101 protein-coding genes, 1 tRNA gene and 6 pseudogenes (2 of these 108 cut by a window edge) are annotated in these 115,343 nt (G+C 40.8%); 63 read left to right on the top strand and 45 right to left on the bottom strand.

Annotated elements, in window-relative coordinates:
* On the bottom strand, positions 1-1,895 hold the 5' portion of the coding sequence (gene prlC / locus OO184_RS02125; protein ID WP_265377773.1) for an oligopeptidase A. It extends 148 nt beyond the left edge of the window; only the first 1,895 of its 2,043 coding nucleotides appear in the window; the start codon lies at positions 1,893-1,895; its stop codon lies beyond the left edge, outside the window.
* A 238-nt stretch (positions 1,896-2,133) separates the two neighbouring features.
* On the opposite strand from prlC, the gene OO184_RS02120 reads away from it, so the two are divergent.
* From OO184_RS02120 to OO184_RS02100, 5 genes and pseudogenes are all read left to right on the top strand, one after another.
* Positions 2,134-2,228: transfer RNA gene (locus tag OO184_RS02120), tRNA-Sec, on the top strand.
* 198 nt (positions 2,229-2,426) lie between these two features.
* Positions 2,427-2,795, top strand: a pseudogene (locus tag OO184_RS02115) (virulence RhuM family protein); the annotation flags it as partial.
* 414 nt (positions 2,796-3,209) lie between these two features.
* The gene (locus OO184_RS02110) at positions 3,210-3,803 is read left to right on the top strand and encodes a hypothetical protein (RefSeq protein ID WP_265377772.1); all 594 of its coding nucleotides are present in this window, start codon (positions 3,210-3,212) and stop codon (positions 3,801-3,803) included.
* Positions 3,804-4,733: 930 nt separating this feature from the next.
* Positions 4,734-5,144 (top strand): DEAD/DEAH box helicase family protein, encoded by a 411-nt coding sequence (locus OO184_RS02105; RefSeq protein WP_265377771.1) that lies wholly within the window; start codon positions 4,734-4,736, stop codon positions 5,142-5,144.
* A complete protein-coding gene (locus tag OO184_RS02100) occupies positions 5,141-5,566 on the top strand; it encodes a hypothetical protein (RefSeq protein ID WP_265377770.1) in 426 nt (141 codons plus the stop codon). Before OO184_RS02105 ends, OO184_RS02100 begins: the two co-directional genes overlap by 4 nt.
* Before the next feature lie 250 nt (positions 5,567-5,816).
* Here OO184_RS02100 and OO184_RS02095 read toward each other — a convergent pair whose 3' ends face one another.
* On the bottom strand, positions 5,817-6,716 hold the full coding sequence (locus OO184_RS02095) for a DNA-3-methyladenine glycosylase 2 (RefSeq protein WP_265377769.1): 900 nt from the start codon (positions 6,714-6,716) through the stop codon (positions 5,817-5,819).
* 16 nt (positions 6,717-6,732) lie between these two features.
* Positions 6,733-7,815, bottom strand: coding sequence for a bifunctional DNA-binding transcriptional regulator/O6-methylguanine-DNA methyltransferase Ada (gene ada, locus OO184_RS02090; protein ID WP_265377768.1), 1,083 nt, complete (start codon positions 7,813-7,815; stop codon positions 6,733-6,735).
* 155 nt (positions 7,816-7,970) lie between these two features.
* On the opposite strand from ada, the gene OO184_RS02085 reads away from it, so the two are divergent.
* The 5 genes from OO184_RS02085 to OO184_RS02065 all read left to right on the top strand — a co-directional run bounded on the left by OO184_RS02085 (position 7,971) and on the right by OO184_RS02065 (position 16,009).
* Complete coding sequence (locus tag OO184_RS02085) at positions 7,971-8,909, top strand: alpha/beta hydrolase family protein (protein WP_265377767.1); 939 nt, start codon at positions 7,971-7,973, stop codon at positions 8,907-8,909.
* Positions 8,910-9,764: 855 nt separating this feature from the next.
* Complete coding sequence (locus OO184_RS02080; RefSeq protein ID WP_265377766.1) at positions 9,765-10,046, top strand: Cro/Cl family transcriptional regulator; 282 nt, start codon at positions 9,765-9,767, stop codon at positions 10,044-10,046.
* A gap of 766 nt (positions 10,047-10,812) precedes the next feature.
* A complete protein-coding gene (locus tag OO184_RS02075) occupies positions 10,813-11,913 on the top strand; it encodes an amidinotransferase (RefSeq protein ID WP_132346503.1) in 1,101 nt (366 codons plus the stop codon).
* A 545-nt stretch (positions 11,914-12,458) separates the two neighbouring features.
* Entirely contained in the window at positions 12,459-14,051 is a 1,593-nt protein-coding gene (locus OO184_RS02070; protein ID WP_265377765.1) for a serine hydrolase domain-containing protein, read from the top strand.
* A gap of 365 nt (positions 14,052-14,416) precedes the next feature.
* Positions 14,417-16,009, top strand: a complete 1,593-nt coding sequence (locus OO184_RS02065; protein WP_265377764.1) for a serine hydrolase domain-containing protein — start codon at positions 14,417-14,419, stop codon at positions 16,007-16,009.
* 135 nt (positions 16,010-16,144) lie between these two features.
* Here the strand turns inward: OO184_RS02065 and OO184_RS02060 are convergent.
* Both OO184_RS02060 and OO184_RS02055 read right to left on the bottom strand, forming a co-directional pair.
* A pseudogene (locus OO184_RS02060) lies at positions 16,145-16,320 on the bottom strand (IS982 family transposase); the annotation flags it as partial.
* Positions 16,321-16,438: 118 nt separating this feature from the next.
* A pseudogene (locus OO184_RS02055) lies at positions 16,439-17,117 on the bottom strand (IS982 family transposase); the annotation flags it as partial.
* 133 nt (positions 17,118-17,250) lie between these two features.
* On the opposite strand from OO184_RS02055, the gene OO184_RS02050 reads away from it, so the two are divergent.
* From OO184_RS02050 to OO184_RS02015, 8 genes are all read left to right on the top strand, one after another.
* A complete protein-coding gene (locus tag OO184_RS02050; protein ID WP_265377763.1) occupies positions 17,251-18,843 on the top strand; it encodes a serine hydrolase domain-containing protein in 1,593 nt (530 codons plus the stop codon).
* A 370-nt stretch (positions 18,844-19,213) separates the two neighbouring features.
* Complete coding sequence (locus OO184_RS02045) at positions 19,214-20,809, top strand: serine hydrolase domain-containing protein (RefSeq protein ID WP_265377762.1); 1,596 nt, start codon at positions 19,214-19,216, stop codon at positions 20,807-20,809.
* Positions 20,810-20,822: 13 nt separating this feature from the next.
* Positions 20,823-22,415 (top strand): serine hydrolase domain-containing protein, encoded by a 1,593-nt coding sequence (locus tag OO184_RS02040; protein WP_265377761.1) that lies wholly within the window; start codon positions 20,823-20,825, stop codon positions 22,413-22,415.
* Between the two features lie 286 nt (positions 22,416-22,701).
* Positions 22,702-24,294 (top strand): serine hydrolase domain-containing protein, encoded by a 1,593-nt coding sequence (locus tag OO184_RS02035; RefSeq protein WP_265377760.1) that lies wholly within the window; start codon positions 22,702-22,704, stop codon positions 24,292-24,294.
* Between the two features lie 185 nt (positions 24,295-24,479).
* Positions 24,480-26,072: a serine hydrolase domain-containing protein gene (locus tag OO184_RS02030; protein WP_265377759.1), complete on the top strand. Its 1,593-nt coding sequence runs from the start codon at positions 24,480-24,482 to the stop codon at positions 26,070-26,072.
* 306 nt (positions 26,073-26,378) lie between these two features.
* Positions 26,379-27,968, top strand: coding sequence for a serine hydrolase domain-containing protein (locus OO184_RS02025; protein WP_265377758.1), 1,590 nt, complete (start codon positions 26,379-26,381; stop codon positions 27,966-27,968).
* Positions 27,969-28,453: 485 nt separating this feature from the next.
* Positions 28,454-29,953, top strand: a complete 1,500-nt coding sequence (locus OO184_RS02020; RefSeq protein ID WP_265377757.1) for an anti-phage dCTP deaminase — start codon at positions 28,454-28,456, stop codon at positions 29,951-29,953.
* Entirely contained in the window at positions 29,950-30,132 is a 183-nt protein-coding gene (locus OO184_RS02015; RefSeq protein WP_265377756.1) for a hypothetical protein, read from the top strand. The genes OO184_RS02020 and OO184_RS02015 overlap by 4 nt, the downstream gene beginning before the upstream one ends.
* Positions 30,133-30,331: 199 nt before the next feature.
* On the opposite strand, the gene uxuA is transcribed toward OO184_RS02015, so the two are convergent.
* The 3 genes from uxuA to OO184_RS02000 form a co-directional block, all read right to left on the bottom strand.
* A complete protein-coding gene (gene uxuA, locus OO184_RS02010) occupies positions 30,332-31,519 on the bottom strand; it encodes a mannonate dehydratase (RefSeq protein WP_265377755.1) in 1,188 nt (395 codons plus the stop codon).
* A gap of 118 nt (positions 31,520-31,637) precedes the next feature.
* Positions 31,638-32,399, bottom strand: a complete 762-nt coding sequence (locus tag OO184_RS02005; protein WP_265377754.1) for an FCD domain-containing protein — start codon at positions 32,397-32,399, stop codon at positions 31,638-31,640.
* A gap of 116 nt (positions 32,400-32,515) precedes the next feature.
* Entirely contained in the window at positions 32,516-33,496 is a 981-nt protein-coding gene (locus OO184_RS02000) for a TRAP transporter substrate-binding protein (RefSeq protein ID WP_265377753.1), read from the bottom strand.
* A 299-nt stretch (positions 33,497-33,795) separates the two neighbouring features.
* On the opposite strand from OO184_RS02000, the gene OO184_RS01995 reads away from it, so the two are divergent.
* From OO184_RS01995 to OO184_RS01970, 6 genes are read left to right on the top strand one after another with little or no spacing between them, the layout of a single operon-like run.
* Complete coding sequence (locus OO184_RS01995; protein ID WP_265377752.1) at positions 33,796-34,302, top strand: TRAP transporter small permease; 507 nt, start codon at positions 33,796-33,798, stop codon at positions 34,300-34,302.
* A 27-nt stretch (positions 34,303-34,329) separates the two neighbouring features.
* The gene (locus tag OO184_RS01990; protein ID WP_265377751.1) at positions 34,330-35,631 is read left to right on the top strand and encodes a TRAP transporter large permease; all 1,302 of its coding nucleotides are present in this window, start codon (positions 34,330-34,332) and stop codon (positions 35,629-35,631) included.
* Positions 35,632-35,670: 39 nt separating this feature from the next.
* A complete protein-coding gene (locus tag OO184_RS01985) occupies positions 35,671-37,128 on the top strand; it encodes a fructuronate reductase (RefSeq protein ID WP_265377750.1) in 1,458 nt (485 codons plus the stop codon).
* A 22-nt stretch (positions 37,129-37,150) separates the two neighbouring features.
* Complete coding sequence (gene uxaC, locus OO184_RS01980) at positions 37,151-38,575, top strand: glucuronate isomerase (RefSeq protein WP_265377749.1); 1,425 nt, start codon at positions 37,151-37,153, stop codon at positions 38,573-38,575.
* The gene (locus OO184_RS01975) at positions 38,572-39,516 is read left to right on the top strand and encodes a sugar kinase (protein WP_265377748.1); all 945 of its coding nucleotides are present in this window, start codon (positions 38,572-38,574) and stop codon (positions 39,514-39,516) included. The genes uxaC and OO184_RS01975 overlap by 4 nt, the downstream gene beginning before the upstream one ends.
* A gap of 17 nt (positions 39,517-39,533) precedes the next feature.
* Positions 39,534-40,163 (top strand): bifunctional 4-hydroxy-2-oxoglutarate aldolase/2-dehydro-3-deoxy-phosphogluconate aldolase, encoded by a 630-nt coding sequence (locus OO184_RS01970; protein WP_265377747.1) that lies wholly within the window; start codon positions 39,534-39,536, stop codon positions 40,161-40,163.
* A 215-nt stretch (positions 40,164-40,378) separates the two neighbouring features.
* Here OO184_RS01970 and OO184_RS01965 read toward each other — a convergent pair whose 3' ends face one another.
* The 3 genes from OO184_RS01965 to OO184_RS01955 form a co-directional block, all read right to left on the bottom strand.
* On the bottom strand, positions 40,379-40,867 hold the full coding sequence (locus OO184_RS01965) for a GNAT family N-acetyltransferase (RefSeq protein ID WP_036815118.1): 489 nt from the start codon (positions 40,865-40,867) through the stop codon (positions 40,379-40,381).
* On the bottom strand, positions 40,858-41,130 hold the full coding sequence (locus OO184_RS01960) for a type II toxin-antitoxin system TacA family antitoxin (RefSeq protein WP_046396352.1): 273 nt from the start codon (positions 41,128-41,130) through the stop codon (positions 40,858-40,860). Before OO184_RS01960 ends, OO184_RS01965 begins: the two co-directional genes overlap by 10 nt.
* Before the next feature lie 278 nt (positions 41,131-41,408).
* Complete coding sequence (locus OO184_RS01955; protein ID WP_265377746.1) at positions 41,409-42,284, bottom strand: alanyl-tRNA editing protein; 876 nt, start codon at positions 42,282-42,284, stop codon at positions 41,409-41,411.
* Positions 42,285-42,709: 425 nt separating this feature from the next.
* Between OO184_RS01955 and OO184_RS01950 the strand changes: the two genes are divergently transcribed.
* Positions 42,710-42,943, top strand: a complete 234-nt coding sequence (locus OO184_RS01950; protein ID WP_232832401.1) for a ribbon-helix-helix protein, CopG family — start codon at positions 42,710-42,712, stop codon at positions 42,941-42,943.
* 273 nt (positions 42,944-43,216) lie between these two features.
* The gene (locus OO184_RS01945; protein WP_265377745.1) at positions 43,217-43,912 is read left to right on the top strand and encodes a hypothetical protein; all 696 of its coding nucleotides are present in this window, start codon (positions 43,217-43,219) and stop codon (positions 43,910-43,912) included.
* Between the two features lie 244 nt (positions 43,913-44,156).
* Here the strand turns inward: OO184_RS01945 and OO184_RS01940 are convergent, their stop codons facing one another.
* The 7 genes from OO184_RS01940 to gntX form a co-directional block, all read right to left on the bottom strand.
* Positions 44,157-44,636: an Hcp family type VI secretion system effector gene (locus tag OO184_RS01940; protein WP_112878447.1), complete on the bottom strand. Its 480-nt coding sequence runs from the start codon at positions 44,634-44,636 to the stop codon at positions 44,157-44,159.
* Between the two features lie 332 nt (positions 44,637-44,968).
* Complete coding sequence (gene glpD / locus OO184_RS01935) at positions 44,969-46,471, bottom strand: glycerol-3-phosphate dehydrogenase (protein ID WP_265377744.1); 1,503 nt, start codon at positions 46,469-46,471, stop codon at positions 44,969-44,971.
* 230 nt (positions 46,472-46,701) lie between these two features.
* Positions 46,702-47,460 (bottom strand): DeoR/GlpR family transcriptional regulator, encoded by a 759-nt coding sequence (locus OO184_RS01930; RefSeq protein ID WP_265377743.1) that lies wholly within the window; start codon positions 47,458-47,460, stop codon positions 46,702-46,704.
* A gap of 17 nt (positions 47,461-47,477) precedes the next feature.
* Positions 47,478-48,326, bottom strand: a complete 849-nt coding sequence (glpG, locus tag OO184_RS01925) for a rhomboid family intramembrane serine protease GlpG (protein ID WP_265377742.1) — start codon at positions 48,324-48,326, stop codon at positions 47,478-47,480.
* 8 nt (positions 48,327-48,334) lie between these two features.
* Positions 48,335-48,670, bottom strand: coding sequence for a thiosulfate sulfurtransferase GlpE (gene glpE, locus OO184_RS01920; RefSeq protein WP_265377741.1), 336 nt, complete (start codon positions 48,668-48,670; stop codon positions 48,335-48,337).
* A gap of 127 nt (positions 48,671-48,797) precedes the next feature.
* Complete coding sequence (nfuA, locus tag OO184_RS01915; RefSeq protein ID WP_036815096.1) at positions 48,798-49,373, bottom strand: Fe-S biogenesis protein NfuA; 576 nt, start codon at positions 49,371-49,373, stop codon at positions 48,798-48,800.
* Positions 49,374-49,432: 59 nt separating this feature from the next.
* The gene (gntX, locus tag OO184_RS01910) at positions 49,433-50,116 is read right to left on the bottom strand and encodes a DNA utilization protein GntX (RefSeq protein ID WP_265377740.1); all 684 of its coding nucleotides are present in this window, start codon (positions 50,114-50,116) and stop codon (positions 49,433-49,435) included.
* A gap of 39 nt (positions 50,117-50,155) precedes the next feature.
* On the opposite strand from gntX, the gene bioH reads away from it, so the two are divergent.
* Positions 50,156-50,938: a pimeloyl-ACP methyl ester esterase BioH gene (gene bioH, locus OO184_RS01905; protein WP_265377739.1), complete on the top strand. Its 783-nt coding sequence runs from the start codon at positions 50,156-50,158 to the stop codon at positions 50,936-50,938.
* A gap of 95 nt (positions 50,939-51,033) precedes the next feature.
* Here the strand turns inward: bioH and OO184_RS25425 are convergent.
* Positions 51,034-51,153: pseudogene (locus tag OO184_RS25425) on the bottom strand (IS982 family transposase); the annotation flags it as partial.
* A 741-nt stretch (positions 51,154-51,894) separates the two neighbouring features.
* On the opposite strand from OO184_RS25425, the gene OO184_RS01895 reads away from it, so the two are divergent.
* The 7 genes from OO184_RS01895 to OO184_RS01865 all read left to right on the top strand — a co-directional run bounded on the left by OO184_RS01895 (position 51,895) and on the right by OO184_RS01865 (position 57,153).
* Positions 51,895-53,073 carry an MFS transporter gene (locus OO184_RS01895; protein ID WP_265377738.1) on the top strand — a complete coding sequence of 393 codons (1,179 nt, stop codon included), beginning with the start codon at positions 51,895-51,897 and terminating at the stop codon, positions 53,071-53,073.
* Entirely contained in the window at positions 53,057-53,803 is a 747-nt protein-coding gene (locus OO184_RS01890; RefSeq protein ID WP_088374732.1) for a ferritin-like domain-containing protein, read from the top strand. The genes OO184_RS01895 and OO184_RS01890 overlap by 17 nt, the downstream gene beginning before the upstream one ends.
* Before the next feature lie 3 nt (positions 53,804-53,806).
* Positions 53,807-54,409, top strand: coding sequence for a hypothetical protein (locus tag OO184_RS01885; RefSeq protein WP_088374731.1), 603 nt, complete (start codon positions 53,807-53,809; stop codon positions 54,407-54,409).
* Positions 54,402-54,701, top strand: coding sequence for a pyrimidine/purine nucleoside phosphorylase (locus tag OO184_RS01880; RefSeq protein WP_088374730.1), 300 nt, complete (start codon positions 54,402-54,404; stop codon positions 54,699-54,701). Before OO184_RS01885 ends, OO184_RS01880 begins: the two co-directional genes overlap by 8 nt.
* Positions 54,694-55,716: a Gfo/Idh/MocA family protein gene (locus tag OO184_RS01875; RefSeq protein WP_265377737.1), complete on the top strand. Its 1,023-nt coding sequence runs from the start codon at positions 54,694-54,696 to the stop codon at positions 55,714-55,716. The genes OO184_RS01880 and OO184_RS01875 overlap by 8 nt, the downstream gene beginning before the upstream one ends.
* Before the next feature lie 21 nt (positions 55,717-55,737).
* A complete protein-coding gene (locus tag OO184_RS01870) occupies positions 55,738-56,730 on the top strand; it encodes a sterol desaturase family protein (protein ID WP_088374728.1) in 993 nt (330 codons plus the stop codon).
* A gap of 126 nt (positions 56,731-56,856) precedes the next feature.
* The gene (locus OO184_RS01865) at positions 56,857-57,153 is read left to right on the top strand and encodes a helix-turn-helix transcriptional regulator (protein WP_265377736.1); all 297 of its coding nucleotides are present in this window, start codon (positions 56,857-56,859) and stop codon (positions 57,151-57,153) included.
* A gap of 121 nt (positions 57,154-57,274) precedes the next feature.
* Here OO184_RS01865 and OO184_RS01860 read toward each other — a convergent pair whose 3' ends face one another.
* From OO184_RS01860 to greB, 7 genes are all read right to left on the bottom strand, one after another.
* On the bottom strand, positions 57,275-57,514 hold the full coding sequence (locus tag OO184_RS01860; protein WP_265377735.1) for a FeoC-like transcriptional regulator: 240 nt from the start codon (positions 57,512-57,514) through the stop codon (positions 57,275-57,277).
* 9 nt (positions 57,515-57,523) lie between these two features.
* Positions 57,524-59,836 (bottom strand): Fe(2+) transporter permease subunit FeoB, encoded by a 2,313-nt coding sequence (feoB, locus tag OO184_RS01855; RefSeq protein WP_265377734.1) that lies wholly within the window; start codon positions 59,834-59,836, stop codon positions 57,524-57,526.
* Between the two features lie 52 nt (positions 59,837-59,888).
* The gene (gene feoA / locus OO184_RS01850; RefSeq protein WP_046396399.1) at positions 59,889-60,122 is read right to left on the bottom strand and encodes a ferrous iron transporter A; all 234 of its coding nucleotides are present in this window, start codon (positions 60,120-60,122) and stop codon (positions 59,889-59,891) included.
* 265 nt (positions 60,123-60,387) lie between these two features.
* On the bottom strand, positions 60,388-62,712 hold the full coding sequence (locus OO184_RS01845; protein ID WP_265377733.1) for a Tex family protein: 2,325 nt from the start codon (positions 62,710-62,712) through the stop codon (positions 60,388-60,390).
* 688 nt (positions 62,713-63,400) lie between these two features.
* Positions 63,401-63,715 carry a CcdB family protein gene (locus OO184_RS01840; RefSeq protein WP_265377732.1) on the bottom strand — a complete coding sequence of 105 codons (315 nt, stop codon included), beginning with the start codon at positions 63,713-63,715 and terminating at the stop codon, positions 63,401-63,403.
* Positions 63,716-63,717: 2 nt separating this feature from the next.
* A complete protein-coding gene (locus tag OO184_RS01835; protein ID WP_088374722.1) occupies positions 63,718-63,954 on the bottom strand; it encodes a type II toxin-antitoxin system CcdA family antitoxin in 237 nt (78 codons plus the stop codon).
* A 153-nt stretch (positions 63,955-64,107) separates the two neighbouring features.
* Positions 64,108-64,581, bottom strand: a complete 474-nt coding sequence (greB, locus tag OO184_RS01830; RefSeq protein ID WP_265377731.1) for a transcription elongation factor GreB — start codon at positions 64,579-64,581, stop codon at positions 64,108-64,110.
* Positions 64,582-65,506: 925 nt separating this feature from the next.
* Here greB and ompR point away from each other — a divergent pair.
* From ompR to OO184_RS01775, 11 genes are all read left to right on the top strand, one after another.
* Positions 65,507-66,226 carry an osmolarity response regulator transcription factor OmpR gene (ompR, locus tag OO184_RS01825; RefSeq protein ID WP_088374720.1) on the top strand — a complete coding sequence of 240 codons (720 nt, stop codon included), beginning with the start codon at positions 65,507-65,509 and terminating at the stop codon, positions 66,224-66,226.
* Positions 66,223-67,554, top strand: a complete 1,332-nt coding sequence (gene envZ / locus OO184_RS01820; RefSeq protein WP_265377730.1) for a two-component system sensor histidine kinase EnvZ — start codon at positions 66,223-66,225, stop codon at positions 67,552-67,554. Before ompR ends, envZ begins: the two co-directional genes overlap by 4 nt.
* A gap of 215 nt (positions 67,555-67,769) precedes the next feature.
* Positions 67,770-68,810 (top strand): phosphate ABC transporter substrate-binding protein PstS, encoded by a 1,041-nt coding sequence (pstS, locus tag OO184_RS01815; RefSeq protein WP_265377729.1) that lies wholly within the window; start codon positions 67,770-67,772, stop codon positions 68,808-68,810.
* A 148-nt stretch (positions 68,811-68,958) separates the two neighbouring features.
* Positions 68,959-69,915 carry a phosphate ABC transporter permease PstC gene (pstC, locus tag OO184_RS01810; protein ID WP_265377825.1) on the top strand — a complete coding sequence of 319 codons (957 nt, stop codon included), beginning with the start codon at positions 68,959-68,961 and terminating at the stop codon, positions 69,913-69,915.
* A 1-nt stretch (position 69,916) separates the two neighbouring features.
* On the top strand, positions 69,917-70,801 hold the full coding sequence (pstA, locus tag OO184_RS01805; RefSeq protein ID WP_265377728.1) for a phosphate ABC transporter permease PstA: 885 nt from the start codon (positions 69,917-69,919) through the stop codon (positions 70,799-70,801).
* A 26-nt stretch (positions 70,802-70,827) separates the two neighbouring features.
* Positions 70,828-71,604 carry a phosphate ABC transporter ATP-binding protein PstB gene (gene pstB, locus OO184_RS01800; protein WP_265377727.1) on the top strand — a complete coding sequence of 259 codons (777 nt, stop codon included), beginning with the start codon at positions 70,828-70,830 and terminating at the stop codon, positions 71,602-71,604.
* Positions 71,605-71,618: 14 nt separating this feature from the next.
* Entirely contained in the window at positions 71,619-72,338 is a 720-nt protein-coding gene (phoU, locus tag OO184_RS01795; RefSeq protein ID WP_265377726.1) for a phosphate signaling complex protein PhoU, read from the top strand.
* A 292-nt stretch (positions 72,339-72,630) separates the two neighbouring features.
* A complete protein-coding gene (locus OO184_RS01790) occupies positions 72,631-73,467 on the top strand; it encodes an ABC transporter substrate-binding protein (RefSeq protein WP_265377725.1) in 837 nt (278 codons plus the stop codon).
* 79 nt (positions 73,468-73,546) lie between these two features.
* Complete coding sequence (locus tag OO184_RS01785; RefSeq protein ID WP_265377724.1) at positions 73,547-74,284, top strand: amino acid ABC transporter permease; 738 nt, start codon at positions 73,547-73,549, stop codon at positions 74,282-74,284.
* Between the two features lies 1 nt (position 74,285).
* Positions 74,286-75,029 (top strand): amino acid ABC transporter permease, encoded by a 744-nt coding sequence (locus OO184_RS01780; RefSeq protein WP_265377723.1) that lies wholly within the window; start codon positions 74,286-74,288, stop codon positions 75,027-75,029.
* A gap of 305 nt (positions 75,030-75,334) precedes the next feature.
* Positions 75,335-76,672: an NCS2 family permease gene (locus tag OO184_RS01775; RefSeq protein WP_265377722.1), complete on the top strand. Its 1,338-nt coding sequence runs from the start codon at positions 75,335-75,337 to the stop codon at positions 76,670-76,672.
* A gap of 56 nt (positions 76,673-76,728) precedes the next feature.
* Here the strand turns inward: OO184_RS01775 and OO184_RS01770 are convergent, their stop codons facing one another.
* Positions 76,729-78,192, bottom strand: coding sequence for an ArnT family glycosyltransferase (locus OO184_RS01770; protein WP_265377721.1), 1,464 nt, complete (start codon positions 78,190-78,192; stop codon positions 76,729-76,731).
* A gap of 192 nt (positions 78,193-78,384) precedes the next feature.
* Here OO184_RS01770 and yihI point away from each other — a divergent pair, with 192 nt between their 5' ends.
* The 5 genes and pseudogenes from yihI to OO184_RS25140 all read left to right on the top strand — a co-directional run.
* Positions 78,385-78,894, top strand: a complete 510-nt coding sequence (gene yihI / locus OO184_RS01765; RefSeq protein WP_265377720.1) for a Der GTPase-activating protein YihI — start codon at positions 78,385-78,387, stop codon at positions 78,892-78,894.
* A gap of 193 nt (positions 78,895-79,087) precedes the next feature.
* Positions 79,088-80,461 (top strand): oxygen-independent coproporphyrinogen III oxidase, encoded by a 1,374-nt coding sequence (gene hemN / locus OO184_RS01760; protein ID WP_265377719.1) that lies wholly within the window; start codon positions 79,088-79,090, stop codon positions 80,459-80,461.
* A 530-nt stretch (positions 80,462-80,991) separates the two neighbouring features.
* Entirely contained in the window at positions 80,992-81,471 is a 480-nt protein-coding gene (locus tag OO184_RS01755) for an Hcp family type VI secretion system effector (protein WP_049583996.1), read from the top strand.
* A gap of 108 nt (positions 81,472-81,579) precedes the next feature.
* Positions 81,580-81,720: pseudogene (locus OO184_RS01750) on the top strand (IS5/IS1182 family transposase); the annotation flags it as partial.
* A gap of 2 nt (positions 81,721-81,722) precedes the next feature.
* Positions 81,723-81,906, top strand: a pseudogene (locus tag OO184_RS25140) (IS5/IS1182 family transposase); the annotation flags it as partial.
* A gap of 232 nt (positions 81,907-82,138) precedes the next feature.
* On the opposite strand, the gene OO184_RS01745 reads toward OO184_RS25140, so the two are convergent.
* The 6 genes from OO184_RS01745 to glnA form a co-directional block, all read right to left on the bottom strand.
* Positions 82,139-82,363, bottom strand: coding sequence for a hypothetical protein (locus tag OO184_RS01745; RefSeq protein WP_049583998.1), 225 nt, complete (start codon positions 82,361-82,363; stop codon positions 82,139-82,141).
* An 8-nt stretch (positions 82,364-82,371) separates the two neighbouring features.
* Positions 82,372-83,124, bottom strand: coding sequence for a hypothetical protein (locus OO184_RS01740; protein ID WP_049583999.1), 753 nt, complete (start codon positions 83,122-83,124; stop codon positions 82,372-82,374).
* Positions 83,125-83,647: 523 nt separating this feature from the next.
* Positions 83,648-83,968, bottom strand: coding sequence for a hypothetical protein (locus tag OO184_RS01735; protein WP_265377718.1), 321 nt, complete (start codon positions 83,966-83,968; stop codon positions 83,648-83,650).
* A 747-nt stretch (positions 83,969-84,715) separates the two neighbouring features.
* Entirely contained in the window at positions 84,716-86,170 is a 1,455-nt protein-coding gene (glnG, locus tag OO184_RS01730; RefSeq protein WP_265377717.1) for a nitrogen regulation protein NR(I), read from the bottom strand.
* 9 nt (positions 86,171-86,179) lie between these two features.
* Positions 86,180-87,229 carry a nitrogen regulation protein NR(II) gene (gene glnL / locus OO184_RS01725; protein WP_265377716.1) on the bottom strand — a complete coding sequence of 350 codons (1,050 nt, stop codon included), beginning with the start codon at positions 87,227-87,229 and terminating at the stop codon, positions 86,180-86,182.
* Between the two features lie 154 nt (positions 87,230-87,383).
* A complete protein-coding gene (glnA, locus tag OO184_RS01720; RefSeq protein ID WP_265377715.1) occupies positions 87,384-88,793 on the bottom strand; it encodes a glutamate--ammonia ligase in 1,410 nt (469 codons plus the stop codon).
* Positions 88,794-89,242: 449 nt separating this feature from the next.
* On the opposite strand from glnA, the gene typA reads away from it, so the two are divergent.
* Complete coding sequence (gene typA / locus OO184_RS01715) at positions 89,243-91,081, top strand: ribosome-dependent GTPase TypA (RefSeq protein ID WP_265377714.1); 1,839 nt, start codon at positions 89,243-89,245, stop codon at positions 91,079-91,081.
* A gap of 63 nt (positions 91,082-91,144) precedes the next feature.
* Here typA and OO184_RS01710 read toward each other — a convergent pair whose 3' ends face one another.
* The 3 genes from OO184_RS01710 to OO184_RS01700 form a co-directional block, all read right to left on the bottom strand.
* Positions 91,145-91,714: a disulfide bond formation protein B gene (locus OO184_RS01710; protein WP_265377713.1), complete on the bottom strand. Its 570-nt coding sequence runs from the start codon at positions 91,712-91,714 to the stop codon at positions 91,145-91,147.
* A gap of 14 nt (positions 91,715-91,728) precedes the next feature.
* A complete protein-coding gene (locus tag OO184_RS01705) occupies positions 91,729-91,881 on the bottom strand; it encodes a DUF5993 family protein (RefSeq protein ID WP_240042970.1) in 153 nt (50 codons plus the stop codon).
* A gap of 738 nt (positions 91,882-92,619) precedes the next feature.
* Positions 92,620-94,074, bottom strand: a complete 1,455-nt coding sequence (locus OO184_RS01700) for a carbon starvation CstA family protein (RefSeq protein WP_265377712.1) — start codon at positions 94,072-94,074, stop codon at positions 92,620-92,622.
* Positions 94,075-94,230: 156 nt separating this feature from the next.
* Between OO184_RS01700 and yihX the strand changes: the two genes are divergently transcribed.
* From yihX to OO184_RS01675, 5 genes are all read left to right on the top strand, one after another.
* Positions 94,231-94,857, top strand: a complete 627-nt coding sequence (gene yihX / locus OO184_RS01695; RefSeq protein WP_265377711.1) for a glucose-1-phosphatase — start codon at positions 94,231-94,233, stop codon at positions 94,855-94,857.
* 44 nt (positions 94,858-94,901) lie between these two features.
* Positions 94,902-95,339: a D-aminoacyl-tRNA deacylase gene (dtd, locus tag OO184_RS01690; RefSeq protein WP_265377710.1), complete on the top strand. Its 438-nt coding sequence runs from the start codon at positions 94,902-94,904 to the stop codon at positions 95,337-95,339.
* A gap of 73 nt (positions 95,340-95,412) precedes the next feature.
* Positions 95,413-96,330, top strand: a complete 918-nt coding sequence (gene fabY, locus OO184_RS01685) for a fatty acid biosynthesis protein FabY (protein ID WP_036813768.1) — start codon at positions 95,413-95,415, stop codon at positions 96,328-96,330.
* Positions 96,331-96,589: 259 nt separating this feature from the next.
* Positions 96,590-96,826: a type II toxin-antitoxin system RelB/DinJ family antitoxin gene (locus OO184_RS01680; RefSeq protein WP_012776380.1), complete on the top strand. Its 237-nt coding sequence runs from the start codon at positions 96,590-96,592 to the stop codon at positions 96,824-96,826.
* A 3-nt stretch (positions 96,827-96,829) separates the two neighbouring features.
* A complete protein-coding gene (locus OO184_RS01675; protein WP_012776381.1) occupies positions 96,830-97,102 on the top strand; it encodes a type II toxin-antitoxin system YafQ family toxin in 273 nt (90 codons plus the stop codon).
* 57 nt (positions 97,103-97,159) lie between these two features.
* Here the strand turns inward: OO184_RS01675 and OO184_RS01670 are convergent, their stop codons facing one another.
* Positions 97,160-98,869 carry an AsmA family protein gene (locus OO184_RS01670; protein ID WP_265377709.1) on the bottom strand — a complete coding sequence of 570 codons (1,710 nt, stop codon included), beginning with the start codon at positions 98,867-98,869 and terminating at the stop codon, positions 97,160-97,162.
* Positions 98,870-99,438: 569 nt separating this feature from the next.
* Here OO184_RS01670 and OO184_RS01665 point away from each other — a divergent pair.
* Complete coding sequence (locus OO184_RS01665; RefSeq protein WP_376712536.1) at positions 99,439-100,980, top strand: 4-hydroxyphenylacetate 3-hydroxylase family protein; 1,542 nt, start codon at positions 99,439-99,441, stop codon at positions 100,978-100,980.
* 203 nt (positions 100,981-101,183) lie between these two features.
* Here OO184_RS01665 and OO184_RS01660 read toward each other — a convergent pair whose 3' ends face one another.
* Positions 101,184-102,578, bottom strand: coding sequence for a uracil-xanthine permease family protein (locus tag OO184_RS01660; protein ID WP_265377707.1), 1,395 nt, complete (start codon positions 102,576-102,578; stop codon positions 101,184-101,186).
* Positions 102,579-102,820: 242 nt separating this feature from the next.
* Between OO184_RS01660 and gltS the strand changes: the two genes are divergently transcribed.
* A complete protein-coding gene (gene gltS, locus OO184_RS01655) occupies positions 102,821-104,029 on the top strand; it encodes a sodium/glutamate symporter (protein WP_049584018.1) in 1,209 nt (402 codons plus the stop codon).
* A gap of 134 nt (positions 104,030-104,163) precedes the next feature.
* On the opposite strand, the gene OO184_RS01650 is transcribed toward gltS, so the two are convergent.
* Both OO184_RS01650 and OO184_RS01645 read right to left on the bottom strand, forming a co-directional pair.
* Positions 104,164-104,481 carry a HigA family addiction module antitoxin gene (locus OO184_RS01650; RefSeq protein ID WP_139654436.1) on the bottom strand — a complete coding sequence of 106 codons (318 nt, stop codon included), beginning with the start codon at positions 104,479-104,481 and terminating at the stop codon, positions 104,164-104,166.
* Between the two features lie 11 nt (positions 104,482-104,492).
* Positions 104,493-104,819 (bottom strand): type II toxin-antitoxin system RelE/ParE family toxin, encoded by a 327-nt coding sequence (locus OO184_RS01645; RefSeq protein WP_376712535.1) that lies wholly within the window; start codon positions 104,817-104,819, stop codon positions 104,493-104,495.
* 383 nt (positions 104,820-105,202) lie between these two features.
* Here OO184_RS01645 and OO184_RS01640 point away from each other — a divergent pair, with 383 nt between their 5' ends.
* Both OO184_RS01640 and OO184_RS01635 read left to right on the top strand, forming a co-directional pair.
* Positions 105,203-105,970, top strand: coding sequence for a Fic family protein (locus tag OO184_RS01640; RefSeq protein WP_265377706.1), 768 nt, complete (start codon positions 105,203-105,205; stop codon positions 105,968-105,970).
* A gap of 563 nt (positions 105,971-106,533) precedes the next feature.
* On the top strand, positions 106,534-107,367 hold the full coding sequence (locus OO184_RS01635; RefSeq protein ID WP_265377705.1) for a class I SAM-dependent DNA methyltransferase: 834 nt from the start codon (positions 106,534-106,536) through the stop codon (positions 107,365-107,367).
* 291 nt (positions 107,368-107,658) lie between these two features.
* Here OO184_RS01635 and OO184_RS01630 read toward each other — a convergent pair whose 3' ends face one another.
* Both OO184_RS01630 and OO184_RS01625 read right to left on the bottom strand, forming a co-directional pair.
* Positions 107,659-107,925, bottom strand: coding sequence for a type II toxin-antitoxin system RelE/ParE family toxin (locus OO184_RS01630; RefSeq protein ID WP_265377704.1), 267 nt, complete (start codon positions 107,923-107,925; stop codon positions 107,659-107,661).
* A gap of 2 nt (positions 107,926-107,927) precedes the next feature.
* The gene (locus OO184_RS01625; protein WP_012776389.1) at positions 107,928-108,197 is read right to left on the bottom strand and encodes a type II toxin-antitoxin system Phd/YefM family antitoxin; all 270 of its coding nucleotides are present in this window, start codon (positions 108,195-108,197) and stop codon (positions 107,928-107,930) included.
* Between the two features lie 23 nt (positions 108,198-108,220).
* Between OO184_RS01625 and OO184_RS01620 the strand changes: the two genes are divergently transcribed.
* The 3 genes from OO184_RS01620 (at position 108,221) to OO184_RS01610 (ending at position 111,585) form a co-directional block, all read left to right on the top strand.
* On the top strand, positions 108,221-108,403 hold the full coding sequence (locus OO184_RS01620; RefSeq protein ID WP_265377703.1) for a hypothetical protein: 183 nt from the start codon (positions 108,221-108,223) through the stop codon (positions 108,401-108,403).
* A 592-nt stretch (positions 108,404-108,995) separates the two neighbouring features.
* On the top strand, positions 108,996-110,210 hold the full coding sequence (locus OO184_RS01615) for an RCC1 domain-containing protein (RefSeq protein ID WP_265377702.1): 1,215 nt from the start codon (positions 108,996-108,998) through the stop codon (positions 110,208-110,210).
* A 76-nt stretch (positions 110,211-110,286) separates the two neighbouring features.
* Positions 110,287-111,585, top strand: coding sequence for an RCC1 domain-containing protein (locus OO184_RS01610; protein WP_265377701.1), 1,299 nt, complete (start codon positions 110,287-110,289; stop codon positions 111,583-111,585).
* 576 nt (positions 111,586-112,161) lie between these two features.
* Here the strand turns inward: OO184_RS01610 and OO184_RS01605 are convergent.
* The 3 genes from OO184_RS01605 to recG form a co-directional block, all read right to left on the bottom strand.
* Complete coding sequence (locus tag OO184_RS01605; protein ID WP_105397642.1) at positions 112,162-112,422, bottom strand: hypothetical protein; 261 nt, start codon at positions 112,420-112,422, stop codon at positions 112,162-112,164.
* A gap of 91 nt (positions 112,423-112,513) precedes the next feature.
* On the bottom strand, positions 112,514-112,792 hold the full coding sequence (locus OO184_RS01600; protein ID WP_265377700.1) for a hypothetical protein: 279 nt from the start codon (positions 112,790-112,792) through the stop codon (positions 112,514-112,516).
* A gap of 657 nt (positions 112,793-113,449) precedes the next feature.
* Positions 113,450-115,343: the 3' portion of an ATP-dependent DNA helicase RecG gene (gene recG / locus OO184_RS01595; protein ID WP_265377699.1), read on the bottom strand. It continues 188 nt past the right edge of the window; 1,894 of the gene's 2,082 nt are visible here — the last part of the coding sequence; its start codon lies off the right edge, out of view; it ends in the stop codon at positions 113,450-113,452.

Genomic DNA, 115,343 nt, shown 5'->3' with positions numbered 1-115,343 from the left:
CCTTCTTCCTCAAAGCGAGAGTAAGCATCGGCTGCTAACACATCAGCCCATAGATAACTATAGTAACCTGCGGCATAACCACCGGAGAAGATGTGGGTGAATGAGTGTGGGAAACGGCCCCATTCAGGTGAAGGCACTACGGAGACCAATTTCCTCACTTCCTTTAAGGTCTTCATGGTCTGAGCGCCTTTCTTCGGATCATACTCAACATGCAGACGGAAATCGAACTGACCAAACTCAAGCTGACGCAAAATCTTCATCGCAGCCTGATAGTTTTTTGCTGCTAACAGATTATCTAGCATGGCTTGTGGTAGAGGTTCTTTAGTTTCGTAGTGACCAGAGATAAATGCTAGTGCTTCTGGTTCCCAACACCAGTTCTCCATGAACTGGCTTGGCATTTCTACCGCATCCCACGGTACACCATTAGTACCAGAAACGCCGGCAGTTTCAATCTGGGTCAGCATCAGGTGTAGACAGTGACCAAACTCGTGGAACAGCGTGTTGACTTCACCGTGAGTGAACAGCGCTGGTTTATCGCCAACAGGTTTATTGAAGTTGCAGTTCAGATAAGCGACAGGCTTTTGCAGTTCGCCGTTGGAACGACGCATTTTGCTGATACACTCATCCATCCAGGCGCCGCCACGTTTATTCTCACGTGCGTACAGATCCATATAGAAGCTACCGTGCAGCTCATTGGTGTCATCATACAGATCAAAGAAACGGACATCCGGATGCCAGGTTTCTACATCATGGCGCTCTTTGACAGTAATACCATAGATACGGCGAATAACTTCGAATAGCCCTTCAACAGCCTTTTGTTCTGGGAAATAAGGACGTAATTGCTCATCATTGATAGAGAATTCGTACTGTTTTTGTTTTTCGCCATAATAAGTCATATCCCAGGCTTCCAGCTTATGGGCGCAATGATGCCATTTAGCAAAGCTTTTTAATTCATCTACTTCTTTTTTTCCCTGTGGACGCGCGCGTTTTGTCAAATCATTCAGAAAATCCAACACTTCCTTAGGAGTTTTTGCCATTTTGGTTGCAAGGGATTGTTCAGCATAATTTTTTAAGCCAAGCAATTGCGCCTGTTCATGGCGCAGCGCGAGAGTTTCGGCGATCACTTCGCTGTTATCCCATTTACCTGCATTTGGGCCTTGATCGGATGCGCGGGTATTGTAGGCATAATAAATTTCCCGACGCAGTTCACGGTTATCTGCATAGGTGATAACTGGCTGATAACTTGGTGCTTCTAGAGTCAGTAGCCAGCCTTTTTGTCCTTTGGCTTCTGCCTGTGCTTTAGCGGCGGCAATTGCGCTTTCAGGCAGACCGGACAGATCTTTCACATTAGTAATTAATTTAGTCCAGCCCATAGTGGCATCAAGCACATTATTGTTGAATTGTGAACTTAAATCTGACAAACGTGCACTGATCTCGCCATAGCGTTTCTGCTTCTCTTCAGGCAGACCAATACCTGACAGTTTAAAATCACGTAGAGCATTTTCGACAACTTTGCGTTGAGGCACAGAGAGCTTCTCAAACTCCGCGCTTTCACGTAGTGACTTATAGGCTTGATATAATCCCTTATGCTGACCTAACCAGGTACTGAATTCGGACAGTAACGGCAAACTTTCTTCATAGACGGCGCGCAGTTCTGGGCTGTTTTTAACTGAATTCAGATGATTGACGGGTGACCATGCACGAGACTGTTTATCAGTGGCTTCGGCCAGTGGTTGACACAGATTATCCCAAGTGAAAACGGTATTTTCAGCTAAGATTTTTTCCACGATTTGGCGATAATTGGCAATCACCTCTTTTACAGCCGGAACAACATGTTCTGGTTTAATAGAAGAAAATTTTGGTAAACCTGATGGAACGAGTAACGGATTAGTCATATAAAGCGTCCTTTTTTATGTGTTTAGATACATTGCTGAGCGGAGCAACCCTGTATCGTAATGGGTATCGGCTAATAAGATGTAGGTAAAATTCGACAAACTCAACGCGAATGTTGAGTTTATGAACAATAAAATTTAATGCTTTTTAGGAAATTGAGAATGATTTTAGCAAACGGATTCAGAAGCCAGATAATATGCGCTATGATTAGCTCCCTTTCATAATTCTTTGTATTTATATGGAAGATCATCGTCCCCGGTGGGGCGGCTGGACTTCAAATCCAGATGAGGCCGCCAGCGGTCTCTGGCAGGTTCGACTCCTGTGATCTTCCGCCAATTAGCCTCTTGTAAACTCTCCTGGCGTCAACAAATCCCTTGTAACACCAGAAAAATAAGCAAAATTATTCTACTGTAGTCAACTCACATCAACCGTTGCTAGCAAAATAAACGCTATACGGGTAATGAGCTTCAACATAGATCCCTGGCATACTAAGCGGATTACAGCGTTGTGAGTCAGATTAAAGCGGAGGCGGCATGACAGATACGCATTTATCCCAATCTCTGGCAGGCGAATTTATTATGTTTGCCAGTGATGACGGCGAAGTGCGTGTTGAATGCCGCTTTGAGCAAGAGACATTGTGGCTACCTCAAGCAACCATTGTGAACCTTTACCAGGTCACTCCCCAAGCCATTACACAACACATTAAAGCGATCTACGAAGAAAGCGAGCTTGAACAAAATGCAACCTGTAAGTCTTACTTACAAGTTCAACAGGAAGGAAATCATCAGGTAAGCCGCAATATGCTTCACTACAGCTTGCCCGTCATTCTTGCTGTCGGTTACCGTGTCCGCTCTCCCCGAGGCGCTCAATTTCGCCAGACGCTCCAGGAATACCTGATCAAAGTCATTTGGGGGTGCTTATGGGGGTTACTCATTTATCCAAAACAAATTATCAACGCTAAATCAATAAATTAATCATCAAATGCGACCTCTGTGATCGAAACGGCCAATCGGCGTTGGTTTGTTTTTTATCGTTATAATTACTTAATGTGACTATTTACATGCTTTTCTATTAGGCGTAGTATCGGGAAGATTTGATGACTTTCTATACGATAGTTATCCGGTGTGTGAGTCAATTTAGTTACTTACTCCTTGATTAAATCATGTTGTTTTGGAGGGTTCTGCTCCATCTAATCAAGGTCAAGCAAACTGATGAGCTATCATTCTTAATCTATCCAATGTAAGGGGGACCAACAGTACTTAATTTGTTACAGAACAATCTTTTAGTTCCTTTAGTACTAACAAAGAGGAAAGACCATGAAAAGTCGCAAGAGGTTATCGTTATTCACACTTTTACTGTTTACTGCCAGCCCAGTTGCGTTTGCGGTGCAGAACAATTGGCCCGGCACGAAAGTAAACCAACCCGCACCTAAAGTTAAAGGTATGTCCGCAGTTCTGGCAAAGAATCTGGCTAACTTTGACGACCTTGATTTCAATGTCTATACAAACCAAAGATGGTGGGAGCTACATAAGAGCCATGCAATGGACATTATTGTTCACTATCCTGATGGTCATACTACCAAGGGCATTCAAAAGCACATTGACGATCTGAAGTATATGTGGACATTTGCCCCTGACAACCGAATCACAGAGCACCCGGTGCGGTTTGGTACAAATGATGGAGAATGGACTGCTGTAACGGGATTTACTGATGGAACATTTACGAAACCTATGGATCTGGGTGGTGGTAAGGTTATCAAACCTACAGGTAAATCGTATCACCTCCCTATGGCAACGCTTGGGCACTGGACCAAAGTCAAAGCGAAAGGATTTGAAGGCGTCGTTATGGATGAAGAGTATCTGTTCTGGGACGAGGGCGAGCTTATGAAACAGATAGGTGTCAGTAATTGATTCAACAACTTAATACGGACTTACCTAAGGGCGAGTCCGTAAGATGCCATGAACTCACAAAGACACTGTTAACAACACATCCCAAATCCAAAACGGTGCTAGCCGTTCAGGTCCTCTGAAAGAACTGCTTCCTTATCATGATTCCATAAAGCAGGATCTATATTTAGCGATATTAATCCCGAGAGCAATAGTCATAATAATATCCTTATTTTATTTTCAGCTTTGATCAACCTTGTAAATACGGGCTTATCGCTAAACGGAGCCAAAGATATCCTTTGATCTATAAAAGTTGAGGCGGACGAAGCGGCAGTAATCTTCCCGTCGTGCTCGTGTGGTTAAAGGATATTAATAAAAAGTTCTCTTTACTCTCAATGAGAATTTGTTGGTGCTTATACAGGTTATGATTGTAATAGGATCGCTAATAGTAAGTTTGTGAGTAATACGTTCAGTGATATTTATCCTGATAGAAAAGATTAAAATTCTTTTCCAGAGTTAACACTTGCCTATTCCAGAGATCCTGTATATAGGAATGTGTATAAAACCTATTGATATATATAAAATATTAAAAATCAATTAATTACATTAAATTTATGACTCATCGGCTCGTGTTGAAATTAGAAAATCCATTTTTAATTTATGGGTAAATCTTATAGAATGTATGAAGATATAGCATCATCATAGTCATTTCTTTACATGGTAAAATTATTAATAAAAATTAAATACTGTAAGATATTATTAGGTTTTCATTATAATAGATAACGTAAATAAAATAATTATCAACGAGAGTGTAAATCAATTTATTTAAAATACGTGCTATTGGTCACGATATGTCGACTATTCTCTTTATGAATGCAGAGAGATATTGCAGTGATATGCAAGTAAATCATTTTAATATTTATGGCGATAATTGTTGGAATAAGGGAAGTATGTATGACTTATTTTTTTAATACAGCAGTTAATATTGAGGGAAATAAGAAATTAAGAACGCCTCAAATTGAGGCATACATCAAGATTAGAGACTATTTTAGTCAACCAGATAATAAAGAAGCATTAGTAGTACTACCTACAGGTACAGGGAAGAGTGGTTTGATTTCTATTACGCCATATGGCGTATCAAATAAAAGAGTTCTCATTATAACTCCTGGGCTTGTTACTAAAGATAGTATACGAAAAACGCAAGAGGTTTTAGAGGATAATTTTTGGGTGAATTGTGATGTTATATTTAATAGTAAATTATCCAAGATATACGGGACGGTTAAGGATCGGGATAATAAAACATTGCTAAAATCAATAGATGCAATAGCGGGGATACTTGAAGAAGTTAAGAGGATGATACGATGATCGGCTCATTAAAAGTAAACGAGATTATAGAAAGAATGGTAGCCTTTTGTTTGGTGAGAGGTGTTCAACCCGATGAGCTCATAACTGCTATTTTTGAGAGTGAATACGACAGCATTGAAACCATAAAGAAATCTAATGATATCCATATGATTATCACCTATAAAGAAAATATAGATAACGAAGTGAATATTATTAAAATGAAATATGTATATAAAGAAAATAAACAATTACAGAAAGTAGAGCAAAAGATAAATGCGGGGGCTTATAAAGTTCAATGGGATAGAGCTGAGAAATTAGACTCTATTATTAATGAACTTATAGAGGTTATTGGAGCAGATAACAGAATTTTAGCAGATATTAAGGAAAAGATTCCGGCTGAGTTTCGAAGTATTGTTTACCCTAAGCTAAAACTTGTTTGCTAAATATGCACTGATAAGGAGGAAAATCCTCCTTATTTTATAGACAAGATTGTCGATATTATATTTAGGAGTTTTAGAAATCTAATAAATTACTCAAAAAGTAAATGAGTAAATATTACAATATTTTGATGCCCAAAAAACCTTGAAAGCCCTATCGTGGAATTTCTATGCACAAAAAGAATTATTTTCAGAGTTAATCGTTCAATAGCAGCGATGTACCATACCAACTACAAAATGAAAACTAACAACAACATCAATATCCTGCACTTGATTCTTGTCGCCATAAATGCGCGGCTAATAGAGCTTTCCAGGGAGAGAAATCTGCCAGCCATTTTTCTGCTTGTTCTGCGGAAACTTTTTCATTTTGATTAAACAATTTTTGGATATTACGTCTTACTGCGACATCGCCATGTAATGAGCCATTTAAATAGTTGAATCCTCGTAACAGGGAATAGTTAATTGTCCACATACCAATGCCTTTTATCGCGAGTAAATTATTTGTTAGCTGTTGAATATCTGTCTCACTATTAGAGATGGATAATGTTAATTTGCCAGATTCAATTAATTGGCTTAAGTGGATCAATGCATTAGCTTTGCTGGCAGAAAATCCGCATTGGCGTAATTCCTCTTCCGAATGATTGAGTATTTGTTTAGATGTTGGAAAACACCATAGCCCAGAAGAATGCTGAACTCCCACGGTCTGAATAAATCTCCTACGAATAGATATAGCGGCACTGACGCTAATTTGTTGGCCAATAACCGCCCAACTTAATGCTTCAAATGGTGTGGCCGATTGATAAATTCTTAGACCTAATTGTCTGGCAATAAGTGAACCAATAATCGGATGTTCCTTATATAAACACTCAAATAGATGAACAGGCTGTAGGAGTCCTAGCATATGTGATGCTAAAGCAGATAAGCGCTCATCAGAGTCTGTTGTGTCATCATCAACCTTAAGTTGTATATATGCGGTTTTTGCATTAATAGCGATGATTAATTCCGCAGGCTTGCCATCCCACATGATCCCTTTTTGGACTTTATCCTGTTCCACAATTTCAGCGATATTTTGTTTATCCCTTTGATGAAAAGCGAAAAAATCGTGGGTATGATAATTATCGGGTAATACGATTTTTGTGGATAAAGTTGTTTGCATTTTAATATCCTGGATATCACTGTGATTGTTTTTTCTCTTGTTCTAGAAGCGTTTTTTTGCGTTCAATACCCCAACGATATCCCGATATGGCGCCATCAGTACGTATTACACGGTGGCATGGAATGGCTACCGCTAGTTTATTCGCTGCACAGGCATTAGCGACTGCCCGCACAGCTTTAGGATAACCGATATATTCAGCAAGTTTTTGATAACTTATTGTTTGACCAATGGGAATTTTCTGTAGCGCCAACCAAACTTGTTTTTGGAATGCGCTGCCTTGAATGTCCAATGGCAGATTAAATTGCGGTTTAGGCTGTTCAATAAAGCCGATAACATAAGCGATTGTATTTTCAAAATTACTGTCTCCACCAATCAATTCTGCTTCAGGAAACATATCTTGTAGTTTATGGATAAGTTGTTCTTCATCGTCTCCCAAGGATATAGCACATATCCCTTTGTCAGTTTGAGCAACAAGAATTTCACCAAGGCGGCAAGTTCCAATAGCGAAATGGATAGTATGGTTTTTTCCTCCTTTTTTATACTGAGACGCGAGCATTCCCAATATGTTTTCAGCCTTTTCATAAACGCGGCTGCTAGAACCATATCCGGCATTGTAGATCGCATGGGTAACAGAATCTTTTGATTCGGTTAGGTAGTGGCGTAGTCGTTTTTCTTTGTGTAAATCGGCATATTGTTTAGGAGTCAGGCTAGTCTGTTTTTTAAAAAGCCGATGAAAATGAAACTCACTGAGTCCAATTTGAGCTGCCAATACCTTTAAGTTGCTATATTCCTCTGATGTTTCAATTAATCGGCAAGCTTGAACAATTCTCTTAATATTTTGTTCATCAAGAGATGCTGAATTTGGTCGACAGCGCTGGCAGGCTCTGAAGCCAGATTGTTCCGCTTCCTGCCATGTATCTTTGAATAGAATATTTTCAGGTTTTGGGAAACGTGCAGAACAAGATGGGCGGCAATAGATACCGGTTGTCAGTACGCAATAAACAAATGGAATATCAGGTTCAGGATTTTTATTGAGAATGTCTTGCCAACGAGGGTCATCTAATATTTTCTTTGCTTGAGCATGTTTATCGTTTTTCATTTCTTATCTCCAAATGTATGGATGTTTTAATGATTATAGTTAACAACTGGGGTAAAAAAACGCTGAACCTTGCTTTCAAATTTTAAAAATCCTTACTGACAGGAACAATATCGTCAATTTGTGGTCTTTGTATATGTCAGTTAAAGGAGAGATTAATGAGAGCATATTGTTTTAATTTACGACAGAAAATTCTGACGTCTGTTCTGCTTTTTTCATGTTGTATAGGTTTCGCTTACTCAAATACAAATACGCATAAACAGTTTTTCCGTCATGATGGTAGTGAAATAACTTACTATCTTAAGCAAAGGGGAGGTAAGAATCTATTGGTGCTGATACAAGGTTCTGATTGTAATAGCATCGCTAATAATAAATTTGTGAATGACACATTCAGTGATATTTATCCCAGTAGTGATGTTTTGACTGTGGAAAAATATGGCATTAATGCATCACTCCCTTGGTCTGATGCTGTTGAGCGTTCAGATTGCCCCAAGGCTTATATGAGACTGGATACGCCAGAACAGCGGGTTGAGGATTATATTCAGATCATTAGTTATTTGAAACATCAGAATAAATATAACAAGATCATTATTCTGGGAGGTAGTGAAGGGGCAGTCGTTGCGAATTTGATTACATCACAAGTCAATTATATTGATAAAACTGTGTCACTGAATGGTGGGGGGCAGTATTTCGCTGATGATATTATTCATAGTATGAAGAGTGAGATACCATCGGAACATATCGATGAAGAAATTAAAGGATTTAGGGATTTTCAGCAAAAAGTAGCGACTGGGAATAATATGGGTCACGTAGAAATGAGCAATCACGGTGCTAATTGGTGGAGAGTCTCTCTTGGTATTGATCAATATAAAGTGTTAAGTCAGACTAAAAGACCTATATTGATTATTCAAACACTAAATGATAATTCAGTCAGCGCTAGTTCGGCGATAAAAATGGAAGAGCAATTAAAGAAAGATAATATTACCTTTTATCAATACCCGGGTCTAAGTCATGGATTTAGAAATAGTGAAGGTATTTTGCAGATTACTCCTATTGTTGAGGATATAAAGAATTGGTTATCTAGGGATTATAGATAAGCCTCGATCATTTAAATAGTATTAATTCGTCTGTTTTTCCATATGGGGGAATGATATTAAGTTTGATAATAAAGGCGTGGTATAGTTAACATTGACACCACGTTTTTATAATATTATTTCGGCATAGTAATTGTTGTTAGTTTCATATTTACTTTGATTAAAGTAAATCTATTTCACTGAGGGTGGTTATATTTAATTTTTAATAAATAATAAAGTGATAATTAATGTCTCATGGTCAATTTAATAAGATAATTGTTTGAGATTTATTTTATATTCTTGTTGTTATAATGGGAAGATAGAATGTTATTATAATTCTGCTTATAAATCATCACTTGATTAATATACCGCTTTTTATTTCCACAAAATATAGTATTAAAATGTTATAAATTATCTCTGTTTTTGAGATGATGTTATCGATTTTATCTTTTAACTCGTAGAGGGAAATAGCTGTTTATTCCTCATTATTATTCATGTCTGTCATTATGTTCAATGGAAAAAATTACTAAAATATCCTGTTCATTACAGGATGTCATATCTTTTTTATTTTTTGTTGGGTAATAAAATATTGATTTTAAATTAATTAAATTTATTTTTTTATTTTATTGACAATACATTAATGGCATCTATAGTTATATGTATTAGATAAAGCGTCAATACGGCATAAAAAATGCTGTATATGTTATCTAAGTGCTGGATAAATTCCTGATAAACACCTTGTTTTCTAGTGAAAATGGTTACAATTTCATATGGTCAAGATGAATAGCTTATTATATGTATTCTGGAGTGATATAAGTTATTTATCAACGGGTTAGATTAAATTTTGGAGTTTATATTATGATTATTAAGAAAGATATTTTGCTACATGAAGATCTGATTGTAGATGATGAGCTTAAAGTGGGTAAGGTAGAGAAGGTCAATATTGATATTCTGTCACCCAGTTCAGTTATCGTTAGTCTGAATATTTTAGGCGTGGTTGATGATTTTCATCTATTGCTAGTTGATGATAAAGATAAAGACAAGATTGTGCTGCTCTATCTTTCTCTGTTACGTGTTCTTCATGAAAAATTAGATGTAAAAGTAAAAGTCGCAAAAAGTAATCTTACTAAGATGAAATATATAGTAGGTGTTGAAATTTAAGAGGTATTTATTAAATTTCTAAATGAGTGCGTGAGATAAAAGATTTCTTAGAATAACTGGGTTTGATTTAAGTAATATAATCAGTTATCAAATGCCGTATTATTACCGATTGAAATTAAATGTAATATTTCTTTGTGTAATGAAACTGATTTTATTCAAATCCTAAATGTATTTTTATTAAATACAATTAACTACAGGCAGAATGGTAATATTACTGTTCTGCCTTTGTTTATATTGGATTGAATTATTATATAATCAAAAAAACAATGTTATTATAAATGAATTTTCATTTGTTTATCTGTGTTAATATTTATCAGTTAATAATGATATAAAAAACAGTCACATTAACTCTATTTTACAATCCTTAAATTTAATTCCTTTACAAATTTAAATGTCCATATATTATTGCTCGCAGACAAATTTATATTCTTATTTTAGCGTTATAAAATTACAGTGAAACTATAAAGTTGTATTGTATATTATCACCTTAGTTGAACGTTTTATAACGGAAAAATAAATTTTTTGACAGTTTTTACTGTTTTAAATAACCAATATTATGATTTATTGTTGGATTTATTAGATCTAAAAAAATTATAGTTAATTTGATTTTTTTAACAGAAAGAGATGTAAATCCATAATATTATGTATGATGACATATTTAAATTGAATTTCTTCTAAGAGGTTTATATTGATGGAAATAGGGTCGCGATTAATACAATTGTTATAGTTTTAAAGCGACATAATATTTATAATATCAGGAGACGACATGCTTGATTCAAATGTAACAGATAGTAATTGTAAGGTTTCTTCCCCCGTTTGTTCTTTTAATGAATGGGACCCACTTGAGGAGGTTATTGTCGGTGTAGTTGATGGCGCCAGATTTCCCGGCTGGCATATGGCGATAGAACCGATACTACCATCGAATCAGATTGAAAATTTTCATCGGTATGCAGGTCGGTCATTTCCGCAAGAGCAAATTGATGCAGCATCTAGAGAATTAGAAGAGTTTGTCCATATTCTTAGAGGTGAAGGTGTGACAGTACGTCGCCCAGATCCGCAAGACCAATCTCAGGTATTTGGCGCACCAGGCTGGAGTAGTACAGGGTTTTATTGTGCAATGCCTCGCGATGTGCTGTTAGTTATTGGAAATGATATTATTGAATGCCCGCTAGCATGGCGTTCCCGTTATTTTGAAACGGCGGCATATAAGACTTTACTTAAAGATTACTTTAAGAAAGGTGCGAAATGGAGCGCCGGGCCAAAGCCACAGTTGATCGAGGAACAATATAATTTCGAATGGCATCAGCCTAATGGCAGGGATCGTGTTCCCCTTGCTATAACTGAGTTTGAACCGACTTTTGATGCTGCGGATTTTATCCGGTGTGGGCGAGATATCATTGCTCAAAAGAGCCATGTCACAAATGAATTTGGTATTGAATGGCTTCGTCGTCATATAGGTGATGAATATCGTATTCATGTTTTTGAATTTAACGATGATAACCCTATGCACATTGATGCCACCTTTGTTCCTATGGCGCCAGGAAAACTGTTGATTAACCCAGAAAAGGTGTTAAAAGTTCCTGAACTATTTAGGAAATGGGATGTATTACATGCGCCTCATCCGGTTATTCCTGATGACCATCCTCTGTATACGACCAGTAAATGGATCAACATGAATATTCTGATGTTGGATGAGCAGCGGGTGATTGTTGAAAGGCAGGATGAGCCAATGATCGCTGCAATGAAACGCTGGGGCTTCACGCCGATTCCATGTAATTTCAGGAATTTTAATACGTTCGGCGGTTCCTTCCATTGTGCAACCGTGGATGTAAGACGGCGCGGAACTTTACAGTCTTATCTTGACTAGGAAATAATGATGGCTATCTGGAGATATTCCCTTTGGGATGCAGTCATGTTTGCATTAAATATCTTTCATATGGTAGCCACTTTTATGCGAGTTGTGTATTGGGGTATAAAAGTGATTATAGGATTGAAAGTTCTCCCAATATTTGACCATGCTAAATATGCCTCTACATTTATATACGTCGGATGTAAATGCTAGAGATAAATACCTGCATGCACACAGTTACTTTTAGGTTAACATTAATCACAGTGTGTGCATGCATCTTGCTTGTATTCCCCCCTTTCTCCCCATCATTTCTATAATTGTGAATAATAACAGGTTATTTAATTCTGGATTTAAATATGAGTTCTGAAATAATTGCTGGTAGCGAATCACGGCTAGTATGAATTTATCTTGACCGCAGTCACTTTCTGTTTCTCTTTATATATTAAATGATAATAGTTATTGCTTGGATGTTGATTATTTCCGTCTTACAGTACTGCCCACATATATATTGCTATCAGACTGCATATATATGTCTTGTTTTATAACATAATATAAGGAAATTAATGATGGAATCGATGATATCTAAAAATAACATTCAGTTGTTTATCAATAAAATAGATGATCTAGTTAATATTGAAAATGAAAAAAAAGGTGGCGCTCTCGCAGTCGCTATTATCCAAGATGATAAGATAATTTATCAGCGCCATATCGGGCAAGCTAGCATGGAACATGCTGTTGCTATACAGCCTAATACTAAATTCTATTTAGCGAGTGCTTCAAAACAATTCACGGCTTTCTGCATAGCCTTGTTGGAGAAAGAAGGAAAACTCAATGTTAAGGATAAAATCGGACAATATTTGGATTATTTACCCGCGCATTTCTGTGATATTACTATTGAGCATCTTATTCACCATACCAGTGGGTTACGGGATGTATTTTTACTTTATGGTCTGGCAGGTAAAAACTCGAGTTTTGACCACTGCAATGCTGATTTAGTGGAAAAACTTATCCAACGACAACAGACATTTAACACCCCCACCGGGGAATATTATATTTATAGCAACACGGGCTATTATTTGTTGGGGGAAATTATCAATGTAGTTTCAGGTAAGTCGTTGAAAGAATATGCAGAAGAAAATGTTTTCGCTCCATTAGAGATGAAAGATACTATTATCTGTGATGATATAACCGAGATTATCTCTAATCGGGCGATGGGTTACACTTATAATCAGAATTCGCAACAGTGGGTAAGAAGCGATATCAATAATTCTGTGATGGGTAGTGCAGCGGTTCATTCCACCGTGAATGATTTATGTCGTTGGGCTAGAGCATTTTATTCGCCATCAATTGTTCAGGATCTACTGCCTCAATTATCCCGTACACCAGATTTAACCAATGGCAATCGTAACAATTATGCTTACGGTTTGATTGTAGACCAACGTGAAGGGCAAAGGGTAATACAACACAGTGGTACCTATGCTGGCTTTAGAGCTAATGTTTTTATTTTACCAGATGCTAAATTAGGTATGGCGATGACTGCTGCAAGCAATGTTAATGTTGGTGAATGGACGGATAAGTATATTGATATATTGTTTAATACCCATGTTGAGCCAGAAAAACCACATTGCTTAACTAATGATATTGATATCACCGGTATTTTCCGCGGGATAGAGCCTTATCCTTATATTATTACCAAAGAAGATGTTTATTTTTTAGGTGATTTATTTAAAAAAGGTAACCCGATTATTTTTAACTCTGACGGTTCATTCCAGGAGGAAAAAGGTAAAATTAAGTTCAGACCCGTCATTGAAAATGACAGTGTTATCGCACTAGATCATATTGATGAAAATGGTAATGTTTTTTATTTGAAAAAGATGGACGATGAAGATAGTATCGATATTCAACTATTGTCAGGACGCTATTATAGTCACGAAACAGAGGCGATAATTGACATTATATCGTCTGGTGATGGTATTTATATTGATGGAATTATCCATCCTGTAAAAAAAGAGGCTTTGCGACATATTTATGGCAATAGTTATTTCTCTCCCAGTGCTGAGTTTGTTATTGATTTTGAACTTGATCCTGATACCAATAAACCTCGTCTTTATATCGGTAATGCACGTTGCTTGAATGTGGAATTCGTTACAGTTTAATTGACTAGTGAATAAATACAAATTTAAAATAGCGTTCATCTAGCAGGATGGAATTAATGCTATTGAGGGCCTAAAGATATTTTCTATTAGATACACTTTGTTCCAGGCAGAACAATTATATTTATGTTCTGTCTTTTTTTTGTAAACATTAAATCCTAAAATTATTTCTGAAAGAAAATAATGTTTATAAAATTTAGCTAATTTTAATTTTCATCCGCAGTTACTTTATATTGTCATTCACACATTAAATGATGGTCATGATTACTTGGATATTTCTTGTTTACGCCTTACAGTACTGCCCATATATGTATTGCTATCAAGTCGTATATATATATTCTGTTTTTCAATCTTAAATAGGGAAATTCATGGTGGAATCGATGATATCTAAAGATAATATTCAGTTGTATATCAATAAAATAGATGAGCTGGTTAATATTGAAAATGAAAAAAAAGGCGGCGCTCTCGCTGTTGCTATTATCCATGATGATAAGATAATTTATCAGCGTCATATCGGGCAAGCTAGCATGGAACATGCTGTTGCTATACAGCCTAATACTAAATTCTATTTAGCGAGTGCTTCAAAACAATTCACGGCTTTTTGCATAGCTTTGCTGGAGAAAGAAGGAAAGCTCAACGTTAAGGATAAAATCAGACAATATTTGGATTATTTACCCGAACATTTCTCGGATATTACCATTGAGCATCTTATTCATCACACCAGTGGATTACGGGATGTATTTTTACTTTATAGTCTGGCAGGTAAAAACTCGAGTTTTGACTACTGCAATGCTGATTTGATGGAAAAATTGGTCCAACGACAACAGACATTGAACGCCCCCGTTGGGGAATATTATATTTATAGTAATACGGGCTATTATTTGTTGGGGGAAATCGTCAACGTGGCTTCAGGTAAGTCGTTAAGAGAATATGCAGAAGAAAATATTTTCGCGCCATTAAAGATGAAAGATACCATTATTTGTGATGATGTAACCGAGATTATCTCTAATCGGGCGATGGGTTACACTTATAATGAGAATTCGCAACAGTGGGCAAGAAGCGATATCAATAATTCTGTGATGGGTAGTGCCGCGGTTCATTCCACCGTGAATGATTTATGTCGTTGGGCTAGAGCGTTTTATTCTCCATCTATTGTTCAGGATCTACTGCCACAATTATCCCGTACACCAGACTTAAACAATGGCAATCGTAACAATTATGCTTACGGTTTGATTATCGACCAACGTGAAGGTCAAAGGATAATACAACACAATGGTACCTTTGCTGGCTTCCAAGCGAATATTTGTATTTTACCGGATGCTAAATTAGGCATGGCGATGACTGCTGCAAGCAATGTTGATGTTGGTGAATGGACGGATAATTATATGGATATCTTGTTTAACACTCATATTGAACCAGAAAAACCACATTTCCCAACCATTGATATTGATATCACCGGTATTTTCCGCGGGATAGAGCCTTATCCTTATATTATTACTAAAGAAGATGTTTATTTTTTAGGTAATTTATTTAAAAAAGGTGATCCGATTATTTTTAATTCTGACGGTACGTTCCAAGAGGAAGGAAGTAAAATTCAGTTCAGACCCGTCATCGAAAATGACAGTGTTATCGCACTGGAGCATATTGATGAAAATGGTAACGTTTTTTATTTGAAAAAGATGGATGATGAAGATAGTGTCGATATTCAGCTATTGTCAGGTCGCTATTACAGTCACGAAACAGAGGCAATAATTAATATTATATCGTCTGGTGATGATATTTATATTGATGGGATTATCCATCCTGTAAAAAAAGAGGCTTTGCGACATATTTATGGCAATAGTTATTTCTCACCCAGCACTGAATTTGTTATTGACTTTGAATTTGATCCTGATGAAAATAAACCTCGTCTTTATATCGGTAATGCACGTTGCTTGAATGTGGAGTTCGTTGCAATTTAATTTCAGGTTAGTAAATACAAGTTTAGAACAGAGTTTCGTTAGCAGGATAGAATTAATATTGTTGAGGGACTAAAGATATTTTCTATTAGATACACTTTGTTCCAGACAGAATTATTATATTTAACCTGAATTTTTTTAAGCCGTCACTATGCTATCTTCTTCCGAATAGAAAATATCTGGGGACGGTTTCTTCAACTTAAAACAGTAAGCAATGATCCACTCAAAGCTGTCAACAGAAATCCTTTTATACTCTGGCGGCGTGAATATTCTATCTGAGAAATCGTTTTTAACTGCTCATGGATCGCTTCTATACCCTATGGATTTCAAGATGCATCGCGACGGCAAGGGAGCGAATCCCCGGGAGCATAGCGAACTATGTGACCGGGGTGAGTGAGCGCAGCCAACAAAGAGGCAACTTGAAAGATGACGGGTATATACCTTTTAATAACATTATCTTATCCCACTCTGCCAGCGCATCTGCTTTCATATTATGTCGCTTTTTAGTGATAAAGATGATGCCGGTTTCTGCTAGCTTCTTCTGAGTTCCTGGCTCAAATACCCTTTGATGCCCTTCTATGAGTTAATGAACGAGTTCTTTCATCCACGTTATCCACGTTGCCTGCGATCACTGTAGCCGCCACAATTTTGCCCTGATGGTTAACAATCAAATGTAACTTGGATCTGTAAAATCATCCCATTGATGTTTTTCTTCGTTTTGGCTACACCATCAAAGACCTTATAGCGAGGAATGCTGATATTATGGCAAACATACAAACGGGTGGAATCAATAAAAGCAATCCCCGTAGATTTTACTTTTAATTTAGTGAGATAACTGCACAGAGGCACTAAAATAGACGCAGCAACACCGATAAAACGCGTATAACTGAGTAAAGTTGGAAAATCGTTGTGATGATATCGCCAGATACACTTCAGGTAAAAAGCCTTCAAGTTGCGATAATGTGACATGTGAAAAAGGATCAAAATGGTCATTATTTCGCTGGCTCACACGCTGGCGATACCCCTTTTCGATACAAAATCGTTCCCACTGAGGAATGAAAAAGCGGCAGAAATCATCGACATCACAGAAAATTTCAACTAACTTGTCCATAGCCTGTTCTTTCCTAGAGCAGTTTTTTATTAGTCTAAAATTCTGATCTTGGAACTGGCGTTTAGTTCAATATCTTATCCAGAATTCGGATTCTATTTATGTTTTGTCTGTTTTTTATAAATGTTAGGAGATAATGATGAAACTGACAATATCTACAGATAATATTAAATTATTTATCAAGAAAATAGACGAATTAGTTAATATTGAGAATAAAAAAAAGGGCGGCGCTCTCGCTGTTGCGGTTACTCACGGTAATAAAACCATTTATCAGCGTCATATCGGGAAAGCTAGCATGGAACATGCTGTGGCTATAAAACCTAATACTAAATTCTATTTAGCGAGTGTTTCAAAGCAATTCACGGCTTTTTGCATAGTTTTACTGGAGAAAGAAGGAAAGCTCAACGTCAAGGATAAGGTCAGACAATATTTGGATTATTTACCCGCTCATTTCTCTGATATTACTATTGAACATCTTATTCATCATACTAGCGGGTTACGGGATATATTTTTACTTTACGGTCTGGCAGGTAAGAATTCAGATTTTGATTACTGCCATGTTGATTTAGTCAGAAAACTGATCCAACGACAACAAGCACTTAACGCCCCTACAGGGGAATATTATCTTTATAGCAACACGGGCTATCATTTACTGGGGGAAATCGTCAGTGTGGTTTCAGGCCAGTCATTGAAAAAATATGCAGAAGAAAATATTTTCGCTCCATTAAAGATGAAAGAGACTTTTATCTGCGATGATGTAACCGAGATTATCCCCAACAGAGCGATGGGTTACACTTATAATGAGGATTCGCAACGGTGGATAAGAAGCGATATCAACAATTCCGTGGTGGGTAGCGCAGGGGTTCACTCCACCGTGAGAGATTTGTGTCGTTGGATGAGAGCGTTTTATTCGCCATCGATTGTTCAGGATCTGTTGCCTCAATTATCCCGTACACCAGATTTAACCAATGGCAATCATAACAATTATGCTTACGGTTTGATTATCAGCCAACGAGAGGGGCAAACGATAATACAACACAGCGGTGCTTATGCTGGCTTCAGAGCTAATATTTGTATTTTACCTGATACTAAGTTAGGTATCGTGATAACGGCTGCAACAGGTGTTGATGTTGCTAAATGGGTAGATCGGTATATTGATATATTGCTTAACACCGATATTGGGCCAGAAAAACCGTATTACCGAACCGATAATATTGATATCACCGGTATTTTCCGGGGGATAGAGTCTTATCCTTATGTTATTACCAAAGAAGATGTTTATTTTTTAGGTAATTTATTCGAAAAAGGTAACCCGATTACTTTTAACTCTGACGGTACATTCCAGGAGCAAGGAGGTAGAACCCGATTCAGACCGATAATTGAAAATGACAATGTTATCGCATTGGAACAGATTGATGAAAATGGCAATATTTTTTATTTTAAAAAAATGAATAATGAAGATAGTGTCGATATTAAACTATTGTCAGGGCGCTATTATAGTGACGAAACAGAGGCAATAGTTAATGTTATGTCGTCTGGTGAAAATATTTATATTGATGGGATTGTCCATCCTATAAAAAAGGAGGTTTTGCGGCATATTTATGGGAATAGTTATTTGTCCACAAGAACTAATCTTATTATTGATTTTGAGTTTTATCCTGATGAAAATAGATGTCGTCTCTATGTCAGTAATTCACGTTGCTTGAATTTGGAATTCATCGCAGTTTAATTTTCAGGTTAGTAAATACAAATTTAGAACAGTATTTCGTTAACAAGGATAGGATTGATGCTATTGTGAGAGCCTGGAGATATTTTCTACTAGACAAACTTCATCCTAGGCAGAACAGTTATATTTATGTTCTGCCTGTTTTTGTAAGTATTAGATCCAAAATGATTTCTGTAAGAAAATAATTGTTTGTAAAGTTTAGCTAATTTCTATTTTCATCCACAGTTACTTTATATTGTCATTTACATATTAAATGATAATCATTATCACTTGGATGTTTGTTGTTTACGCCTTATAGTACTGCCCGCATATGTGGTATTGCCAAATTGCATATATGTGCCCTGTTTTTATAACTTTAAATATTAGGAAATTAATGGTGGAACTGACATTATCTACAGATAATATTGAATTATTTCTCAAGAAAATAAATGAACTAGTTAATATTGAAAATAAAAAAAAGGGTGGCGCTCTTGCTGTTGCTGTGACCCACGGCAATAAAACCATTTATCAGCGTTATATTGGGCAAGCTAGCATTGAACATGCTGTAACTGTAAAACCTAATACTAAATTCTATTTAGCGAGTGTTTCAAAACAATTCACGGCTTTTTGCATAGCCTTATTAGAGAAAGAAGGAAAGCTCAGCGTTAAGGATAAAGTCGGACAATATTTGGATTATTTCCCCGCAGAATTCTCTGACATTACCATTGAACATCTTATTCACCATACCAGCGGGTTACGGGATGAATTTTTACTTTATAGCCTGGCAGGCAAAAATTCAGATTTTGATCACCGCCATATTGATTTGGTGAGAAAACTGACTCAACGGCAACAGGCGCTTAACTTCACGTCTGGAGAATATTATCTCTATTGCAACACAGGCTATAGTTTACTGGCGGAAATCGTCAGCGTAATTTCAGGTAAATCGTTGAGGAAATATGCGGAAGAAAATATTTTTGTCCCATTAAAGATGAAAGATACCTTTTTCTATGATGATGTAACTGAGATTACTTCTGATCGGGCGATGGGTTATGCTTATAACGAAAAACCGCACCAGTGGGTAAGAGATGATATCAACAATACTGCTGTGGGGGGTGGTGGGGTCTACTCCACCGTGAACGATTTGTGTCGTTGGATTAGAGCATTTTATTCACCATCAGTTGTTCAGGATCTGCTGCCTCAATTATCCCGTACACCAGATTTAACCAATGGCAATCGCAATAATTATGCTTACGGTTTGATTATCAGCCAACGCGAAGGGCAAAAGATAATACAACACAGTGGTGCTTATGCTGGTTTCAGGTCTCACGTTTATATTTTACCGGATGTTAAATTAGGTATCGCGATTACCGCGGCAACAGGTGTCGAGGTGACTAAATGGGTGGATAAATATATTGATATCTTGTTTAACACTCATATTGAACAGGAAAAACCGCATTGCCTAACCAGTGATATCGATATTACCGGTATTTTCCGAGGAGTAGAGCCTTATCCTTATATTATCACCAAAGAGGATTGTTATTTATTGGGTAATTTATTCGAAAAAGGCAATCCGATTACTTTTAACTCTGACGGTACATTCCAAGAGGAAGGAGGCAAAATCCGATTCAGACCCATCATTGAAAATGACAATGTTATCTCTCTGGAGCAGATTAATGAAAATGGTAATGTTTTTTATCTTAAAAAGATGATTGATGATGATGATGTCGATATTCAACGATTGTCAGGGCATTATTATAGCCATGAAACAGAGGCGGTCATTTCTGTTATGCCTGTTGGCGATGGGATTGGTATTGATGGGATTATCTATCCTGGTAAAAAGGAAGTCTTACGGCGGATTTACGGGAAGAGTTATTTTTCTCCCAGTACTGGATTGATTATTGATTTTGAATTAGATCCTGATACCGACAAACCTCATCTCTATATCAGTAATTCACGTTGTTGGAAGATAGAATTTTATAATCTTAAATAAAATAAGGAGGTTAATGATGGAATTTACTATATCTACAGATAAGATTAAGTTGTTTCTCAAGAAAGTAGATGAATTAGTTAATGTTGAGAATAAAAAAAAGGGAGGCGCATTCGCTGTTGCGGTTATCCACGGCAATAAAATTATTTATCAGCGTCATATTGGACAAGCTAGCATTGAACATGCTGTGGCGGTAAAACCTAATACCAAATTCTATTTGGCGAGTGTTTCAAAACAATTCGCGGCTTTTTGTATTGCTTTGCTAGAAAAAGCAGGGAAGCTTTGCGTCAAGGATAAAGTTGGACAATATTTGGATTATTTCCCCGCAGAATTCTCTGATATTACCATTGAGCATCTTATTCACCATACCAGTGGATTACGGGATGCATTTGTACTTTATAGCCTGGCGGGTAAACATTCAGACTTTGACCACCGCCATATTGATTTGATGAGAAAACTGATCCAACGGCAACAAGTACTTAACTTTACGCCAGGGGAATATTATCTTTATAACAATACAGGTTATTATTTGCTGGCAGAAATAGTCAGAGTGGTTTCAGGTAAATCGTTAAAAGAATATGCAGAAGAGAAAGTTTTTGCCCCATTAAAGATGAAAGATACTTTTTTCTATGATGATATAACCGAGATTATTCCTGATCGGGCAGTGGGTTACGCTTATAACGAGGAGTTGCGCCAGTGGGTAAGAGATGATCTCAACGATGTGGTAGTTGGTGGCGCAGGGCTTTATTCTACGATGAATGATTTGTGTCGTTGGATCAGAGCATTTTATTCACCCTCCATTGTGCAAGATCTGTTGCCTCAATTATCTCGTACACCAGATTTAACCAATGGCAATCACAATAACTATGCTTACGGTTTGATGATCAGCCAACGAGAAGGACAAAAGATAATACAACACGGTGGTTCCTATACTGGTTTTAAATCTCATGTTTGTGTTTTACCGGATGCTAAATTTGGTATCGCGATTATCGCGGCAACAGGTGCTGAGGTTACTGAATGGGTGGAGCGGCATATTGATATTTTGTTTAACACTGAGATTAAGCCAGAAGAACCGTATTGCCTAACCAGTGATATCGATATTACCGGTATTTTCCGAGGGGCAGAGCCTTATCCTTATATTATTACCAAGGAAGAGACTTATTTGTTAGGTAATGTATTCGAAAAAGGTAATCCGATTATTTTTAACGCTGATGGTACATTCCAAGAGAAAGGCGGTAAAATCCGGTTCAGACCTATCATTGAAAATGACACTGTTATTGCATTGAAACAAATTGATGAAAATAACAATGTTTTCTATTTTAAAAAGAGGGTTGATGACGGTGGTATCGATATTCAGCGATTGTCAGGGCGTTATTATAGTCATGAAACAGAAGCAACGATTACTGTTTTCGCTTCTGGCGATGGGATTGGTTTTGATGGGGTTGTATATCCAGGTAAAAAGGAAGCCTTACGGCGGATTTATGGGAGTAGTTATTTATCGCCCAGTACTGATGTGATTATTGATTTTGAATTAGATCCTGATACCAATAAACCTCATTTCTATATCAGTAATTCACGTTGTTGGAAGATAGAATTCGTTGCAGTTTAATTTATAAAGTGATAAGTCAGAATGAAGAATAGCATGATTATAGCAGAATGAAATTAATGCTATTAAGGTCCTAAAGATATTCCCTATTAGATGCACTTTTTTCCAGGCAGAACTACTATATTTATGTTCTGTCTGTTTTTTGCAAATATCAGCTCCTGTAATTACTTTATATTGCCCTTCATATATTAAATGATAACCATTATCACTTGGATGTTTCCTGTTTACGTCTTACAGTATTGCCCGTATATATATTCTGTTTTATAACCTTAAAATAAGGAAATTAGTGATGGAATCAAAGATATCTACTGATAAAATTGAATTATTTCTCAAGAAAATAGACAAACTGGTTAATATTGAAAGGAAAAAAAAGGGTGGAGCTCTTGCTGTTGCTGTGACCCACGGCAGTAAAACCATTTATCAGTGCCATATCGGGAAGGCTAATATTGAACATGCAGTGGCTGTAAAGCCTAATACTAAATTCTATTTGGCGAGTGTTTCAAAACAATTCGCGGCTTTTTGTATAGCCTTATTGGAGAAAGAAGGAAAGCTCAGCGTTAAGGATAAAGTTGGACAATATTTAGATTATTTCCCCGCAGAATTCTCTGATATTACTATTGAGCATCTTATTCACCATACCAGTGGATTACGTGATCAATTTTTACTTTATAGCCTGGCAGGTAAAAATTCAGACTTTGACCACCGTCATATTGATTTGGTGAGAAAACTGACGCAACGGCAACAAGCGCTGAATTTTACGCCTGGAGAATATTATCTCTATAGCAACACCGGCTATAATTTACTGGCGGAAATAGTCAGAGTGATTTCAGGTCAGTCGCTGAGAAAATATGCAGAAGAAAATGTTTTCGTCCCATTAAAGATGAAAGATACCTTTTTCTATGATGATGTTACCGAGATTATTTTTGACCGGGCAATGGGGTACTCCTATAACGAGGACTCGAACCGATGGATGAGAGAAGATCTCAATGATGCGGTGGTAGGAGGTTCGGGCCTGTATTCTACAGTGAATGATTTGTGTCGCTGGATGAGAGCGTTTTATTCGCCATCGATTGTTCAGGATCTATTGCCTCAATTATCTCGCACGCCAGATTTAACTAATCGTAATCGTAACGATTATGCTTATGGTTTTGCGATTAGCCAACGTGAAGGGCAAAAGATAATACGACATGATGGTGGTTATGGCGGCTTTAAATCAGAAGTTTGTATTTTGCCTGATGCTGAATTAGGTATTGCTGTTACTTCCGCAATGAATACTAATGCCTCCAAGTTTGTTCGACAATGTATTGATGTATTGTTTAATTCCAATGGTATTAAACTAGAAAAACAGCCTTGTCAGACTAGTGATATTGATATTACGGGTATTTTCAAAGGAATAGAACCTTATCCTTATATTATTACTAAAGAAGATTGCTATTTATTAGGTAATTTATTCGAGAAAGGTAACCCGATTATCTTTAATGCAGATGGAACATTCCAAGAGGAGGATGGGAAAATTCGGTTCAGACCTGTTATTGAAAATGACAGTGTTATTGCATTGGAGCAAATTAATGAAAATGGCAACATTTTTTATTTAGATAAGATGATTGACGATGGTGGTACCGATATTCAGCTACTGTTAGGATATTATTATAACCACGAAACAGAAGCTGTGCTCACTGTTGCAGCCTCTGGTGATGAGATTTATATCGATGCAATTATCTCTCCTGAAAGAAAAGAAGTCTTACATCGGGTTTATGGGAATAGTTATTTTTCTCCTAGCACAGAGCTTATTATTGATTTTGAATTGGACCCTGACACGAATAAACCTTACCTTTATCTCAGTAATGGTCGTTGCTGGAATATAGAATTTGTCGCGTTTTGATTGAGATGGCAATAAACACACATTGATAACAGTGTTTTTCTGGCGGGATGGCGGATTCTATTGAGATCCCCGAGATATTTTCTACCAGATGGACTTTTTCTAGGCAGAACGTCCATATTCATGTTCTGCCTTACAGGGCTGACTTTATATATCTATTTGTATAAAATTAAATAAGGAAAATAATAATGAAATCGACGATATCTAAAGATAATATTAATTTGCTTATCAAGAAAATAGACAATTTAGTTGATGTTGAAAATAAGAAAAAGGGTGGCGCTCTTGCTGTTGCTGTGACCCACGGTAATAAAACGATTTACCAGCGCCATATCGGAAAGGCTAATATTGAACATGCTGTTGCTATACAGTCTAATACTAAATTCTATTTGGCGAGTGTTTCAAAGCAATTCACGGCTTTTTGCATTGCGTTATTGGAGAAAGAAGGAAAGCTCAGTGTGAAAGATAAAGTTGGGCAATATTTGGATTATTTCCCCGTAGAATTTTCTGATATTACGATTGAACATCTTATTCATCATACTAGTGGATTACGTGATGAATCTTTACTTTATCGCCTGGCAGGTAAAAACTCGCGTTTTGATTGCCATCATATTGATTTAATAAGAAAACTGATGCAGCGGCAACGAGCACTTAATTTTACACCTGGTGAATATTATGCTTATAGCAATACGGGCTATCATTTGCTGGCGGAAATAGTCAGTGTGGTTTCAGGTAAATCATTGAGAGAATATGCAGAAGAAAATATTTTTGCCCCATTAAAGATGAAAGATACTGCTTTCTATGATGATGTCACCGAGATTATTTCTGATCGGGCGATGGGTTACACTTATAACGAGAAACCGCACCGGTGGGCAAGGTATGATCTCAATGGTTCCTTGGTAGGTGGTACAGGGGTTTATTCTACGGTGAATGATTTATGTCGCTGGATCAGAGCATTTTATTCACCATCTATTGTTCAGGAACTGTTGTCTCAATTATCTCGTACACCAGATTTAACCAATGGCAATCACAATAATTATGCTTACGGCTTGATTATCAGCCAACGAGAAGGGCAAAAAATAATACAACATGGTGGTTCCTATGCTGGTTTTAAATCTGATGTTTGTATTTTACCGGATGCTAAATTAGGTGTCGCTATTACCTCTGCAATAAATACTAATGTCGTTCAATGGATTGAACAGTGTCTTGATGTGTTGTTTAACACGAATATAATTGAACCGGAAAAACCACATTGTCTAACCGGTGATATCGATATTACCGGTATTTTCCGAGGGGCAGAACCTTATCCTTATATTATTACTAAGGAGGATTGCTATTTATTGGGTAATTTATTCGGGAAAGGCGACCCGATTACTTTTAACCCTGATGGTTCATTCCAACAGCAAGGAAGTAAAATCCGATTCAAACCGATCATTGAAAATGACAGTGTTATCGCACTGGAACAGATTGATGAAAATGACAATATTTTTTATTTTAAAAAGATGATTGATGACGGTGTTATCGATATTCAGATATTGTCAGGGAATTATTATAGTTATGAAATAGAATCAACGATAACTATTTCTGTTTCTGGCGATGGAATTTATATTGATGGGATTACTTACCCTGGGAACAAAGATGTTTTACGGCGGGTTTACGGTAATAGTTATTTCTCCCCGGGCACTGAATTTATTATCGATTTTGAATTGGACTCTGATACGAATAAACCTCATCTTTATATCAATGATGGGGGTTGCTGGAGGGTAGAGTTTGTCGCAGTTTAATTTATGAAGTGATAAATCAGAATAAAGAATAGCGTTGTTATAGTCGGATGGGATTAATACTATTGAGGACCTAAAGATATTTCTTATTAGATATACTTTGTTCCAGGCAGAACGATTATATTTATGTTCTGTCTGTTTTTGCAAACATTAGCTCCCGTAGTCACTTTATATTGCCCTTCGTATATTAAATGATAACCATTATCACTTGGATATTTCCTGTTTACGTCTTACAGTATTGCCCGTATATGTATTGCTATCAGGTCGTATATATATGTTCTGTTTTATAACCTTAAAATAAGGAAATTAATGATGGAATCTACTATATCTACAAATAAAATTAAGTTTCTTCTCAAGAAAATAGATGAATTGGTTAATATTGAAAATAAGAAAAATGGCGGTGCTCTCGCGGTTGCTGTTACCCACGGAAATGAAACCATTTATAAGCGCTATATCGGGCAAGCCAGCATTGAACATTCTGCTGCTGTAACCCCAAATACGAAATTCTATATGGCGAGTGTCTCAAAACAATTCACCGCTTTTTGTATTGCTTTGCTGGAAAAAGAAGGAAAGCTCAACGTCAAGGATAAAGTTGAAAAATATGTGGATTATTTCCCGGCACATTTTTCTGGTATTACCATTGAGCATCTTATTCATCATACCAGTGGGTTACGGGATAAATATGTTCCTTATGGTTTGGCAGGTAAAAACTCAGATTTTGACCACCGCAGTATGGATTTATTGAGAAAACTGATTCAACGGCAACAAAAGCTTAATTTTACGCCTGGGGAATATTTTCGCTATACCAATACGGGCTATAATTTGTTGGCGGAAATTATCAAAGTGGTTTCAGGTAAATCGTTAAGAGAATATGCGAAAGAAAATATCTTTATTCCATTAAAGATGAATAATACCTCTTTCTATGATGATGTGACTGAAGTTATTTCTGACCGGGCGATAGGTTATGTCTATAACGAAGATGCAAATCAATGGATAAGATCGGATCACAACGATTCAACTATAGGGAGTGCGGGGCTGCGTTCTACAGTCAGTGATTTATGTCGCTGGATGAAAGCGTTTTATTCACCATCAATTGTTCGGGATATGTTGCCGCAATTGTCCCGTACACCGAATTTAACCAATGGCAATCGTAACAATTATGCTTACGGTTTGATGCTTAGCCAACGTGAAGGGCAAAAGATAATACGGCACGATGGTTCCTATGGTGGTTTTAAAGCTGAAGTTTGTATTTTACCTGATGTTAAATTAGGTATCGCAATTACTGTTGCAACAGGTATTAATACCGTTGAATTTACTAATCAATGTCTTAATGTATTATTTAATACTGATATGACTGAGCCAGAGCATTGCCTAACCAGTAATATTGATATCACTGGTATATTCAAAGGGACAGATCCCTATCCCTATATTATTACCAAGGAAGATTGCTATTTATTAGGTAATTTATTCGAGAAAGGTAATCCGATTATTTTTAACTCTGATGGAACATTCCAAGAGAAGGGAGGAGAAATTCGATTCAGACCTGTCATTGAAAATGGCAGTGTTATCGCATTGGAACAGATTGATGAAAATGGTAATGTTTATTATTTGAAAAAAATGACTGATAAAGGTGATATTGATATTCAGCGATTATCAGGTAGCTATTATAATCACGAAACAGAATCAATTGTCAATATTGAAGCATTTAATCATGATCTTTATATTGAAGCGGTTATCTTGCCAGGAGAAAAAGAGGTCTTACAGTGGGTTTACGAGAATAGTTATTTCCATCCCAGCACTCAACTTATTGTTGATTTCGAATGGAATTCTGATACGGATAAACCTCGCCTCTATCTCAATGATTCACGTTGCTGGAAGATAGAATTTATTCCGGTTTAATTGATAGGGTTGTAAATATAAGTTAAGAGTGGTGTTTTTCTGCAAGGATGAGAAGATTAGATTGAGATCATAAAGATATTTTCTATTTAATCTATTTATTTTCAGGCGGAACTATTATGACGATGTTCTGCCTGTCCGACCTGATTGTGATATTTTAATTGCTTCATAGATTGTTTTTGGTTTATATTCCTATCGCTCTCCAATCCTTGAAGAGTAAATTTTTCCTCTAATTATAGATACGATTTAATTTTTATTATAATAGAACGGGATAAATGTGTCATAAATGGTGAGTTATGTAATATTGATTCATGTTTTCTAGTCTGGCGTTAGGAAAGTAGCTTAAATCATAATGTATAGGGTCAAGTAAATAAAACATTTATATTCATCGAAGAAATTATATTGTTCTGAATGTTATATTGCATTTTATAGGTGTAGTTAACGTTATTTTGAATAAATTAAAACAACAATGAATGGAAATATTTAATATGATTAATAAAAATAACACATATTTATCTGAGGATGATCAGATATCTTGTGATTTTGATTCTGAGGTCGTTATTGGGTTAGTTGGTGCTGTAGGAACCGATTTGGAAATAATTAAAGACTCTATAACACAAAAACTTAATGCGTTCAGGTATGATGTACAGGAGATAAGAATATCTTCTGAAATCATTTCAGTATTAAGAGATATTCCCTCAACGAAGGATAATTATGAAAGGATAAATTGTTTAATGTCGGAGGGTAATTATTTAAGAGAGGCTAGTCTGGATAATTCTATATTGGCATTAGCTGCGGCAGCAAAGATAAATAAAGGAAGAGGAAAGAAAAATGCTTTACCAATACCATCGGTCAGGAAAGCATATATTATAAATTCTCTTAAACACCCGGATGAGGTCAATGCGTTAAGGGATATTTATGCAAATGGATTTTTTCTGATAGGTGTATATACGAGTGAGTCTCAGAGGATAAAAAATCTTACCGTCGATAAATGTATTGATGAAGTAAAAGCTAAAGAGTTAATTAATCGTGATTCTAACGAGGGGAATAAGTGGGGGCAGCATACCAGAGATACTTATGAGTTATCTGATTTTTTTGTAAGTTATGATGGAAATAAAAATAGGACCGACAATAATATATGGAGAATATTAGATCTTATTTTTGGTAATCCATATGTTACTCCAACTTTTGATGAATACGCGATGTTTATGGCTTTTTCTGCTTCTTTACGATCAGGGGATCTTTCCCGTCAGGTTGGTGCTGTATTAACAAAAGAGAAGAATATAATCTCAACTGGGGCTAATGATGTGCCACGGTTCGGCGGGGGATTATATTGGCCTGATTATGTAGGAGATGTAATCGAAGATGCTGAAAATGGTAGAGATTATAAAATAGGAGAAGATTCAAACGCGAAACAGAAAAGATTAATTATTGAAGATATACTTAAAGATATTTTAGATGAACAAAAGGAAGTATTTAAGGAGTATCTCCTACAAAGCAAGATAAAGGATATTACCGAATATGGCAGAGTTGTTCATGCTGAAATGGAGGCAATCTTATCATGTGCAAGAAGTAATATTAGCACTCATAATGGGATATTATATTGTACTACATTCCCTTGTCATAATTGTGCAAAACATATCGTTGCTAGTGGTATAAAACGAGTTGTCTATATTGAGCCTTATCCTAAAAGTAAAGCTTTTGATTTTCACCCTGATTCTATTTCAATACCTGAAGAAGAGATTTCTGATAATAAAGTGATTTTTGAGCCATTCGTGGGAGTTGGGCCTCGTTGTTTCTTTAACTTGTTTTCAACAAATCTAGGGATGGGATATAAAGTAAGAAGAAAAGATAAGAATGGTAAAGCTATTAAATGGCATAGAAAAGATGGAAGACTTAGGATGCAGATGCTACCATTATCCTATATGGAAAAAGAGGCACAATCAGTAATTAACGTGGATAACTTAATAGAGGAGTTAAAAAAATGACTGAGAAAGAAGAGTTTTTGGCTTATATAGCCGAAATGAAAAAAATAGTTGATCAATGGCCAGAGTGGAAAAAAGTTGGACTGAGAACTCCTCGTAACCCGTATATATCTCGTAGAGATAATATTGTTCCTAATCCTAAGGATTATACGACAGATGAAACTGAAAATAAGTTGGCATAACCTATTATTATTTATCGTAAAATATGTGACCCGATAAGGATTTTTTCACTCCAGGTTTATGTATTAATAAATCAACTAAAATAATAAATTAAAATGAACCTGTATATAAATTTTTAGTCAATTACTTTAATGTAACTTCATCTAAATAAAGTAACCCTGTATAGGGTTACTAATAAATACAGTTAATTACTCAAATCCATTATTTATTTTCAAAAAACGCTCGTTTTAAGCCTAATTCCAGACCGCGAATTTCTGCCAAACCTTTTAATCGGCCAATACAGGAATAGCCGGGATTAGTCTGTTTTTTCAGGTCATCAATTATTTGATGGCCGTGATCAGGGCGCATTGGAATTAAACGATTATCTCCAGCCGCCTTGCGGCGATATTCTTCACGCAGTATTTCCATCACTACATTATACATATCCACATCACCTGCCAGATGAGCGGCTTCATGGAAAGTTTTACTGTTTTCTTCCCGTTGGGTGGAACGTAGGTGAGTGAAATAGATTCGGTTGCCATAGCGTTTAATCATCTCGACCAAATCATTATCCCCACGGACGCCATAGGAGCCGGTACACATGGTAATGCCATTAATCGGGCTTGGTTCAATGGTTGTTAGCCATTCAATATCTTCAATAGTGGAAATAATACGTGGTAAGCCCAAAATAGGACGCGGCGGATCATCCGGGTGAATTGCCAGACGTAAGCCATATTCTTCACATACAGGAACAATCTGGTGCAGGAAATAAGCCAAATGTTCACGCAATTTATCGCGGGTAATATCTTTGTAGCGATCTAATTGCGCCTGAAATTCTGCTAGCGTATAGCCCTCTTCGGCCCCCGGCAAGCCAGCAATAATATTCGCAGTGAGTTTCTCAATATCAGCAGCAGACATGTTGTCGTAATAGATTTTTGCCTGAGCTTGTTCTTCGACAGTGTAATCAGCTTCTGCACTTGGACGTTTAAGGATATAGATTTCAAATGCGGCAAAGGCAATTTGATCAAAACGCAGGGCTTTAGAACCATCAGGGAGTGTGTATTCAAGATCGGTGCGTGTCCAGTCCAGCACAGGCATAAAATTATAGCAGACGGTATTGATGCCACATTCCGCCAAATTTTTCAGTGAAGTTTTGTAGTTATTAATCCATTGCTGATAGTGACCGGTCTGGGTTTTAATCTCTTCATGAACAGGCACACTTTCAACAACTGACCAGATAAGCCCCTTATTTTCGATGAGAGTTTTACGGGCCAAGATTTCGTCTTTGTTCCAAATATGTCCGTTAGGAATATGGTGTAATGCGGTAACGATGCCGGTTGCGCCAGCCTGACGGATATCATCTAAAGAAACAGGATCATTTGGGCCGAACCAACGCCAGGTTTGTTCCATTATTACTTACCTTTATGCAAACGCCAGAATGAAAAACAGTCACCAGAATAATAGTCACTAGAACAATATTCACCAGAACAACAGGATATAAAAACTTATTTATTAATTATTCCGTAAATTAATTACGTTTCTTTGCTATTTCGTAGGGATAGGAATTAAAGAGATAACCATCGAAATAGGGATCATCAACATCAGATAATTCCAGCAAACGTAATTTCACATTCTCCAAATGTTGCCACATGGCTTGTTTGGCTGCCGCCGGATCTTTCTTGATCATAGCGGATAAAATGATCTGATGATCATCCAGCCATTCTTTACGATAATCTTTATCGGTAATTCGCGTGTGCAGTTTCTGCCACATGGGATTATTTTCCCGCCATGCCCAAGATTGTTTAAGCAGTTCAACTAACATACTGTTATGGGTGGCTTCTGCAATCGCCAGATGGAATTCTCTGTCACCAGATTCATCTTCACCGGAGGCCAAATCTTCGGATTCTTTTTGCAATGCCCGGCGCATATGAGCAATGTTATTTGGCGTCACTTGCATGGCGGCAAATTCGGCAATATTACTTTCCAGTAATTGTCGGGCTTGTAATAACTCAAAAGGTCCCGCTGCGTTAACTGAGCATGAAGAGGAAGTCGGCAGGTGAGGGCGGTTAATAATATAGATCCCGGAACCTTTGCGGACTTCAATCAGGTTTTCTAGTTCGAGCATAATTAATGCTTCACGCACAACCGTTCTGGAAACTCTTAATAATTCAGCAAGTTCTCGTTCAGGAGGTAAGCGATCCCCAATACGATATTTTTGGTTGGCAATCATCTCTCTTAATGAGATGCCAACTTCTTGGTAAGGGCGTTTTGGCTCAAATAAATGCTTCATTGTGTCACTATTGTTGTCATGAGTATTGATGATATTGTGTAGATAATAGTCAAAAACAAAAGTTGGTCAACCAAAATGCTGCTTAAAAGCGAAGGCCGTTTGGCCTTCACCGATGATTATCTGACTGCGCGAATGCGTTCTACCATACGGTAAAGCGTTGGGTCGTTTTTCTTTATGTCGTCGTACATCGGTTTAACAGCCTCTTCAAACGATTTTTTATCAACATCGACAAACTGGACCCCAATTTTTTCTGCATTCTGACGCTCTTTCTCTTCTGATTTTTCCCACAATTTCGTCATATATTGAGAGGAGTTAATGGCAGCATTGGTAAGAATTTTTTGTTGTTCTGATGACAGCTTATTTAACGATTTATTAGAAATAACCAAGACGTCTGGCACCATTGTATGCTTATCCAGTGAGAAATATCTGGCAACTTCACTGTGACGGCTCAGGCTAAAAGAGGGAATATTATTTTCTGCGGCATCTACCACACCCTGTTGTAGAGCAGTATACAGTTCGCCGTAGGCCAGCGGTGTTGGGTTACCGCCTAAGTTTTTCACCATCGAAATGGCGGTTGGGCTAGGCTGGACCCGAATTTTCATACCTTTTAGATCCTCAGGCGTGCGGATAGGTTTTTTGGCGTAGAAGCTGCGAGCGCCTGCTTCATAATAGGTTATGCCAATAAAACCACGGTTTTTGCTGGATGCAAGGATCTCTTTACCAATCTCGCCGTTTTTAATTTTTTCGTAATGGGCTTTATCGCGGAACAGATAAGGTAAGTTAAAAGCGGAATAAGCGGGCGAAAAAGCTTCCAATTCTGCGGCGTTAGATTTAACTAAATCCAGCGCGCCATTTTGCATCAGTTCCATCGATTCCCGTTGGTTACCCAATTGTGCGTCTGGATAGATTCGAATACGAACATCGCCATTCGTTTTTTGGCGAACTTCATCCGCAAACTGAGTCATTGCCTTGTGTACTGCGTGATCACGGTTATGGTTATGGCTGAGTTTTAATGTGGTTACTGCCATAACCTGCGACGCGCCTAAGGCGAACATCACACCGATTACTGTAGATAAAATACGCTTAGAATTATTCATTATTCGTTCTCCAATTGTTGTAAACAGGTTACGGGCACAACTGAACTGATGGCCAAACCATAAGCATCACTTCGGATTTCGTCAAAAAGTAAAAACAATTTGGTTGACCAATATCACAAAATAATCGGGTCAGATGGTGAACCAGTCAATTTGTGATCCCGCTCACTGGATGTTTTTTTGACCTGAATCTTATAATCCAAGCAACGTAAAGTTCCCTTTACTGATTTTGGTCTGAAAGTTTTCCGCTATTTGGTTGACCAAATAGGGCATCCGTTGAAGCCAATTAAGGATAAAACTCCGTGAAAAACCTTGTGTCTTGCGTCAATAAAGGTTTGGCATTTTTTACCGTCAGCCTTTCCGTTTTTTTGGTGTTTTGCGTCACATGGCAGGTGATTTCCCGCTATGTGTTTGGTACGCCGAGTACAGTAACGGATGAACTCGCCCGTTATCTGTTTATGTGGGTTGCCATGATTGGCGCAGCATATACCACAGGTCAGCATCGCCATTTAGCTATCGACCTGTTAATGATGAAACTTAAGGGGATGGGCAAAAATAGTGTGGGTCTGGTTATTCAGGCCGCGATCGCGTTGTTTGCTGCAATCGTGTTGGTGTACGGCGGATCGATATTGGTGATCTCAACCCTTGAAACCGGACAAATCACTCCCGCGCTAGGACTACCGATGGGATATGTCTATTTATGTTTGCCAATCAGCGGTGTTTTGATGATTTGTTATGTGCTGGTAGACATTGTTGCTCTTATTCGGAATTTTTCAGCTAAAGACGTGGTTATTTCTGAAAATCATTAAAGTCACCAGTCAGAAGAGGATGGGCTTATGGATTGGCAAGTGGTTTTAGCGTTGTTCGGTAGTTTTGCCGTGCTGCTGGCATTGGGGGTACCGGTATCCTTTGCGATTGGTTTGTCATCATTATTGGCAATTATGATGACTTTGCCAATGGAAGCGGCGATTACCGTGGTTGCGCAGCGTATGGCTGCTGGTGTTGATAACTTCTCTTTACTCGCTATCCCGTTCTTTATTCTCGCGGGAAATATTATGAATCAAGGGGGAATCGCAGCCCGTCTGATTAATCTGGCGAAAGTCATGGGTGGTCGTTTACCCGGTTCTTTGGTGCACGTCAATATTATGGCGAATATGTTTTTCGGTGCGATTTCGGGCTCAGCGGTGGCATCGGCTGCGGCGGTCGGCGGAACGATGGCGCCAATGCAGAAAAAAGAGGGTTATGAGCCGGAATATTCTGCGGCGGTAAACATTGCTTCCTGCCCTGCCGGTTTGTTGATCCCGCCAAGTAACACCTTGATTGTTTACTCACTGGTTTCTGGCGGCACATCAATTGCCGCGCTGTTTTTGGCGGGTTATATTCCCGGCATTTTGATGGGGGTATCCTTGATGATGGTGGCGGCAATCATTGCTAAACGCCGCGGTTATCCGGTATCGCCCAAGCCGACTTGGAACGAGTTCTTCACCACATTGATTCGTGCATTGCCTTCCCTGATGCTGGTTGTGGTTATTATGGGAGGGATCATTGCCGGTATTTTTACCGCCACAGAAGCCTCGGCGATTGCTGTGTTATACAGCTTTGTGTTGGCAGTGTTGATTTATCGTGAAGTCAGTATCGCCAAACTACCAAAAATCATTCTCGATTCTGCGGTGACTACTTCCATTGTTTTGCTGCTGGTTGGTGCGTCAATGGGTATGTCTTGGGCAATGGCGAATGCGGATCTGCCCTATTTGATCGCTGATGCACTCATGGCGGTTTCTGAAAACCCATTGGTTATTCTGCTGGTCATTAATCTCATTCTATTGCTGGTTGGAACCTTTATGGATATGACCCCGGCGATTCTGATTTTTACGCCGATTTTCCTGCCAGTAGCGCAGAATATGGGCGTTGATCCAGTCCATTTCGGTATCATTATGACCTTCAACCTGGCTATTGGTATCTGTACACCGCCGGTAGGGAGTGCGCTGTTTGTGGGTTGCTCTATCGGTGAAGTCAGCATTGATAAGGTATTGAAACCTTTGGTGCCTATGTATTGCGCTTTGGTTATCGCGTTGATGTTGGTGACCTTTATACCGCAACTGAGCTTGTGGTTGCCTCAGATGTTACTGAATTACTAATTATTCAGGTAATCCGCGTCATTAAACAGGAATTGTTCTATGATCCGTAATATAGCCAACAGCAAAATCAAACCCGCTATTTCTCTGCCTTCTTATGATCGCCAAAAATTGGTTACCCGCATTGTTCATCTGGGATGCGGCGCTTTTCACCGGGCACATCAGGCTATTTTTACTCATCACATGTTGGAAAAAACAGGCAGTGACTGGGGAATTTGTGAAGTCAGTTTGTTTTCTGGTCATAAGCTGATTCAACAACTTAAAGAGCAAGATTGCTTGTGTACCATTGCGGAGAAAGGAGCAGGAAAAACCGAGCTGAAAATTATCGGCGCTATGATTGATGCTTTGCACCCTGAGTTTGTCGGTCAGCAAGGTGTTCTGGAAACCATAGCGCAACCGCAAGTGGCGATTATTTCTCTGACGATTACCGAGAAAGGGTATTGCATTGATGCAACCAGCGGCAAGTTGGATGTGAATAATGCGTTAATTCAACGGGACTTAGCTAACCCAACCGAACCAACATCCGCTATTGGTTATATTGTCGAAGCGCTTCGCCTGCGTTATGAACGTAACTTGCCGCCATTGACGGTGATGTCCTGTGATAATGTCAGAGAAAATGGCAAAGTTGCTCGTGAAGCGGTGGTGGGTTTTGCCCGTTTACGTAATGAAAAACTGGCGCAATGGATTGAACGGAATGTGACTTTCCCATGCACAATGGTTGATCGCATTGTGCCTGCGGCCACGCCAGAATCGTTGGCAGAGACAGCCGAACTGTTAGGTGTGTTCGATCCCTGTGCAATCACCTGTGAACCTTTCCGTCAGTGGGTGATTGAGGATAACTTTGCCAATGGCCGCCCAAACTGGGATGTGGCAGGGGCGCAGTTCGTTAAAGATGTGATGCCTTTTGAGACCATGAAATTGCGGATGTTAAACGGCAGTCACTCATTTTTAGCCTATCTGGGCTATTTGGCGGGATATGCGCATATTGCTGACACAATGGCGAATCCCGATTATCGACAAGCTGCGTTGAATTTGATGCTGAAAGAACAAGCGCCAACCTTGACGATGCCGGTAGGAACCGATCTCTTCCAGTATGCTCATCTGTTGATTGAGCGTTTTAGTAACCCCAACCTTAAGCATCAAACCTGGCAGATAGCAATGGATGGCAGCCAGAAACTGCCACAACGTATGTTTGATTCTGTCACTTATCATCTGGCAAACGGCAGCGATTATCGTCATTTGGCCTTGGGTATCGCCGGGTGGATGCGTTATGTCAGTGGTAAAGATGAACAAGGCAAATTAATTGATGTGCGTGATCCGCTCGTGGAGCAATTTAAGTCTATTTACCAGCAATATGGATTATCCATTGATGTCGTGCCTGCATTGTTGGCAATTTTCGGCAACCCATTATTAGCTGATCCGCATCTTGTCCGGGCAGTTACCGAAGCTTATCAATTATTATTGGATTGCGGCGCCTGCCACGCAGTCGCGACACTTTGATTTGGCTGACAGGAATAGAGATATGAAAAATTTTATGTGTGAAGATTTTCTTCTGAACAATGAAACTGCCCGTCAGCTATATCATGAACATGCCGCAGATATGCCAATTTATGATTATCACTGTCATCTTAATCCGCGAGAAATTGCTGAAAATCGCCAGTTTGATAATCTTGGTCAGATTTGGTTAGAAGGGGATCATTATAAATGGCGGGCTATGCGCTGTGCGGGTATTGATGAATCGTTGATTACAGGTAAGCAAGCCTGCGATTATGAAAAATATCAGGCATGGGCAAAAACAGTACCGTTAACATTAGGCAATCCGCTTTATCACTGGACACATCTAGAATTACGTCGTCCATTTGGTATTACCGGGAAATTGTTTGGGCCGCAAACCGCTGATGAGCTCTGGCATCAATGCAACGAAAAACTGGCAACACCGGAATTTTCAGCTCGTGGCATTATGCAGCAAATGAATGTGCGTATGGTTGGAACCACGGATGATCCGGTGGATTCTCTGCAATATCACCGCCAAATCGCGACAGATGAGAGTTTCGATATTGAAGTATTGCCAAGCTGGCGTCCTGATCGGGTATTTAAAATTGAGCTGGTGGGTTTCGTTGACTATATCAAACAGCTTGAGGCTGTGGCTGATGTATCGATCGCTACTTTTGCTGATGTGTTGAACGCGTTGGAGCGTCGCCTTGAGCATTTTGCTGCTCATGGCTGCCGGGCTGCTGATCACGGCATAGAAAATCTGCGCTATGCTCCTGTTCCTAATGAAGGGGTATTAAATGGCATCCTGCAAAAACGGTTGGCAGGAAGCACTCTCTCTGAGCTTGAAATTGCGCAGTACACTACGGCGATTCTGGTATGGCTTGGCCGGCAATATGCCGCTCGTGGTTGGGTAATGCAAATGCATATCGGCGCTGTTCGCAACAATAATACTCGTATGTTCCGCTTACTTGGCGCGGATAGCGGCTTTGATTCCATTGGTGATAACAATATCGCTTGGCCGTTATCTCGTTTGCTGGACAGTATGGATGTGACGAATGAGTTGCCGAAAACGATTCTTTACTGCCTGAATCCTCAAGATAATGAAGTGATTGCAACGATGGCTGGTAACTTTCAAGGCGGTGGTATCGCCGGTAAAGTTCAGTTTGGTTCAGGCTGGTGGTTCAATGATCAAAAAGATGGCATGTTGCGTCAGCTTGAACAACTTTCCCAACTTGGGCTGCTGAGTCAATTTGTTGGTATGTTGACCGATTCTCGTAGTTTCCTTTCATACACGCGGCATGAATATTTTCGTCGCATTCTGTGTAATTTGTTAGGGAAATGGGCAGAACAAGGCGAAATTCCTAACAACAAAGCCATGTTAGGGCAGATGGTTGAAGATATTTGCTTTAATAACGCCCGCCGTTATTTTGCCTTGCCGGGAGAAAATCTATGAAGCAGATTGCATTCCTTGGTGAATGTATGATTGAACTTAATGGCGCCCCTTTTGCTACCATGCATCAGACTTTTGGTGGTGATGTCCTGAACAGTGCGGTTTATTTAGCACGTGCAAGCCAACAGAAGATTGCCGTTCATTTTGTGACTGCGTTAGGCATGGATTCCCTTAGTGAAGGAATGATTAGATGTTGGCAAAACGAGGGTATTCATACCCATCTGGTTTTGCGTGATCCGGCTCATCAACCGGGATTGTATTTGATTCAACTTGATGAACAGGGAGAACGGACCTTTCTGTACTGGCGTAATGATTCCGCTGCTCGTTATATGGTGCGCCATCCTGATTTCTCTTCGGTTATGCAAGCATTACAGCAGATGGATGCTGTTTATCTCAGTGGCATCAGCTTGGCTATTTTACCTGTTGATGATCGTGAAAAGTTACTAAACTTGCTGGCTGAACTGGCGGCGCAAGGAAAAATCATCGTTTTCGACAGTAATTATCGTCCAGCATTGTGGGAAAGTGTGGAAGAAACCCAAGTTTGTTATCAGAAATTACTCTCCTTTACCTCACTGGCACTGGTGACAGATGACGATGAATGCAAGCTGTGGGGCGATAAATCGGTTACCGCAACTATGATTCGTCTCAAACAAGCGGGAGTTAAAGAAGCCATTGTTAAAGCGGGGGCTACTGGTTGTTATTATCAGCATTTGGTACAGAACACGTCAATTGAGCTGATCCCAACAACGCCGGTTGTTAGCGTGGCCGATACCACGGCGGCGGGAGACGCCTTTAATGCCGGGTTTCTGGCTGGATTTCTGACGGATTGCCCGATACGGCAAGCGGCAATTATGGGGCATCGTCTGGCTGGTACGGTTATTCAGCATAAAGGGGCGATTATTCCAATTAGTGCCACCAAAGCAGTGACTGACAGTTTCTTTTAACAACAGAGGAAAAATCGATGAAACAGATAATTGAGCAGTTACGCCAGTTAAAAATTGTACCTGTGATTACTGTTGAGCGTGCGGAAGACATTATTCCGCTAGGTAAGGTATTAGCTGATAATGGTTTGCCGGTAGCGGAAATTACTTTTCGTTCCTCAGTAGCGGCAGAAGCTATTCGTCTACTGAAAGAGGCTCAGCCGAATATGCTGATTGGCGCGGGTACTGTTCTGAATCGTGATCAGGTGGTTGCTGCGAAACAGGCTGGCGCTGATTTTATGGTTTCTCCGGGTTTTAATCCAAATACGGTCAAAGCCTGTCAGCAATTGAATATTCCTATTATTCCGGGCGTGAATAATCCAAGTGCGATTGAAAGCGCAATGGAATTGGGGCTAAAACTGCTGAAATTCTTTCCGGCAGAACCTTCCGGCGGTTTGCCAATGATTAAAGCGATATTAGCGCCTTATACTGAACTGCAAATTATGCCGACTGGGGGAATTGGACCAGACAATATCCGAGATTATCTTGCTGTACCGCGTATTGTGGCGTGTGGTGGTTCATGGATGGTCAGTCAAGAGCTGGTGGATAATCGAAATTGGCAGGAAATTGGTCGCTTGACTCGTGAAGCGGTGGAGTTGGTTAATACTTAAGGAATAGTTATTCTTGCATTGGAATAAAATATTATTCCGATAATATACCAAAGAGAAGAAAGGATTTAGCAAAAATTCTTTTTGGTATTTAATAATTTTCAATTTTGTTAAATGGTGATATTCGAACTTCTAATGACCTGTTATTTAATTATCTGGTAAGCTTAAGCGGTTAGAAACAGAGCAAGCAAACTCGCCGTTTTTACGGCGGGGAGCAGTCACTTCTGTTTGCCTAATGGAAGCATCAGCGTGTATGGCTCCAGCGGTGACTGGGCGAAGCCAAGACGCGTATAGAACGTTCGAGCGCTCTCATCAAGTGCGTGGACGATTATAGCCGAAATGCCCACCTGTTCTGCCGTGCTGGCGACACGTTTCCAAGCATCTTGGAGAAGCAATGCCCCGAGCTTCTTCCCCTGATATTCCACATCGACAGCCAGACGGCCGAGAAGTACTACAGGGATAGGATCTGGCATATTGCGTTTAAGCGATGGTGTAGATTCAATATGATTAATTGAACCGGCGCTTAGACAATAATAACCGATAACGTCTTTTGTGCCTTCCTTGCAAATAACAAATGTGCGGCTCGCGCCGAGCTTATTATTTTTTAAAGCCCGGCGTGAAAGCCATTCGTTTAATGTTTCATGCTGGCAATAAAAATCATTTATATTATGTTCAGCCGTTAATATTTCAGGTGTGCTTATTCCCACGGAGCTTTATATCCCATCAGTTTTTTAAAACCTTCATTATCAGAAAGCGGTTGCTCCAGCATCTGCATGAACACATGGTATTTTTCGTCGTTAACGAAAAAGTGGCGCTGATCGAGTATGGCATCTTCGGCTGCGCGGCAGGCAGCATCCAAGATGAAATCAGTTCGGGTCTTTGAGAGCAGGTTTGCTGCATGGTCAATAAGCTCCCGCTGGAAAGCTTTCGCCCGGATGTTGATCGGGGTTTCTTTAGGTTGTGTTCTCATAAATCACCTGTGTAGCAAATTGGTAGACAGTCATTGTAGCAGTTGTGTAATTAATAGATATACATTTAGCGTCTCCATTTGAAATCTTATGAAACGTAAGCATGCTGGGTTACCCAAAATATATATACCCGTTATCTTTCAAGCTGCCTCTTTGTTGGCTGCACTCACTCACCCCGGTCACATAGTTATCTATGCTCCCGGGGATTCGCCCCCTTGCCGTCGCGATGCATCTTGAAATTCATAGGGTATATAAGATAAAAATAAATAAAATCGAGGCTCTATATTTTGCAATGAGTGGTTATTTGAATAAAATCAACAGATTCACCTATCTTTATTTCAACATTTACGCTTTTAACCTCATTAATATTATTTATATGTGTGCCTCCACATGGGATAGTAACTACCGTCGAGTCAATTGTAGATTTCCATAATCTGGTATCACTGATCTCTTTCGATTTATATTCGATAGTGATTTCTGCTCCTTGGATCAGCCAATTATTAAGTGTGTTATTAACTTCTCTATTAATTTTATCTAGATTTTCAATTAATATATTTTTATCAAATCCTTTCTTTTTGAGTGATTTACCAAAGCGATAAATATCAATGGATTGAAGTTCTGTGATAGAAGATTGGTAAATGGCGGCTTTATCTAAATTATAATTTCCTAAATCGTCGGTGTCGTATATTTTAGACCATAGATGATTAGTTGCTTTATTTAAAGCAAGAGACATAAAGTGAGCCATCGAGTGTGCGGCGCTTACCCTATATCTTGTTTCATCGTTCACAGATAGAGTTACCGTTTTCCCTATGAGATCTCTTTCTGAAATTCCCTGTAAATCAGGTAAGTAATGTGCTGGCATAATTTTAGCTGGCGACGTTGCTTGTTTCGTTATTTCCTGATCTATATACAAATGACCATTGATAAGGCCAGCGGTATAAACTTTTGTCACGGCGAGTTCTTTATCGCCTATTAAAATTATGCCATTATCATGTAGTTGGTCTGGCCACTTATAGTTCTTCGGGTAGAATGGACTATCTTGGGTTATCAAAATGGCGCCATCTTCGTATTTCATAACCCCGATAATGTTAGATTCTAACGTCAGGGTTCCCAGCATAAATGAGGCTTCGGCTGTCAATAATTCATTAATATTCATATCTATAATCATGTAATATCTCGCTAGTTATAATTTGGGGGTATCTATTGCTACCAAGTCGTTTGTTGATTTTATTCCCTAAAAATAACTTAAGAATTTGTTTTTATTTGAATTTTTAGTTAATCAAAGAGATAGTTGGCAGTGGTATCAAATATGATTATCCTCATCTCCGTATATTAATCAAAGATAGAATTAAAAAAGCCGTATCGATATGTATGTAATAGCTTTATTTATAGGCTATTTTAGGTATTATTGCAAATGGAAAAGTCACATGTTTTAAATGTTTTGTTTACATGATCAATCGCTATTTTCAGAGTAAAATTTGTTGATTAGTTATCAAAATAATTTTATTGTCCAAAAAATAGACAGTCGAACTAATGAGGTATATGATACATACACCTGATATCTGATAAGAGGAAATAAATATGGTTGCTATGGTAAGAATTAATATAGATTTACCGGAAGAAACGATTAGGAAGCTTGAGATTTTGAAGGAACGCTCTCCTGATAAGTCACGTGCTGCACAGATCCGAAAAGCAATAGATGCTTATCTTGATGCTAATATTTCAGAACAGAATAATAGTGCTTTCGGTTTGTGGGGGGACAAAAAATCAGATGGATTGGAATATCAAAATAATTTACGTAAGGAATGGCAATGATTGCTATGAAGTCGTTATTTGATACTAAATATTTATAGGATATTGACGGTATGATTGCAAGTATTGCATAACATAAGGTTTAAAGATCATGCCAATGAGATTATGAATGGCTTAAAGGAATATGGGCCTATTTGCTCGTAGCGTAATTATGTTGCACTTACTATCTATGAGAAACTGTGACATCTATTATCTTTTTCTATTGACATATTAGTTATATTAATGAAAATGTCTATGTCGTAATGACTATTCTATAGGTGGCTAAGGAGTTCTATTATGGATTATCTGTCATACAAAAAACAGGCTGATCATGTTATAGCAAAAAACATAGATAATGTAACAAGAAAATCTGCACCAATTGTATATTCAACTATGGAGGATATTTATTTAGGTTTAGTTAGATTAAGAAACTCTCAAGCTTTTTTGTATAAAGATATTTATGGTAAGCAGATATCCAATGAAGACCAGAGAATGATTGATGCAGCTATTAAGACGATTTTTAAAAAAGGAGATGTCATTTATGATATTGTGTTTACAATCATAAATACAATGTATGATTTGATTCCTGAGAGAACACAAAGAATTATATCTGAGAAATTTAATTTAATAGTAGCAACATATGGCGTTCAAACAGCAACAAAGATTAGTGTAGCTACTGCAATAACAAGTTTAATATCGGTTAAGATAAATGCAGTTCCATCTGTAAAAGCAAAAATAGCAACATTTTTAAACATATCAATAAACTCCCTTGCTATTTATGGAATCTTTGAAAAAGCAGCTAGATCTGCACGGAAATTAAAAATAGAATCCCCTGTGACATATTTAGCCTTAAAGAAAAAGGGGTTAGAAATGCTTTATTTTTTGGTTGAACCATACATGGCGAAATTAATAAATATTTATAGAAAAAATATCATGACCTTAGAAGATGAAAAATTATTTTTAGATGAAATAGAAAGACTAATTTACCTTTAACTTAACATGAGATAATTGGTGAAGAAAAATGGACTTGATTAAATCTTTTGTAATAGATCTTGTTGGAATTTTCATAACATTTGCTCTTTGTTTAGCATGGTTTGTAATTACCCCAGAAGGATTTGGTATAATTGGAGGGATAATTATTCTTATAGTGTCGTATTTTGTTACAATAAAAGTAAAGAAAAAACTGTTGAAGTTAAAATAACTTCAACAATAAGGTATAGCATTGATTAATAACGTGTTAGTACACTCTATCATCCCAGATGCTATAGCCTGAAGTTCCAGCTATGTGGTGTTTCCATGTTATGCTTTTATATGCTAGAGAAATAGTTTCAAATGGTATTGCATTTGAACTATCTATACTGTGAGGATAATTAGCACATATATCAACAATAGAAGCATCTCTTAACTCAACGGTGTAGAACTTTTCCATAACACCAAAAGAATTAATTCTGTAAAAATCAAAAAAAGCATTTAAAACTTCATTATTAGAAATAGCTATGCCAAGTAGAGGAGATGATTTATCTATTATTTTTATGAAATCTACTGGGTGATGATCAGAATTTTGTTCTCTAGTTAGACTATGAACGAAAGATAAAACTTGAATTTCATCTTCATGTCCAATTTGGTATCTATTTCCTATGGAGTCAGATGTTGAACACCCTGATGATATTAACCCTTGTTTGCGGCCAGTTAGTTTTAAGTAAATAGAAAAGCTCATATAAACATCCTATATTAATCCCATAACAGTTAATAGAACTGTCTATATTATCTCCATAATATAAAAGAATCAAAAGTATTATTTATATAAGAATCTTAAAATTTTCGTAGGTTAATTGCTCCAACATGGAGAATAGGGCAGTATTTTACACTTAATATATATAATATTTTGCTAATTTTTGTGTCAATTTTGAGTTGGAAAGACTAATATAACGTTCAAAAGAAAAATAGGGCATAAGTTCAACGTAATAAAAACCGCGAGAAAGTTTTTAACATTCTCGCGGTAATTGAGTTTCCTAAACTGGAAGATCAATGATTTTCTGTGAAGAAAAATCAAATCTCGCTACGAGGTTTAGCATTCTCCGCCAACCATGCTGCAACGCGCTGCTTCTGTTCTTCATTCAGCCACATACCCAGTTTGGTACGGCGCCAAATTGCGTCATCCAGCTCAACAACCCACTCATTATCAACCAGATAACGAAGCTCTGCTTCATACAGTCCGTGACCGAAGGATTCACCCAGTTCTGCCAGATTATTAGCATTTTGTAGAATCAGTTCGCTGTGACTGCCGTAAGTACGTGCATAACGTACAGCAACACCTTCCGGTAACCAGTTGTAACGTTTACGTAGTAAACGGGCATAACCATCACGATCGCATCCTTCCAGATTACCCCCCGGTAACTGACCATTTTTGGTCCAGGCTTTTCCGGCATTGGGATAGTATTGAAGGAGCTTTTCGGTTGCGTGTTCCGCCAGCTTACGGTAAGTGGTTAACTTACCACCAAACACAGATAGTAATGGTGCTTTGCCGTGTTCATCATGAATATCAAGGGTATAGTCGCGTGTAATGGCCTGAGGTGAATCGGATTCATCATCGCATAGTGGACGGACGCCAGAATAGGTCCAGACGATATCGTCACGGCTAAGTTGTTTCTTAAAGTGGTCGTTATAAACTCTCAGCAGATAATTAATCTCCTGATCGTCAATCTTCGCCTCTTTTGGATCACCTTGGTATTCCACATCGGTGGTTCCGATAATGGAGAATTCATCCATCCAAGGAATAACAAATACGATACGATGATCTTCGTTTTGCAGAATATAAGCTTGCGGCTCATCATGCACTCTTGGCACCACAATATGGCTGCCTTTGATCAGGCGAATACCATAAGGTGATTTCAATTTCAGACCATCGTCAAAGAATTCTTTAACCCAAGGGCCGGTAGCATTAACCAGACCTTTTGCACGCCAAGTATAGGTCTTACCTGTACGCAGATCTTCAGCTTCAACCATCCAACCTTCTTGTTCGCGCCATGCACGGGTCACTTTTGTTCGGGTACGGACTTCCCCGCCATGTTTTTTAACTTCCTGAGCGTTAAGGACAACTAAACGAGCATCATCAACCCAGCAGTCAGAATATTCAAAACCGCGGATCAATTCTGGTTTCAGAACAGAATTGGCGCCGAATTTCAATCCTTTACTGCGAGGCAGGCTGACACGTTTGCCTAAATTGTCATAAAGGAACAGGCCGATACGGATCATCCATGCTGGGCGCAGGTGTGGCTGGTGCGGCAGGCGGAAACGCATCGGAAAAGCGATGTGTGGTGCAAGATTCAGTAAAACTTCACGTTCTGCCAGTGCTTCGCCGACCAGACGGAATTCATAATGTTCCAGATAGCGTAAACCACCGTGGATAAGTTTCGAACTGGCGGATGACGTGGCTTTGGCTAAATCTTGTGCTTCCAGCAACAGAACAGAGAGCCCCCGGCCAGCAGCATCTGCCGCAATCCCGGCGCCGTTGATCCCGCCACCGATTACAATCAAGTCTTTAGTTTCCATGCATCCCCCTAAAATGTTCGAAACAGTTCTTTAATGCTCGTTTTCGCTCATGATTGTAATCACAAATCGATCAATAGCCAACTATTTGTTAAGAAAAAACATGTTCGCGTGATATAGATAACAAATATTGTCATATCCATATAATTTACATGGTATTAATAAAGAAGCTTAACTGTGGAGCGGCAAGGGAAGATAGGGGATAGCACTATCCCCAAATGTAGAGAAAACTGTCAGCAGAGTTCGAGCTGCACGTTATATTGTTCAATCACTTGCTGGATGCTTGGCGGGGGAAGTTGGTCAGTAAATAGGTGATCAATGAGGTTCATATTTCCCAGGTTGACCATAGCATTGCGGCCAAATTTAGAATGATCAGTGACTAGCATAACGCAACGGGAGTTTTCGATAATTGCGCGCTTTACGCGCACTTCATGGTAATCAAATTCCAGTAATGATCCATCCATATCAATGCCACTGATGCCGAGAATGCCGTAATCGAGCCGAAACTGGGAGATAAAATCCAGTGTGGCTTCACCGATAATCCCGCCATCACGGGAACGAATCTCCCCTCCCGCCAGAATTAAACGAAAGTCTTCTTTTGTCATCAACAGAGTAGCGACGTTGAGGTTGTTAGTGACAATCCGCAGATCTTTATGATTTAACAATGCGTGAGCGACAGCTTCGGGGGTCGTGCCAATATCAATAAACAGGGTTGCGCCATCCGGGATATGGCTAGCAACACGTTGCGCAATACGCGCTTTCTCTTCTGACCACATGATCTTGCGGTCATGATAAGCAGTATTAACTGAACTTGATGGCAATGCGGCGCCGCCGTGATGCCGCTGTATTTTGTTTTTATCTGCCAAATCGTTCAAATCACGGCGGATAGTCTGGGGGCTGACATCAAAGTGTGCAACCAACTCTTCAGTGCTGACGTAGCCCTGAAGGCGTACCAGCTCAACTATTGCATCATGCCGTTGAGTTTGCTTCACGATAGTCCTCTAAGTTTCTAAAAATGCCGGTTATTATTTTTGAATGTATGACGGTTATCCCACAACGCCATCAGTAAACCGATAATTAAACCGGAAAAATGGGCGGCGTTGGCAATGGATAGCCCAAATGCATCGAAGTGTCCAACAATCAGCCAGAAGATCGAAAAAGCCATCAAACCACGGGGAACGCCAATATTACGTTCGGGCGAGCGTTCACCGGTTAGCCAGACATAGCCAATTAAAGCGTAAACAACCCCAGAAAGACCGCCAAAATGAGAACCACTGAATAATGATTGTCCCCAGCCGCTAAAAACAGCGGAAACAATCATAATCACAAACAGTTTTCCTGTACCGAGATGCTTTTCTGTTTGCCCGCCAAGATACCACCACCACATGAGATTAAAGATGATATGCAGTAGTGAGAAATGCAGTAAGCCGTGGGAGATCCAACGCCATACCTCCATATGTTGGCTATCGTCAGGCCAGGCCAGCCATGACATCACCTGATAATCCCCGGCAAATTGCATCCAGAGATAAACGGCAATATTTAGGAGTAAAACGGTAATGGTCAATGGGCCAGCCTGACGACTTAAATATTGCCAATTCAAATTATTGTGGTACTTCAATGGGTGATTCACATCACCAGATTGCCAACTAGCTGCTTGATAACGTTCATTTAGCGGATCGCGAGTAAATTGCTCCAGCTCTTGCTGAACCATAGTAAGTTTCGTGTCATCTTCTAGCCACAGTTCGACGTGTTGCCCATCGTGACCGGGACGCATAGTGAGATGGACCTGATGGGTTGCCATATAATCGATAAAGGCTTGCGCTAGACGCGGGTTTGAAATAGCGATTACGCGGATCATGGGGTGTGTTATGCCGGATTATGTAAGGAGTCAACAGCGTGAGGATAGTCTCTGCGCCAGGCTTCAAAGCCGCCATTAATGCTGTAGACAGTTTCAAAACCGATGTTTAATAAATACTGAGCGGCGTTCTGGCTGCTATGGCCGTGATAACACATGACCATAACTGGCTGATCGAAATTGGCCTGTAACATAAATTCATTCAGTGTGTCATTGGTTAAATGAAAAGCGTCGTATGCATGACCTGCCCGGAAACTCTGCGGATCGCGGATATCCACCATGATGGCGGATTTATCCTGCCAGTATTGATAAGCCTGCTCAGGGCTGATGGTTTGAAAATGTTCCATATATATTTTGACTTGCTCTTAAAGACTTAGAGATTATCTCGTTAGGTTATTATTGTAATAATGTTTTCCCGACGATTACCCGAACGGGAAAATTTGTTATCAGTAATACGTTATTAGTAATACGTTATCAGTAATAAGAATGTTCACCGCGTTGGTGTTCAGTTAAATCTTTTACACCTTTTAATTCCGGGAACATATTCAGCAACTCTTTTTCAATCCCTTCTTTCAGGGTGACATCAACCATTGAACAGCCATTACAACCGCCGCCGAATTGCAGGATAGCAAAACCATCATCAGTGATTTCCATCAGGCTGACGCGGCCGCCGTGACCGGCCAATTGTGGATTGATTTGTGATTGCAAAACGTATTCCACACGTTCGACAAGTGGGGCGTCGTCAGAAACTTTACGCATTTTGGCGTTAGGGGCTTTTAATGTTAGCTGAGAACCTAACTGATCGGTGACAAAATCAATTTCAGCTTCTTCAAGGAAAGGAGCGCTCAGTTCGTCGACGTAGGCTGACAGTTGATCAAATTTCAGTTCAGTATCTGTCGCTTCAACGGCATCAGGCGGGCAGTAAGATACGCCGCATTCAGCGGTAGGGGTGCCTGGATTGATGACAAATACGCGAATTTGTGTACCCGGTTCTTGGTTTGCCAGTAATTTGGCAAAATGAGCTTGCGCTGCTTCAGTAATATTAATCATATCATTTGCTCAATAGTTGACTGCTATAGTTGGTTATAATACGCCCATTCTCGTATTGACTACAAGGTTCGACAAATCGCCCAGACCTGCACTGAACGGGCGCCAGCACGAATTAACAAACGGGAAATTTCAGTCATGGTCGAACCGGTGGTAATCACATCATCAAGTATGGCGACATGTTGTCCCGCGACTGGGCCGCAAAGCTGAAATGCTTTCCTGAGATTAATCTTACGCCGTGCTGCCGATAAATTTCTTTGTGGTAGTGTAGCATGCGTCCGCTGTAGAAAGCTTTGCTGGTAATCGCATTGTAGCCATTCTGATAACTGCTTTGCCATTAATACACTTTGATCAAATCCCCGTTTCCAACGCCGGTGTCGATGCAGCGGCACACTGAGCAGAATGTTGGGTTTATACCATCGTCCATCACGATAGCCCTGTTGCCAGTGCAGCAGAAACAGACGCGCCAGAACTGACGCAAGTTGTGGGGTGCTGTGATATTTATAGCGACGAATCAAGCCGCTCAAGGGCGGGCAATAGTCGGTAATCGCTATCATATTCTCCCATAGAGGCGGTTTTTTGAGGCAGCGTCCACAAGGCAGTGAAGGAAGTTCTGAGGGGAGAGCGCAGCACGGGCACATGTTTGTCAAACGTTTCAACCGTTTGTTGCAAAAGCTGCATATTCCATGATGTGGCAACCAAAGAGGCTGATGGCATAGCCAACAGTACCCAACCATTGTTAGCATAGACTTCTTCCTTGATGGCAAATAAAGTTGAGAATAACAATGGCTGATCTATTTTGGCAGACTTCTGCGGGAGATTCGCGTGATCTTGTGTTGCTGCACGGATGGGGGCTGAATGCAGAAGTTTGGCGTTCCATTGAAATGCGATGCGCTCCGCATTTTCGTTTGCATCTGGTGGATTTACCGGGTTATGGCCGTAGCCAGAAATATGGCCCAATGAGTCTTGCCGACATGGCGGATGAAGTTTGGCGATATGCGCCGGAAAATGCGTTATGGCTAGGTTGGTCGTTGGGAGGATTAGTTGCCAGCCGGATTGCACTTGACCATCAGGATAAGGTTGCTGGATTAATTACCGTGGCTTCTTCACCGCATTTCAGCGCAGAAGGTAACTGGCCGGGGATTAAGCCGGAAGTTTTGCGCGATTTCGAACATCAGCTTAGTGAAGATTTCCAGCGCACAGTTGAGCGTTTTCTTGCTTTACAGACATTAGGTACTGACAGCGCCCGTCAAGATGCGCGATTACTGAAATCTGTTGTGTTGGCGCAGCCGATGCCTTCTGTCGAAGTGCTGCATGTTGGTCTGGAAATTTTGCGTACCGAAGATTTAAGGGAGTCTTTGGCTGAGCTTACCATCCCATTCCTGCGGATTTACGGTTATCTGGATGGGTTGGCGCCAAGAAAAATCCTCAATATTCTTGATGAAAAATGGCCGAGTTCAGTTTCAGCCATGATGCGTCATGCTGCTCATGCGCCTTTTATTTCTCATCCAGATGAATTTGTTGGGTTGTTGACTGAATTTGTTAGTAGAGTATTAAGAGACGGCTAGCTTTGGAAGCCGTTATTTAGAGTGTAGAACATGGAGTATTTTGACTAACCTCAGATCTGTTTAAAGGGCAGTTAGCTCAGAGGCATGTGGTGGATTCAGACTCGTTTTTTGGGCTGGAAGGTGTAGGCAATTAATTTGGCTACCACCTTCAGCAAAAAGCTTATCGGACTACGATATCTCGAATGTTTCATTTGAGAAATATTTTTTAACTGATCAAATCATGCTTAAGTATTTCCACGAACTGAATTTTTTTAAATATTTTGATCATGCTTCAGGCATTTAACTCCCTCTTTTATTACAGGGACTTTAGAGTTTTTTCTGATAACGTTTTGCAGCACTTCCTTTTGCATACTTAGGTCGGCCCCCAAGCATGGGGATTGATACGGGCCAGAAAGTTCGATGTAAATATTATTTATTTCAGAAAACATATTTTAAAGTGAATAATTCCATAAAATAAAGTGTTTGTTTCACTAGTGCAGAATCTTATTTTTAGTGCTAAAAAAATCGTATATATCGATATTACTGAACCAAATTATTGTAAAATGGAATGATTGATCTAAAATAAATTGGATAGTAATTTAATGGTACTATTAAATAGATATACTAAATAAAAGCAAAGTGGGCAATGAAATTAATACGAGAAAATATTATTCAGTCTTTTATGTGGTATATGTATGTATTTAAAGGATTTTTAAATATAATAATAAAAGATATTAGAAGTTAAAAAGTGTGAATTGTTTCACAATAATAAAATTTTTACGTTAACAGCTAATTTACATGAATAAAGATGCTTGCTTATATTTAATTTCCCTTGCGGGAAATAAGTAGATATTAACCTAAAGTTAAAAAAGGAGACATCATGGACTATCAACCTCTAGCTAGCTAATATAAAACTTTAAAAATCAAGGATAGGTGTGAATATTTATTTATACCTATCCTCACTTGGGTGATAACTGATGAAAAAGTACATTAGTATAGGTGTCCACGAACTTGATACTTATCTTGATTACGCTATTTTAAGCATCATAGCTATATATAGCTTGCATGCTACTCCATCCGAAATGGGGATATTGGGTGCTTGCTTTGCTGCTCCATTTCTGGTGGCAAGTGGATTATTCGGCAAGCTGTTTGACAACGGAAATGTACTAAATTGGAGGACATTGCTGTTCTTTATTAATGGCATTACCATGCCTTTTCTATCTGTAGCTGATCCAATTATATTTCTTTATGTCATTACATTAATCAAGACAACCTGTCGGTGTGGGCTTGGAATATCAAACACAAAATTGAATGTAGATGATAATGAATCTCAAAGATTTTATGAGATTTATGGATATATTACCAACTTTAGCAGAATAGTCATTCCCTTGCTTGTTGTATATCTAAACACAAACTATGGGTTATGGTTTGTCCTGTTATTATCAATGGCATTTAATCTGGTCGGCATGTTGACATCATACTTTGATAATACCTCTCGGCTTGATGTAAATAAAAGTATAACTGTTACTGTTGTAGAACGTTTCTCATTCGTACAGCAATTGCGAAATAAACCGGATTTATATTTACTTGTTTCGGCCTATACTTTGTCAAACTTAGCCTTTTTTCTTAGCAATGATATGCTCGGTATCTTCTTCGAGAAGATTGGGCAAAATCAAAGTAGTATAGGTTACATAATTTCACTTCTCGGGGTCGGTGGCATATTCGGAACGCGAGTTTCTGGCTGGTTACTTAAAAGATTGTCAGCCAAGAATGTCTTATTATTTTCCGTTATGGCTAATTTTGTGGCCTTTTGGGGATTTGGTTTTTTAGACGCAAAAACATATCATTATGCTACATATTATTTATTGGTTTTCTTAGTTGGTATCGCCTCTGGTGTGACGTTTTTCGCAATTAGATACGGTGTAAGAAATATTATTGGTTTTGAGCACGTAGGAAAAGCTACAGGAGATATACAGAAGATTTCATCTGTAGTAGCAATTTTGATGCCAATTATTGGTGGGTATATTGCAAAACTCATTTCTATCGAATTCACTTTTAAATTAACAAGCATCTTGCTTGCTGTGATATTTCTGTATTTTTTATTTAAAAAGCATAAATTAACTGAGGAAAGGAATAAATATGTACAACCAAAATAAGCTTAGCAATATTGATTTTATCAATGCAAAACACTATGACTTGTACTTGAAAGGAAAAACCAAGCAAACATGGGATAGTAATCTGAATTGGAACTTGGCCGGGAGAGATTTGATCCCTGAGAGCTTATACGAGACCGCTATAGTCGTTGCGAGTTTATCTGTTCATGTTGAAATTTTGGGAATGCAAAATGCTGCGGAGTTACTGCTTCAATGTGGTGATTTTTCGTTGAAAATAGGACTAGCTCAAGCTGTTAATGATGAAGCCAGACACTCTGAACTTTTCGCGAAATATGCAATTTTAGCAAACGGCAGCATAAAGGATTTACCGAAAACTAGGGATATATATATTGAACACTTTGCCAAATTAAGAAGTTTTGATGAGACATTTCTCAGTCATGTTTTTCTTGAGAATGGTGCTCTAGAGCAATTTAACATTTTTATTCACGCTTTCGGTGATAAAAGCTTAATCGGCCAGATATATAAGGGAGCAATGCAGGATGAAGCGAGACATGTTCAAATGGGAATTACATACTTTAGGGAGCTTATCGAGCAGTCACCGGCTAAAAAAGAAATGGTTATAGATCATCTGACTACTTTTAAGAAAATATTGCACGTCAATAAAGATGGAGTTAACTGGCTGTCAGATATCAGCGGTATCCCCGCTGATGAAATTGAAACCAGAATTAAAAACCGACATGATAACTTCATTAATAAAATCATGGAGAGATGATTAATGTTCAGTGGTATTCACGTTATCGAAAATGCAATAACAGAACGAGAAATAGATATTATTTACAGATATTTAGCTATTTCGAAAAATTTAGGGTATTTAAAGGGGAATAATGACTCAACCAAAGCCCATATGTATTATGCCACACCTTATTTTGAAGCCATGCTGAGCCATTACTGTGATTTAGTATCAGACATTGTAAATGAAAAAGTATATCCGAGTTATTCTTTTTTATGGAATTATAAAAAGAAATATGCACTTCCAAAGCATAAGGATAGAAATTCTGTAGATTACATTATCTCGATTGGAATACATACTAAAGAGGAAGCTGATTGGAGTTTATACGTAGAGAATAAACCGGTAAATATGAAATCTGGTGACCTTTTGATTTTAGATGGGAAGAAATTTGAACACTGGAGAGATCCTTGTCCATATAAAAATAGATTACAACTTATTTTGTGTTATACACGGGATTTATCATTAAGATTTGATAAAAGGCTACATCTTGGTTACGATCCTGTACCTGAAGTTATCACATCACCTTTTAAAGAAAAACTAAGTATCGACGATGATTATATAAAGGAGCTAAGTACTTACTATGTGTAATGGCCGATATAAATTTGTAGAGACATATATTTTTTTTGACGGGAGATCTGTTCTCCGAAATTTTCAAGATGAATATAATAATCTGGTTACCTTTGGTTTTATGGCAAAAGGTAAATATAGCTGGCTTGCGGAAACTACTGAGCATTTTAGGATTTATAGTGGAGAAGCCTATTTTAACATTGAGGAAAAGAGGATATTAGTACGATCTGGTGATGAAATTATTGTTCCTAAAAATTTAACCTTTGAAGTCGAAGTAACAGAACATTTAGATTATAGGTGCTTTTATGATTAATTTAGGAATTATTGGCACAGGATTAATGGCAAAAGTCATAGCTAAGAGTTGTGCTAATATTGGTGTTAAAGTTTATTCTGTATTATCAAGGAGTAAAAATAACGCAGAATCATTTTGTAGCGAATTCTGTAGCAGAAAAGGAAAAGGCTACACTGTACCTAAAGCTTTTTTCGAAGATCCGGGACTGGATGCAGTTTATATTGCAACTCCCAGTTCAACAAAAGAGTTTTATATGAGATTATGTCTCGAGTATAAAAAGCATATTTTAGTTGAAAAGCCTTTGCCTTCATCTGTGTTTCTCTCGGAATTTCTTGAACTCTCAAAAGAGAGAAATATTATTTGGATGGATGCAACGCACTTTGTGCATAATGAGTTATATAATTCGTTACCGAAACTAATAGATAGACATGTGGGCAAAATTGTCAGAATCGACTCAAATTTTTTTTGGCCGAGTACCGATTATTCACATATAAAATTTAACCTTTATCTTGAGGATAAAGGTGCCCTTGGCGATCTTGGTTGGTACCCTATTCGTATGATTTTATCGCTTATTGAAAGAAAAGAGATATCTAAATTAGACTCATTTGTTTTGAAGAAAGAGACAGGAGCTATTGTCGAATTTAATGCTATAGGTTTAACAAGCTCTAATATAACTTTCAGTATGGCTTCATCCTATCGAGGTTCTACAACTAGGCAGGAAGTAACAATATCTGGTGAAAAGGGCGAGATTAGCATTCAAGATTTTGTAATGCCATATTGCGGCTCCTTTGTCTATGGTAAGATGCTGCCATTTTTGAGAGTAAAAGTGACATCGGGACTAAAGCCATTGGTTGATAAGGAATATAAAAAAATATTCCTTAAAGATCTACAACATCACAGAATGGTATATAATTTTATTGATTTCATCAAAGGAAATAAAGACAAATATATACTTGATGAACTTCAGAAAAAATCTTTAGATACTATAAGACTGATTGAAGCCATCCAATGTCAATCAGGTTCTCTGCAAATTTAAACTAAAACAAATGGAAAAAATATGGAGAATCTCAGTAGTTATTTTGATTTTATATATCAGGATATTGCTATTCCTTTTTTTAAAAGATTAACTGTGTTTTTTGCACCAAGTCATGGGTTGTTCATTGGCTATTTGTTTATGGCTTTTTTGATTGCCGTTTTGTTTTATGCCTATAAAAATAAAACGGTCAACCCATTAAAATCGAGCAAAATGGTAGTTAAAGCGCATAAATTAACATCTAAATCATCAAAGGATGATTTCATTTTTTATTTTGTCGACAAGATAGTATTTGGATTTACATATGCCCTTATTTTATCGTCAGCTTTATTCTTTAAAGAAGGAACTATAAATCTCCTGTCATTTATTGGCATTCCTCACTTTCATGTTATTCCTGGCATAGCTCTCAACTTAGTTTTGACTCTAGGAGCAATTATTGTTTTTGACTTTTCAGTTTTTTTCGAACATTTTATATCTCATAAAATTAGGGTGTTATGGGAATTTCATAAAATTCATCACATTGCTGAAAATCTTACACCTTTAACTGCCTATAGGTCTCACCCGGTAAATCAAGGATTTTTTATTCTGATAGCAAGCTTGTTTACAGGTATATATGCAGGAGGAGTGTCTTATTTTTTCAATGCTCAGAGTGAGTATGTTATTTTTGCTGGGCAAAATGTATTTATGTTTTTACTTCTTATGTTTGGTTTGAATTTACAACATTCTATGGTTTACTTAAGATATCCTCCTTTTATTAGAGATATTCTTGTTAGCCCTGCATATCACCAATTACATCATAGTAGCTCTGTTAAACACCATGATAAAAATTTTGGTTTTATTTTTTCATTTTGGGACCGTTTATTTAAAACACAAATTATGCCTCAGGCAGATGAAGTGTTGACTTTTGGTGCAACTGGCGAAAAATACGATGATTATTCTGGTGTGAAAAACATGTATGTAACGCCTTTTAAACGAATTGTAAAACGATTGAAGAAAATGATTGTAAGTCTCCGGTAGCAGTTCCTGTAAATACACACTTTTGTCAAGTGCGTTAGAGAGGCGAATATACTGCTATCCATTGTGTATCCTATAATTAACGGAATTTGTTAAAACGAATGAAAGAAATTAAATGGAGTCTTAAAAATGCCTGATAATGATATTATCCCGTTTTCTGAAGCTAAAACGCTTCTCTTAGAAGACGCTGCGACTCTGGCTGCATATAACGATATCCAGATCCGCAAAAAATTGATGAAACAACTTAAAGATGCACGTAAAACGTTACATCTTACTCAGCAAGATGTTGCTCAGAAGATTGGCGCTCAGAAGCAAAACATTGGTCGTATGGAAAATGGCAAGGGTGTGCCAAATCTGGATACTTTAAGCCGCTATGCTGCCGCGCTTGGGGGAGAATTTGTTTTCCAAATGCCTGTAAATCAATAGACTGTATGTGTTTGGTTATGGCTTATGACCCTTTGAACTAACTGGTTGTTGATACACCCCACTTTAAAAAATGGGGTTGTCTCAGACTAACGATATATGATTAGCCATTCTGTAATATGGTTCAACACCCCCCAGCGATCCGATAAACCGCCGTATCACATTTCTGTGTTTCAGGGCATTGTTTGCAACCGCCGCTTAGACAGGCAGTTGCATCAATTTTTTCCAATTTGCCCATCACTGTAAGTTGTTCAAGCATAGCGGCAATCATCTGTACTGACGCACAAAGCTGGTGGCTTAACAATTTGGCATCTGCCCGTCCATTCAGAGCGACGGCATCCCTTACTTGTAACAGGCTAATCATTTTTAACTCCTAGTGACAGTTTCCACTGGAGCAGTGGCAGCTATTTCCTGGGTTGCTGATTAACTTCATCGTCACACGGCTGCGGGCCCGACGCAGGAAGTAGAACACCAGTGCGTTAAATAGAACGACGGTCAGAATAATGATCAGGCTGCTTTGCGAATGCTGTGAGAAAGTCACCATCTGGTAGAACAGGGCTGAAATTGAATAAGCTACGTTCAGTCCCCACAGGATGGAGAATGTCATCCAACCCCGGCTGGTTTCACGAGCGATAGCGCCCATCACCGAAACACAAGGTACATATAACAGAACAAAGATCAGGTAACTGTAAGCTGAAATAGCGGAGCCAAATTTGGCGCTCATGGTTCCCATAGAACCGCTATCCATCTCACCGTCGCCTTTATTAGCTTCGATTGGGTTGGCAAGCACGCTCAGAGTGAAGGTATCTTTCAAACTATTCCAGGTTTCACCAACTGCATCTTTCAGCTCATCAAGTAGATTGAACTCATCTGCATTAAACGACTCATTATTAATACTTTCTGCGGTATACAGGGTATTAAGTGTTCCAACAACGACTTCTTTTGCCATTGCGCCAGTTATCAGACCTACGGTTGCCTGCCAGTTATCTGAGTGAACGCCAATGGGCTGTAATATGGGCGTAATAACCTTGCTGACCGAAGCGAGAGCGGATTGGTTGATGCTATCCACCGCCTTACCAGAGAATGAGAAACTGTTAAGAGCGCCGATGAACATACTGGCGATAACAATCACTTTACCGGCACGGATAACAAAACCTTTCAGGCGTTGCCAGGTTTGCAGAAACAGAGTTTTTAGATGTGGAATATGGTAAACCGGGAGCTCCATAATGAATGGCGAAGCTTCGCCGCGCATAATGGTGTATTTCAACATCAGGCCAGTTAGGATAGCGACTACAATACCCAATATATAAAGGGAAAAAACAAAAGTTGCCCCATTTTTGCCAAAGAATGCGGCGGCAAATACGGCAAAGATGGCTAATCTTGCGCCGCAAGACATAAAGGGCGCCATCATAATCGTGATCAAGCGTTCACGCGGAGCATCTAGCGTTCTCGCTCCCATAATGGATGGGACGTTGCAACCGAAGCCAACGATCAGCGGAACGAAAGATTTGCCCGGTAGGCCTAGAACTTGCATCAGACGGTCCATGACAAACGCCGCCCGCGCCATATAACCAGAGTCCTCAAGGAAAGAGAGGAATAAATACATCATGCCGATTTGGGGGACCAGTGGCAAAACTGTGTTGATACCGCCGCCGATACCTTGTGCGAGGAACACTGTCAGCCATTCAGGAAAACTTAAGGTATACCCAAGCCATTGAACTCCATGAATGAAAACAGCGACAGAACCACTGTCAAAGATAGGTTGCAGCGCACCACCAATATTAATTGCCAGCACGAACATTAGATACATAACCGCCAGAAAAATAGGTACGCCCAGCCAGCGGTTGAGGATAATTTTATCGATTGCCTGGGTAAGTTTGTTTGGCATGGCTTTTTGGGTATCGATTACGGCCATGCACAATGTATTGATGCTTTGATAACGCGCATCGGCAATCATCAGTTCAGGCTCTTCATATTGCTGTTGTTGCAGGCGTTTTTTAGATTCAGCCAGTATCGAGGCGGCAAAGCCGGAACGTTCCAGACTATAAATATCCCCTTCAAGCATTTGAAGCGCTAACCAACGGCGTTGTTGAGCATGAAATTTTTCTGAAATTGCACCAGATAACGTCTCAACTTCTTGCAACAAGCAGTCGGGGTAGTGAATCAATGATTGCCCGGCATTCTGCTTATGGCGGTCAATTGCCTGTTTCAGTTCATTCAGTCCAGTTGCACGAGTCGAAACCATTGGAATGACTGGACAGCCAAGGCGTCGCTCCAGTTCGGCGATATCAATTTGGATATGCTGACTGTCAGCGATATCCAACATGTTGAGTGCGACGATGCATGGAATGCCTAATTCCAACAGTTGTAACGTCAGATAGAGATTTCGCTCAAGATTAGATGCATCTACGACGTTAATCAGCATGTCAGCATCGCCACTTAGGATATAGTGGCAGGCTATCTGCTCATCCAGTGATGTTTGTTCAGAAATCGTGGTTAGAGAGTAGGTTCCCGGTAGGTCAACTAACTCAATTTTGTGTTCCGCGGTGGTAAAACGGCCAACTTTTCGTTCTACCGTAACGCCAGCCCAGTTGCCTACACGTTGTCGGGCACCAGTAAGTTGGTTAAATAATGTCGTTTTGCCGGCATTGGGGTTGCCAATTAAGCCAATGGTCAGTGCTTTCATGTTTTTGGTGCCAGATTAAATTAAGAGTAACTGTTTCGTTGCTTGCAACGGATTATGCGTTGCACTGAGCGTTGTCTAATGTGAGAAATTCCAAGTCTTTTTTTCTCAGAATCAGGCTGACTCTGCGAGTCTCAATTTGTATCGGATCACCTAAAGGCGCTAAGCGGACAACATGAAAAGAAGAACCGGGCAACATACCTAATGACAGTAATTTCTGCCGATAAGCTGGGCTGATCTTCGGAGAAAAGCCTATGATCTTGTAACTATGGTCTGGAAGAAGTTGCATATAACCTTCCGGAATGTGTGATAAGTAAAATAATACCGAGAATGAGTCGTACTCATTCATTATGAAGTGCGATTTTTAACCCAATTCATAATAATTGCAAATAAGAATAATAACCAACATTAATTTCAATGTTAATTCTATTTTCATTATTGGTGTTAATTTAGCCACTCAGGTTGGCATAAATCAGTGAGTTTGGATTTTTTCTGATAAAAATGGTGAAACGTGCACTGCCGAAGCAGTGCATCTGTTTATAGCGATGGGAATGTTAACGTTTTTTTCCGAATGCCGCGGCTAGCGCATCACTCATAGCACTGTTTCCGGCTGAGGTAGAAGAACGGGAAGTATTACGGTTCCGATCATTGCGTTCAGGACGGCGGTCAGTTTGCGTATTGTTATTGCGGCGTGAGTGGGTTTCTCCCGGTTGCTCATCAAGGCGCATAGTCAGAGCGATACGCTTACGGTTCAGATCAACTTCCAGCACTTTTACTTTAACGATATCACCCGCTTTTACCACGGTGTGAGGATCTTCTACAAAGCGATCGGACAGCGAAGAGATATGCACTAAGCCATCTTGATGAACGCCGATATCGACAAATGCGCCAAAATTAGTCACGTTAGTGACGGCACCTTCCAGCACCATTCCCGGACGCAGATCATTCATGGTTTCCACCCCTTCTGCGAAAGTTGCAGTTTTAAACTCTGGACGTGGATCGCGGCCAGGCTTTTCCAGCTCTTTCAAAATATCGGTAACGGTTGGAACACCAAATTGCTCGGTGGTGAAATCCTGAGGTTGCAATCCACGCAATGAAGTAGGGTTACCCATCAATTCCTGGAGTTTTTGCTCAGTGGCCGCCAAAATTTTTTCCACTACCGGATAAGCTTCCGGGTGAACGGTCGATGCATCCAGCGGGTTATCACCGTGATTAATCCGCAAGAATCCAGCACATTGCTCAAAAGCCTTTGGCCCAAGACGATTGACTTTCAGTAATTGTGTACGGTTATTGAAGCGGCCATTCTCGTCACGCCAGTTGATGATATTCTGGGCAATCATACGGGTTAACCCGGCAACTCTGGTTAGCAGTGGAACAGAAGCGGTATTGAGATCCACGCCGACGGCGTTTACACAATCCTCAACGACGGCATCCAATTTTTTGGCAAGCTGACTCTGACCGACATCATGTTGGTACTGACCCACGCCGATAGATTTTGGATCGATTTTCACCAATTCAGCCAGTGGATCTTGCAAGCGGCGGGCGATAGAGACGGCACCGCGTAGTGAAACGTCCAGATCAGGAAATTCCTGTGCTGCCAGCTCAGAAGCAGAATAAACCGATGCTCCTGCTTCACTGACAATCACTTTTTGGGCTTTTATCTCTGGAAATTGTTTTTGCACATCTGCAAAGAAACGTTCTGTTTCGCGGGAAGCGGTTCCATTACCGATGGCCGCCAGTTCTACCTGATGCTTGATACACAACGCCGCGACACTCGCAGCAGCTTTAGCCGCTTGACCAGTGTGTGGATAAATTGTGTCTGTGGCAATCAGTTTGCCGGTTGCATCAATAACGGCCACTTTGACGCCGGTACGCAGACCGGGATCAAGCCCCATTGTTGCGCGCATACCCGCAGGTGCGGCCATCAATAGGTCTTGTAGGTTGCGAGCGAATACTTTGATGGCTTCATCTTCCGCTTTCTCACGCAAGGTACTCATCAATTCAGTTTCAAGATGTAACAATACCTTGACGCGCCAGGTCCAATTCACCACAGCTTTGCGCCAGCTATCTGCCGGTGCATTGTTCAAGCGCAGATTAAGATGCTGAGTAATAATCTGTTCGCCATAACTCTCTTTCGGTGGTTCATCAAACTGAGGATCAGCATTTAGGGAAAGTTGCAGTACGCCTTCATTACGGCCGCGGAACATAGCCAATGCGCGGTGAGAAGGGACTTGTGCGATAGGTTCATGGTGATCAAAATAGTCGCGGAATTTAGCGCCTTCTTCCTCTTTTCCGGCAACGACTTTAGCGACCAGATGGGCATTTTTCCATAAATAGTCGCGTACTTTCGCCAATAATGCGGCATCTTCGGCAAAACGTTCCATCAGGATATAACGTGCGCCATCCAGCGCCGCTTTGGTATCAGCGACACCTTTATCAGGATCAACAAAGGTAGCGGCAGTCTGCTCCAGTTCTTGTTGTGGATCTTGCCACAAGGTGTCCGCTAGCGGTTCAAGACCTGCTTCAATAGCGATTTGTCCACGGGTACGGCGTTTCGGTTTATATGGCAGATAAAGATCTTCCAGCTCTGTTTTGCTGAGAGTGCCATTAATGGCTTCCGCCAGTTCTGGTGTCAGCTTGCCTTGCTCGTCAATGGACTTAAGAATGGTTTGGCGGCGGTCCGACAATTCGCGCAGATAACTAAGGCGGGTCTCAAGTTGGCGAAGTTGGGTATCATCCAGACCGCCGGTAGCCTCTTTACGATATCGTGCAATAAAAGGGACAGTATTCCCTTCATCAAGCAGGCTAATCGCTGAAAGTACTTGTTGTGGCTGTGCCTGTAGCTCACTTGCAATAATTTGGCTCAGAGATTCATTCATGTTGCGTTTTCTTCTGGTGGATAGGCTTCAAATATTCACAAAACCCCCTTTATACGTTCTGCGAGAAACAATTTCCAATCTTATTCTGACGAGTTACGATACCATTCAACGAATTTGTTGCCGATTACGCTATAGCAACTGCGATCAACCCCAAATGTGAAAAGTTTCGCTGGAACCATAAGTAGGTTGCCGGACTTGCTATGAGCTGTTTCTAAATATACGAATTAAACTAAAAGAGCAGTTAGAATAGGAAAAATTTGAGTTTCATCGCATTATTCCAGAAGCAGGTAACTAACTAATTAATTACAAATCTACTTTTGATTTTCGTTAAAAATGGAGGGATTACCTAAAGAATTTATTTAATGGAATACGAACATGTTTACTTCCAGATTAACAATGTTGCACTTAATTATGTGAATCTACCCATTTTAAATTTTTTAATGGGCTAATGAATAAATTCGAGTTCTTACCTGTTCAGCTGACATAATCGATTTTACCCATTGCGGCATGGCATGTGAGTTGAATCATTTGCTCTCGCGTTTTTGATTGCGTCATGAATTAAACTAAGTGCTCTGAAATAGTGGAGATTCTGATTATTCATTCTGTCTAATTCCTCTGGTCTCTTCAATGCTAATTGGATCTCTGCCGTTGATAAGTGCAGTCTGGCAACAGTCTGCACTTATCTGACTTAAATACCGTCAAAGAGGAAATCGAGTGCCGCCTTTACTTGATTACGGTATTGCGATGCATCGCAAAATTCAGCACCCAAAGCATAAACAGATATACTGGCCAATTCGTGAGTCATGACCGCATATTCTTTGTCGTCTATCAGTCTGATAACGGGGATCATTCGAACAGGGCGACTGCTGTCAGGATATTTTTCAACTGGCAACAGTGGGATCACAATTCTGCGGTTTAACTGCCTGATAATGTCACTCGTGACGTCCAGCAATAGGGGATAAACAACGTTTTTCCCAGTATTACGGTAAACGGTGAATTGCATTGTTAAAATGTCCTGTGTTCATCACTAAAACAACCATGTTCATCATGGAAACGGTTTAACGCCTCCAAAGCTTCCCTATTATCTTCCCGCCATTTCAGTGCTTCGTAATTGCGTAATTCGGCATCCAAGGCGGCGGTCAGTGTGGCGCTAAAGTTAATACCTGCTTCACGTGCCCGGCTCAGTAAGCTTCGTTCTACAGTCATTGTGACGCTCTGTGTGTTGCGTTGTCTTGCTGTCATGATTTATCTCCGGCATTGAGTATACGTGTATGCTACACGTATATATACACGAATTATAGTTCTGAATGTCGGTTTTTTCTGCTTGTTATGCTTATTAATTCATTCGGTTGTTGTTCTTCGATATATCGCTAATTTGTCGAAAGAGTATACAAACTATTCCACATATTCGATCTCGTTCACGTACCACAGCATTTTTCCTGTTGGTGTATGAACGATTGCACTGTCGCCAACTTCTTTCTTCAATAAAGCCCGAGCCATTGGAGAGTCGATTGATATGTAATCTTTGCGACCAAAAATTTCGTCGTATCCAACAATACGAAAGCGTTTAATCTCACCTTGATCATTTTCGATCTCTACCCATGCCCCAAAGAATACTCGCCCATCTTGTTGGGGGGAATAATCAACACATCGCAATTCTTCTAAGCTCTTGGTTAGATATCGAACTCTCCGATCAATCTCCCGCAGCCTCTTCTTGTTATATTGATAATCTGCGTTTTCACTTCGGTCACCGAGACTTGCTGCCCAAGTCACTTTTTTAGTCACTTCTGGACGCTCCTCACGCCAGAGATAATCCAGTTCTTCCTTTAATTTGTTGTAGCCTTCACGGGTTATCAGTTTAGTTTTCATTTTAGCTTAATGTAGATACTGTAGTTAACCTCATAAATATAAAACAGTCCATTTTGGGAGATGTCAAATTAAGACTCGGTTTTTAGTCATTAATCGATAGATCCCGGCTGGTTTGCAAGATTAGCGTATTAATTACATTCAGATCGTCATTGGTTGAGTAAATTTATCACTGTTGATGGATTGAATCGCCGCGTGGCAAGCGAATACGATATGCTCCCACTGCGGTGAGCACGGGTGTTAAAGCGAGAGATAATATGGTTAACAGAGGGTTTCGAGTTAGCATTATCGGTAACAAGATTGCTTTACCTGTCTGCTCATTATGATATTTGGCTCTAATATTTATAATGTTCATCATATAATTTATGGTTCTGTGTACTGAATAGTATGTATGCTGTGAATCTTACTGGTGATGAAACAGGCCATTAAGGTTTAAGTGAAGAAAAAACAAGCGAAATTGTTTACTATAGTAAGGAAAGGTGACGAAAACTCGATCGTTGAGTGATTTTCTTGTCCAAACGTCGGTGAGCTGAACATTATCGATCCAGATCCTCGTTAGTCAGGAAAAACCGAAAGCCGTGGCGTAGGTCAGAAGATAATATGCAGCCAAAGGCATTTTTCGTTTAGTCTGCCTGATGAATTTAATCCAGCTAATAAATGGATTTCTACCGATTTGCCGGTAGTCAGGGCGCTAATTGATAGGTTGGCGGATGGCGAAATAGCGGTAGAAATTCGATAGTTGACAGTGAATTACTGCGTTCTCATTGTCAGTAATAAACCACTAAATTAATCATTCGAATTAATAACAGTGGAAATAAGTCCTATTAGGAATAGTCTCAAAATACAGATATCTGGTTTCTATCTTTGGGTTAATCTCTTTCAAAATGATAAATTTATCAAAGCATGTAGTGTTTTTTGGAGTTTGATAATGCAAGTAGATAACAAGATCCTTGTGGTGGATGATGACATGCGTTTACGAACGTTATTAGAGCGTTATCTGACAGAACAAGGTTTTCAGGTACGTAGTGCCGCTAATGCGGAGCAGATGGACCGTTTACTGACACGGGAATCTGTTAGCTTAATCGTATTGGATTTAATGTTACCGGGAGAGGATGGGCTGTCTGTTTGCCAAAGGCTGAGAAACCAAAGTAATCCGGTGCCGATTATTATGGTGACGGCGAGAGGAGAAGAGGTCGATCGTATTGTTGGGTTAGAAATTGGCGCTGATGATTATATTCCGAAGCCATTTAATCCTCGTGAGTTATTGGCGCGTATCCGAGCGGTATTACGTCGTCAGGCGAATAAGTTATTGGGCCTGCCGGCTGAGGATGATGCGATTATTAATTTTGGTAAGTTTAGCCTCAATTTGAGTACGCGGGAAATGTTTCACGGAGATGAACATATTCAATTAACCAGTGGAGAATTTGCTGTATTGAAAGTACTGGTTTCTTATCCTGGCGTGCCACTGTCTCGTAATAAGCTGATGAATTTAGCGCGTGGCCGGGAATATAGCACGATGAAGCGATCTATTGATGTCTTGGTTTCGCGTCTGCGCCGTGTAATTGAAGAAGATCCTACCCATCCTCGCTATATCCAGACTATCTGGGGTCTGGGTTATGTCTTTGTGCCTGACGGAATTCGTGTATGAAATTATTGCGATTCTCCCCTCGCAGCACATTTACCCATACTTTATTCCTGATTATGGCTATGCTGTTTATCAGTCTGGTAACCAGCTACTTGGTTGTTGTGAATTTCGTTATCATGCCAAGCTTGCAGCAGTTCAATAAGGTATTAGCGTATGAAGTTCGTACCCTAATGGCTGAAAAGTTAAAGCTAGAGGATGGCTCTTTTCTGGTGATATCGCCGGTAGTTCGCCGGGAGATTTACCAAGAGTTGGGTATTACGCTCTATTCTGAATCTGACGCGGAGATACAAGGTTTACGTTGGGCCAGACATTATGATTTCTTGAGTGAGAAGATGAGCGAATACCTCGGCGGCAAGGCTGATCTTCGTCTGGAGATAAACACAGATAACCCTATACTTTGGCTTAATTCTTACCTTTCTCCCGATATTTGGGTCAGGGTTCCTCTGACTGAGATCGAACAAAATCAATTTTCTCCTATTTTCCGCTATACACTGGCAATTCTATTACTGGTATTCGGTTGTATCTGGCTTTATATCCGTTTTCAGAACCGGCCTTTACTGGAAATGGAGTATGCAGCCAGGCAAACAGGTAAAGGTATTATGATGCCGGCGGTGCGGGAAGCGGGTTCTCTGGAAGTTCGTGTAGCCATTCGCGCATTTAACCAAATGTCCGCCGGGATAAAGTTATTGGAAAGTGACCGCACGATATTAATTGCTGGCGTAAGCCATGATTTGCGTACTCCGCTGACACGTATCCGATTAGCAACAGAAATGATGAGCAAGGAAGATGCTTATCTGTCTGAATCTATCAATAAAGATATTGAAGAGTGTAACGCGATTATTGAGCAATTCATTGACTATCTCCGTACCGGTCAAGAGATGCCAATGGAATTCTGTGAACTGAACGCTATTCTCAAAGAGGTTATTTCCGCCGAAAATGGCTATGAGCAGGATATTGAAAACCATCTGTCTCTTAACCCAATAACCGTTAACGCCAATCCGATTTCGATTAAACGGGCATTGGCTAATATGTTGGTTAATGCCAATCGTTATGGTAACGGCTGGATTAAAGTGAGTAGTGGTCAGACAAATAAATTTGCCTGGTTTCAGGTAGAAGATAATGGAGCAGGCATTAAGCAGGAAGATTTGCCGCGGTTATTTCAGCCATTCGTTCGTGGAGAAAGAGCGCGTAGCAGCAGTGGAACAGGGTTAGGTCTGGCGATTGTTCAGCGAATTATTGATGCTCATGATGGGAAAATTGAAATGGGTACCAGTCCCAGAGGGGGATTATCTATCCGTGTCTGTATTCCTGTGGTGGAAGATAATTTTTAACGGCTTGATAATCATCTCCTATATTTGATTTTTATGGTGTATGGAGATGACAGTTTTATGTCAGTCTCAGGTTAAGCGCCCATTGTGCTGTCATAAAAATGTCATAATTAAGACATTTTGCTGTAATTAAATTAACCTATTTTCCCTCCTGCACCTTTTTTGAATTTGACGAATACATTTCTTTATTGATTCTCAATATCCCATTAGGAGGGATTATGAAACTGATGCGTACCACCGTAGCCGGCATAATGGCAGCGACGTTTTCTTTGACAACCTTGTCTGTATTTGCTGCCACTAGCTTAACCGGGGCAGGTGCGACATTTCCCGCACCGGTGTATGCCAAGTGGGCGGATTCTTATCAAAAAGAGACAGGTAATAAAGTCAATTATCAAGGCATCGGTTCTTCCGGCGGCGTAAAACAAATTCTGGCGAATACCGTTGATTTTGGTGCTTCCGATGCTCCTTTATCCGATGAAAAGTTAACTGCTGATGGTTTGTTTCAATTTCCGACAGTCATCGGTGGGGTGGTTCTGGCGGTTAATATCCCGGGGGTTAAAGCCGGTGAATTGACTCTGGATGGTAAAACTTTAGGCGATATTTATTTAGGTAAAGTGAAAAAGTGGAATGATCCAGCGATTACTCAATTGAATCCAGGAGTCAAACTACCGGACCAAGATATTGCTGTGATACGTCGTGCTGACGGTTCCGGTACCTCCTTTGTGTTTACTAGCTACCTCTCTAAAGTGAGTAAAGAGTGGCAAGAAAAAGTTGGCGCAAGTTCCACTGTAAACTGGCCTATTGGTTTAGGCGGTAAAGGTAATGATGGGGTTGCCGCATTTGTTCAGCGTCTGACGGGTTCCATTGGTTATGTTGAATATGCTTACGCGAAACAGAATCATCTGGCTTATACCAAACTGGTATCTGCTAACGGCAATGTGGTTAGCCCGACAGGAGAGAGTTTCAGCGCCGCAGCGAAGAGAGCGGAATGGCATAAAACATTTGCTCAGGATTTGACGAACCAACAAGGTGAAAATGCGTGGCCGATGACCTCCACCACATTTGTTCTGGTTCATAAACAGCAAAAAGATGCCGTGAAAGGGGCAGAAGTATTGAAATTCTTTGACTGGGCTTATGAGAAAGGGAGTAAACAGGCAAACGATCTGGATTATGCAACTTTGCCCAAAGAGGTGATTGAGCAAGTTCGTGCAGCCTGGAAAACCCATGTGAAAGATAGCAATGGTAAGGCCCTGTATTAAGTCGTGTTGATAGTGATTGTTTTGAATATCGACTGTTTTGAATATCGGTTGTTTTAAATATCAATTGTTTTAAATATCGATAAAATTTGTCGTTTTAATTTCTCCCTCCATTTAAGGGGGGAGTTAACCCCGAATGAGAATAAGCTCTATGGCCGAACAGAAAACGGCAATGAAAGCACCCAGTAAAAATGGCGATATTATTTTCGGCGCACTGGTTAGACTAGCTGCGCTGATAACTTTATTTTTGTTAGGAGGCATCATTATCTCGCTGATTATTGCCTCCTGGCCGAGTATTCAGCAGTTCGGCGTCTCTTTTCTTTGGCAGAAAGAGTGGGATGCTCCGGCAGAGCAATTTGGCGCCTTGATACCGATTTACGGTACGTTGGTGACTTCGCTGATTGCGTTGATTATCGCAGTGCCTGTCAGTTTTGGGATTGCCCTGTTCCTAACGGAACTCGCGCCTAACTGGCTGAAACGTCCGCTTGGTATCGCCATTGAATTATTGGCTGCCATCCCAAGTATTGTGTATGGCATGTGGGGGTTGTTTGTTTTTGCGCCGTTATTTGCCGCCTATTTCCAGCAGCCTGTCGGCAATCTCCTCGCCAGTATGCCGATTGTGGGCGAATTGTTCTCCGGCCCTGCCTTTGGTATCGGTATTCTGGCAGCGGGTGTCATTCTCGCTATCATGATTATTCCTTACATCGCCTCGGTTATGCGTGACGTCTTCGAACAAACGCCGGTGATGATGAAAGAATCCGCTTATGGTATCGGCTGTACTACCTGGGAAGTTATCTGGCACATCGTGTTGCCTTACACCCGAAATGGGGTGATTGGCGGTGTCATGTTGGGCCTTGGTCGTGCGTTGGGGGAAACGATGGCGGTGACTTTTATCATCGGCAACACCTACCAGATCGACAGCTTTTCACTGTTTATGCCTGGCAACAGTATCACTTCTGCGCTGGCGAACGAGTTCGCGGAAGCAGAATCTGGCTTGCATACCGCATCATTGATGGAGCTTGGCCTGATTCTATTTGTGATCACCTTCATTGTGCTGGCGCTATCAAAATTGATGATTATGCGTCTGGCGAAGAATGAGGGGCGCTGATATGTCAACCATAGACAGACAAAAGCCTATTGATGCCGATGCACGTAGCCGTAAACAGGCATGGCGCCGTCAAAAAAATCGTTTCGCCCTGCTGTTATCAATGACAACCATGCTATTTGGTTTGTTCTGGCTGGTGTGGATTCTGTTTTCCACCGTCACCAAAGGTTTTGACGGCATGTCATTGGCGCTGTTCACCGAAATGACGCCGCCGCCGAATACGGAAGGTGGCGGTTTGGCAAATGCCATTGTGGGCAGTGGATTACTGATCTTGTGGGCGACGGTTATCGGTACGCCGCTGGGGATCATGGCGGGTATCTATTTGGCAGAGTATGGCCGCCGTTCATGGCTGGCGGAGGCAATCCGCTTTATAAACGACATCTTGCTGTCAGCCCCTTCTATTGTTGTCGGCTTGTTTGTTTACACTGTCGTTGTAACGAAAATGCAGCACTTTTCCGGTTGGGCGGGGGTGATTGCTTTGGCATTGTTACAAGTGCCGATTGTGATCAGAACCACGGAAAACATGTTGAAACTGGTTCCTGATAGCCTGCGCGAAGCCGCTTATGCTTTAGGCACACCGAAATGGAAGATGATTTCAGCCATTACGCTGAAAGCATCGGTATCCGGCATTATCACCGGTGTACTGCTGGCCATTGCCCGCATTGCCGGAGAGACGGCGCCGTTGCTGTTCACCTCGCTTTCCAATCAGTTCTGGAGTACCGATTTGAGTCAGCCAATTGCTAACTTACCGGTCACCATCTTTAAATTTGCCATGAGTCCATTCTCTGAATGGCAGCAACTGGCGTGGGCAGGCGTATTATTGATAACCCTATGTGTATTGCTGATTAACATTGTGGCGCGTGTGCTGTTTGCCAAGAAAAAGCACTGACTGATATTTTCAACAGAGAGAAGTAAATGAGCAGAGTTAATGATATCGCTAGCAGCAAAATTCAGGTCCACAATCTGAACTTTTACTATGGCAAATTTCACGCGCTGAAAAACATAACGTTGAATATTGCAAAGAATAAAGTCACCGCTTTCATCGGTCCGTCGGGTTGCGGTAAGTCTACGTTGTTACGAACTTTCAACAAAATGTATGAACTGTATGGCGAACAGCGGGCAGAAGGCGAAATTTTGCTGGATGGCAATAATATCCTGATGGATAAACAAGATGTGGCGCTATTGCGGGCCAAAGTGGGCATGGTATTCCAGAAACCAACGCCATTTCCGATGTCTATTTACGACAATATCGCGTTTGGTGTCCGTCTGTTTGAAAAACTCTCCAGAGCGGAGATGGATGAACGTGTTCAGTGGGCTTTGACGAAAGCGGCATTGTGGACTGAAACCCGGGATAAACTGCATCAGAGCGGATACAGCCTGTCTGGCGGGCAACAGCAACGTTTGTGCATTGCCCGTGGCATTGCGATCCGCCCAGAAGTTTTACTGTTGGATGAACCTTGCTCAGCTCTTGACCCGATTTCTACCGGTCGTATTGAAGAGTTGATCAGCGAATTGAAATCGGAATATACCGTGGTAATTGTGACTCATAATATGCAACAGGCCGCGCGTTGTTCAGACCACACTGCGTTTATGTACCTTGGTGAATTGATTGAATTCAGTGATACAGACACATTGTTTACCACACCAAAAATGAAACAAACGGAAGACTATATTACTGGTCGTTATGGTTGATTACGGGGCGTAACATGGACAATCTGAATCTCAATAAACATATTTCTGGTCAGTTTAACTCTGAACTGGCCTATATCCGGACTGAACTGATGGCGATGGGTGGGCTGGTGGAGGAGCAACTCACCAAAGCGATTACCGCAATGCATAATCAGGATGCCGCATTGGCGCGTGAAGTGATTGAGGATGACCATAAGGTCAATATGATGGAAGTGGCTATTGATGAAGCGTGTGTTCGCATTATTGCTAAGCGCCAGCCAACGGCCAGTGATCTGCGGCTGATTATGTCGATTTCAAAAACCATTGCTGAACTGGAAAGAATTGGTGATGTGGCAAATAAAATTTGCCAGACGGCACTTGAGAAATTCTCACATCAGCATCAACCCCTGTTGGTTAGTTTGGAATCCCTTGGCCGTCATACCATCCAGATGCTGCATGATGTTTTAGATGCTTTTGCCCGCATGGATCTGGAAGAAGCGATTCGTATCTATCATGAAGATAAAAAGGTGGATAAAGAGTATGAAGGCATTGTCCGCCAGTTAATGACTTATATGATGGAAGATCCTCGAACCATCCCAAGTGTCCTGACCGTCCTGCTTTGCGCCCGTTCTATTGAACGCATTGGCGATCGTTGTCAAAACATCTGTGAATTCATTTTTTACTATGTTAAAGGGCAGGATTTCCGGCATGTAGGTGGTGATGAATTAGAAAAATTGTTGACGAAAGATAACGAATAGTTCACTGACCATTTGGTCAATAATCTGAATGCTGGTATTTTTACCGGCATTTTTTTTGCCTTATATACCTATGGATTTCAAGATGCATCGCGACGGCAAGGGAACGAATCCCCGGGAGCATAGCGAACTATGTGACTGGGGTGAGTGAGCGTAGCCAACAAAGAGGCAACTTGAAAGATAACGGGTATAATTGCCGATAGTTATAAATATAGTTATTTATATTATTTCATGCACTATAGTGAAATTGATAGCTTGTGATTAATAAAGAATTAATTATTGTCAGGAGAGTTTAATGAAATCTCGCGTTCTTATTACGGCTTTATTAGCCGGGTTAACACTGGTTACGGGTGCTGCAAAGGCGGATAAACTGGATGATATTAAAAAAGCCGGCGCAGTGCGGATTGCCGTTTTCGACAGTAATCCACCGTTTGGTTTTATTGACCCGCAAACTAAAAAACTGGCGGGTTATGATGTAGATATCGCAAATGCGATTGCAAATGACTTGGGTGTTAAATTGGAACTGCGTCCGACTAACCCGGCGAACCGTTTACCTCTGTTGGCATCAAAGAAAGTTGACTTGATTGCCGCCAACTTTACCGTCACTAATGAGCGCGCTAAACAGGTTCATTTTTCAATCCCTTACTTTGCCACTGGGCAAAAATTTATTGCCCGCAAAGGTGTTTTAAAATCGCCCGAAGATATTAAAAACTTACGTATTGGTGCTGATAAAGGCACCGTACAGGAAATTACACTACGTGAGCATTATCCGACAGCCAAAGTGATCTCTTATGACGACACACCTCTGGCTTTTGCTGCGCTACGTAACGGTAATGTGCAAGCCATCACGCAGGATGATGCCAAGTTAGTCGGTCTGTTGGCGAATGTACCGGAAGCCCAAAAAGCTGAGTTTGAGATCTCTCCTTTTAGCATCACCCGTGAATATCAGGCAGTGGCTGCGGCGAAAGGACAAGAGCGCTTGGTTGAGGCGGTAAACCAAACTTTGCTGAAACTGGAAAAAGAGGGTGAAGCAGCGGAAATTTATAACCGTTGGTTTGGCCCGGAAACCAAGTCCGCCCAACCGCGAGGTGACTTTAAATTTGCGCCTTTGGAGCAGCAAACAGAGTCCTAATAAGTGATAAATCCTTGGTAATTAGCCTCGCCTGTTGTTGCGGGGCTTTGTCATTGGTAATACCTGGTAATCGTAAGATATGTTTGAGTTATTTGTTACAGAACAGTTGCTTGCTCCCCAATATTTGGGGTGGCTTTGGCAAGGTTTCCTGATTACGTTGTGGATATCCGCTTGTACCGTTGTAGCTTCCACCTTATTAGGGTTTGTACTGGCGGCTGCCCGTGACAGCCAATTGAAAATTCTCCGTTGGACGGTAACCGCTTACACCACGCTATTTCGCAATACGCCTTTGCTGGTGCAACTGTTTTTCTGGTATTTCGCCTCAGGGCAAATACTGCCGCAAGAAGTGATGCTTTGGCTGAACACGCCCCATGAAATCGATCTGTTAGGTCTACCGTTGGCTTGGCCTTCATTCGAATTCCTGGCTGGATTTATTGGTTTAACCCTCTATTCAGCACCATTTGTGGCGGAAGAGCTACGCGCTGGTATTCAGGGTGTAGGGCGCGGGCAAAAATACGCCGCTCATGCACTGGGACTCACTGGCTGGCAGGCAATGCGTTATGTGGTATTGCCACAAGCGTTGAAAATCGCAACGCCGCCATTGCTAGGACAATATATGAATATTGTGAAAAACTCGTCACTGACAATGGCAATTGGCGTGGCTGAGTTGTCATATGCTTCCCGTCAAGTAGAAACCGAAACATTGAAAACGTTTGAAGCATTCGGTGTTGCAACGGTGCTGTATATCGCCACCATTGCCGTCATGGAAGGTTGGGGGCAATGGCGTCAACAACAAGCTATAACGAGAGGACATTAAAATGGATTTTTCAGTCATTGCAGAAAACTGGCGCTATCTACTGTTAGGTACATTTCCTGATGGTCCTCTTGAAGGGGCGGCGTTGACGTTGATGATTAGCCTGATAGCCGGGGCGATTTCTATTGTATTAGGTACGGTCGCAGGTATTGCTTTGGCAATGCTGAAAGGCTTCTGGGTTAACCTGTTAGCCGCAGTATTGGGCTTTTTCCGGGCAATTCCCGTCATCATGCTGATTTTCTGGACTTACTTCCTATTGCCAGTAATGCTTGGTATGGAAATTCCAGAAATTACTACGGTGGTTTGCGCTCTGGCGTTGATCACATCGGCTTACTTGGCTCATGGAGTGAAAGCGGGGATTATTGCGATTGGCGCCGGTCAGTGGCAAGCAGGATTATCGTTAGGTTTTAACCGTTGGCAGGTACTTTGGTACATTGTTTTGCCGCAAGCGTTGCGTATGATGGTACCTTCCTTTATTAATCAGTGGATTGCGCTGATAAAAGATACCTCTCTGGCTTATATCGTTGGCGTGGCGGAACTGTCATTTCTGGCAACTCAGGTTAATAATCGCAGCATGGTTTACCCGACAGAAGTCTTTTTATTTGTCGCGTTAATTTATTTCGTGATGTGTTTGGCACTGGAATTGACAGCAAACTATCTTGTTCGCCGCTTCGCTCTACAACGTAGAAAAATATCGCTTTTCCGTTTCTGGCGGAAAGAAAAATTAGTGTTGGTGCCCCAATATTAGTTTTTCTTTTTACTTAATTATCTAAGGCATAATCTCTCTATTTTAACAATAGGGAGATTATTAATATTAATTTAAATCAGCAACTTTATAAGAATAACGACAGAATATTAAAATAACAGAATAAATAATCTTTTTAGATAATATGGCAGTAATTAGCCTGAAAAATAAGTAAAATATTACAATAATGCTGGTCTTTATTCTTACTTGCTATATTTCTATTCTCTGTATTCTGTATTCTGTATTCTGTATTCTGTTTGTTATACGATAAGTCGAAAATTTCGCAATTTTTTTGGAACAAATAACTCATGAATATATCGATTCCCGGCACTGAAAATGCTCAGGGTTTGCTTGAACGTGTGTTTAAATTACAGGAACACCAGACGACGGTTCGAACGGAGATAACTGCCGGGCTGACCACTTTTTTGACGATGGTTTACATTGTCTTTGTTAACCCGCAAATTTTGTCGGTTGCGGGTATGGATATCAAAGCGGTGTTTGTGACCACTTGCCTGATTGCGGCGTTAGGCAGTATTATGATGGGGCTGTTGGCAAACCTACCGGTTGCAGCCGCGCCTGCAATGGGGCTAAATGCATTCTTTGCTTTCGTCGTTGTTGGCGCAATGGGCATCTCATGGCAAGTTGCTATGGGGGCTATTTTCTGGGGATCGGTTGGTTTCCTAATATTGACAATTTTTCGGGTTCGTTACTGGATGATTGCAAATATTCCGCTGAGTTTGCGGCTGGGGATTACCAGTGGTATTGGCCTGTTTATCGCCATGATGGGGCTGAAAAATTCCGGCATTATCGTACCTAATCCAGACACCATTGTTACTGTTGGTAACTTCGCTTCCCATAATGTCTTACTCGGTGCTTTGGGTTTTTTCATTATCGCGATTTTGGCGGCCCGTAATATTCATGCGGCAGTGCTGATTTCTATTGTTATCACCACAGTAATGGGTTTGATATTAGGGGATGTGCAATATAACGGGATATTTGATTTACCTCCCAGTGTAATGACGGTGGTTGGTCAGGTTGATGTTGTTGGGGCGTTGGATATTGGTCTGGTAGGGATCATCTTCTCTTTCATGCTGGTTAACTTGTTCGATTCTTCCGGTACGTTGATTGGTGTGACAGATAAAGCCGGCATGGTGGATAGTGAGGGGAAATTCCCACGCATGAAACAGGCTCTGTATGTGGACAGCCTGAGTTCGGTTACTGGTGCGTATATTGGCACTTCTTCCGTTACGGCATTTATTGAAAGTTCCTCCGGTGTCTCAGTCGGTGGTCGTACTGGCTTGACCGCGGTAGTGGTAGGAATTTTATTCTTGTTGGCAATTTTTATTTCACCGTTAGTAGGCATGGTTCCAGCTTATGCTACGGCGGGAGCCTTGATTTATGTTGGCGTACTAATGACCTCTAGTCTCACAAAGGTAGCATGGAATGACCTAACCGAATCGGTTCCGGCATTTATTACTGCTGTGATGATGCCATTTAGTTTTTCAATTACGGAAGGCATTGCCCTTGGTTTTATCGCTTATTGCGCCATGAAAACTGGGACTGGCCGCTGGCGTGAAATCAGTCCTTGTGTGGTGGTGGTGACATTGTTGTTTGTGCTGAAAATAGTATTTGTCGATACGCATTAATGCGTATGAAAAGTTGAAAGCCGGTTAAATTGGCTTTCAACTTGCAGAGAAAGCGACTACTGATATTTCTCCGGCGGCACAAAACCTATACAGACCAATATTGGCTTAGTTTCAGGTTCAGGCTGGAAAAGAAACTCATCAGTGCTCTCTATTTTCAGGGTTGGCCAGTATTGCAAAACACTGTGAAAATCTTCCTGTTCACAAGTTTTACCCTTTTCGCCCACCAGAATAGCGCCGTCACGCACAATATCGCTTGCTTTAACATGGCGGTTGTAGATATTGGGCGCCTGCTCTCCCGGTATCCAAGGCTGGATTGTCTCTGGCTGACTTGGGGCGTAGACAGTCAGCCACTGATGCAAATATTCACCTCCGACATAATGGAGCGGAGTTGGATAGAGTTGATGCCAGCGTTGTTCCAGTTGCCAGGAAAAGTCTTTGATGCCTTCGAATTTATGGCCTGCGCCGCGAATATTGGCCGCCATAATCAGTACATATCCCATCAAAATCAATACTGCGACGACAATCAGCCCTCTCAGGGTATTGCGTAATGATTTCTGTGGAAAACGGGTAATAGAACCAACCAACAGCGCTGATGAAACAGACATAAAGGGGTGCAGCCATTCTGTCATTCTTCCGCCTTTATTGAATGAGAACCAGCAGTAGATAATCAGTAATGGCAGTAAAATAATAATGTTTACCAGCCGGTTTGGTTGCTCCTTCGGCCAGCTAATACGGCCGCCAAGCTGATAAATAATAATGCCAACGATAATCAGCGGATAAAATACTGATAATAGCGATCGAGTTGTGTGCAGATTAAACCCGTTATCTATTTGTGAATCTACCCATTTGAAGGCGGCAAAATCATTGTGCCACAGCCACCAGAAGTTAGGCAGGACCAGCATAAACCAGATAACCAAGGCGATATAGAGCGCGGGTTGGCGGTAACACTGGCGAGCTTTAGGTACAAACAGGGTCAACAGAAAAACCGAGCCAACCAATGCTAATGTGGAGTATTTTCCCATTGTTGCCAACCCGGAACTGAGAGCAAATGCCAGCCACCAGCAGGGATTGTCATACACTGCGCGCAGAAAGAACAGCATAATCCACGGCCAGAGCATAATTAGCAGATAATTATCGTTGTAAGGGATAATATCGAAGTTAATAATACCAGATAGGTTCAATGTTAGCATGGCGAGCCATGCCAGCTCTTTTTTCCCTGTCAGCCGGAAGGCCAGATGCCATACACCGAGCATGCTAATCGCGACAGCAATAAAGTGAATGAAATACCAGTAAAAACTCAATGAAATACCGCTTATATGGATAGCAGGCAGCATCATTGCACCAACTAACCACGGATTTTTAGGTGAACCCCATTCGCCGTTTTTCCCCCAGTTCAATGCTTCGACGGCATCATAAGGCACGGTTGGGTCAAATGAATAACTCACTATCACCCATAACAAAGCATAACCAACTACCCACAAGTAAACGGATTTATAGCAAGAAGTATCAAAAATAGACATATCGATTGATCATTTATTGAGAGCTAAGAGTAATAGCATATTCGTTGATGATTAAACCATGCATGAATGATAAGAGATTTTGGCTATATTTATTAAAAGGTAAAGAATTATTCGCGGCGCTTTTCTATACGTGCGGTTTCTGCTAGATTCCGGCGCAGCAATACCCTGATAAACCAAACTGAGTAACAGGCTATGAACTCGTTAAAGAAAAAAGCACCAGCCAGAGCATCTGCTGGTAAACAGAAAAGAAAAAGCCGCGAAGAACTGAATGCAGAAGGGCGTGCACGTAAGCGTGAGAAAAAGCATAGTGGCAATCCGCCCGGTAACCGCTATCAGGAGCAAGGCGGCGATAAACATCAGTCAGGCAAGCAGCAACGTGATCCACGTCTTGGCAGTAAAGTGCCTGTTCCGCTGATCGTCGGAGAACAACCAACGAAACCTATCGTTGCTAATAAAGTTGAGACAAAACCACGTTTGTCGCCACAGGAAGAATTGGCGATGTTGGAAAACGACGATCGTCTGGATGCATTGCTAGAACGTCTGGAAAATGGCGAAAGTCTGTCTAAAGAAGAGCATAACTATATTGATAGCACGTTGGATAGGATTGACGCTCTGATGGAAACGTTGGGGATTAAACTGGATGAAGAAGAGAGCGAAGAAGAGAAGCAGGATGACATTATGCAACTGCTGAAAGGTAAATAATTTAATCTCTCATGGTCAAAGGCGGGTTTATCCTAATAACCATACTAATAGTATGTTATTTGCTATGGTTATTGGGTAAACTATGGCGATTGTCGCGGCGTAAAACCCGGCTGCGCAGGGTCACAACGACGCAACATATTAAACATGTGAAAGCGTTACGCTTTGATAGGCGAAAACATCGGAAGGAATAAGCATGTCTGATCAAGCCATCGTTTGGGATTTGCCTTTGATCCAAAAATACAATTATTCCGGCCCCCGTTATACTTCATATCCAACGGCGCTGGAATTTAATCAGCAGTATGATAATGCAGCATTTATCCAGGTTGCTGCTCGTTACCCTGAACGACCGCTTTCTCTCTACCTCCATATTCCGTTTTGCCATAAGCTCTGTTATTTCTGTGGTTGTAATAAGCTGGTTACTCGTCAGAAGCATAAAGCGGATGAATATCTGCAATGGCTTGAACGGGAAATTCGTGACCGGGCAAAGTTGTTTTCTGGTCGTAAAGTTAGCCAGATGCACTGGGGCGGTGGTACGCCAACTTATCTTAATAAAAACCAAATCAGTAAATTGACGGGATTGTTGCGCCATCATTTTGATTTTCTGCCGGATGCTGAAATTTCCATTGAAATTGATCCACGCGAAATTGAATTGGATATGATTGATCACCTGCGCGGTGAAGGTTTTAACCGTCTGAGTATGGGCGTGCAGGATTTTAATAAAGAAGTACAGCGTCTGGTTAACCGTGAACAGGATGAGGAATTTATCTTTGCTTTGGTAGCGCGCGCCCGTGAAACGGGTTTTAATTCCACCAGTATTGATCTGATTTATGGCCTGCCGAAACAAACACCAGAAAGCTTCGCTTTCACTCTGGAGCGAGTATTAGCGTTATCACCGGACAGGATGAGTATTTTCAATTATGCTCATTTGCCGAACTTATTTGCTGCTCAACGTAAAATTAAGGAACATGATTTACCGAGTGCTGAGCAAAAGTTGGATATATTGCAAGAAACAATCGCAACGCTGACAAACAATGGTTATCAGTTTATCGGTATGGACCATTTTGCTCGCCCGGATGACGAGTTGGCGGTAGCTCAGCGGGAAGGGAAATTACATCGCAATTTTCAGGGTTATACCACTCAGGAAGAGTGTGACCTGCTGGGCTTGGGTGTTTCTGCTATCAGTATGTTGGGTGATAGTTATTCTCAAAATCAAAAAGAGTTAAAAACCTATTATGCGGAATTAGAAAAACAGGGGCATGCTTTATGGCGTGGTTTAACGTTGTCTCAAGATGATTGTATCCGTCGTGATGTTATTAAAGCGTTAATCTGTAATTTCCGTCTAAATTTTGCCGATATTGAGCAGCAATATGGGCTGAGTTTTACCCGTTATTTCGCGGAAGAGTTGCAATTATTAGCGCCGTTGATTGAAGATGGGCTGGTTGAAGTGAATGAGAAACAGATCTGGGTAACGCCGCGAGGCCGGTTACTGATTCGTAATATCTGTATGTGTTTTGATATTTATTTACGCCAGAAAGTTAGCCAGCGTCAGTTTTCAAGGGTGATTTGATTGTTTCGAGCATGGTTTTTAAATAAAAAGGTTTTAACTTCTTTTAAAATCTTTTTACTTTACATTTGAGTATCCGGTTTCATAGTTTTCACTTTACCTCATTTACCTATATCTATTTAAATAAAAGGGAAATTCCACAAAATTGTAAATAGAGTTCTCCTTGCAAAACATGTTCGAGTGAGCCTTGGAAGAAAACGTCACGTTGTTGAAACAAGTCGATTACTTAAACAATTGCGTGACCGAATCGACAGCGCAGCTCCAACAGTTTGAGAGTTTTTACAAACAGAACAAGCGATAAGGCAGCAGAAGTTAGAGCAACCAGCGCTGAAAAATAAACCTTATCGTAATTATGGGCCGAGTATGTGATTTTAACTGCTCGTGAGCTATGTTTTGGAGGGAAACATAGTTAACTTTTCACTGAAAAAGTCCTTCCAGTATTCATAAGTTTTTTTATATGTTAAGTTACTTTTTTCTTTAGCCCAAATATCGAGTTAACATCATTTGAATAAAAAACTAGGATGGTAATCTTTATGTCATACATGATTTATCTAACATTAAATGGTAAGAAACAAGGCTTAATATCATCTGGATGCTCAACCCTCGATTCTATAGGGAATCGATACCAAAAAGGACATGAAGATCAAATACAGGTACTCAGTCTAAATCACGCAATAACTCGTAACCAGAACGTAAGTCATCATCCCATACAATTTATCAAGCCTATTGATAAATCATCCCCATTGTTAGCTATGGCTATAGATTCTAACGAATCATTGAATGGTGTTTTTATTTTTTATAGGACAAGTCAGACAGGGCAGTCAGAGATTTTTTATGAAGTAAAAATTACAGAAGCAACTATTGTTGATATTTCCTGTACTTATCCAAATTCAATTAATAGTAATGAGTTAATGCCGTATGAGAAAATTTTTCTTAAATATAAATCCATTACATGGAACCATGTAACAGCAGGAACATCAGCCTATAGTATATGGGATGAACGAATTTATTAAAAATTAAAGCTAAGCATATATGCTTAGCCAGATTATTGACAAAGTGCTGGTTTTTTATCCGGCACTTTGTTTTAATTAAGTTCCGTTCACCAAACGGAGCTTGCCGCCATGCTAAAAACACCTCCTCCCGAGACTTTCCCGCCAGAAACGCTCTCACTTGACGAGCTGGTGCCCAAAAATCGTCTGGTCCGTAAAATTGGTGCCGCCATTGATTTCGAATTTATCCGTGAATTAGTCGCCCCGTTGTATTTCGCTTGTCTTTCAATCTTCTCGCGGTAGGGTTGGATGTGAAGTATTTTACGGCCTTGGTTTGTTACATGATGGATCAGTTAGGCCCCACGCTCATCGTCGGTTATTCACCGTCCTAACAAGGAACTGAGCACCTTTCAGAAGAAACATTTTACCTATGACAAACCGCAGGATTGTTATGTCTGCTCGAGCAATAACCCAAAATATCAAGAATATAGCTTTGCTGGTCGCGATGCTTTGTTGTTTTTATCTATGGAGAACGAGCCTGTCAATGCAGGGAAAGCTAAAATAACGCTCTGACGGGTGATTAGACTGGATTAATGAAGAAAATGGGGTAGCATTATGGTTCATAATGAAAGAAACAAACCTCGTTATTTTCAACGAGGTTTGTCAGCGGCTTGGAGCTAAACATATACGCTTAGCTTTTTTTTCTTTCACTTAAATATGTGAGAACAAGAAATAGAACAACAATTACAATACTTCCTATTAAAGATGCAATCCACCATTCATCGGGGAAGAAATACACTGATACAATCCCCCATATAAAAATGGCTACAACGGGCATATTTGACCACAATAATTCTTTAATAAATACATAAAAAAGATTTTTGAACCACCCTTTACTAAATGTTTTATTTTTCATATATAAATTCAATCCCCCATCATATGTGCAAGTACGCGAGCAACTTCTTCTTCGCTGACCTGCTTATTCCTAAATCCTTCTATTAAATAAATTCCTTTTTCTAATTCAGGTTCAACTATAAAATATAACATTTCCAGTTTTTGAAAATACAAAGCCCAATAGAGTTGTGGACATGTTATTTTAAGTCTATTTGCTGATATTGATGCTTTCTCATAATATCCATAAAATTGGGCAATATTTAATAATCCACTTATAAATCGCTTGGCTATGTTTTTCACTATGGTTTTTTTAATTAAATTTAAATATATGGCTTCTGCTATTATAGCTGATACACTTAATTTAATTGATTTACCTATTGTCACTTTAGCGGAAAATTTTAATATTTTTCCATATATTCTTTCTTTCTCCTTTTCTTCATTACCTTTAAATACTTCATCAACATATATTTCTGTTATTCTCGAAATGAATTTTCTTTTATTTTCATTTTTAAGATCCATCAGATTTAATTTCATTCTGTGATCTTCTTCTTTTATCCTTCCGTATACATCTTCATAACCGTCAAAAAAATATGAAAGTTGCCAGAGCTTACGTCTCATACCTAAGCCTATAGTATCTACGACCTCTTCACCTAATTCTATAGTGTCATTTACTGCCTTTTCGAGACTGAGGCCCGCTACACGCTTAGCTTCTTCTATTCTCCAAAGCAAATCATTTTGCCGATCTACCTCTTTCCAGAGGTCATTTTCGATACTAGATTCCATACATAAGCTCCAAATCAATGATTAATTAAATTTTCTTCGAATTTCAGTGTTAATACCCTACCATCAGAGATATGCATATTAACTTCATCTTTATTTGTAGATGATAATAATTGAAAGCAGAATATCATCATTACAGCTAGTTTGTCCTCAGTTATAACTGAGCTATTAACTAGAGCATTATTTATTGCATTAATGTACCTCTGTCATCCATATGCTATCTTAATTAATGAAAATCAATATAACATATTTATATAAAAATAACTATATCAATCAAGTAACAAAAATTCACTAAAAAAGTACAATGTCAGATATTGGTTTCCGTAAAAGAAAATATAAATTCCAAATATTTTGATTTATTCTATAAAAAGTAATTAACATTGTGTAATGAAGTTCCGTTATTCTTTGTATCCAGTTCCAATGTGAGATTGTATTTTTTCTGATAATTACAATACTGAGAAATCGTATGATTTAAGCTTTTATATGAATGTATTGTCTGTCGGGAAAGAAAATTATGGTTGTAGTACTAGTCCGATGTATTATATTTCAGGCTTTTGGTGAGTACGCAATAAACCAAGACAACAATAACCGGCCAAATAAGAATAAGGATTGAAGTCCACAATGACCAATGCCATACATTTACCACCAAAACTAAGCTACATATAAAAATAACAATAATAAGAGGCAAAAACTTAGCAAGTAGAGCAAAAACGTAAAGAGTGGCGATTACAGCGGCCACTTTGGCTGGAATCTTCCACCAGCCAAAATAATCATGAAAAATATAAAAATTAAGCGACAATACTTGCATCATACCAACGAAAAGAGAATAAAACAAAATAATTGCCATAATAATCCGACACCACTTCATCATTTTAAACCAACCCTATAATTACTAGTTTGAATCTAAATCACAACCGGGGTTGTGGTTTTCTTAAATTAAGTTCTCGCTCACTTGGTGAGACAATAACAGTAGTTTGAAATATTGCGTATTTTTTCTGGTTCCTAACTGTTTGTCAGAATACACTCGCATTGCCGCAATATGTTGTTACATTGCCGACTCAATCCAGAGATCCTCTTTGAGGGTTTTTATTGCGCGAGCTACAGACACTCAATATACCCCCGTAGCTTTGGACTAGGTTAAGTAGTTGTATACAACTGCGTTGGTAGTGCGTCACACATTCTCAATTAGGTAATTTCTGAGATTATTGGGTTTCTCCTTATCAAGAAGCGCTATTCTTTCAGATACGTTCTGTTCACTTGGAGGGTGATAGATACTGCTCAATCTTGCCTTTTGTCGATTCTATTATCTCGATTGATCGTAAATTAATCACGTTTGATACTGGTTTTATCAGATATAATACAGACAGTCAATCAGTTATAACGATCCCTAAAAACTTTGCCCTGACGTCGATTTTTTATTCCGACGGCATTAACTGTGCCAGAAATAATAGTGATATTGGCTTTATGTGGGATTATTTCCTTGTCTGAATGAATAGTATAAAGTGTGATCGAGATCGGTTATTTAATCCTGCTAATGGGGAATCTGATATATTAAATCCCGCAAAATGGTTATAGGGCTGGAGATATCATCTCCTTACTCCAACCCAAGTTCTTTTAACTTCCGTGTAATAGTATTGCGTCCCCAACCTAGCAATCGTGCAGCATCTTGTTTATGACCTTTAGTATGCTTAAGTGCACAATCAAGTAAGGTACGCTCCAATAACGGTAATGCTTCAGATAGCAGATCCTGCTGACCGTTTTCCAAGGCGCTTGTTGCCCACAGGGCAAGTAGTTGCGACCAGTTTTCCGGTATTGTATGTGTAGGTGTCGTATTTGCAGATACGGAATTTACAGATGTTGTTGTGCCGGTTTCGGTATGGTGGGGTTCAAATAATTCAGACGGTAAATCCTGTACCAGTACTTCCTGACTTGCGGCCATGACAGTCAGCCAACGGCAGATATTTTCCAACTGGCGAACATTGCCCGGCCAAGGTAAACGCATTAAGGCCATTTCTGCGTCAGGATGGAGAATCTTTGTTTCTACGCCTAACTCTTTGGCAGTCTGTTGTAGGAAATGACGGGTCAGGCGAGGGATATCCTCTACTCTGTCACGTAAGGGCGGTAATTGCATACGAATAACGTTAAGGCGGTGATAGAGATCTTCACGGAATTTGCCTTTCTGTACCAAACGTTCTAGATCCTGATGGGTTGCCGCGATAATCCGTACATCCACTTTCACTGGGGCATAGCCGCCAATTCGGTAGAACTGGCCTTCTGCCAATACCCGTAACAGACGAGTTTGAATGTCCAGAGGCATATCACCAATTTCATCAAGAAATAGTGAACCGCGATTGGCTTGTTCAAACCGGCCATGACGTACCTGATTAGCACCGGTAAAAGCCCCTTTTTCATGACCAAATAATTCTGATTCAATCAAATCTTTAGGTATGGCTGCCATGTTAAGAGCAATAAATGGCTCATTGGCCCGTGGGCTGTGACGGTGCAGCGCATGGGCCACCAGCTCTTTCCCGGTACCGGATTCGCCATTAATCAGGACGCTGATAGAGGAACGGGAGAGGCGGCCGATAATGCGGTAAACATCCTGCATGGCAGGCGCTTCTCCTATCATGTCAGAAACGGGTGTGATGACCTGCGGACTTTTAATTGATTGATTCTGATCGCGGGAGTGGCTAAGTGCTCGTTCCAGCAAGGCAACGGCTTCATCAATATCAAAGGGTTTTGGTAAGTAATCAAAAGCCCCTTGTTGATAAGCACTGACTGCGGCATCCAGATCAGAGTGAGCAGTCATAATGATGACTGGCAGCAACGGGTTGCTCTGTTTGATGTTATTTAGCAGGTTTAGTCCATTCATCCCCGGCATACGGATATCCGAAATCAGTACATCAGGTGTGTTTTGAGCCAAAGCGGTCAGTGCGCTATCCGCATCGGCAAAACTGGTACATTCCATTCCCGCGTTACTTAACGCTCGCTCCAGTACCCAGCGGATTGAACTGTCATCATCGACGATCCAGATTTTTCCCTGTTGCATCGTTATCCTCTATTTCTTAATTGGTAAGTAGATAGAAAACTCTGTGTGTCCCGGCCAACTGGTAAATTCTATTTTGCCAGAGTGTTGGTCTATTAAATTGCGAGCAATGGATAGACCAAGACCTGTTCCACCTTCATGAGCACTGACCATTGGGTAAAATAAGGTGTCCTGAATTTGTGGCGGAATACCTGGCCCGTTATCTTCCACGTCAATTCTGGCGGCTAGACGATAGCGCTTACCATGCAAGGTAATTTGAAAAGCAGTACGAGTGCGGAGGGTAATGGTTCCCCCTTGTTTTCCTAGCGCTTGCAAGGCATTACGGGCGATATTTAGCAGCACCTGCTCAATTTGATCAGGATAGTGGGCCAGTTCTGGCAAACTGGGATCGTAATCTTTTACCAGTGTGACGTTATCCGGCATTTCTAGCGAGACTAGCTGAGAAACCCGTTCAGCAACATAATGAATGCTTTGCTTAATTCGTTCGCCCGGATGTTGTGGGCCAAGTAATCTGTCTACCAGATGGCGCAATCGGTCGGCTTGTTCAATAATCACCTGGGTGTATTCCTGCAAAGCAGGATCGGGCAGTGCTTTTGACAGTAATTGCGCGGCTCCCCTCAGCCCACCAAGAGGGTTTTTGATTTCATGTGCCAGCCCCCGAACCAATTCCCGTGCGGCTATCTGCTGAGCTTGTTGTACCTGCTCTTGGCTTAACCGGCGTTGACTATCCATAGGCGCCAGTTCCAGCAAGATGAACTGCTCGGAAATCGGTTGGGCACTGAGCGACATAATGTGAAAGCGGTTATCAACCACTAACGTTACTTCGTTATCAGTAAAACTTTGGCCGCTGATCAGACTAGAGCGCATCAATTCGGTATTCAGTGAAAAATAACTAAACAGCACTGGAAGAGGTGTACCGAATAGTTTACGGGCACTCTGTGCGAATAATTGCAGTGCCGCATGGTTGGCATAACGGATGACGAGATCAGTATCCAATACCAGTACACTGTTAATGAGTGAATTTAATATTTGCCCGCTATCGGGCAGATTTTCCGTTTTCATCCACACTCCTGCACCTTTTTGGTGCACTGTATCATGTTCGAGCGTAAAACCCAGTCAAAGCCTGAAATTTAGCTAGCAGGAAAAAGGCCCATCCGAAGATGGGCTAAAAGGTTTCACGGCAACAAAAAATGATCAGCGGAAATGGTGCTGCTAATTACACACTGTAATAGAGTTCAAACTCCAGTGGGTGCGGCGTCAGACGGACACGCTCTATTTCACTGTTTTTCAAGTCAATATATGCATCAATGGCGTCATCGGTGAATACACCGCCGCGAGTCAAGAATTCACGATCAGCATTCAATGCCGCCAGTGCTTCCTCCAGAGAAGCAGCGACGGTAGGAATCTCTTTGGCTTCTTCCGGTGGCAGGTCATACAGGTTTTTATCCATCGCATCACCGGGATGGATTTTGTTGATGATACCGTCAAGGCCAGCCATCAACTGAGCGGCGAATGCCAGATAAGGGTTAGCCGCCGGATCAGGGAAACGTATTTCAATACGGCGAGCTTTAGTACTGGCAACGACAGGAATACGGATAGATGCCGAACGGTTACGGGCGGAGTAGGCCAGCATAACCGGTGCTTCATAGCCCGGAACCAAACGTTTATAAGAGTTGGTTGTCGGGTTGGTGAATGCGTTCAGCGCACGAGCATGTTTGATAATGCCGCCAATGTAGAATAGCGCCAGTTCGGACAGACCACCGTATTTGTCACCGGCAAACAAGTTAGTCCCGTTTTTGGACAGAGACATATGGCAGTGCATACCGGAGCCATTATCGCCAACCAGTGGTTTTGGCATAAAGGTTGCTGTCTTGCCGAAATTGTGCGCGACATTATGTACGACGTATTTGTAAATCTGGGTTTCGTCCGCTTTTTTGGTCATGGTGTTGAAACGGGTAGCGATTTCATTTTGACCTGCTGTTCCCACTTCATGATGATGAGCTTCTACAACCAACCCCATCTCTTCCATTGTCAGGCACATCGCTGAACGTAAATCCTGAGAAGAATCAACGGGAGGCAGGGGAGCATAACCGCCTTTTACCGCAGGCCGATGGCCTTTGTTGCCGCCTTCGTATTGCGTCCCGGAATTCCATGCAGCTTCGATATCATCGATGTGATAGTAAGAATGGGACATGGCGCTGCTGAAGCGCACGTCATCAAACAGGAAAAACTCAGGTTCTGGTCCGCACAGAACAGTATCGGCAATTCCGCTTGAACGCAGGAAGTTTTCAGCACGTTTGGAGATGGAACGGGGATCACGGTCGTAGCCTTGCATGGTGCCGGGTTCCAGAATGTCACAACGTAGGATCAATGTGGCATCGTCAAAGAAGGGGTCAAGCATGGCTGTACTGGAATCTGGCATTAGCACCATGTCAGATTCGTTAATCCCTTTCCAACCGCTAATTGAAGATCCGTCAAACATTTTGCCATCTTCAAAGAAGTCTGCATTAACCTGATGAGCTGGAATGGTCATATGTTGTTCTTTGCCTTTGGTATCAGTGAAACGCAAATCAATAAACTTCACCTGATGCTCTTCAATCATGGTTAAAACATGTTCAACAGACATACTCGGTTTCTCCTGGCTTGTGTTGGTCTTGATAAAATTGTCGTGATTAAGACTAAAGAAAACACAATCACATTGTTTTTGCCTTAACAAGGCTATTTACACGTTTGCAAACTTCAAACTTATAGTTGTGAAAGTCAAATTAGTTGTGAAAGTCAATTCAATCACGAAAAGCATTTGCGAAAAGCATGCCAACTTTTTAACACCTTGCAATATACTGTATCGTGGTTATCCCGGTGATGGGATACCGGAATATTTGGGAAAATTGCACTGTATTGGTGCAATTATATGACTGAGACGCACAATGTTAGTGCGTTTATATCAAAAATGCGTCTATTTATGGGTGTGAAAGGGATCACAATTTCATTGTCATCAAGTTGTTAAGCATAGATTATTGTGATCCTGTTTAGTCCTTCGACCAATGTGTGTACAATAGCGCGCCATTTCTATAAATGCCTGAGGCAAAGTTTGTGATCGAAAAATTGCGTAATATCGCCATTATCGCGCACGTTGACCACGGTAAAACGACCCTGGTTGACAAGCTGCTGCAACAATCCGGTACTTTCGGTGACCGTGCGACAGCGACAGAGCGTGTGATGGACTCCAATGATCTGGAGAAAGAGCGTGGAATTACTATCCTCGCAAAAAATACCGCCATTAAATGGAATGACTACCGTATTAATATCGTAGATACTCCGGGACATGCCGATTTCGGCGGTGAAGTAGAACGTGTTATGTCTATGGTCGACAGCGTACTATTGCTGGTGGACGCTATGGACGGGCCAATGCCTCAGACCCGTTTTGTGACACAAAAAGCGTTCGCTCATGGTTTGAAACCGATTGTGGTTATTAACAAAGTTGACCGTCCTGGCGCACGTCCTGATTGGGTTGTAGATCAGGTGTTTGACCTGTTTGTCAATCTGGGAGCGACTGACGAGCAACTGGACTTCCCCATTGTGTATGCATCTGCGTTGATGGGAATCGCTGGTACTGATCATGAAGATATGGCGACAGATATGACGCCGTTGTATCAGGCGATTGTCGATCATGTAGAGCCGCCGAAAGTTGACCTGAACGGTTCATTCCAGATGCAGATTTCTCAGCTTGACTACAATAACTATGTTGGCGTTATTGGGATTGGTCGTATCAAGCGCGGTACGGTTAAGCCAAACCAGAATGTCACGATTATTGATAGTGAAGGTAAAACCCGGAACGGTAAAATCGGTAAAGTGTTGGGCCATTTGGGTCTGGAGCGTATTGAGAGTGAGCAAGCGGAAGCAGGCGATATCGTTGCGATTACCGGTCTGGGTGAGCTGAATATCTCTGATACCCTGTGTGACGTCAACGCGGTTGAAGCGTTGCCGCCGCTGGCTGTTGATGAGCCGACGGTAAGCATGTATTTCTGTGTTAACACCTCTCCTTTCTGTGGCCGTGAAGGCAAATATGTTACTTCACGTCAAATTCTTGAGCGTTTGAAGAAAGAGTTGGTTCACAATGTCGCCCTGCGGGTTGAAGAAACAGAAGATCCGGATGCGTTCCGTGTTTCTGGCCGTGGTGAATTGCACTTATCTGTTCTGATTGAGAACATGCGCCGTGAAGGTTTTGAACTGGCGGTATCCCGTCCGAAAGTTATCTTCCGTGAAATCGATGGTCGCAAGCAAGAACCTTTCGAGCAGGTGACGCTGGATATTGAAGAGCAGCATCAGGGAGATGTGATGCAGGCGTTGGGTGAGCGTAAAGCGGATCTGCGCGATATGCTGCCAGACGGTAAAGGCCGTGTCCGCCTTGATTATATTATTCCAAGCCGTGGCCTGATTGGCTTCCGTACTGAGTTCCTGACAATGACCTCCGGTACCGGTCTGTTGTATGCGACATTCAGCCACTATGATGATGTTCGTCCGGGTGAAATCGGTCGCCGTCAGAATGGCGTGATGATTTCCAATGGTCAGGGTAAAGCGGTTGCTTATGCGCTTTACAGCTTGCAAGATCGCGGTAAGTTGTTCCTTGGTCATGGCGCCGAAGTATATGAAGGCCAGGTGATCGGTATTCATTCCCGTTCTAATGACCTGACAGTTAACTGTCTGACAGGTAAAAAACTGACTAACGTCCGTGCATCTGGTACTGACGAAGCGACAACCCTGTCTCCACATATTAAGAAAACCCTGGAGCAGGCTCTGGAGTTTATTGATGATGACGAGTTGGTGGAAGTGACCCCGGTGTCTATTCGCCTGCGTAAACGCCATCTGACGGAAAACGAACGCCGTCGTGCGTATCGCAGTAAAGAAGCATAATCTTTCCTGCAATACCAATGCTTAGGGCGCCAATGGCGCCCTGAGTTTTTTTAACAAATGAGATTATTTACCGAGCAATTGATAGAACGTTGGGTTGTCATCACACTGCCCACCGCCACACTCCAAAATCGTGGAGATTAAATTTGCGGTAATTAATATGACAAATAATCCGATAATAATCTGACCGATAACCGACTTGTTTGGTTTTGCTTCAGTTGTTTTTTCCAGGCTTTTTGATATCAGCATGACTGATATGCCGATAATCGCAATAACTGAGCAGATAAGGGCCCAAGTATAGAAATGCAGACCCAAAAATGCGGAACCATAACCGAGATCACCGGGTGTGATATGTAAAAATACTTGTCGGATCGCAACAATGCCAGTCACGATACAGCCGAGAAGCGATAAGCCATAATGCGCGCTTTTGATGCCAAAACGCAGATTAAACAGGAAACCAAACCCTATTATGATCATGCCTGCTCGCTGTAGCAGACATAATGGACAAGGGAGTTCTGAAAGGACCAATTGATAATAGAAGGCAAGGGTTAAAGCAGCGCTGATCGCAAATAACCCAATGAGGTTAAATACTACGCCGTAGCTGAGCTGTTGTTTTGTGGCTAATACCTGATTCATCAGATTGTCTCCCGTTAAAAAGATAGATTTAACGAATCAGTTGCATGATGGATAAACCAAGCTACAGTCGTCACCGAAAGAAGAGCCCATAGGGTATAACTGGTTTTATACTTGCCATATAGGGTGGTGATAACCGCAAATAATGCGAGTAAAAAAGGTAAAAACATATACATGGTTGATTCTCCAGTTTTCTAAAAACATTCAAGACCTTTCCCTTGTAGTTCAGGGGAGGGAATTCATCGAACTCAGTTTAGGATCGTTTACTTCGATACCCGCGATCAATTATCCAAAGGCGAGTTATCCATTAAAAGAGACGCTCTGGCGCCATTTAATGGGAGTCACTCTCTTTGGTATCGCATTTGGAAACGTACAAACCTACATTTATTAAAGCAAAGTTTTAGTATTCGAATGGTGTATGATTTAACTCACTATTCGTAGTGTGCTGCTAATAACAATTGTAGTCAATCTTGTTTATGTCCGCCACCATTCAGAAGGGTGAGCGTGATTATCATTTGGCAAGAGTTTCAATGAGTTGTTTTTTATTTAATAGTTAAGCAGGAAACGATTAGAAACGGCGAATCGTATCTCGGCTTGGAAACTTCCCAATTTAACGACTATTATTGACCCCCCTATCTCCAGGTGAATTCTTTTTCATTATTTGTCACTATAATGGGCGCCGAGCTTTCATAAAGAAGCTATCCCAGACATTCTCTATGGGGAAATGGCGCTTTCTTCACTAATTTTTCTGATCGTAATGCTTAAATTATCAATATTCATGTGATATTTCGTCTGATATTTGCAGGAGGAATAAATGTTTCTTATCACGATAAAGGAGATCGGCAATTAAAACCCCTCAACTTTTTATCGTGAGGGGCTGTTGTGATATTTAATATCTTCTTGGGTTTTTACTCATTTAATGCTTCGGCTTCTGTATTATCGGAAGCTGATTGAGAGCGGACTTTCGCGAAGAAGGCAATTGTGACAACCACCATTGCGGCCAGGCCGATAACAACAGAGATATTCCAGTTTAGCGCAAAACCTTCTGGCGCAAATGCCAGATAGGTGAAGCACACCGCGGTCATAAACATGGCTGGCAGGGTGGTGATCCAATGGAACTTATTGCGACGTAGCAGCCATGCGGAGGCCGCCCATAACATGACCATTGCTGTAGTCTGGTTTGCCCAACCGAAATAACGCCAAATGATATTGAAGTCAGTTTTGGTAATCAGATAACCGACAATAAACATTGGCACACTTAATAACAGACGTTTAGTCATTTGTTGCTGAGGAATATTCAAGAATTCAGCAATAATAAGCCGGGCAGAACGGAATGCGGTATCGCCAGAAGTAATTGGCAAAATCACCACACCGAGGATTGCCAGAATACCGCCGACGGTACCTAACAGAGAAGTGGACACTTCATGAACAACCAGAGAGGCTGTACCTTGATCAATCACCGCCTGTAGCGCGTTAGTATCTTCATAGAAACTCAGGCCCAATGTACACCAGATCAGCGCGATAATACCTTCACCAATCATTGCGCCGTAGAAAACGAAACGACCATTTTTTTCATTCTGCATACAACGCGCCATCAGCGGAGACTGAGTGGCGTGGAAACCAGAGATAGCGCCACAAGCAATCGTAACGAATAGCAATGGCCAAATAGGCAGATCTTTCGGGTTAAAGTTAGTGGTGAAATCTAATCCTTGCGAATAGAAGGGCTTATCACTCATTGCTAAACCGACCATCAGCGCGACAGACATAAACAACAGCAATGCACCGAACAGTGGGTAAAGGCGACCAATAATTTTATCAATAGGCACCAGCGTTGCGAGAATATAGTAAGCAAAGATAATACCGACCCAGATCGCAATGTTATCCCAACCCATTGCCTCTTTCAGCAGGTTATTCAGCAAGCCGGCTGGACTCAAAACAAAGACGACTCCAACTAGCATCAGCAGAATAACAGCAAATATATTCATGAAATGCTTCATGGTTTTGCCCAGTTCATTACCAACGATAACGGGCACGGATGCTCCGCGAGCGCGCACACTGAGCATACCGGAGAAGTAATCATGTACTGCGCCGGCAAAGATACAGCCGAATACAATCCACAACATGGCAAGCGGGCCATAGAGGGCACCGAGAATCGGGCCGAAAATAGGACCAACGCCGGCAATATTCAGTAGCTGAATTAACCAAACTTTTGGGGTGGACATAGCAACATAATCAACACCATCAGCCATAGAAAGCGCAGGGGTTTTTCTTTCTGGTCGAATAGTGAATATCTTTTCGACAATCTTGCCATATATGAAATATCCAGCCAGAAGAAGGCCGATACAGAGGAGGAACCATGACATAAATATAACACCTTACTCGACTTTTTTAATCTGGATGCTACTTTATAGTTTCATAAAAAAAATACCGTGAAGTAATTCGCTTTTTACTTGTCCGTACTGTTTTCTAATTGAAAATACGATTAAAGTAAAAAGTCATTAATTAGCCAGGGGGTAATTATGCTATATATCTTCGATATGGGTAATGTGATTATTGATATTGATTTTAAAAGGGTTTTAGCGGTATGGAGTAATTTGAGCGGGACACCTCTTGCGACTTTGACTAAAAGTTTCTCTATGGGAGAAACGTTTGAAAAACATGAGCGTGGTCAAATTACTGATCTGGAATTCGCTGATACTTTATGTCAGGAAATGAGTATTTCACTCAGTTTTGAGCAGTTTGCTGCCGGATGGCATGCTATCTTTATTGATATCCGGCCTGAAATTATTCAGATAATGAAGAAATTACGTGAGGCAGGACACCGGGTTGTGGTGTTATCCAACACAAACCGCTTGCACCTGGATTACTGGCCGCATAATTATCCTGAGATTGCGGCATCCGCTGATTATCTCTATTTATCGCAGGATTTGGCAATGCGTAAACCTGAGCCTGATATTTTCAAATATGTGCTTGAGACAGAAGGCTTTTCACCGGATCAGGCGGTGTTTTTTGACGATGTGCTGGAAAATGTGGAAGCAGCCAGGGCGTTAGGGATCAATAGCATTCATGTTGTTGATAGGCAGACAGTGCCAGATTATTTCGAAGCAAGCAGTTTTTATGAACAAAATGAAGGATTGAACGGATAATAGAGGATAGTGTGCTGATGTGACTATCTGAATAAAGGAAAAATATGATTGCGTTAATCCAGCGGGTAACACAGGCAAATGTTGTTGTTAAGAACGAAGTTGTTGGGGAAATTGGTCACGGCCTGCTGGTGTTGCTAGGTGTTGAGAAAGGAGATGATCAACAGAAGGCAAAACGGTTGTGTGAAAAGGTGATTGGGTATCGGGTGTTCAGTGATGAGCAGGACAAAATGAATTTGAACGTCCAACAGGTCGGAGGCAGTTTGTTGGTGGTTTCCCAGTTTACACTGGCTGCCGATACTCAAAAGGGCATGCGCCCCAGTTTTTCTGGTGGCGCTGCCCCAGATAAGGCCGATGAATTATATCGCTATTTTGTTGAACAATGCCGCCAAAGTGGTGTAAAAACAGAAATCGGGCGGTTTGCTGCCGATATGAAAGTCAGCCTGACAAACGATGGGCCAGTCACTTTCTGGTTGCAGGTCTAGCAACCAAAAAAAGCCAGTAGAACGCAACCATCCCCCGATTAAACATCATAAGCAAAAGAAAGGGGCAGTTTCTATGTATCATCTGCGAGTACCTGAAACAGAACAAGAACTGGAAGCATATTACCGATTTCGTTGGGAAATGTTGCGTAAGCCGCTGCATCAGCCTGTCGGCTCTGAAAAAGATGGTTATGACACGATGGCTCATCACCAGATGGTTGTGGATGAGAAAGGTAACCCAGTGGCGGTAGGGCGTTTATATATCAATGCGGATAGTGAGGGGGCAATCCGCTTTCTGGCAGTGCATCCCAACGTACAAGGTAGAGGGTTAGGAAAATTAATCGCAATGGCCCTGGAATCGGTTGCCCGTCAGGAAGGTGTTAAACGGGTTGTGTGCAGTGCTCGTGAACATGCGGTAGAGTTTTTCAGTAAATTGGGGTTTGAAAACCGTGGGCCAATTACTAGCCCGCAAACGACACCGGTTCGCCATTTTCTGATGATAAAGCCGGTTGCAACTCTTGATGATATTCTTCACCGGCCAGACTGGTGCAATGAACTGCAACAGGCTTGGTACAAACATATTCCCCTTAGTGAAAAAATGGGGGTACGAATTTCTCAATATACCGGTCAGAGCTTTATTACCACCATGCCGGAAGCAGGTAATCAGAATCCTCACCAAACTATCTTTGCTGGCAGTCTGTTTTCTCTGGCAACACTGACTGGTTGGGGGTTGATCTGGCTGTTGTTGCAGGAACGTCAACTGGGTGGCGATATTATTCTGGCTGATGCTGATATCCGTTACAAAAAACCGGTTATTGGCAGGCCAAAATCTGTTGCGGATCTTAAAAATATGAGCGGTGATTTGGCTCGTTTGGCACAAGGCAGTAAAGCGAGAGTGAAGTTGGATGTAATTGTCAGCGGTGATCAAGGGATCGGTGCGGTATTTACTGGCACCTATATGGTATTGCCGAATGCTTATACGGCTATCGCTTAGATTTCGCAGTGGCATTAAATATGCCACTGGTGGTATTTTTCATGTCAACAGCAGAAATGAAAGGCTGCTTTTATAAGGTTAAGCTTCGTTGAGTACGCGCAACATAAAGGCATCAGGTTTAGGCAGTATGCACGCCATTTTTTGTACCTTCATAATGCTATAGAATACAGATTTTGTGTGTTTATTAGTCTGATAATCTTGATTTGTGTCCACAATAGTCCTACGATAAGGGAGAAAACAGTCAGAAGAGGGGGATACTATGAATACGGCCATATTAAAAGTTCGTGTTCCTGAAGAACTAAAAAATGCGGTAGCGAGAGCTGCTCAGGATAACAGTTTGGATATGTCTAGTTTTGTCCGCCTGGTATTAACCCGAGCGACAAAGGAACGCCACATTCCTAATGCCACAACGCAGGCGGCGATCCGTGAGCTGGAAAGTGGTGGTGGTACAAGTGTAGATACCGTAGATGAATTTTGGGATGAAATTTTTAAATAAAATATGCTAAAAATTCGATATTCATCTGCATTTAAAAAGGATTTAAAACCCTTTCAGCATGATAAATCAGCTATTTCTGTTATTAATACCGTATTAAAACTGCTTGCCACGGGAAAACCACTTCCCCGTGAATATAAAGAGCACTCATTGAAGGGGGATTATATTGGGTATCTGGAATGTCATGGAAAGCCGGATCTCCTGTTGATTTATAAGAGAACTGAGCAAGAGGTTTTCTTATATCGGGTTGGAAGTCATGCAAAACTATTTAAGCTGTGATCTCATCCCAAATAGCCCAATTTTTGGGCTATTTGGTGTTACTGGGTGTTTACACGGTTATAGCCTAATAACTGAGCAGGTTTCACAATTTTGTATGGATATCTGCCCCTTATCGATTACTTGAGTTTCTTTGCCTGATTGTTTATCCGTGGCAGTCAATGAACCATCAATAGTACTTTTAATATCATCAGCAGCAAGATCTCCCTGTATTAACAGCGTGAAATTACCTTTACCCTGTAATTTCAACGGCACCCACCGCCATTGAGGTAAAATCGCCAAATCTGCATCTATTCCCCGGAAATCTAAAGTAAATGGCTTTTGTACCTGTTGATCTACTGTACCCTTCACTTTCAGTAATCCACCATCAACAGAGGCATCTAATTGGTCGAGGATCAGTTTATTTCCCTCGGTGTGTAATTTAAGGTAAGGGCGACGTAATTCAACTTTGTTAAATGTTGCGCTGGTGGCACTTAGATTTGAAGAGCCACTCCAGATCCCCCATTTCCCTTCTTTCAGTAACTCCATGTCATAGATATAACCACTGAGGGCGGTAAGCTGGAATGGAAAATTGGGGTTAATATCAATCAATAAACTGTTGTTAATCGTCATCTCGTTAATGGAAAATCTGGATATCCATTCAGGCAATGATTTTTTCAGTAGCTGATGCCAGTTTTGCGGCAAGGTATAAATTAAACCGGCAACTGTTGCATTGGTGATGTTGAATTGCTTTGTTTGGTGATTCCATTTCCCTTTGACGTGGAATAATCCCTTTTCCCAATGAGACGTGAGATTGGAAATAGTGAGTTCATTGCCAGCCAGAAGAAGGTGACCAATAATATCGGTGAAATGAAGATCATTCAGCGTAGTATCCATGACATTGAAATCAATGATGCCCTCTTTTGCCTGCCAGTTCCCGTTGGTCAAACCAACATTTTTTACTGAGGCATCCAGATAGTTGGCAGACCAGTTTTTACCTTCCAGCTTGGCATTAGTAAGGCTCAGATCTTTAATATTAACGGCAGGTAATTTGCTCGCTTTTAGCCATAACGCTTCAAGTGTCATTGGCGTTTGCCAACGAATATTGCTGATAAGTAAATTATCCCACTGCCAGCTACCATCAGGCTGACGTTGCCCATTACCCGATACTGAACCTTGTGCCAATGTTGCGCCAAATGAATGGATAGTCAGGGTATTCTGCTGGTTATCTCCTCGCATAATAACTTTTTCGAGAGAAATATCATTGAAGTTCAGCTTATCAGCACTGAATTGAAATTCTCCATTCCCTGCTAATTCGCCTGATTGCGGGTTCCAGGGAGTGATGCCGCCGGTGATGTTTTGTCCTTGAATTTGCCAGTCTGCATTTTCTGACTGAATAGTCATCTGATTAAGTTGCAGAATATTGGCGCTAAAAGGTATTGATTGTGACTGATCTCTGATTGTTAATTGGCCCTGTTGCAATAACAGACGATGAAAATGGCGCGGGGAAGTGAATTGCTGCCAGTTGAAATCGAATGCGATAACTTTAGCTGCTAAAGTGAAAGTCTGTTGCTGATTGCTAACGACGATATCGGAAAATGCCAAGGTACCTGGTTGTGACCAGTGATGTTCGATATTGCCGATTTGAACCTGATAGCGGCTGTGATGACTCAGCCATTGACTAAGCTGATGCGCTCCCCAGTTTGTCTGCATCGCGACATAAACAGTGATTACTGCCAATATGAGCAGTAATAACAGAGTAACCAGCGATTTTCCTAACCATCTCATCATCAGACTCCAATTTAATCGGCTTATAGCTTCCTTTTATGCCGTAATTTTCGGGTTCACTCAAGAGATGGTGAATAAAATTTATGAACGAGGATAAATTATCATTTGTAACATTTGTATAATTTAACAATAAGAATCCCAATAAGTCACTCTATCAGGTGTTATTTCTAATAATTTCAGGGTATGAGATGAGAAAAATGATTAATTATTAGTTATCGTTTTATTCTATTAAAATAAACTTAAGAGATTAATCTTTGTTTAATTGTATTTTTATTTTTTCACGCTAAGTTTTTTTTATTAATAACTTAGCGTATTTGTGTGGGTTTGTTAATAATTATATTGTGTGATTAATATGATCATTAAATCTATATTTTATTGCATGGAAATATAGCCAATGACATCCGAATGAATTAATGTATTAATAGATGGCTATAAATGGAGTAATGATCTTTTTTCATCATTCCTTCTATTCCTTTCTCAGTTTGATTGATGTTTGAAATAACACTGCATAGTTTATTTTCACCCATCTTCCGGCAAATAAATAATGTAAGGAATCTTCTATGTCAGAAAACATGAAACAAAAATCGTCGAATGAAGGTAGTATCCGCACAACTCGCCCACTTACAGGAAAGGAATTTCTGGATGGGCTAAACGATGGTCGGGAAGTCTGGGCTTATGGTGAACGTATTCACGATGTTGCCAACCATCCTGCTTTTCAAAATACAGCCCGCTCTATTGCGAAACTCTACGATGCTTTGCACGATCCTGCTCATCGTGATGTACTGACTACGCCTACAGATACGGGTAGTTCTGGTGTGACACATCCCTTTTTCCGTGTACCGCACTCACAACAGGATTTAATTGCTGATCGTGATGCTATCGCCGCGTGGGCTCGCATGAGTTATGGTTGGTTGGGTAGAAGCCCTGATTATAAGGCTTCGTTTCTTACCTCACTCGGCGTAAGGCCGGATATTTATGGTGATTTTGCTGATAATGCAAAAAACTGGTATATCCGCTCACAGGAAAACGTGTATTACTGGAATCACTCGATTATTAATCCACCAATAGATCGTCATTTATCACCTGATGAAATTGGTGATATTTGTGTTCATGTTGAAAAAGAGTGTGATGATGGATTAATTGTCAGCGGCGCTAAAGTTGTCGCTACGGGATCGGCGATTTGTCATTACAATTTTATTGGTCATTACGGCTTACCAATAAAGAAACGGGAATTTGCGTTGGTCTTTACTGTGCCGATGAATGCGCCAGGAGTGAAATTAATCTGTCGCCCCTCTTACTCAATGGCGGCTGATAAAATGGGCAGTCCTTTTGATTATCCGCTCTCGTCCCGATTTGATGAGAACGATACGATAATGGTGCTGGATAAAGTGAAGGTTCCTTGGGAAAATATATTTATCTATGGAGATGTAGATAAAGTTTCGTTATTTTTTGCTGAATCGGGGTTTTTTCATCGGGCTATGTTGCATGGTGTGACCCGATTGGCGGTTAAACTTGATTTTATTTCTGGATTGCTCCTTAAGGGTATTGAAGCCACAGGTACGAAGGATTTTCGTGGTGTGCAAACACGGGTTGGTGAAGTATTGTCATGGCGTAATCTATTTTGGGCGCTCAGTGATGCGATGATTAAATCTCCAGAGCCTTGGGGTGAAGATGCCCTATTGCCTCGGTACGAGTATGGGATAGCTTATCGTTGGTTTATGACGCAGGGTTACCCGAGGGTAAAAGAAATTATTGAACAGGATCTGGGCAGTGCCTTGATTTATGTTAACTCTCATGCCAGCGATTTTTCCAACCCGGAACTCTCTCCTTATCTTAATAAATACATACGTGGCTCCAATGGTTACAGTGCAGTTGAGCGAGTCAAACTCATGAAACTGATTTGGGACTCTATTGGTACGGAATTCGCTAACAGGCATGAATTATACGAGCTCAATTATGCTGGCAACCATGAAGTTACCAGACTCGATGTATTATGGGCTTCCCAAGCCTCGGGCTTAGTGGATCAATTGAAGGGGTTTGCTGAGCAGTGTATGAGTGAATACGATCTTGATGGTTGGGTTGGTAACGATCTTATTTGGCCTTCCAGCCGCTAGGAGATATACCCAATGGATTTCAAGATGCATCGCGACGGCAAAGGAGCGAATCCCCGGGAGCATAGATAACGATGTGACCGGGATGAGTGAGTGCAGCCAACAAAGAAGCAACTTGAAAGATGACGGGTATAAACCATCATCACGCGCGATGATGAAATATACGTGCGTGATGAGTTGATTATGTGTAACCCGATATCAGATTGTTAGAGAGATTGTTTTTCCTGAGGAAACACCAGATTAAGGGTGATGGCTGTCAAACCGCCAGCAGCAATACCGGAAGAGAGTAACGTTTTCAGCCAGTCAGGAGCGAACTGTAAAATTAGCGGTTGTTGAGCAACGCCCATACCAACCGCTAAAGAGAGCGCGATAATCATAATTGCCCGGCGGTTAAGCGCTTCTCTGGAAACGATACGGATACCAGATGCGGCAATCGTACCGAACATCACGATAGTGGCGCCCCCCAATACCGGTTCAGGGATCTGTTGTACAAATCCTGCCACCGCAGGAAATAGACCTAACAGCATCAACATTAGCGCTACGGCATAACCTACACGGCGGCTGGCAACGCCAGTGAGTTGGATAACCCCGTTATTCTGCCCAAAACAAGAATTTGGGAAGGTATTAAATACGGCAGAAAGCATAGAATTTAAGCCGTTAGCTAAAACACCGCCTTTAATACGTTTCATATATAGAGGACCGCTGACCGGTTGCTCGGAAACATCAGACGTCGCGGTAATATCGCCGATAGTTTCCAGCGAAGTGACCATGAAAATCAACATTAGCGGGATAAGCAGATTCCAGTCAAAGGAAAGACCATAATAGAGTGGTGCGGGAATTGTCATGAGTGAGCTATTTTCTTGTACCGTTGTTGGTGGCAGCATACCCATTAGCCAGGCGGCAACATAACCGACTGCCATTGCAATCACCAGAGAAGCGACACGCAGATAAGGATTACGCTGTCGGTTCAGCAAAACAATGATAACCAACACAACGCCTGCCAGAAACAGATTTTCTGGAGAACCAAAAGTGTGATTTTCGATAGCAGAAAACCCGCCGCCGATAGAGGTCAACCCAACCTGAATGAGAGACAAGCCGATAATCATCACCACAACACCGGAAACCAACGGGGTGATAATTCGCCGGGCCAGATGCAATACGCGGGATAACAGAATTTCTGTGACGGATGCCGCCATTAGAGTGCCGAATAACGCTGCCATCATGGTTGGAATGTCGGCACCGCCGTTTTTCAATGCCAGCCCGCCCATGATCAGTGGGGAAACAAAGTTAAAACTGGTCCCTTGAATAGAAAGTAAACCAGAGCCGACAGGCCCCCAAGCTCGGATCTGGATTAATGATGCCAATCCTGAAGCAAACAGAGACATACTGATAATCCGCTGCGTATCGTGAGCAGGCAGCCCTAGCGCTTGGCAAATTAAAATTGCCGGCGTAATAACAGCGACAAACATTGCCAGTAAATGCTGACAGGCAGCAAACAACGTTTGTGGCAACGGTGGCCGATCTTCTAAGCGATAAATCAATTCACTAGCTGGTTTCTTCGGGGGTATTGTTTCAGTTTGTTCAGGGGATGAGGTGAGCATGGTGTGAAATTCCGGACTGACAAAGAGCGCATTTTAATGATCAATGGTGTAAAAGCAATCGTTTGCGTAAAAATGCTGTCACTTTCCATGATTTGCTCTGGTCACATTTTTATATGTTTTAACTTGTGTTTGTGGCAGATTTTTTTTCTAATCCAGCGTTGCCTGCTTTTGGCGTTCTCTAAAGGATGAGTATAACGTCGTAATAACTTACATAATTTTAACAATATAGCTGGGGTACATAGATGTATCATCTTGATGTTTATGGCACGCTCGTTGCATCCGCATTAGTACTATTACTTGGACGCAAACTTGTACAATCAGTCCCATTTCTTGAAAAATACACCATTCCTGAGCCGGTCGCTGGTGGCTTGTTAGTTGCTCTGATTCTTTTAGCCGTTCAACAAACAATAGGTTGGGAAATCAGTTTTGATTTGTCTCTTAAAGACCCTTTGATGTTAACTTTCTTTGCCACTATCGGCTTGAATGCCAATCTTTCCAGCCTGAAAGCGGGGGGAAAGGTCCTGTTCACGTTTGTCTTCGTCGTTGTTGGCTTATTGCTGGTTCAGAACACGGTGGGTATCGCTCTGGCTGAACTGTTAGGGCTGGACCCCTTAATGGGCTTACTGGCGGGTTCTGTTACGTTGTCTGGTGGTCATGGGACCGGCGCCGCTTGGGGTAAACTGTTTAGTGAGCGTTATGGTTTTGAAAATGCAACAGAAGTAGCAATGGCTTGTGCGACTTTCGGTTTAGTACTGGGTGGTTTGATTGGTGGCCCGGTTGCTCGTTTCCTGGTGAAAAATACCAAAACCCCAGGACTAAGGGGCGATGATACCGAGGTGCCGACAGCATTTGAAAAACCTTATACCGGGCGGATGATCACAGCATTGGTGATGCTGGAGACGATCGCCTTGATCGCTATCTGCCTGATGGCAGGTAATTTTGTATCTGAATTTTTGCAAGGTACATGGTTTGAACTACCGACATTCGTCTGTGTGTTATTTATCGGGGTTATCCTCAGTAACAGTCTGTCGGTGTTAGGTTTTTACCGAGTCTTTGACCGAGCGGTTTCTGTACTGGGTAACGTAAGCCTTTCCCTGTTTTTGGCAATGGCGTTAATGAGCCTGAAATTGTGGCAGATGGCATCGTTGGCATTACCCATGCTGATCATTCTCACTATTCAGGCCATCGTTATGGCGCTGTATGCAATTTTTGTCACCTATCGGGTGATGGGGAAAAACTATGATGCTGCGGTGCTGGCGGCGGGTCACTGTGGTTTCGGTTTAGGCGCGACACCTACCGCCATTGCGAACATGCAGGCGATTACTGATCGCTTTGGACCGTCTCATGTAGCGTTTCTGGTGGTGCCGATGGTTGGCGCGTTCTTTATTGATATCGTTAACGCGATTGTGATTAAACTCTATCTGCTGTTGCCAGTATTCCCGGCGGTGTAGGGTAAATTGGCAAAATACTGCGCCAACTGGATAGCTGGTGCAGTATTGTTGTGTTCTTTGATCATTATTTATTTTAGGCAAGCATTGTCATCGTTTCACCGTCAAAACGACAATACAACGCAATATATTCGCAACTAGGCGGCTACCAAGGGCCGCGCGTGTTCCAATTTGTCAGCCAAAACCTCATTATGCTGAGCCAGCCACATATCATTGATGAACTGGAGGTTAAGCCAAAACTCCGGTGTGGTTCCCAAAACCTTTGCCAGCAAAAAGGCAGTTTCCGCAGTCACTCCGCGCCGACCGCCGCACAGCTCATTGACGGTCTTCCGGCCTACACCCATAGCTTTTGCCAGTTCGCCCTGAGTGATACCCAAGGGTTCCAGAAATTCTTCTTTGAGCATAGCGCCCACACTGGTAGGTTGATGCGCGGGAATTTTTAGTGCTTCAATCATCGTTTTACCTCTTACCTGTATGTATGTGGGTCCAGATAGATTCCGTTAGCCTCTCCTGCATCCCATTGGAATATCAGGCGATATTGCTTGTTAACGCGGATCGAACACCACTCCTTTAGATTGCCCTCCAGATGCTCAAATCTGTTACCCGGTGGCACCCTTAAATCTTTCTCGCCTTTAGCGACATGAATAATATCGAGCTTACGCTTTAAAGCACTTTCAATTGTGCTAGGTATGTTGGGTGACTTTTCACCGCGAAAGTAATAATCATCCAACCACTGATCCCGGAACGCCTTAATCATGGTCAATGGTATCCTGTATCGATATATGGTACAAATGGTTTTTAGTCTTTGTTTTGCCTGCGCTCAATGCGTGTTTCATCTTTCCGCTAAGTTATGTTTGTGAAACAATGAACAATTGGCAGTAGTATATGGAGCGCCATTTGCATGGTAAATAGTCAGACCACTGACAAGTCTTGTTAAAAATAATGGTATCCGTGTGCTGCTTCGCGTCTGCGAAATTGTGCTCTATCGTCTCTTTCGTCGTTTGTAAATCTTTTTTCACTCATGAGGTTAATCGGTTTTCTCTGGCCTGTTCTTGACGGATAAAATGATTTTTAGAGACTAGCTCGTCAAACGAGAGCGTTTCTGGTGAGATGGTCTTTTACTGTGTTTTGCTTATAATTTAGCGAATTCAAATGTAGTAAAAAGGATGGGCAACGATGAAGCTTTTCAACGCATTGGGGTTTCGTTGGGACCGATCTGCGGTTCCTCTTATTGTTCCGATTCATTCTATTGAGCGGGTATGCTTTCGTTTTCACCGGATGTTACCGGAGTTTGTTTGGGATGCCAGCGTGCTTGAAGGTAATCCCTTCACCTTCCCGGAAGTGAAAACATTGTTGGACGGTATAACCGTCGGTGGTAGGAAGGTTTCTGATCAGGAGCAAGTACTGAATCTCGCAGAAAGTTCCAGATGCCTGTTATCTTTGGTGAAAAGAGGTCAATTTGAGTTGACCAAAGCTACGTTTGCTAAACTTCATAGCATAGTTGCTCGCAATGAAGTCTTGGAATGGGGAACATTCCGTGGGGAAGGGCAGGAGACCAACTACACCCCAGATGTTAGTTTGGGTGAGTGTGGTCGGCATATTCCGTTACCTACCGAATCAGGCGCACCAGAATTGAACCACATTTTTCAAGCCGGTATGGCGGCATTGGATGAATGTCAGCCTTTTGAAAAGGGAATTGCATTCTTCCTTTTTGGTGCGTTACAGCAATTCTTCTTTGACGGTAACAAACGCACTTCCCGTTTCATGATGAATGGTATTTTGATGTCAAACGGTATAGACGCCATCAGCGTGCCTGCGGCGAAAGTACATGAGTTCAACGAAAAGATGGTCCGCTTCTACCTGAGCAAAGATGCTACTGAGATGATGGCGTTCCTGGTGGATTGTCACCCGGAAGTAGAGCAAATTCGAGCGGCGAATAGATGAAATAATATTGGCAACCGGACAGGAGTAGTCATTCTGATAATAATACTTCTATCGCCTCTACCTATGTTACCGGGGTGAGCGCAGCCAACAAAGAGGCAACTTGAAAGATAGCGGGTATACCGTTAAACATTAAAGGATGGAAATAGTTCCTCAAATAACGGCGGCTCATTGGCATCTCTCTATTGTCTAAATGGCATAATTATTATAAGAATAATAGTTTCCACAAAACATATCATAAGTGTTTTATATTTATTTTACTCTCTCATATTTATCCGAAAATCAACCAACATTAAAAAATAATATCTAATTCATCGCTAACGTATTAATATAAATAACGTTTCATGATTCTGCCACACGCAACCTTACTAACCCATTGTTATACATGGAATTATGAATGGTATGAAATGTAGAGCTATTTTGGAATCTTATTTATAATAAGAGAAAAAATTTCAGTAATTATTAATTCATACTAAATAATATATCTCTTCGATAAATATACCCTATGGATTTCAAGATGCTTCGCGACGGCAAGGGAGCGAATCCCCGGGAGCATAGGTAACTATGTGACCGGGGTGAGCGAGTGCAGCCAACAAAGAGGCAACTTGAAAGATGACGGGTATAAAGTATTTTGGCCTTTAGCTAAGGATAACAACATGAAAGATAACACTTTATATGGTCCTATTGCACATCTTTACGAGAGCTTTTCAGATGCTACTGACCATATCAAAGTAGAAATCAGAACTATCTTCAATCTGGCAGAAGATATACACGGGAAATCAGTGTTAGATTTAGCCTGTGGATATGGTCTCTTTAGTCGAGAATACAGAAATCGTGGCGCGTCGAAAGTCATTGGAGTCGATATATCAGAAAACATGATAGCGATTGCGAAAAGCAAATCACAACAATACGGTGACGATATCGAATTTCATGTAAGAAATGTTTGCAAGATGGAGTCGGAGTCATTTGGCAAGTTTGACATAGTTAATGCAGCCTGGTTATTCTGCCATGCAGAATCTCTTGAAGACCTTGAAACTATGTTCCGTGTCATTGCCGCTCATCTCAAGCCTTCCGGTAAATTAATTGCGTATACCTTTGAACCTGATTATCGATTAGAGAAAGGGAATTATGAGAATTATTGTATAAAAATTCTGAGTGAAGAGCCGGTGAAAGACACCACTCTCGTGAAAGCTGAATTTCTTACCATACCCCCTAGCCCTTTCACTATGTATCGTTGGAGTCGTGAACAATATCAAACAGCGATCCAAAAGGCGGGGTTCAAACAATTTAAATGGCAAAAACCCATGCTGTTAGAAAGCGATATTGAGGCTCATCCCCCAGGTTTTTGGGATGATTATCAACGAAATTGCCTCGATACAGCTCTTGTTTGTCAGATTTAATGAGATAATCTCCGAGATCCACTTTCTTTCCTACACAAATCCCTCAAGTTTTATCGAGGGATTTTTTTGAATTTCCTTCGTCCTGCAAAACAACTTTTCCTGACCTCCAGCCGGGATTTTGGTGAGAACCAGATGAAATAGTTCGGCAACTCAGGTTTCTGAGGAAAACAGCGCTCGGGTAACTCACTCAAGTATCCGATAAAAAATTTTAACTGCTTGTTTTGTCATGAATTAAATAAAGTATCTCACGTTTTATGCTCTTCATTATAGATGATTATGTGGATCTTGCGTCTAATGCAACACCGCCAACACTTCAATACCAGTCGGAACTTCCCGGTAGTAAATAATGTGGCTCTCTACGAGGAAACTCAGTACACCTAAATAAAGGTCCTCACTGCGATCACGACCGGGGGATGGGTGACGATCAAGAATTTCCGTCATAGTCACACGTAACGAAGTTGAATAAGCTTCCGCGACATTTGCCCCCCATCGGCGCATAGAATAGAGTTTGATTGCACGAATATGCTCTCTGGCTTTTTTAGTAAACCGGACACTCATCCTTAAGCCTTACCCTCAAGTTCATCAACTGTCAACGGTGCAAATACATCATCAATACTATGCAATTCGCCACGATCAGCTTGTGCAATAGATTCAGCTAGAACGGCTTTTAAATTCTGTAACTTGAGCTGTGCGAACTGATCATACTCTTCGGGAGAGATAACCACGGCCACACGTTTACCATGCTTACTAATTTCCACAGGTTCACGCTGAACTTTCATAAGCAGATCACCAAACTGGTTCTTAGCTAGTTGTGCGGGAATAATTTCCATACATCACCTACGGGCAAATCACAGTGTCGTCGCTTGGGGTAACCCATCTTCGGGCAGCAGTATTCCGCCGGAAATTGCCCCAATTACAAGATATCGTCAGCCTGAGCGCATCAAAAAATTCATTCTCAGTCCTGCGGGCGAATGGAGAAAGATTAGCCTGGGATGTTGGTAACGATAATATAGTACACAGTGAATATGATGATTAATCCATTGTCATTATGAATGACTAAAAAACACTAAAACTAAGGCTGAGCTATAATATCCCGGCTTAGCCTATCGTTTATTCAATTGAAATATTAGCTCTCCCGACCCTGTTATTACCAAAGCCACTTTTTAAATAAGTATAAAAAGAAGATAATTTTACGAAATAGTTTAAATGTAAATCCTAAAAAATAACTCACTTCTTTATAAACAGAAAATATATTACACACCCCTCTTGGTGATTTTTATTCTTTGCTTTACTGTTAATACTTAGTAAATTAAGTTACATGTTTACGTATTAATAAGATTAGCAATAAAGATGTACATGCCCCCTAAATTCTGTTGCTCAAGTCTCATAATTGTAATTTTTACCCTTTATCGATAAAAATAATCTGAAACTAACTACCAAAAAATCAATTTAGTATTAACCTAAAGTTATCAGCCGATAATTTCTTTCTATTATCTTATTCATCAAAGAATCGCTGGTATTAAATTGCAGTAGAAATTCAGCTTAACCCGCAAGGGATAGGTTTTATGGCATAGATTCCCCTGTGGGTAAAAAGGTTAATCCGATATCACCATCATTAGGAGAATAATATGAATCAAAATAACGAACCCTCACCAAACGTGGATGCCGAAGGTAATCCTATCAAGCAATATTGGCAACCGGACAGGAGTAGTCATTCTGATAATAGTACTTCTATCGCTTCTACCAGAGGGGCAACCGCTATGTTATTACCAACTGGCAGAGTGATAGCTTGGGGAAATGACCCTAGTAGTCAAATCCCGCCCGATATTGCCGAATTGCAGGATATCGTTAGTCTAAGTGCAACCGATGACGCTTTCGCTGCTCTGCGGAAAAACCGTAGTGTAGTTGCCTGGGGAAACGAAAATGAAGGTAACGGAGGCCAGATACCTGATGAAATTGCCCAATTGACGGATATTGTCAGCCTGAAAGCAACAAGCTCTGCTTTCGTGGCCCTTCGGGCAAACGGTAGCATAGTTGCCTGGGGAGATGAATTTCATGGCGGTAAAATACCTGATGAAATCGCCCAATTGCAGGATATTACCAGCCTGAGTTCAACAATAAACGCATTTGCCGCCCTGCGGGCAAATCGCAGCGTAGTCGCTTGGGGAATTAAAAATTGGGGCGGTCAAGTTCCGCCTGAAATTGCTAACTTGCAGGATATTGTCAGTATCAGTGCAATAGTTTCTGCTTTCGCAGCTCTACGGTCGAACCGCAGTGTCGTTGCCTGGGGGGTCAAGGACTCAGGTACTCAAATCCCACCAAAAGTTGCTCAATTGCGGGATATTGTCAGTCTAAGCGCCACAAATTTTGCTTTTGCAGCCCTACGGGCAAATCACAGTGTCGTCGCTTGGGGTGACCCATCTTCGGGTGGCAGTATTCCGCCGGAAATTGCCCAATTACAAGATATCGTCAGTCTGTGTACAACATCGGGGGCTTTTGCCGCCCTGCGGGCAAACCGCAGTGTAGTCGTCTGGGGAGGCAGTGATATTAAAACCCCACCAGAAATTGCTGCATTGCAGGATATTGTCAGTATAAGTGCAACAGAAACCGCATTTGCAGCTCTACGGACGGATGGTAGCGTAGTTGCTTGGGGATATGGCAATTATTCAGACTATGATCACGGTAATCAAGGCAATCAAGTCCCAGCCGGGATAGCTCGATTACAAGATATTGTTAGCCTAAGTGCGTCAAGAAACTCATTCACAGTATTAAGAGCCGATGGTCGGAGAGTCGGTTGGGGTTCGGCTGATGATAATAAATTGCATAATGAATATGACAATTAATCCATTGAGCAAAGTTTTACGGTACAGACTCCCTGTGAGTAAGGTAAGTCCGATATAACCTTATTAGGAGAATAATATGAACCAAAATAACGACTTCTCACCAAATAACCTATACCAGCAATCTGGGGTTGAAATATATAGTAACTCTGACAACAAGATCTCCATTGCTTCTACTGGTGGCTCAACTGCTATGTTATTACAAAATGGCAGTGTGATCGCCTGGGGGGGACGCCGTGTACCGCCAGAAATTGCCCAATTACGGGATATTGTTAACCTGAGTTCAACACGTTCTGCATTCGCAGCTCTGAGAGCAAATCGTAGCGTGGTTGCTTGGATGGGAGATAATTCGAACGATGGGGACTATGGCGGCCGAGTCCCGTACGACATTGCCCAATTACAGGATATCGTTAGCCTAAGTGCAACATTTTATGCTTTCGCTGCCCTGCGGGCAAACCGTAGTGTAGTCGCTTGGGGAGATATAGGCTATGGCGGCCAAGTCCCGCCAGACATCGCTAAATTACAGGATATTGTCAGTATAAGTTCAACATATTCTGCTTTCGCCGCCTTGCGGGCAGATGGTAGCGTGGTTGCTTGGGGAAATAATGACTATTATGGTGCCAGCCAAGTCCCACCTGAAATTGCCCGATTACAGGATATTATCAGTCTGAGTTCAGTAGGTAATACTTTCATCGCCCGGCGAGCAAACTTCCGCTTGGTCACATGGGGTAGCCATCCTATGCCCCCTGAAATTGCAGGATGGCAAGATATTGTCAGCCTGAGTTCAACAGATAATGCTTTCGCGGCCCTGCGGGCGGACGGTAGCGTGGTCGCTTGGGGATATGAAGGCTCAGGCGGCCAAGTCCCACCAGAAATTGCCAAATTACGGGATATTGTCAGCATAAGTGCATCAAATTGTTCTTTCGCTGCCCTACGGGCGGACCGCAGTGTAGTTATCTGGGGGGACAAACGTTGGGACGGTATACTCCCACCCCAAATTGCCGCATTAAAGGATATCGTCAGTCTGAAAGCAGCAACTTATGCCTTTGCTGCCCTACGGGCAGACCGCAGCGTAGTTTCCTGGGGGGACAATGTCGGTGGTGGTATCAGAGTTCCATACGAAATTGCCCAATTACAGGATATTGTCAGCCTGAGTGCAACGTCTTTTGCTTTCGCAGCCTTACGAGCCAACGGTAGCGTAGTTGCTTGGGGGAGAAGAAGCTTGAATGCCCAGATCCCCCCCGGAATAGCCCGATTACAAGATATCGTCAGCCTGAGCGCATCGGGAGGTTCATTCTCAATTCTGCGGGCGAATGGAGAAAGATTAGCCTGGGATGTTGGTAATGATAATACAGTACACAGTGAATATGATGATTAATCCATTGTCATTATAAATCACTAAAAAAACCTAAAACCAAGGTTGAGCCGTAATACCTCGGTTCAGCCTATCGTTTATTCAATTTGAAATATTAGTTTTCCCATCTTGTTATTACCAAAATAAATCACTTTTTTATAAACAGAAAAATATTACGCCATATTTGGTGATTTTTATTCTTTTCTTTACAGTTAATACTTAATAAATTAAGTTACATGTTTGCGTATTAATAAGAGTAGCAATAAAGATGTACATCCCCCCTAAATTCTGTTGCTCAAACCTCATAATTTTAACTTTTACTCCTTATCGATAAAAACAATCTGAAACTAACTACCAAAAAATCAATTTAGTATTAATCTATAGATATCAGTCGATGATTTTTTCTATTATTTTATTTATCAACTATTGGAGCTAAATATCTAGTCTGGAAATATCTTTATTAATCAAGCATAAAAGAAGAATTAGGAGAAAAAGTAGCAAACCGTTGAGTATAAATAGATCAGGAATGGAGATTCCATTCCTGATTATGGTGATTTAATTTTGTCTAACACTCAATTAAATTAGATGACAAGTTCTCATTTATTTCTTTTGAGGAGATATATTGGTGCCGCTATCTTGTACATAATCATCAAAAATAATAATAAAACTGTTATTAGAAGCAGGATATGATTTTTCAATACCTCTCTGTATTACTGACAATATAAAACCATGTGTATCGGATAGATCCCACACCTTGACATCTTCACAATCAAGAGCTAAATATTCCTCTCTACCTTCCTCTCCACATTTATTAACCGAAACTTTAACCGGTTCAGTTGAGAGATTTTTAACATAAATCATAAATCCTCCACTATATCAATAATGAATGTTTTTATTTAATTCAATGGCATATGAACGTAAATTAAGAAAACTAGATAAATAATAAAATTTTTTAGTTAGATTGTATCGAATATAAATAATTTATCTCTTCTCCGTTATTTTCAATCTTGTTACTATAAATAATTAAGTAGCCATCTGATTTTATTGAATACAACTCTAGTATATTATCTTTACGTACTACTGACATTAAAAAACCGCGCTGATCTGATCTATCCCATTGAACCACCTCTCCTGGATTAATTTCAATATATTCGTCATTACCTTCATCACTACTCCATTTGCTAATTGCAACTTTAACCATATTCTCTGAAAGACTTTTGACATAAATCATATTAATCTCTCCATTATATCAACGTAGATTTATTTAGCTCTAATTTAAAAACATCCTAACATGTACCATAATGAAATATAAGTATAGGATAAAAAAGACCAACAAAACTATTATTTGTGTGACCCCCATCAAGGTTTTATACTTCGAAAAGAAAATATTTAAAATTACATTCATTGGGTTAATAGGAATATTTACTATTTAAACTTAGTAACTCAATGTTACATTGATGTAAATATAATAATTACCCTTGAATTCATATCATAGATTTACATCTATTCTCGTTTTAACCTTTGAGCATAATGTTGCGCTAATACCGTACACATCATCAACTTAATTTGATGAAAAATGTCGGAACCGCCTATCACCCCAATTAGCGGGTAAAAGACTTCGGATAGTGAAGCGTCGTATCAATTAATCCGAGGTGCTGGATTTAATTTTTTTAAGAAAATAATGAAAAATAGCAGATTCGAATAAGAATTTTATTTTACTTATCTTTATAATTAGATTTTTAATTCCTTCTGAAATAATATATTGCCAATTAAATTGAATAATTAAAAGAAAGCTCTGTAGCAGAGCATCTTAATTATTGGATAAAACCAGATATCCGTATTTTTGGCAGCGTTGAGAAACGACAAGTCCGTGCCGACATATTCTCAATCACGCATTACCATAATGTGTCCGTTCTGGTAGCCAGCGTTCAATCAAGGCACGGGCATGTTCAGGATAATGCTGGTGGATATGTCGGGCAATACGCTGTACTTCCGGCAACATTCCCTGATCTCTTAGCAAATCAGCTACCTTAAATTCCGCATTCCCAGTTTGGCGTGTTCCTAATAACTCCCCGGGGCCGCGAATTTCCAGATCTTTTTGTGCGATAACAAAACCATCGTTACTGTCTCTAAGCACTTGCAGGCGTATTCTGGCAGTACTGCTCAGCGGCGTTTTGTAAAGTAAAACACAATGGGAGGCGATAGCCCCACGGCCAACTCGGCCGCGTAATTGATGAAGTTGCGCCAAGCCGAGCCGTTCCGGGTTATCAATAACCATCAAACTGGCATTCGGCACATCCACGCCCACTTCAATAACGGTTGTGGCGACCAGAAGCTGTAGTTCTCCACACTTAAAAGCTTCCATCACTTGCTGCTTTTCTGCGGCTTTCATTCGTCCATGCACTAACCCGACTTTCAGCTCCGGTAAAGCAAGAGTAAGCTCTTCACTGGTGGCTTGTGCCGCTTGCGCTTCCAACACGTCAGAATCTTCAATCAGCGTACAAACCCAATAGACTTGTCTGTTTTCATCAAGGCAGGCATTTTTGATTCGTTTGATCACTTCTTCGCGGCGTGTATCCGGGATCGCAACTGTTGTGACCGGCGTTCTCCCCGGCGGCAGCTCATCAATAATAGAAGTATCGAGATCCGCATAAGCGGTCATTGCTAAGGTACGGGGAATTGGGGTGGCCGTCATAATCAATTGATGAGGATGAAAACCTTGCTCACGTCCTTTTTCCCACAAAGCCAGACGTTGATGCACACCAAACCGATGTTGCTCATCAATAATCACCAGCGCCAGACCGGAAAATTTCACCTGTTCCTGAAACATGGCATGTGTACCGACAATCATGGCGACTTGGCCGTTGGCAGTGGCTTCTTGTTGTTTCTGACGCGCTTTCCCCTTTTGCTTACCCGCTAGCCAGCCAATCTGAATACCCAAAGGTTCCAGCCATTGCCGGAAGGTATTAGCGTGTTGTTCTGCCAGTAATTCAGTCGGCGCCATTAAGGCGACCTGTTTACCATGCGCAATGGCACGCAACGCAGCCAATGCGGCAACCAGCGTTTTTCCTGAACCTACATCCCCCTGAATTAGTCGCATCATGGGAACATCTTTTGCCAGATCCTGCTCGATTTCTGAGACAACCCGCTGTTGCGCATGAGTTGGCGAAAATGGCAGGCGATTAAGGAGTTGCGGCTTTAACTTGTTTTCCATCGGCAATGGCTGAGCATGATAGCGCTGTACGCCAGCTCTGACGGCTAACATACTCAAATGATGCGCTAACAGTTCTTCCAGAACCAGACGGCGGTAAGCTGGATGTTTGCCGGTTTCCAGATCCGCCAGAGCAATATCTGGCGTTGGGCGGTGCAGGGTATGCAATGCTTGCGGCAGACTAATGATGGAGCGGCTAAGTTCTTCTGGTAGGAGTTCGTTGATTACACAGGTATCCAGCAATTTCAGTGCTTGATCAATGAGATTACGCAGCGTCGTTTGACGAACACCTTCCGTTGTCGGGTAAATCGGCGTTAATGTCTCTTGAAGGCGCACATTTCCAGTATGATTTTGAATCTTATACTCAGGATGAATAATTTCGGCGCCCTGACTGCCTCTTCTGATTTCACCATAGGCAACAACCTGTTTCCCTTTCGCCAGATTGTTTCTCATTGCCGCAGAAAAGTTAAAGAAGCGCAGTGTGAGCATGCCTGTGCCATCACTAATTTTGCAGATCAGGGTCCGACGACGTCCAGTAACAATATCGGTACGCAGGATTTCACCTGCGACG

This window comes from Photorhabdus aballayi, assembly GCF_026153155.1.
GTDB lineage: Bacteria > Pseudomonadota > Gammaproteobacteria > Enterobacterales > Enterobacteriaceae > Photorhabdus > Photorhabdus luminescens.
This window is presented reverse-complemented; position numbering and strand designations above follow the sequence as displayed.

Coding starts and splice junctions, on each gene's coding strand:
- OO184_RS01960 (WP_046396352.1), bottom strand. CDS start 41,130: ATGAGAACACAACCTAAAGAAACCCCGATCAACATCCGGGCGAAAGCT.
- OO184_RS01615 (WP_265377702.1), top strand. CDS start 108,996: ATGAATCAAAATAACGAACCCTCACCAAACGTGGATGCCGAAGGTAAT.
- bioH (WP_265377739.1), top strand. CDS start 50,156: ATGGCTGATCTATTTTGGCAGACTTCTGCGGGAGATTCGCGTGATCTT.
- pstS (WP_265377729.1), top strand. CDS start 67,770: ATGAAACTGATGCGTACCACCGTAGCCGGCATAATGGCAGCGACGTTT.
- OO184_RS01605 (WP_105397642.1), bottom strand. CDS start 112,422: ATGATTTATGTTAAAAATCTCTCAACTGAACCGGTTAAAGTTTCGGTT.
- OO184_RS01985 (WP_265377750.1), top strand. CDS start 35,671: ATGATCCGTAATATAGCCAACAGCAAAATCAAACCCGCTATTTCTCTG.
- OO184_RS02070 (WP_265377765.1), top strand. CDS start 12,459: ATGATGGAATCGATGATATCTAAAAATAACATTCAGTTGTTTATCAAT.
- pstB (WP_265377727.1), top strand. CDS start 70,828: ATGAGCAGAGTTAATGATATCGCTAGCAGCAAAATTCAGGTCCACAAT.
- hemN (WP_265377719.1), top strand. CDS start 79,088: ATGTCTGATCAAGCCATCGTTTGGGATTTGCCTTTGATCCAAAAATAC.
- glnL (WP_265377716.1), bottom strand. CDS start 87,229: ATGAAAACGGAAAATCTGCCCGATAGCGGGCAAATATTAAATTCACTC.
- OO184_RS02000 (WP_265377753.1), bottom strand. CDS start 33,496: ATGAATAATTCTAAGCGTATTTTATCTACAGTAATCGGTGTGATGTTC.
- OO184_RS01940 (WP_112878447.1), bottom strand. CDS start 44,636: ATGAGCTTTTCTATTTACTTAAAACTAACTGGCCGCAAACAAGGGTTA.
- OO184_RS01840 (WP_265377732.1), bottom strand. CDS start 63,715: ATGCAATTCACCGTTTACCGTAATACTGGGAAAAACGTTGTTTATCCC.
- OO184_RS02040 (WP_265377761.1), top strand. CDS start 20,823: ATGATGGAATTTACTATATCTACAGATAAGATTAAGTTGTTTCTCAAG.
- OO184_RS01975 (WP_265377748.1), top strand. CDS start 38,572: ATGAAGCAGATTGCATTCCTTGGTGAATGTATGATTGAACTTAATGGC.
- phoU (WP_265377726.1), top strand. CDS start 71,619: ATGGACAATCTGAATCTCAATAAACATATTTCTGGTCAGTTTAACTCT.
- OO184_RS01885 (WP_088374731.1), top strand. CDS start 53,807: ATGTTCAGTGGTATTCACGTTATCGAAAATGCAATAACAGAACGAGAA.
- OO184_RS02025 (WP_265377758.1), top strand. CDS start 26,379: ATGATGGAATCTACTATATCTACAAATAAAATTAAGTTTCTTCTCAAG.
- pstA (WP_265377728.1), top strand. CDS start 69,917: ATGTCAACCATAGACAGACAAAAGCCTATTGATGCCGATGCACGTAGC.
- uxuA (WP_265377755.1), bottom strand. CDS start 31,519: ATGGAACAAACCTGGCGTTGGTTCGGCCCAAATGATCCTGTTTCTTTA.
- OO184_RS02020 (WP_265377757.1), top strand. CDS start 28,454: ATGATTAATAAAAATAACACATATTTATCTGAGGATGATCAGATATCT.
- envZ (WP_265377730.1), top strand. CDS start 66,223: ATGAAATTATTGCGATTCTCCCCTCGCAGCACATTTACCCATACTTTA.
- OO184_RS01755 (WP_049583996.1), top strand. CDS start 80,992: ATGTCATACATGATTTATCTAACATTAAATGGTAAGAAACAAGGCTTA.
- OO184_RS01740 (WP_049583999.1), bottom strand. CDS start 83,124: ATGGAATCTAGTATCGAAAATGACCTCTGGAAAGAGGTAGATCGGCAA.
- OO184_RS02100 (WP_265377770.1), top strand. CDS start 5,141: ATGATCGGCTCATTAAAAGTAAACGAGATTATAGAAAGAATGGTAGCC.
- OO184_RS01650 (WP_139654436.1), bottom strand. CDS start 104,481: ATGATTGAAGCACTAAAAATTCCCGCGCATCAACCTACCAGTGTGGGC.
- OO184_RS02045 (WP_265377762.1), top strand. CDS start 19,214: ATGGTGGAACTGACATTATCTACAGATAATATTGAATTATTTCTCAAG.
- OO184_RS01865 (WP_265377736.1), top strand. CDS start 56,857: ATGCCTGATAATGATATTATCCCGTTTTCTGAAGCTAAAACGCTTCTC.
- greB (WP_265377731.1), bottom strand. CDS start 64,581: ATGAAAACTAAACTGATAACCCGTGAAGGCTACAACAAATTAAAGGAA.
- glnA (WP_265377715.1), bottom strand. CDS start 88,793: ATGTCTGTTGAACATGTTTTAACCATGATTGAAGAGCATCAGGTGAAG.
- OO184_RS02065 (WP_265377764.1), top strand. CDS start 14,417: ATGGTGGAATCGATGATATCTAAAGATAATATTCAGTTGTATATCAAT.
- OO184_RS02110 (WP_265377772.1), top strand. CDS start 3,210: ATGAAAAGTCGCAAGAGGTTATCGTTATTCACACTTTTACTGTTTACT.
- OO184_RS01640 (WP_265377706.1), top strand. CDS start 105,203: ATGAAGCTTTTCAACGCATTGGGGTTTCGTTGGGACCGATCTGCGGTT.
- OO184_RS02030 (WP_265377759.1), top strand. CDS start 24,480: ATGAAATCGACGATATCTAAAGATAATATTAATTTGCTTATCAAGAAA.
- OO184_RS01680 (WP_012776380.1), top strand. CDS start 96,590: ATGAATACGGCCATATTAAAAGTTCGTGTTCCTGAAGAACTAAAAAAT.
- OO184_RS02015 (WP_265377756.1), top strand. CDS start 29,950: ATGACTGAGAAAGAAGAGTTTTTGGCTTATATAGCCGAAATGAAAAAA.
- OO184_RS01675 (WP_012776381.1), top strand. CDS start 96,830: ATGCTAAAAATTCGATATTCATCTGCATTTAAAAAGGATTTAAAACCC.
- OO184_RS02075 (WP_132346503.1), top strand. CDS start 10,813: ATGCTTGATTCAAATGTAACAGATAGTAATTGTAAGGTTTCTTCCCCC.
- OO184_RS01710 (WP_265377713.1), bottom strand. CDS start 91,714: ATGAATCAGGTATTAGCCACAAAACAACAGCTCAGCTACGGCGTAGTA.
- OO184_RS01630 (WP_265377704.1), bottom strand. CDS start 107,925: ATGAGTGTCCGGTTTACTAAAAAAGCCAGAGAGCATATTCGTGCAATC.
- OO184_RS01610 (WP_265377701.1), top strand. CDS start 110,287: ATGAACCAAAATAACGACTTCTCACCAAATAACCTATACCAGCAATCT.
- glnG (WP_265377717.1), bottom strand. CDS start 86,170: ATGCAACAGGGAAAAATCTGGATCGTCGATGATGACAGTTCAATCCGC.
- OO184_RS02005 (WP_265377754.1), bottom strand. CDS start 32,399: ATGAAGCATTTATTTGAGCCAAAACGCCCTTACCAAGAAGTTGGCATC.
- OO184_RS01745 (WP_049583998.1), bottom strand. CDS start 82,363: ATGAAAAATAAAACATTTAGTAAAGGGTGGTTCAAAAATCTTTTTTAT.
- glpE (WP_265377741.1), bottom strand. CDS start 48,670: ATGGAACATTTTCAAACCATCAGCCCTGAGCAGGCTTATCAATACTGG.
- OO184_RS01670 (WP_265377709.1), bottom strand. CDS start 98,869: ATGATGAGATGGTTAGGAAAATCGCTGGTTACTCTGTTATTACTGCTC.
- yihI (WP_265377720.1), top strand. CDS start 78,385: ATGAACTCGTTAAAGAAAAAAGCACCAGCCAGAGCATCTGCTGGTAAA.
- fabY (WP_036813768.1), top strand. CDS start 95,413: ATGTATCATCTGCGAGTACCTGAAACAGAACAAGAACTGGAAGCATAT.
- OO184_RS01775 (WP_265377722.1), top strand. CDS start 75,335: ATGAATATATCGATTCCCGGCACTGAAAATGCTCAGGGTTTGCTTGAA.
- OO184_RS01660 (WP_265377707.1), bottom strand. CDS start 102,578: ATGCTCACCTCATCCCCTGAACAAACTGAAACAATACCCCCGAAGAAA.
- OO184_RS01735 (WP_265377718.1), bottom strand. CDS start 83,968: ATGGCAATTATTTTGTTTTATTCTCTTTTCGTTGGTATGATGCAAGTA.
- OO184_RS01970 (WP_265377747.1), top strand. CDS start 39,534: ATGAAACAGATAATTGAGCAGTTACGCCAGTTAAAAATTGTACCTGTG.
- OO184_RS01945 (WP_265377745.1), top strand. CDS start 43,217: ATGGATTATCTGTCATACAAAAAACAGGCTGATCATGTTATAGCAAAA.
- OO184_RS01880 (WP_088374730.1), top strand. CDS start 54,402: ATGTGTAATGGCCGATATAAATTTGTAGAGACATATATTTTTTTTGAC.
- OO184_RS01890 (WP_088374732.1), top strand. CDS start 53,057: ATGTACAACCAAAATAAGCTTAGCAATATTGATTTTATCAATGCAAAA.
- OO184_RS01835 (WP_088374722.1), bottom strand. CDS start 63,954: ATGACAGCAAGACAACGCAACACACAGAGCGTCACAATGACTGTAGAA.
- pstC (WP_265377825.1), top strand. CDS start 68,959: ATGGCCGAACAGAAAACGGCAATGAAAGCACCCAGTAAAAATGGCGAT.
- gltS (WP_049584018.1), top strand. CDS start 102,821: ATGTATCATCTTGATGTTTATGGCACGCTCGTTGCATCCGCATTAGTA.
- OO184_RS01705 (WP_240042970.1), bottom strand. CDS start 91,881: ATGTTTTTACCTTTTTTACTCGCATTATTTGCGGTTATCACCACCCTA.
- OO184_RS01600 (WP_265377700.1), bottom strand. CDS start 112,792: ATGATTTATGTCAAAAGTCTTTCAGAGAATATGGTTAAAGTTGCAATT.
- OO184_RS02105 (WP_265377771.1), top strand. CDS start 4,734: ATGACTTATTTTTTTAATACAGCAGTTAATATTGAGGGAAATAAGAAA.
- feoB (WP_265377734.1), bottom strand. CDS start 59,836: ATGAAAGCACTGACCATTGGCTTAATTGGCAACCCCAATGCCGGCAAA.
- OO184_RS01790 (WP_265377725.1), top strand. CDS start 72,631: ATGAAATCTCGCGTTCTTATTACGGCTTTATTAGCCGGGTTAACACTG.
- OO184_RS01860 (WP_265377735.1), bottom strand. CDS start 57,514: ATGATTAGCCTGTTACAAGTAAGGGATGCCGTCGCTCTGAATGGACGG.
- OO184_RS01780 (WP_265377723.1), top strand. CDS start 74,286: ATGGATTTTTCAGTCATTGCAGAAAACTGGCGCTATCTACTGTTAGGT.
- OO184_RS02085 (WP_265377767.1), top strand. CDS start 7,971: ATGAGAGCATATTGTTTTAATTTACGACAGAAAATTCTGACGTCTGTT.
- OO184_RS02095 (WP_265377769.1), bottom strand. CDS start 6,716: ATGCAAACAACTTTATCCACAAAAATCGTATTACCCGATAATTATCAT.
- yihX (WP_265377711.1), top strand. CDS start 94,231: ATGCTATATATCTTCGATATGGGTAATGTGATTATTGATATTGATTTT.
- dtd (WP_265377710.1), top strand. CDS start 94,902: ATGATTGCGTTAATCCAGCGGGTAACACAGGCAAATGTTGTTGTTAAG.
- OO184_RS02050 (WP_265377763.1), top strand. CDS start 17,251: ATGATGAAACTGACAATATCTACAGATAATATTAAATTATTTATCAAG.
- glpD (WP_265377744.1), bottom strand. CDS start 46,471: ATGGAAACTAAAGACTTGATTGTAATCGGTGGCGGGATCAACGGCGCC.
- feoA (WP_046396399.1), bottom strand. CDS start 60,122: ATGCAACTTCTTCCAGACCATAGTTACAAGATCATAGGCTTTTCTCCG.
- OO184_RS01700 (WP_265377712.1), bottom strand. CDS start 94,074: ATGTCATGGTTCCTCCTCTGTATCGGCCTTCTTCTGGCTGGATATTTC.
- OO184_RS01955 (WP_265377746.1), bottom strand. CDS start 42,284: ATGAATATTAATGAATTATTGACAGCCGAAGCCTCATTTATGCTGGGA.
- OO184_RS01845 (WP_265377733.1), bottom strand. CDS start 62,712: ATGAATGAATCTCTGAGCCAAATTATTGCAAGTGAGCTACAGGCACAG.
- OO184_RS01665 (WP_376712536.1), top strand. CDS start 99,439: ATGAAACAAAAATCGTCGAATGAAGGTAGTATCCGCACAACTCGCCCA.
- OO184_RS01870 (WP_088374728.1), top strand. CDS start 55,738: ATGGAGAATCTCAGTAGTTATTTTGATTTTATATATCAGGATATTGCT.
- OO184_RS01770 (WP_265377721.1), bottom strand. CDS start 78,192: ATGTCTATTTTTGATACTTCTTGCTATAAATCCGTTTACTTGTGGGTA.
- ompR (WP_088374720.1), top strand. CDS start 65,507: ATGCAAGTAGATAACAAGATCCTTGTGGTGGATGATGACATGCGTTTA.
- OO184_RS01875 (WP_265377737.1), top strand. CDS start 54,694: ATGATTAATTTAGGAATTATTGGCACAGGATTAATGGCAAAAGTCATA.
- glpG (WP_265377742.1), bottom strand. CDS start 48,326: ATGATCCGCGTAATCGCTATTTCAAACCCGCGTCTAGCGCAAGCCTTT.
- OO184_RS01990 (WP_265377751.1), top strand. CDS start 34,330: ATGGATTGGCAAGTGGTTTTAGCGTTGTTCGGTAGTTTTGCCGTGCTG.
- OO184_RS01785 (WP_265377724.1), top strand. CDS start 73,547: ATGTTTGAGTTATTTGTTACAGAACAGTTGCTTGCTCCCCAATATTTG.
- OO184_RS01950 (WP_232832401.1), top strand. CDS start 42,710: ATGGTTGCTATGGTAAGAATTAATATAGATTTACCGGAAGAAACGATT.
- nfuA (WP_036815096.1), bottom strand. CDS start 49,373: ATGATTAATATTACTGAAGCAGCGCAAGCTCATTTTGCCAAATTACTG.
- OO184_RS01895 (WP_265377738.1), top strand. CDS start 51,895: ATGAAAAAGTACATTAGTATAGGTGTCCACGAACTTGATACTTATCTT.
- gntX (WP_265377740.1), bottom strand. CDS start 50,116: ATGCTAACAATGGTTGGGTACTGTTGGCTATGCCATCAGCCTCTTTGG.
- OO184_RS01625 (WP_012776389.1), bottom strand. CDS start 108,197: ATGGAAATTATTCCCGCACAACTAGCTAAGAACCAGTTTGGTGATCTG.
- uxaC (WP_265377749.1), top strand. CDS start 37,151: ATGAAAAATTTTATGTGTGAAGATTTTCTTCTGAACAATGAAACTGCC.
- ada (WP_265377768.1), bottom strand. CDS start 7,815: ATGAAAAACGATAAACATGCTCAAGCAAAGAAAATATTAGATGACCCT.
- typA (WP_265377714.1), top strand. CDS start 89,243: ATGCCTGAGGCAAAGTTTGTGATCGAAAAATTGCGTAATATCGCCATT.
- OO184_RS02035 (WP_265377760.1), top strand. CDS start 22,702: ATGGAATCAAAGATATCTACTGATAAAATTGAATTATTTCTCAAGAAA.